The following is a 115,343-nucleotide window of genomic DNA, read 5'->3' as shown; positions in this document are numbered from 1 at the left end:
CCAGGAGATTATGAGTTTGACCTGCCGGCTAATTATGTAGACCTGTATAACAAGAAAGATTTTGGTCAATATAAAGATGCACGCAAAAATGATATCGTGACCTGTTTCATTACCACCAATGACATCACCGGCGGTAACTCCGGTTCTCCTGTGCTGAATGGCAATGGTGAACTGATCGGGTTAGCATTTGATGGTAACTATGAAGCACTGAGCCACAAGATTCAGTTTGATCCTGTGTATAACCGTACGATCTGTGTAGATATACGCTACGTGCTCTGGTGTATAGACAAACTGGGCGGCGCACCGAATATAGTAAGTGAGCTGAAGCTCGTGAAACAATAAAATATCTTACGATATAAAAAAGCATCTGTCAGACCAGGCAGATGCTTTTTTGTTGATTCAATTGCCTGCGGCAGGCATGAATTCAATAAATTAGCCCTGTGTATGCACAATATTCTCCTCCCGCTCTTTTAGCGCCTTATGTAGACGCATACTGGATCGTCACTACTTACGGTCCGGCCGTATCCCGCATACTCCCCGATCTCTGTGCTGATTTCATTTTTAACCTGGATGATGGTAGTGTCAAGGCCGTCGGGACCATGACCACTTATCACGATACCCATATATTATCAGCGGCGCGACTGTTAGGTATTCGCTTCAAACCAGCCGGCATGGCTGCTTTTGCAGGCCTCCCCATGCAGTTACTAACGGATCAGCATATTCAGGGCGATAACCTCTCGCTTCCTTTAGTCCGTCAATTGCAGGAAGCTGTAATGCAGGACCACAATCGGTTACAGGCTATTTCCCATTGTCTGTTAAAAGCATTGCCTGATCAACCCACACGTATGCAGGCAGCCATCAGTGCTATACAATCCAGTCATGGCAATATCTCTCCTGTTACACTAGCAGCGCAGATCAATATGAGCCCCCGCAATTTTGAACGTACTTTCCTGCAACAGGTTGGTACATCCGCCAAAACCTTTTCACGCATCGTGCGTTGTTTAAGTGCAAAAGATGCGTTGAAAAAACAACCTGCATCTAATTTACTGTCACTTGCACTCAATTACGGGTATCATGATCACGCCCACTTAACAAGGGAATTCAGGCATATTACCGGTGAAGCTCCCAGCGAATATTTGTCGTTTTTATACAAATAGCGGGAGGCCTTCAGCTATTACCTTTGTATTCTAATATTCACATACATGCGTCAAAAACTAACACTGGTAACCCTGGGTGTAAGAGACCTGCAAAAATCTATTTCCTTTTTTGAAGACGGACTTGGCTGGAAGCGATCCTCCGCCAGCCAGGATGGTGTTGCCTTTTTCCAGTTAAATGGAATGGTCTTATCACTCTTTGGCCGAAAAGAACTGGCTGCAGATGCCAATGTACCCGAAGAAGGCAATGGATTTCCTGCATTTTCACTGGCACTCAATGCAAAAGACAGGGCAGAGGTTGATAGCGTACTGGAACAGGCAGCCAAAGCCGGAGCAGAGATCGTAAAGCCTGCTGAAGAAGTATTCTGGGGTGGATATAGCGGCTATTTCAGAGACCAGGACGGGTTCCTTTTTGAAGTAGCACATAATCCTTTCTGGGAGCTGGATGAAAAAGACAATATCATCCTGCCCTAAAAGCCTCTAAACGTCAGAATGACCTTGCCACTGTCTTTCAGTTGCAGGGTCGCTCCGTTTATATCATATGCATATGTGTGGTTGTTCAGTAATCGAAGCAACTGACTTTCCCTTTCGTTCGCTTTGGTATCCACACAAGCCATACGGGTACTGATGACTTCCTCAAATGTCAATGCCTTGCCCGTAACAGAATAATTACCCGACATCTTATTACAACCTGCATTACCACTAAAACGGTGTGTAAAGGTATCAAACTGTATATAGACCGGCGATGAATCCGGTTTTTCATTTTGCATTTGTACAAGGCCCCAACGGTGGCCTCCCAGATCCGGTATCTTTTTGAGTGAGGTACAAGCCATGAGAACGACCAGCCCCAGGGTTATTTTGCTTATCATAACTTTGATTTTTCTAATAGAAAATCAAAAATCAAACCATCGGCTTTTTCACCCTGAATGTAAAATTCCCTCCTGTTTTTAACTGCATAAAAAAAGCCGTCCCACCTAATGGCGGGACGGCACTTATATACTTGGAACTAATATTAAAATTAAGCTACACCATCAGCTTTCATGGTCTTCTGGAAACGCTTTCTTTCTTCCTCATCCAGGATGGTTTTACGCATACGGATGTGGTTAGGAGTTACCTCGATACACTCATCCTGCTGAATGTATTCCATACATTCTTCCAGAGTCATCAGCGTCTTAGGAGCAATGTTGGTTGCACCATCAGTACCACTTGCACGCATGTTGGTCAGTTTCTTTCCTTCATTAGGATTCACAACCAGGTCACCAGGCTTGTTGTTTTCACCGATGATCATACCTCTGTACACATCTTCTCCTGGATCTACGAAGAAGAAACCTCTGTCCTGCAGTTTATCAAGAGAATACCCAGTGGTAGAACCCGCTTCTTTAGCAATCAGAACACCGTTGCTACGTCCAGGGATTGGACCTTTCCATGGTTTATAATCAATGAAACGGTGTGCCATTACAGCTTCACCAGCAGTAGCAGTCAGCATCTGCGTACGCAGACCGATCAGACCACGGGAAGGAATTTCGAATTCCAGGTGCTGCATGTCACCTTTAGTTTCCATGATCAGCATTTCACCCTTACGACGGGTAACCAGGTCAATCACCTTACTGGCGAAGTCCTGAGGTACGTCTACAACCAGGTTTTCATATGGCTCACATTTCTTACCATCCACTTGCTTCAGGATTACCTGAGGCTGACCTACAGTCAACTCAAATCCTTCACGACGCATGGTTTCGATCAGTACGCCTAAGTGCAGGATACCACGGCCATAAACCAGGAAGCTATCAGCACTGTCAGTATCTACTACGCGTAATGCGAGGTTCTTTTCAGTTTCTTTCACCAGACGGTCACGGAGGTGACGGGAAGTTACGAACTTACCATCTTTACCGAAGAATGGAGAGTTGTTGATGCTGAACAACATGTTCATAGTCGGCTCATCCACGCTGATAACCGGCAATGCTTCCGGATTTTCGAAATCAGCGATAGTATCACCAATACCGAATTCTTCCAGACCTACTACCGCACAGATATCACCTGCCGCTACTTCGGTTACTTTCTTTTTACCCAGCGCTTCGAAGATATACAGTTCGCGAACACGGGACTTCTTGATAGTACCATCAGTCTGAACCAGGGAAATTGGCTGGTTTTCTTTGATGGAACCACGCGCTACCCTTCCTACAGCGATACGGCCCAGGAATGTAGAGTAATCCAGAGAGGTGATCTGCAGCTGCAAAGTTCCCTCAGCGATGTTAGGTTCTGGCACATGTGTCAGGATACCATCCATCAGTGGCGTGATATCTTCGCTAGGAGTGATTGAATCGTTGAACCAGCCATTCTTACCTGAACCATAATAGGTTGGGAAGTTCAGCTGCTCTTCCGTTGCATCCAGGTTGAAGAACAACTCAAATACAGAGTCATGTACTTCATCAGGACGGCAGTTTGCCTTGTCTACCTTGTTAATAACAACGATAGGTTTCAGGTTAAGCTGCAGCGCTTTTTGCAGCACGAAGCGTGTCTGTGGCATTGGGCCTTCAAAGGCATCCACCAGCAGGATCACACCATCAGCCATTCTCAATACTCTCTCAACCTCACCACCAAAGTCGGCGTGGCCTGGAGTATCGATCACGTTGATCTTCACCCCTTTGTACTCAACGGAAACGTTTTTACTTAAGATGGTGATACCACGCTCCCTTTCCAGGTCGTTGTTATCCATGATCAATTCACCTGTTTCCTGGTTAGCCCTGAAAACGTTGGTTGAATGGAGGATCTTATCAACCAGGGTCGTTTTACCGTGGTCTACGTGCGCAATAATTGCTATGTTACGGATATTCATAAATCAAATTAGTTGACTTCGGCTAGCTGGTTTCCAGCCAAAAGAAGGCGCAAAGTTATAACAAATTGTGGAAAATGTGGGGAAATCCTTTTAAATAATTGTGATCTTTAACGGCAACCGCACCGGCATTACTTTTGCGCCGAACCTATTATTATTATTCATATTAATAGACGAAACCATGCTCATCAGATCAATTTTAACGGCTTTTTTATTAAACGCCTTGCCAGCGCTCGCCCAGGCACAGGACATACCCGCCATGGACGCGGAACTCACCACTTTTCAGTACCCCTATCCGGTACATACTATTCAACTACAAATTCAGGGCCAGCGGTTACACATGGCCTATATGGATCTACAACCCGCCAAACCCAATGGCAAAACTATAATACTCCTGCACGGCAAAAACTTCCCGGCAGCATACTGGGACAGTACTGCTGCCAAACTGGGCGAAAATGGCTATAGAGTCATTATGCCTGACCAGGTTGGGTTTGGTAAATCGTCAAAACCAGAACATCTGCAATACAGCTTCCAGCTGCTGGCACAGAACACCAAAGCCCTGCTGGATAGCCTGCACATCTCCAATGTTGCCGTACTTGGCCACTCTATGGGGGGTATGCTGGCGACCCGCTTTACTTTAATGTACCCGGATGTGGTGGAAAGACTGATCCTGGAAGACCCCATCGGGCTGGAAGACTGGAAAATAAAGGTGCCCTACCAGTCCATAGATAAATGGTATCAGGGAGAACTGGCCCAGGACTATGGGAAAATAAAAAAATATCAGCTGGATGGCTACTACGGCGGTCAATGGAAACCTGCCTATGATAAATGGGCGATTGTACTGGCTGGCTGGGCCAAAGGTCCCGATGCTAAACTAGTAGCGTGGAACAATGCCCTCACCTACGACATGATATTTACCCAACCGGTATATTATGAATTTGAAAATATCAAGCCCCCTACCCTGCTCATCATTGGACTGAAAGATCGTACGGCGCTTGGTAAAGCCAACGCATCTGAAGAAGTGAGAAAGACATTGGGCAACTACCCGGTATTAGGTCCCCAGATCAGTAAAAGAATTCCGAACTGTAAAATGGTCACGATCCCTGATGTAGGCCACCTGCCTCACATCCAGGCTTTCCCGCAGTTTATTCAACCGGTGCTGGCTTTTTTATCAGGTTCATGATACTATCAAATGAAGCCTGATTGGTAGGATTATCCAATGCCCCGGCAATATCAATTTTTTCACGGGAGGTAAGGTGGAAGCTCAGGGCTGCCGCCTTATCTTCTTTTTGGGGTACATATTGCAGGATAATCCTGTGAAATCCTACAGGGAAATAACCTTCCAGGTAACTCAGTTTATCATCCTGCCCAAAGTCCTGCATCGAGCTCCAATGCTGCTGCATGGTGAATAATGGATCAAACATCAGGTCTGTCAATACCTTCGTTTTCCGGATCGGACGAATATCGTTCTTACGCGTATCTCTGATCTGTACAAATATAACCCCACTGGTATTCTCATTGATCCATTCCCTGAATGTATACAGGTAACGCATCGATACATCCTGCCCGAAATTATCCCTGATACCTGCATCCATCACATCTACAATTGGGTCGCTGGGTAGAAATACATTGGGTAATACATAAGGGAATGTAGCACACATCCTGATAGCGCTCGTCACTCTTAACTGCATGGGATTCTGCTTTACAAAATACTGTGCAAAGTCTACTCCATCCACATCCTGCCAGGCTTGTTTCCCTTTTGGATATGCGGGTGCACAGAGGTAACTCACCGGCTGTGGAGAGATGATCAATCTTCTGCCGTCTGCATTGATGGTAGAGTTCCAGATCAGCATGGGAATTTTCCCTTCCAGTTCCGGCTGTTTATATTCCCCGATTGTTTTGGAAAGCACATAATCAGTATTCACATTCAGCTGCATTTCAAATGCATATCCCCTATCCTTTGCATAGCGGTTATCGCCAATCTTAAAACTGCGCCACGGAGTAATAAAATCATTCACAGACATGGCCGTGAATATAGAGTTGAGCAGATCGCGGCTGGTGCGTTCTGTAAAGCTACTGTCGTATAGATTCAGACTTCTGCCATTCTCTCTTTCCAGGTACAATTCCCTGAAGTAAGTCGCACCGATCATACCGCCCGAAGCGCCTGTCATCAATACCGTCTGGTTCATGAGCTGCCCACCCATGATGGAATCCAGTCGTTGCAATACATTCATACTCCAGGTAGCAGCACGCAATCCACCTCCGCTGAAGTTTAGTACGATCAGCTTGGGGCGCTGGTTCGCGGGGAACTGTGCTCGCCACGCTTTTAGTATTTGTAAGGTTTGTTTTTTGTCATCTGCCATGCGCTGATCAGAAAAGAATTTCTGCAACGCAACGGTACTATATTCAGGTCGCTGATCATGCTGCTTGTAGTTCAATCCGTATGCTTTATTACGGTTATCCAGCAGGTCATGTTCTACCATCCAGTTCATGCCAACCATCAGTACCAGTGCCAATGGAATTGCCCAACTCTGTAACAGGTACGCATATGCCCCTGCGATGCCGATGAGGAAAGCAAAGAAGATCATTACACTCGCACCAGCGGGTATCCGGAAGAATGGATATTCCATCATGTAAGCCAGCATTACCAGAAAGAAGAGGGCGCAGACCACAGTGATCATCGCGGCATAGTGATGCTGTTTGAGAATGCTGTCAAGGTAATGCTTGTTATAGTGATCTACATTCCTGGCACGACGAATTCGCCAGGGGGAATTAAAGTAGTTGGTAACGGGGAGCGCGTTTTCGTCTTTTTCCTGGGTAGGTTTCAGTACCAGTTTAAGGAAGTTGCGGGGTGTTCCGAATTTCTTTTCCAGCCTGCGGCCAATGTTTTTGTCAGCGTTGAAAAAGTAGAAGAAAGAGAAAAAGATAACGAAGAGATATCCACAGATGAAGCCTTCTGTCAACAGCATGATATCCGCTACGCTGCTGAGTTGTTGATAACGCTGGTACTCCCACGAGCGTATCAGCAGATTGATGATAAATGCAACAGGAACGATGAAGTTGTTGAGACAATATTTAAAGAATGGCTGAGCAGTAGTAGCCAGAAATTTAAAACGGCCGGTGTGCAGAATGAAAGTAGTGATGTTCCAGCTCATTGTAAACAAGCCGGTGGCCAGCCCCAGTATCGTGGTGCTATAGAAGTTCACCTGTCCCATATATTCAGGTGCGAGATAAAGTGCATCACCGCCAAAAACCTTTGCGAAGCCACCATTGATGGTACTGAACAAGATTGCCCAGAATATGAGCAGTACCTGGTACTTCCGGAAGTGGAGCAATAATAGTTGGATCGGGAAAGAATAGAAAAATTTGACCGGCAGATATTTCACTTTCATCCTAACGCAATTACAACTAAACTTACGAAAAATTGTAATATGCTTACAAATTAGGTGCCGATAGAATATAAAACACTTGCTTTTGCCTTCTGCAAAAACGAGCGTCATGTGGGAAACAGGCCTGTGGCCGGCTAATCTTAAAAATTATTTTTTTCCGTAGCTCAGAAAATACGTCCACACCAATACCAATAGCAACAACATACCTACACACTGATGTAATATAGCCTGCAAAATAGGAATGTGGATCTGGCTACCCAGCAATGTGAGCACTCCCAGTAAAACCTGTACCAATACAAGCAGCAGTGGCAGATAACGTACTCTGTGCAGCAGACTATGCTCTGGTGTTTCAGATGCAGCCTTCCACCACCAGATCACTACCAGGATCGTAATCAGGTAAGCCAGGTTTCTATGTACAAAATGAATAGTCTGTGTATTATGCGTCAGATCTTCTAAAAAATTCCCCTGTGTAAACATAGTGCCCGGTACCCACCCCCCATTGATATCCGGCCAGGTGCTCGCTGCCAGGGCCGCATGCAATCCCGCCATCAATGCACCAAAGAACAGCTGTACAGTCAATAAACCCAGCAACCATGCATTCAGTTTTTTCAATCCGGGTGCTACCAGTATTTCCTTCACCGGCGTACTCAACCTGAGTGCAAACCACAACACATATACCAGTAAAGACAACGCTGCCAGAAAGTGAATGGCCAATCGTATATGGTTTACATACAGGTTCTCTTCGTTCAGTCCACTCTTCACCATGATCCAGCCAATAGCCCCCTGCAATCCTCCTAATAAAAACAGGATCACCATAGGGCGTATCATAGAACGATCTATCTTTTTCTTTATTAAAAAGTAGACAAACCCTACTGCGAACACTAATCCCATCAGGCGGGCCCAGTCACGATGCAACCACTCCCAGAAATAAATTCCTTTAAAATCTGATAATGTAAAATGATTATTGACATACTTCGCCTGCCCGATTTCTTTATAATGATCAAAGGCTTTTTGCCAGGCCGCTTCATTCATAGGAGGAAACGCGCCCAATATGGGTTGCCATTCGGTAATAGACAGGCCGGAACCTGTGAGACGGGTCAAGCCGCCCAGTAATACCTGAATAATAAGCATCCCCACCCCTATATATAACCAGATCGCTACCGGCCTTTGCTGTTGTGTTGTCAGTCTTTCCATAAATCAAAAATCGAAGGCAAAGTTAGTACTTTGAGATTTGACATTAGTAATGCTTTCTTAACATCTCCATAATATTCTCTTAACAGAACCTCCTGATCTTTGCGGCGACAAAAGGGACCCTGAAAAACATCAAAACACAAAAAAAACTTTTGTATGAAACACATACAATTTTTAGCAGTTATTGCTACTATCCTTTTAAGCCAATCCATTGCTGCAGCCCAGGACTTTGCGTTAAACAAAGTAAAAACAAATGCTGCCAACACCGAACAGCCGACCGCTCCCAGTGATTTCAAACTGGATGTAGCACAGGTAACAGGAAGTGAACTGGTATTTCGCGTAACAGTAGAAAATCCAGGCAGCGACAAAATAATCCTGAGCATCAAGGATGCCAACAACACTACTTTGCATCAGGAATCTCTGCCGGTAACGCTGGTTTACAAAGCCCGTTTTAACCTGGCAGACCTGCAGGATGGTTCTTATACCTTCGAAATCAGAAGAGGTAAAACCCGCCTGGCAGAAAAAGTAATCGGTATCAGAACCGAAACCAGCATCAACAGAACTGTTTCTGTCCAATAAAAAAATAGAGACAACCGAGTGGCGCATTTGTGCATACCTCTGTTGTCTCTATTGCCTAACCTATGATAGATCCCTATCTTATGTATATATGTGTGCACGTAGAGCTCTCCTATTCAGAGAGCTCTACGCCAGGCACTACTTCTCATTCATTGCTTCGTACAGCACTTCCATTATATTTTCCCTTACATGCATGGTGATCAGCTTTTTGTTGTCACCACCAGCAGGACACACCCTGTTGCTCAGGAAGATAAATACCAGCTTAGATTCCGGATCTACCCATATACAGGTACCTGTAAAACCGGTGTGTCCAAAGGTAAGTCCAGAAGCACTTTTGGCAGGATATGCTTCCCCATGTTTGCCGTTGTTTTTCTCAGGCTTATCAAAGCCTAAACCACGACGGCTGATATTGCTGTTGTAAGCAGTAAATAATTTGATTGTTTCTTCTTTGATGAAACGCTTGCCACCATAGCTTCCGCCATTCAGTAACATCTGCATCAGTACTGCCAGATCTTCCGCATTGGAAAATAAACCGGCATGGCCTGCTACACCACCAAACATTGCTGCACCAGGATCATGTACATCTCCCCTGATCCATTGCATTCGGAACGTACGCTCATTCTCTGTAGGGGCTATTTGTGAAAGCAGGAAACGCTCTCTCGGCTTAAATCCTGTTGTTGTCATACCCAGTGGTTCGTAGAAAGTTTCTCTCACATAATGGTTCAGTTTCTGACCAGTAATGGCTTCTACTACCTTGCCCAGGAAGATAAAATCATTGTCACTATATACATATCCCTGCTGAGGTTTCAGCGGGCTATCCAGAATTTTCCGGAACATGGAATCTATATAAGTTTCTTTCATGTACAGGTGTTCCGCCACCCGCTTTGAATACACTGAATCTGCATAGCTATGGAACAATGCAGTATCAGGTGCCCCACTCTTCATGAGCACACTCTGGTAGAATGGTATGAATGATACTAAACCTGCCTGGTGCAACAACACATCCCTGATTTTCAAACCCGCTTTATTACTACCTTTCACCATTGGCAAATAATCACCCAATGTTGCATCCAGACTCAGTTTTCCCTCATCATACAATTTCATAACAGAGACAGTAGTTGCACATACCTTGGTTACAGATGCCAGATCATAGATGCTGGAATGTGTAACTGGTTCATTGCTGCTATAGTCGTAGTTACCAAATGCTTTGTTATATACAATTTTGCCATCTTTCATCGCCAGTACTTCACAACCCGGTGCAGCACCTTTGGAGATCATATCTGCAATCAGTTTATCAATCTTTGACAATGTTGCGGCATTCATACCTACTTTGCCCGGCGCCACTTCTTCCAGTGGTTCCAGCGCAATGGCCGGTGGCGTGGTAGCCGGTACGATACCTGTACCATACGTAAAGTTCGGACATACCGTCACTGGCAGACGACCTGTTGGAACCAGTTGTCCAAACAGCAGTTGTGCTGCAGCTTTCTGTGTAGAATCATCATCTTCGTAAGCGGCTACGATCGTAGGCGCATCGCAGAAATACTGGATTGCATAGGGATTACCAAATACAACGGTAGCAGAAGGCATTTCCTGTTGCAGACGTTGTACCAGCAAGCGCTCTGCTGAACTGATGCCGAAATTGTAAGCAGGCCTGCGGCTGTAGTTGTGTACACCAATGATCACAGCCTGGAATTCTTTTTTCAACCTTTCTACGATCGTTGCAACCTGTGCTTCTGACTGACGGGAGGTGAAGATGAATGAATTTACATCCGGACGGGTGGCCTTGATAGTTTGCAGGAAGGTGTTGTTCACATCTGCGCCTACTGCTATCACGGCAACTTTGCCAGGTGTATGTGATTTGAAGGGGATCAACTGATTATCATTTTTCAGCAACGTCAGCGACTGGCGGCCAATATCCCTGATCAGGGTATCGGTTACTGCATTCAGGTCTGCTGCAATGTTGGCCGTTTCTACCACCTGTGGCTTATTCAGACCCAGGTTGTATTTGGCCAGCAGCACTTTTTTCACTCTTTCATTTACATCATCCCAGGTAACTTCACCACGACGAATCGCTCGTTTTATTGCATTTACACTTCCTTCCGCTGTAGAAGGCAACATGAGCATATCGTTGCCAGCTACTAACGACCTCGCAGCTTCTTCCCCACCGGAGTAAAACTTGGCAATACCTTTCATTTCCAACGCATCGGTAATGACGATGCCCTTATATCCATATTCGCCTTTGAGCAGGTCAGTTACCGCTTTGTGCGAAATGGAGGTCGGCGTATTAGGAGTACTGTCAATGGCAGGAATGTACAGGTGCGCCATCATGATGCTGGCTACACCCGCGTCTATAGCTTGTCTGAATGGATATAATTCCAGTGAATCAAGTTCTGCCCTGGATTTTCGGATCACCGGCATATCCAGGTGAGAGTCTGTATCAGTATCACCATGACCGGGAAAGTGTTTGGCCACCGCCATTACACCCTGATCCTGGATGCCTTTGATCATCTGCACACCCATGCGGGCTACCTGGTATTTATCTTGCCCGAAAGAACGGTCGTTGATAACAGGATTGTTAGGATTATTATTGATATCCATATCCGGGGCATAATCTACATGTATGCCCAGTCTGCGGCATTGCTGACCAAGTACTTTACCTGCCCTGTAAGCGAGGGTACTGTCTTGTGCCGCACCGATCATGAGGTTGCGGGGCAGGCTGATCACGCTGTCGAGCCGCATACCAAGGCCCCATTCGCCATCAATGGCGATCATGAGCGGAGTTTGGGAAATAGATTGGTAGTAATTGGTGAGGAGGGCCTGTCGTACCGGGCCTCCCTGAAAGAAAATCAGACCACCAACTTTGTTGTCTTTGATGTCTTTGGCGATTTTCCTGACATGATCAGCACCAAGGTTAGAATGTGCCCTTATCATGATAAGCTGAGCAATACGCTCATCGTTGTTGAGCGATTTGAATACACTGTCCACCCAATGCGTAGCGGCAGCGTCTGCCTGTAATAGTTTCGGTACCGGACCACTTTGTGCCAGGGCTGGTTTATGAGCCGAACCTGCTAATAATAATCCGGAGAGTCCTAAGATCAGTAACTGCTTCATAGTCTTTCTGCTTGTCAATAAAAAAGTTATCATACGGGAAATTCTCTCCCCTCCCAGGGAGGTGCACCCTAATTAAATTCCGAGTCCCAATTATTATGCTACCCTACAGATTCACGGCTGTAAAGCGGCAGTATAAATACTTATATTTACATGAAGAGGTAGGAACAAATGACCTGTAATCCTTAAACATAATAAAATATCTTTCGACTATGACCCTCGAACAACCATTTTTTTCTTCGTTATGGAACAATCTGCTTAAAAATAATCCATTATTTCCAGCAAATCATTAAAACATATCTACAGATTTTCTTAAATATTTCATGTTATTCAAGCAAGGGTAATTTTTGTTACCTATACATTCAATTGTTTGCTATATTTGCAATCTTGCTAAAGTTTTTTTAAACACATGGTCAATATTATTCTATTTGGCCCTCCCGGTAGCGGTAAGGGTACACAAAGTGCGAACCTGATTGAAAAATACGGGCTGATTCACCTGTCTACTGGTGATCTGCTGCGTGGAGAGATTGCCGCTCAGACTCCCCTGGGCATGGAAGCAAAGCGCCTGATGGACCAGGGACTACTGGTTCCGGATGCTGTTGTGATTGGTATGATCAGTTCGAAACTCGAAGCCAATCCGGAAGCAAGAGGTTTTATTTTTGACGGCTTTCCACGTACTACTGCCCAGGCAGAAGCACTGGATAAACTGCTGGACCTGAAAAAGACCGCTATCTCCAACGTACTCTCTCTGGAAGTACATGAAGATAACCTGGTACAGCGTCTGCTGGCCAGAAAGCGTCCGGATGATAATGAAAAAACCATCCGTGAGCGTTTCGTAGAATATCACAACAAGACCGCCCCTGTAGCTGACCACTATGCCCGTTTCGGCAAGTTTAAGAAAGTGAATGGTGAAGGTACTGTTGATGAAATTTTCGCCCGCTTAAGCAAAGAAATCGACCCGCTGGTAGAAGAAAAAGTTTAATCAGCAGGCTGATCTTATCATATTAGACGCAAAGATCGTAAGTAACCATCCATGTAAAGTGGATGAACTTCACGATCTTTGCGTTTTTAAATTTATAAATAAATCGCTCCACATTGGAAAGAGGCAATTTCGTTGACTATATCAGGATATCCGTCAAATCGGGTAAAGGCGGCGCCGGTAGCGCCCACTTTATGCGTACCAAATACAACCCTGAAGCCGGCCCTGATGGCGGTGACGGTGGTCGTGGCGGCCATATCATACTCAGAGGCAATTCCCAGCTTTGGACCTTGCTACACCTGCGCTGGTACAAGAACGTGGTCGCAGAAGATGGAGGTAACGGGCGGGACAATAACAGCACCGGCCGTAATGGCGAAGATGTGATCATCGAAGTCCCATTAGGTACCCAGGCCTTTGATGAGGAAACCGGGGCACTGGAAGTAGAAATACTCCACGACGGGGAAGAAGTGATCTGGATACCAGGTGGTCAGGGTGGTCGTGGTAACGCCTACTTTAAATCAGCTACTAACCAGGCACCAGATTACTCACAGCCCGGTATGCCAGGCATAGAAGGCTGGAAAGCGCTGGAATTGAAAATGCTGGCAGATGTAGGTCTGGTAGGGTTTCCGAATGCCGGAAAGTCTACCTTGCTCTCTACTATCACAGCAGCTACACCTAAGATCGCAGATTATGCATTTACAACCCTGACACCACAACTGGGTATGGTAGCATATAGAAATGATCGTTCATTCTGTATTGCAGATTTACCAGGGATCATTGAAGGCGCACACGAAGGGAAGGGATTAGGACACCGCTTCTTAAGACATATCGAAAGAAACCCCGTGTTGTTGTTCCTCATTCCGGCAGATAGCTCCGATCACAGAAAGGATTTTGATATCCTGATGAATGAGCTGGAGATGTACAATCCTGAATTGCTGGATAAACAGTTCCTGCTGGCTATCAGTAAGAGCGATATGCTGGACGATGAGCTGAAAGAGGCTATTGCAGCAGAACTGCCCAAAGAAGTACCGCATGTGTTCATTTCGTCGGTTACACAGCAGGGATTGCCACAGCTGAAAGATATGTTGTGGAATGCATTAAATACAAAAACTGTAGAATAACAAAAAGCGCTTCTGTCACTGGCAGAAGCGCTTTTTCCTTTTAATCTTTTAACCCCAGCCAGGCTTTTACAGCCTTATAGTCACTCATATCCACAGTCTTTGCCTTCCTCGCTTCCGTACCACCAGGGATCAGCACATATCTGTATTGCCACCTGACATTTCCGCTTGCATCTGTCCAGGTGCCCGCATCACCATTCGAATACAATTCAATGCCTCCCTTAAAGAAAGTAGCCGTAATATTCCAACTGGAATAGATGTCCAGATAGGGCAATGGTGTCACGATAGGGGTAGCCGCTGACCCAAAATTCAGGTACACTTTCATTTCGCCGGTACTGATCAGTGCATCGTCCAGCTTAGGTACATCCAGGTCAACATAAAAACCCAGGGTATCAATCGTACCATCGGAATTATGAATGGTATCTGGTAAAAAAGCAACTGTGAGCCAGTCAGAATAAATAACATTTGCAGTACCGGCATCACCCTTTGGACCTGTGGCACCTGTAGCGCCGGTAGCACCTGTTTCTCCCTGTGGACCAGTCTTTCCTTCTTTACTACAACTGGATACGATTAAGGCGATAGCCATTAAAAAAGGGATTGCATTAACAGAACAGAAGATTCGTTTCATGTACAGAAATTTTGGTTGTTATAAATTAAAAATGGGGATGTAGGGGTTTGGATTATCACGTCAACTAAATATACGAATTGCCTCTTCTTTCATCACTAATTTTTTTTGCCTTACTTTACAAAAAATTGCCCTGTGAAGTACTTAATCCAAGTTTGTCTTATCGCCGCATTATTCTGCGCCTGTAAGTCGTCGACTTCCTCGCCCCCCGTCTCGGATAGCACTGCTGTAGCCGTTTCAAACCAGGCTGACAGTTTAATCGGACTATATAAAGGTGATTTCGACGGTAAAAAGATTTATATCACTATCAACTATGCAAAAAATAACCACCTCGCCGGTTATAATGTGCTCAATGGCCTCCGTCGTAATGTAAGCGGCAGTTATAAAATTGTAGATAACGGTTTCGATGTAACCCTTAGTGAACCAGGCGATCATCCATACGATGGTAAGTTTACGATCCACTTCTCTGTCAATGATCGCAAAGGAAATGGTAAATGGACGCCGCTGAATAATTCCAGCCTGACACCTAAAACATTTGACCTGGCAAAAGTTTCATTGACAGGTGGTAATGGCACTAGTTTAGAATATGATTATCCATTAGCCGGAGATCACCGGGATATTCTCTTTGCAAAAGATGGTAGCTGTACGCTGAACTACTATGAAATGCATAGTGACTCAACTTTTGCCCAGCAAATGATCACTGTAAGAGGTAGCTGGGAACAAAAGGGCGATTCTGTACTCGTTACATGGGAAAAGAGAAATGACATCACGCTGCCAGCCACTATTTATTCTATTCAATTCGAAGGGGAAGGCGACGAGCGCTTCTTAACCGGAGTAGAAAGTACTGACAGCATTCGCTATTGGACCGGACCTTGATAAACGCACGACACATATTGAAGAAAGGGGGTATCACCTTATTAGCCGCCGGCGTCCTGTTTGCGACCTGGCTGCTCATCAGGTTGAGTATCCCCTATCTTGCTATGAACAGGTACACCGATTTCCTGATGACCAAGCAACGGGTATATCATATCCGTCCATGGCGGATCAGCTTCTATGTACATGTATTCATCAGCTTTATAGTTATGCTCACCGGGCTGCTGCAATTCAGCTGGTATATGATAAAAAAATATCCCGGCCTGCACCGCAGGTCCGGGACAATATATGCAGGGGTGATACTATTTTTAAGTGGCCCCAGTGGTTTAGTCATGGCGTTTTATGCGAATGGCGGCATGCCGGCACGTATCAGTTTCGTCATCCTCGCGGTCCTATGGATGTATACCACAGCAATGGGCTGGTATTATGCCCGCCAGCATAAATGGATGCATCATGGCGCCATGATGCTCCGGAGTTACGCCCTCACACTTTCGGCAGTCAGCTTACGCCTGTATGCTTACCTGATAGATGTATTCAATATTCACATCCACCCACGCGATTCCTATATTCTCATTGCCTGGTTAAGCTGGACACTGAACCTGCTCATTGCAGAAATAATTATCAGAATGCTGGCTAAAATCTACCCGATCAAAAAGGAATTAACGCATGCCTAACACCATATCCTTCCTCACAAAATGACCGTCTTCTTTGATGGCATAAGTATCTTTTCCCAATGGCTTTTGTTCCTTGATCTTATTATCGTCGTAACCTTCTTTATCCGGATCCTTTTCATACGTTAGCTGAAAGCTGGCAACTTCTATATCATAGTTTGCATTGATCGTTGCTACTTTGAAAGGATCTTTCAGGATCTTCTGACCTCCGATCTGTAACTTATCGATCAATACGCCTTTGTTGTTAAAGCTCGCAATGTAGTACACAGGTAGTGTATTACCTCCCATTTCATCAACTACGCCATAGATCAGCGTGCGATTACTATCATTGGCTTTGACCAGCCCTACCCTGTAATATTCAGCACCTACTTCCCTTGAAAATGCATAGTCACGCATTTCTGGAACATAACGTTCGTTGTCATAAGAAATGATTCTATCTTCCGTCATGTTGGAAGCATATTTCATATCCAGCAACAAGGGGAATTTTACCTGCGTAAATTCATGGCTGAATACCGCCCATTGCAGTTTATCCGGATCAGTCGCCCCGGACATAGCCGTCAGGATCATATCGTTGAATGCATATCCATTTTCCTTTCTGAGATTGTTCAGGTCAGTATCCTTCTGCAGGTTTTTAATATTGCCATAACCAAATTCGATGGCTGATATGAGATAGGTTTTCGCCTTTTCCTGGTCCCCCAGTCTGGAATAATAACAGGCTTTGTTATACAGCAGTTTATTCAGCGGTTTATAATCCAGTATATCCGCAATATCATATGACTGTAATCCCTCCTCCAGTTTACCGATATCGCCCAGGGCATTACCCATTTCATAGTAAGCTTTGGCCTGTGGCTGTGTCTGGATGGATTTTTTGAAGATAGCTACCGCCTGAGCAGGCTTCTTTTTGTTGCGATAAACATCGATGGCTTGCAGGAACAGTTTGTCTGCTTCCTTGTTCTTACCTGAATTGGCATTGGCCACCATCAATACCGTATCGGCTGAATATAGGTTACGATCTGTCAATGTAACATCAGATGACAATCCCTTTTTGCTTTCCGAGGGCCCGTTACAGGCAAATAGAGTGGCTGTTGTTACAAACAATAACAATTGACGCATACGAGAATTCTTTATAAGCTAAAGATAATGTAAGATTTTTATAATACGAGGAGGGTAAATATAGGGGTAAACCACAATCAAAACATATCACGTCTTCGGTATCAACATAGTACTAATAGATCACCAAAAGGGCACTTCAATATCCCAGGGATATTGAAGTGCCCTTTTGGTGATCTATTAGTGAGCTTTTGGCACTATAGCCTCACTATTACCCTAATAGCCCTCCGAGCGGGCCCAACATACCGCCTGCCACACTCTTCATCTCAGACTCCCAGGTATTCTCTGCTGCTTTCAGCGCACGGTTCAGCGCCGTGATCACCAGGTCTTCCAGTTCTTCTTTATGATCTTTTTCCAGCAATCTCTCAGCTATTTCCAGACTTTTTACCTCCCGATTGCCTGTCACAGTTACTTTTACCGCACCGTCACCAGCTTCCCCATCTACAGTGATCAGGGCCAGACGTTCTTTACTTTCTTTCATTTTTTGCTGCGCTTCCTGCAGCTTACCAAACATATCAAACATGGTAGGATGATTTTTAGCCCGCGAAGATATTTCACTTTTCTTTATCTTAACACCCTAAATCAACAGCATGTTGGAAACCAAAGTATGTATTATCGGTGCCGGTCCTGGCGGTGCCGCAGCAGCACTGCAACTTGCACAACTCGGCGTTGAATGTGTAGTAGTAGATAAGGCTGTTTTTCCCCGTGATAAGGTTTGTGGAGATGGATTGAGTGGAAAAGTGATCACGGCGCTTAACCGTATCGACCCTGCCATTGCAACCCGCCTCAAAGAGGCTGAATTCAAAGTAAACAGCTGGGGTGTTACCTTCGTATCGCCCGGCCGTCATAGCCTGGATGTGGGCTATCGCCCCGACTACAACAGCCAGAATGAGGGTCATAAGGAAACGCCCATCGGCTATGTGTGCAAACGTATGGACTTTGACAACTTCCTTGTAGACGAAATCAAACGTCGCAAAGAAATCAGTTTATACGAAAATGTAAACGTTGATAAATACGAACTGCTGGAAGATGGCTACCTCGTAAGCGGCAACAAAGGCGGGTTCCAGGTAAAAGCTAAACTGCTTATCATTGCCAATGGCGCCCACTCTTCTTTTACTAAAGAAGTAGCTGGTATCACCATGGAGCCGAATCACTACGTAGCCGGGATCCGTGCCTATTACAAAAACGTAAGCGGCAATAATCCTGACAACTTCATAGAACTGCACTTCCTGAAAAGCCTGCTCCCAGGCTACTTCTGGGTCTTTCCGCTGCCAAATGGCGAAGCCAATGTGGGCGTTGGTATTCTCAGCGAAGCAGTACGCAAAAAGAAGATCAACCTGAAAAAGGAAATGTTGGATATTATCGCAAATGATCCGGTATTCAAAGAACGCTTTAAAAACGCAGAACTGATCAGCAATATTGAAGGTTATGGTCTGCCGCTGGGTAGTAAAGTGCGTGTACTGCATGGTGAACGCTATATGCTGGTTGGCGATGCTGCCTACCTGATTGATCCCTTTACCGGCGAAGGTATCGGCAATGCCCTCTACTCCGGTCGCTTAGCTGCAATACAGGCAAACGAAGCCCTGCAAGCCAATAATTTCTCTGCTGCCCAACTGGCCAAATATGATTCAGAAGTATACCGTGTGATGGGACCTGAACTGAAACTGAGTCACCGCCTGCAAAAGCTGATCCGCTTCCCATGGTTGTTCAACACGCTCATGAAAGTGAGCAGCCGCAACAAACAACTGCAGGAACTCCTCTCCTGTATGTTCTATGAGGTAGACCTGCGCAAGCGACTCACCAAACCATCCTTTTATTTCAAACTACTGCTTAACAGATAACACGTGAAGAAGACCATCATATTGGGTGCACTCTTAATCAGTACTTTTATGTCTACTGCCTTTGCACAACAGCCGCTCTATACGCACAACAGCGCGGGTCACCTGGAACTCACCATCGATGGTGCTGCCCATCTATCCAAACTGCCATTGAAATGTATGCAGCTGGAGTTTCCGTACAAAACTGGTGTGGTATTTACCGATACCTCACTGGTGACCAACCCGCGGAATTACCATCCTGCCTTTTATGGTTGCTACGACTGGCACAGCAGCGTGCATGGCCACTGGATGCTGGTAAGATTACTCAAATCCTTCCCTACCCTGCCACAGCACGAACTGATTCTGACCAAACTGCAACAAAACCTCACTGCTGAACACATTCAGCAGGAACAAAAACTGTTTACCAACAAAGAGAACAAAGGTTTTGAACGCATCTATGGCTGGAGCTGGCTGCTACAACTGCAAAGAGAATTGCTTACCTGGAACTCCCCTGAAGGCAGGGAACTGGCCGCCAACGTACAACCACTGGCTACCCAGTTTTCCAAAGCCTACATCGACTTCCTCGGAAAACTTATGTATCCCATCCGCGTAGGTGAACATACTAACCTGGCCTTCGGCCTTTGCCTGGCATGGGATTATGCAGTAACGGCGAAAGATCAGCCATTGCAGGATGCGATTAAAGCAGCTGCCACCCGTTTCTATCTGGCGGACAAAAACGGACCTGTCAGTTATGAACCAGGCGGCTACGACTTTCTCTCTCCATGCCTGGAAGAAGCAGACCTGATGTGGAGAATACTGCCAGCTGCACAATACCAGGCCTGGATACAGGAATTCCTGCCAGGACTGTTTGCTAAAAATATCACGCTGTTTCCTATAGCACAGGTAAAGGACCGTACCGATGGTAAACTGGTACACCTGGATGGTCTGAACCTGAGCCGTGCATGGTGCCTCTACGGTATTGCCCGTCATGCAGGAAAGAATAGTGCCGCCATTCAGGCACTGGCCAACCAGCACCTGGAAGCTGCTATTCCACATGTAGCCAGCGGCGATTACGCCGGTGAACACTGGCTGGCATCCTTTGCGGTGTATGCCCTCACTGTCGAGAATAACTAATTCCTATATGCGATTCATTCTGCTGATAATATCCCTGTTCGCAGTGCCAGCTGGCCTTCTGGCCCAAAAAAACTTCGCTGTATCACCCACGCCCGACTGGCTGGCTCCTTACAAGCCAGACCTCGGCAAGGCACCAGATGCAAGAGAAGTGAGCAACGGCTACTTTCTACTCCTGCTGGAAGAACAACACCAGGCAGAGAAAAACGCAGTGTACAGGCATATTATCAGACAGATTGTATCGGAAGCAGGTATTCAGAATGGTGCAGAGATCTCTGTGGAATACGATCCTACTTATGAAAAATTACACTTTCACCAGCTGGTCATCCACCGCAATGGTCAGGTGATCACCAAACTGGATCCATCCCGCTTTCGCTTCCTCCAAAAGGAAGAGGACCTCTCCAGGTTTATTTACAGCGGCACCTTCACAGCTTACTACATTCTCGAAGATGTACGCAAAGGCGATCAGATCGAATACGCTTACACACTCGAAGGTGCGAATCCTATCTTCGAACACAAATACGCCAACACATTTTACTTCACGTCTTACGATCCCATCGTCAACTATTACAAAGCGCTCATCGCAGCACCGAAAAGGGACATCCACTTCAAAGCTTTTAATGGTGCACGCCTGCCGGCAAAAAGTAGCTGGAACGACATGCAATTGTATGAATGGAAGATTGCAGATGTGATGCCTGCTGATGAAGATGACAACGCACCGGAATGGTATACCACCATACCTTTTGTACAAGCCAGTGAGTACAAATCATGGTCAGAAATCATCAACTGGGGTGCAAAGATCAACACACCTCCCGCTCCCGGCGCACGCCTGCAGGCAAGGATTGCTGAACTGAAAAAGCAATCCGGCAACGACAAAACATTGTATCTCCAAAACGCCATGCGCTTTGTGCAGGACGACATTCGATACATGGGTATTGAAATGGGTGAATATTCCCATCGACCCAACAGCCCCGACAAGATTTTAGACCAACGCTTCGGTGATTGTAAAGACAAATCCCTACTACTTACCACCCTTTTGCAGGCGAATGGTATCAACGCCAGCATGGCTTATACCAATACCTATCTGAAGGCCCATGTATCAGACTATCTGCCCTCTCCTTTTATGTTCAATCACGTAATTGTGTATGCACAATTGGAAGACAGCAGTTTCTGGATAGATCCTACTATTAGTTATCAGCGCGGACCATTGAGTGAGCATTCAATACCTGATTATCAACAGGCATTGATTATCAAAACTGATGGCAGTGATAAACTCACCAATATACCACAGTATAACATAGGCACGCAGACAATTAAAGAGCACTTTACACTACCTGATTCCAAAAGCAAAAAAGGAACCCTCACTGTTCACAGTGTATACACCCTGCGATTTGCCGATCAGCAACGCGATGTATTTGCCAACAACAGTATGAAAGATCAGGAAAAATCCTATCTCGATTACTACAAGAATATTTATGGAGAATTACACACTGATTCTGCACTGAAAACGATCGATAACCCTATCAGGAATCAATTCAGTGTAATAGAACAGTATCAACTGGAAGAACCCTGGAAGAATGATACAGAAGAACCGGGACAACTCGAAATTCCTGTGACAGCGGGTATTCTACAGGAAGCATTACCGAAGCTAAGCAAAAAGAAAAATAGTAAATCGCATTCACCATTGTCTATGCGTTATCCTTATTCACTGGATTATACTATTGATATGGATATGCCGATAGAATGGTATTTAAGCAATGAACAAGTCAGGATCAGTAATGCTTATTATGCCTTTTCATTTACACCTACAGTAGAAGGCAGGCATGTGACATTGCATTATACATTCAAAACTTTTCAGGACAATATTCCAGTCGATTACTTAGCGCAGTATGAAAGCGACAGGAATAAAATGGATGATGTTATTTCTTTCAGTCTTTTCTGGTCTCCGGATGATCCAATATCGACAACGACACCCACTGATAATACGCTGAACTGGGTGACACTGACACTCGCTATTTTCTTCCTCGCCTTCTTTGCACGGCTGGCATGGAAGTATAACCAATATACGATCTATCCGGTGCAGGATGTGCTGATACCAGCTGAACTAAGAGGGTTCCTGTTTATCATTGCCTTCTTTGTATTCTTCACACCACTGGCCATGTTGCAGGCCATTTTCAACAATGACTTTTTTAGTTTTAAAGCATGGGTGCAGCTTAGCAAGGCTACCAATATCATCAGCAACACCTCCTTCCTGGAGTTTTGGTTTATACTCCGGATGGTAGCAGCATTATTCTTCTTTGTATATAGCGTACTGCTGATTGCATTATTCCTCAATCGAAGGGATACATTTCCGAATGCAATGGTGTATTTTATGGTGAGTACCCTCCTTTTCAATGTGATAGATACAGGGTTATCACATTATCTATACAAAACAAGCTGGGAAACGGCGGAACTGGGAGGCATTATATACATTTTTGTAAGAGGCTTATTGTTCACCCCTTACCTGCTACAATCACAGCAGGTGAAAGAAACTTTTATTATGCCACACCGTTCGGTGATCAGCAAAGAAAAAGGGTACTGATACAAAGATCAATACCCTTTTAAATGATGTAGCTGGCGCTGTTTTTAGAAAGATACTGAATCGAAGATCACTACCTTTTCCCACAGGTGTTTGCAGTTTTCTACGAATGCCAGGTGTACAGGATGTACCTGATAGGTGTCGTGCCCTGCCTCGTCATTGAACACGGTGAGCAGACAATAACTGTAATCCTTAACGATCACTGGTCTGTCAGTATCTGCAGGTTTTCCTACATTGTACGTCACGAGGGTTTCCACAGCACTGAGGGATTTTACACCTTCTTCAAATGTTTTGATATCAGCTGCCGAAAGATCTGCTTTCAGATAAAAATTTACAACGTGTACAAACATGTTCAACTTGCATTTTATGTGTTAGAAGAATAAATTGAATTAACTGATCTCGTTGATATATCGCTTCACACTCCACAGGTTCACAATGTAAACAAGTATGATCACAAGTACAGCTGCACCAGCGGTGCCTGGGCTGATCCATGAAGATACAAATAGCTTCATACCCGCAAGTATACCAGCTGCTTTCCATTGCAATACCGTAATCAATACGAGCGCAATGATCGCTGTAAATATATACAAAGGCACGAATTGTCGCATCAGGTATCGCTGCAGTTGTCGTGGTGCAGTACCTAAGGTTACCAGCAGTTGTATCTCTCTCTTGCAGCTCGCAATCACTACCTGTATAAACATACTGAACACTAACAGTGCAAAGAGCAGTAATATCAAACCAAAAAACCCAATTACAGATACAATGGTTTGCAGGATCACTTTGGTTTTGCTGTATTTGAGTTTATCCTGGTTGGTGCTATATCCTTTATCTTCCAGGTATTTGACCAGTACTGGATTGGAAGGATCTTTTGTTTTAATGATCACACGGCTGGGAGAAGCCGTCTGTCCATTGCCAAACTTTCCATTCGCCCAATCCATGAAACTACCGGGAACGAGGAAGGAAGAAATTCTATCTGAAAAGCCAACGATCCTACCTGTAAATTCCTGCGTAAGCAGCCCTTTTGAAATCGTGATTTTCATCGGGAGTGCTTTGATGGTTTCAGGGGAAATTTGTGGTAATCCCTGGCTCAGAGCAAAGCCGAAGTTGTATAAATTGAGGAAGTCGTTTGGCAGGATGATGGGAATGGTATTATCACCTGGCTGCCATTTCCAGTCTTCACTCTTTACATCGATGAAGGTATCTGGTACGGCCTCGAAAAACATTTCGGTATAGAAGTGCAGATCCCCGGGAGCAGCGGCGGAAACCTTGTACTGATTAGAAGTAATAAAGCCAAAGGCAGCAGTGAATGGCTGCTTTTTGATATCGGCTATTTCCTGTGGGGTGAACTCACTTTTTTCCGACTGCCCCATCATATCGTTCGTGATCTTTTTGTTGATGACGAGGAAGTCTACGCTTTCATTCTGATTTTGCTGGTTGTAGAGCAACTGATCAAAGTCTGTATGCATCTGTATGGCCAGCAACAACAGTAACATGGCGATACCCAGACCGGTAGTAGCCATAATCAGGCGGCCCTTGCCTATGCCCGTCTGAATGATCTTTTTGAGTAAGCCAAAAAACGATTGCTTCATAGATTGAAATGTATGTCGTAGGCAAACCTGTTGTCATTGTCCAGGTCTGTTAAAATAAATCCGGCATTGCGGGCGCGGCATTCTTCTGCGATCAGATCAGCAGCCTTTTGTGCATTCGCATCGTCCAGGTGGCTGAAGGGTTCATCCATAATGAGCCATTCAAATGGTTGTACCAGTGCACGGATGATGGCGATACGCTGACGTTCTCCGTAAGAAAGTGTTTTGCCGCTTTGGTTCAGGATATGGGATACGCTCAGGCGGGCTGCCATTTCTGCCACCTTTTCGGCGGTACAGTATGGATTGGGTAGCATCACTCTTTTGAGCTCTATATTTTCCTGTGCGGTGAGTTGTTCAAAGATGCGGAGATCCTGGAAGACGACGCTGATCTGCTGCTGCCGCATACGGGCTATCTGGTCTTTCTTGTAGGCATCCCAGGATTGACCATCTACCAGCACCCTGCCGCTATAGTCGTTCCGGATGTTGTACAGGTAGTGGACCAGCGTGGTTTTGCCTGTGCCCGATGGTGCCTTGATTTTGGCAAAACTACCAGGAGTGAATGTAACGGCCTGATTCCAAATGTCCGAATTGCGCTGCAGGATTTTATCCCTGAGAGGAATGGGAACCAGATTTTCTAATTGTAACTGCATGTTGCGATTAAATATTTATTAAACCAAAAGATCATCCTGCTTCTTCGGAACAGGATGATCTTTTGGTTTAAAATTTCTGTGCCGTTTAGTATACTACAGATGTATCTGCCTTCTTTTCTTCATGTACAATCCGGGCTACATTAGTACCAAGATTCACCAGTTGAACCAGGCTATTCTCATCCTTCTTGAAATTCAGTACTACTTCAGAACGCTGTGACTTACCATCGAAAGGATGGGTAACAGCAGTCGCATCTTTCAGCAGATCTTTTACCTGACCGGCGATTGCCTGACCATTTGCAGGAATATCGTTTACAGGAATCGCAGCTGCAATCTTTTCGAAGTTGATATAAGCACCCATTGGGTTGCCTTTGATCTTGCTTACGAAGCTATTGTCCAGACCACCGACCTTGCCTTTACCACCCAGGTAAGCATCAAGTGTAGGCTGGTCGTTAGCCACAGCAATCAGTTTATCGTCGATAGACAGGGCAGGCATACCTGGTTGCTGCATCATGTCTGCCAGTACATATTTATCACCTTTTTTGGTCACGAATGTCTGCAGGGCTGGTGTGCTGATTACTTTGTCAAAAGCAGCCTTATCTCCAACTTTCATCGCAAACACCCATTTCAGATCAGTTCTGGTTACAGAATCACCTGTTACTATGGTGCTTGGTGCTTTTCTGACATTCAGGTCAGAAGCTGCAAAGAACATCTGGCCGTTGAAAGCATTCAGGATATCATCCAGTGTCAGGTTCTGATTGCCGGAGTACATACGGAGACTGATATTCGCCATACCATCCAGACCTGTTGCCTTTACGATATCGCCCAGCATACGGAAGTCGAAACCATATACCATAAAGCCAAGGATATTGTCAGAAGGATATTGTTCCAACAGCTTCACGTCTGCTTCTGTTTTACCATATTTCTTGTAGATATCAGACAGGTCTTTGCCTGCATATGATACACCTTCCATCACTACTTTACCTTTCTCGAAGTTTACACCACCGGTATAGTAGCTACCTTCCAGCAGCTTTTTCAGGTTTGCAGGAATCGCTGCACCCTGTGAAGCATACATGGGTTCTGGATTTACATATACGCTTAGGTCAGCATTGTTCTTGAGCAGGTCATGGAATGCAGTGATGTCTGCTGCCGATTCATCTTTCTTCAGGTGGAAGAGGTGATCAGCTTCTGCTACCCAGGTTGCTTCGGCATCAGGTGTCTGGAAACGAACCTGAGTCGCTACAGCGCTGTCTACAGCACTGCTGTCGTCCTCATCCTCATCGAAACCACCGCCTGGAATGCCACCTGGCATACCACCCGGAAGACCGCCATTCTTCAGCTTATTGGCATCTACACCACGGATGTAGATCACAGTTTCTTTGGTCCAGCCGATCACAGCATCCTGATCAGCTTCCCAAACGTACTGGAAGTCATCTTTCTTTTTCATGGTGAAGTTTGGCAGGTTCTTTTTCAGGTAAGCTTCGAACTTGCCAGCGTCTTTCAGCCCCCCGGTGAGGGTTACGTAAGACTGTTGGCTATTGTTGAATACAACCGATACGAAGAAATTATTCTGCAGGTCTACACCCGAGTTTTCTGCATCTTTCCATGCTTTCATAGCAGGATTGCTGGTATCCTGGTCCTGCAATGCGGAAAACATTTTCTCCATAGTAAGACCATTGGTCACTAGTTTATTAGTGATCTGCTTGCTATTGATGCTCAACACCACGCCTGCGGTTTTGGGGATATATTTGCTTTGATCAGGAACCTTCGAACATGCAGACAACATAACTGCCGCTGTTACAGCAGTTAACAAAACTTTGGAAAACATCTTTGTCATAAAAAGGGGATCTGAAATTAATAATGATATACTGGACGCTAAAATACTTTGTTTTTCGTTAGTAAAGCTATGAGGGGATAATATTAAGTTACAGCTTTTCGAGATATGTGGCTGTTTTCAGGGATATCACAATCCATTCATTTATATTGAGTATTATAAAATTAAATGCTGCAATAGTTTTATACCTTTGCACAAAGGTTTCCAATCATGATCACTAAATCCTATTATTGACACGCTATCATGTACCTCATCCTGTTACAATATATCAGACCTGTCGCTGCCATAGAACACTATATGGAGCAGCATAGAGCATTTCTAGACAAATACTACAAGAGTGGTAAATTCATTTTGGCAGGTCGCAGGAAACCTAAATCCGGTGGCCTGATCATATGTAAAGCCGGGAGCCGCAAAGAAGTGGAAGAAATCATGAGCGAAGATCCATTGGATAAATTCCAGCTGGCGCTGTATGAAATCATCGAGTTCGAACCTACATCTTATGTCAACGAGTTGCAGCCTTATCTGTCGTAGTTGAATTATGCCAACAAAAAAGACTGACCAAAGGTTCTTCAGTCAGTCCTTTCCCTGTATGTAAATATTTACTGCTTGTCGTCTTCGAAGTCGAGGATGACAGAATTAATGCAATAGCGTAAGCCTGTTGGTGGAGGACCATCGTCAAATACGTGTCCAAGGTGAGCTTTGCAGCGGCCACACATGACTTCTGTCCGGTGCATACCGTGAGAGTTGTCCGGGGCATAGATTACGCTGCCTTTAGTTACCGGTTCAAAAAAGCTGGGCCAGCCGCAGCTGCTCTCAAACTTAGCATCGGATATGAACAAAGGGTTGCCGCAGGCGGCACAATAGTAAGCGCCATTATCTTTTGAATTCCAGTATTTTCCTGTAAAAGCCCATTCTGTGCCTTTCTCTCTTGCGATGTGGTACACTTCGGGAGTTAAGCGCTTTTGCCATTCTTCGTTAGTCAGACTCACCTTGTTGGTAGCCGTCCGGGAATATACATCACTCTTTTTTTCGTCTTCCATATGCAGGTTTTTTCCCTTATTCAATACTTTTTATACTGCGAGGATCAAAATTATCAGATTCCCTCAGTAGATGGCTGAAAATCACGGCGATTAACGTCTTGTTAACAAGGTAGAAATGTTAATAACATATCCACACTATCCACAAAGCGCTGAAACACCCGTCAATACAGCACCTTGGGGGAATGGCAAAACGCTAGTTCACATTTTGCCAGCATCTTATCCCCGCCTCCGGAATCAACAGTAAACTTTCCTAACTTTACAGCATAAAGGCACATTATACGTGGCGAACATTATCAATCTATTACCAGACAACATAGCCAATCAAATCGCAGCAGGTGAGGTGATCCAACGGCCAGCTTCAGCAGTTAAAGAACTGCTGGAAAATGCGGTGGACGCTGGTGCAACGGAAATTCAACTAATCATCCGGGATGCCGGAAAGGAACTGGTACAGGTAATTGATAATGGTAAAGGAATGAGTGAAGCAGATGCCCGCATGTGTTTCGAGAGGCATGCCACCTCTAAAATCCAGACCATTGAAGACTTGTTCCAGATCAGGACGATGGGTTTCCGGGGTGAAGCACTGGCTTCAATTGCTGCCGTATCGCAGGTCGAATTAAAGACCCGTATGCGCGGTACAGACATAGGTACTTATATCGAGATCGACAATAGTGCCGTCAGGAAACAGGAACCCTGCCAAACGGCGGAAGGGACCTCTATTGCAATGAAGAACCTGTTCTTCAACGTACCAGCCCGACGTAACTTCCTGAAAAGCAATGCCGCCGAGATGAGACACATCGTAGATGAGTTCATCCGTGTAGCCATGGCTTTCCCACAAATCCAGTTTACACTCCTGAACAATACACAACAGCTCTTCTACCTTGAAAAAGGATCCCTGAAGCAGCGTGTCATTGCCATCCTCGGCCAGCACTACAATTCAAAGCTGGTGAGTGTAAAGGAAAGTACCGATTACATGGACGTTCACGGGTTTGTAGGTAAACCGGATGCAGCCAAGAAGACCAGGGGCGACCAGTTCTTCTTTGTCAACAACCGCTTTATCAAGAGCCCTTACCTAAACCATGCGATCATGACGGCCTTTGCCGATATGATCCCGGCAGATAGCTTTCCATTGTACGTTGTGTTTATAGACCTCGATCCGGGGCATGTGGATATCAACGTACATCCAACCAAACAGGAAATCAAGTTCGATGACGAGAAGGTGATGTATGCATTTGTACAGTCAGCTGTCAAGCACGCACTGGCACAATTCAATGTGATGCCTACCCTCAACTTCGAACTGGATCCCGAAATACAGCACCTGGATGCCGTGAGCCAGCCGTTTACTGCTGAGCGCCAGGAACAGTCCGCAACCTCCTCACTCTACAAAACGTTTACCCAGGCCAATCAGGCACATGTGATCGATAAGAGCAGCAGTAACCTGAAGCACTGGAAAGACCTCTACGATATTGGCAAATCCTCCGATTCCTATAGCAGAGAAGAGCGTGATGAAGACACCCTGACACAGCCTTTACCAGCTGTGGGCTTCGAAAGCAGGTCTTCTACCGCCTCTGTAATTGACGAACGCTGGCAGGACAATACCATCGATCAAAAGGTACCCGTACAGGTACATCAGCAGTTCATCCTCTCGCAGATCAAGTCAGGTTTTATCCTGATCGATCAGCAGGCTGCACATGAGCGCATTCTCTATGAACGCTACCTCCGTGCATTGCAGGAAACGCCGATGCCAGCCCAGCAAAGCCTGTTCCCACAGACCTTGCAACTGCCCCCTGCCGATGCTGCCCTGATCAGCGAAATGCTCCCTGACCTGCAGGTACTGGGATACGACCTGGAACCATTTGGCAACAATACCTTTGTAGTAAGAGGTACCCCTGCCGATATCCAGAGCGGTAACGAACAGGCTAGTATCGAAGGGCTGCTGGAACAATTCAAACACTATAGCAGTGAGCTGAAGGTCAACAAACGGGAACAACTCGTGAGATCGATGGCGAGAAACAATGCGATACCTTCCGGCAAATCATTGACCACAAAAGAAATGCAGAATATTATAGATGAGCTTTTTGCCTGCGCTATGCCAAATGCAGCACCCGGCGGGAAGTACACTTATATATCATTTAAACTAACGGACCTCGCTAAGATGTTCGGCGGTTGAGAAGAAAACTAAAAACGTCATGCCTTCCGGCATGACGTTTTACATTATAGGGAATACCGGCTTTAATGCCTCGTATAATTTTATATAGACGTCATAAGCTTTTTGATATAGCTCCGCTTTGTTCGTATCCGGCTCAAAGACGATTTCCTCCTGAGCTGTAAGGGTAATCTTTAATTTTATTGCCCCCGCTGCCAGAATCACAGCTCCCATCGCAGATGCATCACTCTCCTTCGTCATATACATAGGTTGCTGAAATATATCTGCCAGCAGTTGCACCCATTCCTTTGAGGCGGTAAACCCTCCGCTCACAGAGATCTTCTTTACCTCCCCGGTCGTTTCTTCCAAAGCTTTGGTAATACTTAGTAAACCATAAGCCATCCCTTCCAGTATCGCTCTCATAAAATGCCATTGGGTATGCTGCGGTTGTATCCCAATAAAAGCCCCCTTTGCATGTCCATCCCATACAGGCGCCCGTTCACCATGCAGATATGGCAGACAGATCACACCTGCTGCACCCGCAGGAGTTGCGAAAGCCTGTTGTAAACCGGCGTCTATTTGCATACCTGTCTGCAGAAATTTATCCAGGTACCATTGAAGCAATACACCTCCATTATTAATAGCACCTCCTATTACAAAATGCCCCGGGGTCAGAATGTAAGTAAACAACCGGTTATACTGATCCGTCATGGCATTGGGTATAGCCATTCTCACGGCGCCACTGGTGCCGATTGTCAGTGAGGCATGGCCCGCATCGAGGGCATTACTGCCCAGCTGTGCCAGACAGCCATCACTGGCGCCGGCTATGAACTGTGTATCCACTGGGATATTCAGCTCTGCTGCAATGACAGGGTCTAAGCCAGTGATGATGGTATCGCTGCTCACCGCTTCCGGCAGTTGCTGTGCTGTGATGCCGGCCAGTGTCAGCGAATCCGTATTCCAGCACAATTCGTGAATATTAAAAAGCCCCGTAGCAGAGGCAATGGAATGATCGGTGATGTACCTGCCAAAGAAATGATAGAAGATGTACTCTTTGATGCCGACAAAACAGGCTGCCTGTTTGTATAATTCCGGTTCATTTTCCTTCCACCATATGATCTTGCAGAGTGGACTCATAGCATGGATAGGCGTACCCGTCTGTTCATAAATTTTCTTCCCCTGCACGGTGCCTCTCAGCTTGTCTGCCACCTGCTCACTCCTGTTGTCGGCCCAGATGATTAGTGGGGTCAGGGCTTCACCCTGTTCCGACATGATCATCACGCTGTGCATGGCACTACTGAAAGATATAGCAGCCGGCGCTGCCTTCATTATAGTCGCTACGCTTCTGATCCCACTTTTCACAGCAGCCAGAATAAAAGCCGGGTCCTGTTCACTATATCCAGGCCTGGATTGCCGGATAGTGTATTCCTGCTGGCAGTGCGCCTTTACGCTCCCGTCTTCCTTTACTGCAATCACTTTGGCACTGCTGGTTCCTATATCTACTCCGATGATGTATGCCATTGCTATATTTTACCTTCTTTCTTTAAAAATAAATTTATAATTTAAATCCGTATAAGACGCAAATAGCGATCCACGATATGGTAATAAAATCAGTCTCAACTAACTAAACATTGTTAATATGGTCCACGAAAAAAACACCCCGGGAAGTCAGGTCTCCCGCCGATCGTTTCTGAAAGATGGCGCACTTGCCGCTGCTGGATTTATGATCGTGCCTCGTCATGTATTAGGTGGAAAAGGCTTCATTGCACCTAGTGACCGCCTGCGTGTTGCCGGTATTGGTGTTGGCGGAAAAGGAGAAAGCGATCTGGAGGAAATAGCAAAAGGCCCTTCTGACATTGCCTATCTCTGCGATGTAGACACCCGTCGTGCAGCAAATAGTGTAAAGCGCTTTCCAAAGGCTAAGTTTTACAAAGACTTCAGAGAGATGCTCGATAAGGAGCATAAGAACATAGATGCTGTGACGGTATCCACACCAGATCACCAGCATGCTGTTGCTGCTATGGCTGCCATGCAGCTGGGCAAACACGTTTACGTGCAAAAGCCCCTCACCCACGACATCTACGAAGCACGCATGCTTGCCGAAGCTGCTAAAAAGTACAAGGTGGTTACCCAGATGGGAAATCAGGGTTCCAGCGGCGATGGCGTACGCCAACTGCGTGAATGGTACGATGCCGGCACTATTGGCGATGTACACACCGTATATTGCTATACCGACAGACCTGTATGGCCACAAGGCATTCCCTGGTCAGATATGAAAGCACCCGTTCCGGCAGAACTGGATTGGGACCTATGGCTAGGTACTGCTCCTTACAAAGATTACATTGATAAACTCGTTCCGTTCAACTGGCGTGGCTGGTGGGATTATGGTACCGGAGCCCTCGGCGATATGGGTTGCCACATCATCGAACCTCCATTCCGTATACTGGGCCTGGGGTCTCCCAAGTCAGTAGAATGTAGTGTAGGTAGCGTATATGTTGATGAATTCAAGAGAGGCTATTTCCCTGAGAGCTGCCCTCCATCATCTCACGTGATCCTGAAATTTGAAAATCACAAAGGCAAGGAAGTAACCCTCCACTGGATGGACGGTGGTATCCAGCCTGAAAGACCGGAAGAACTGGGACCTAATGAAATTATGGGCGACGGTGGTAATGGCGCTATCTTCATCGGTACGAAAGGTAAAATGATGTGTGGTACTTATGGCCGCGATCCCAAATTGCTGCCTACCAGCCGCACAGAACAGGTAAAGGTACCACAGAAATATGCACGCGTACCGGAAGGTCACTATGTACAGTGGGTAAATGCTGCTATCGCTGGTTATAACAGTGATAAGGACAAGGCGATCTCCTCTCCTTTCTCCATTGCAGGGCCGCTCACGGAAGCATTGCTGATGGCCAACCTGGCAATCAGAAGCTTTGACATCCGCAAGGAAGCAAATGGGAAAACCACCTATCCCGGCCGCTATGTAAAACTGCTCTGGGATAATAAAAATATGAAGGTGACCAACTTTGACGAGGCAAATCAGTTCGTAAAAAGAACTTATCGTCAGGGATGGAGCCTGGGAGTATAAAGGGATTTTTGTTTATCTACTTCACGAAAAAACCACTTCTGCCTACGGCAGAAGTGGTTTTTTGCTTAATATGGTCTTAGTCAACCTCATGTATTGTTAATCAATTATTTACTATAACTTTATAAGAAGAGCTAATCCCGCTTTTCCCACTGATAATATGTACTGGTTACGATTGTCCCCCTTTTTGTTACTGTTGGTCGCAGCTGCATGTAAAAAGACCATTCATTCCGAAGCAGTCAATCCACAAGAAGTGCCGCCTACTGCCCCTTCCTCATTTCAGGGTCTGATAGTAGATGATGCACAGCAACCCATTCCCAATGCAATGGTATACTGTGGTGATCTAAGCACAACATCTGATTCCAGTGGCCACTTTTCGCTGTCCAATGTTATGGTCGATACGAATGCTGCTATTATCTCCGTCAAAAAACATGGCTATATCAACGGATTTCGTACCCTGATGGCGCATGCCTACGGCCAGCAATACCTGGAGTTGACAATGATGCCAAAGGATCTCAAAACTTCCTTTTCCGGTAGTGCGGTAGGGAATATTGGTTTTACAGGTGTGAACCTCGTGTTCTCTCCCAACCAGATTCAAAATTCCAATAACCAGGTCTATACGGGGACCGTATCTGTAGCCGTAGATTATATCACTCCATTGGACCCGGACCAGCCTACCCGCATGGCTGGCGATCTGAGAGGAATTGATAACAACGGCAATGAAGTTGGTTTGATTTCTTATGGTCAGGCGGCAGTCGATCTGCTTGATACCAACAATGTGGCGTTGCATCCGGATGGTGAGCACCTTGTGAATATTACCATGGCCATTCCAGGTCCTTACCGGGCAAGCGCTCCTGCACAAATTGGTCTCTTCTACCTTGACACCATCAGCGGATACTGGAAACAGGAAACACTGGGGTATAAACAAGGAAATGACTATACCGGCAATATCCGGAAAGGCACCCGATGGCTATTTGCCACGACCTATTCTCTGGTGACGCTGGATGCTAATATCCTGAAACAGGTGGGTGCACCAGCCGGTAAACTGCTCACGACCATTTCAACCAAAATTGACTTCTATCCTACTTATAGTTATACCAACTCCGATGGCCGCTACCTGGGCAGAGTAGCCGCCAATCAACCATTAATTCTCATCCTCACCGACCCTTGTGGTAACCTCGTTTTTCAGAAAGAAATTGGTCCCTATAGTGGGTATACCAGTGCCGATATAATATCAGGGAATCTGGATATTTGTACTCCTTAAAAAATCTACCTGCTATTTATTTACGTTAGTTAGGATAACTATCCTCTGCGACCGATTGCCAACTATAAAAAGATTGATAATCTATGCCATCTCTTATTAGGGTTTTTATACCCGTTATCATCGTGCTGTGCCTTACTGTAGCGTGTAAAAAAGAGTATAGCCTGGAGGGAATGCCTGAAGTACCTGTAGATTCTGTAAGCGAGCCGGAAGTGATCAATTATGCTCCCTATACAAAAGGGGCTGTTTACAATTACATGTACAATACAGCGACAGATACATTTTATTATTCCCTGACCGTCATTGGCGATACCCTTATCCAGGGTAATACCTATCTCATTCAGAGTGATGGTTATAACAAACAATATATGCGTTATAGCCAGGGTATTTTCTATTATTATGAACCAGCTTACACTTCCGCCACCTCCTATCACCCGGCAGCTGTTCGCCCGGTATTGTATGACTATCTGCCGCTAAACGGTCAATGGTCCGATACAGTGAAAGCCACAACCTTTTCCGGGAACCCGGAAACCGGACTACTGGATTATCACATCATCCAAAAAGCCACCCCTAAAACCGTTCTGGGTAATACCTACTCAAAAGTTATAGGCATCCAGCAGGACAGCTACCTGATTATTGAAGGGAAAGCATATAGCCTCGGTACCGTGGGCAATTACTTCTATGCAGATAGTGTAGGATTCATTGAAAAAGATGCCGCCACGGATACCATTCGCCTGATCAGCTATTCATTAAAAAATCAATAGCTCTCATATACCTGCGTCAGGAAATGTTCTACTTCCCGTCGTACGGCAGTGGCGCTGTTGTTGTGATTGTTGACAAGCACACTGAATACCAGTGTCTTATTTTTCTTAGTTACGAGGTATCCACTCAGTGCTACAACGCCTGTCAGCGTACCTGTTTTTGCATGTACAAACTGCTCTTTATAATAGTTCTTCAACGTACCTTTTCCTCCTGTTGCAAACAGGCTGTAAAGACGTGCGGTAGGATATGTTTTGTACATGTTGGAAAGTACATACACGAAGTCTCTCGGAGAGAACAGGTTGTAGCGTGATAAGCCACTGCCATCCGCCCAGTTAGGGGTATCAGGCAATTCTTTTAAATAGTGATCAAGCATAAAGCTGATCATGCGCTTTGTGCTGATGGTGTCAAAGAGTTTATTTGCACACATCATCAGTGTTTGCTCTGCAAAGAAGTTATCACTTCTATGCATCATAGGCAGGAAGAGCGAGTCAGCCGGAATTCCGCGCAGGAGTTGCAAACCCGCAGGAGCCTGAGCTGCGATGTATACAGGTTTGTGCAGGGTATCCTCCAGGCGGGCTGCAAGGTCTTCCACCCCACCGGTGATGAAAGGAACTTCTTCTTCTTCCGCTTTATATATAGTACTGTTGTAGCCCATGGAAAAACGGTTGCTAAGCTCATCTCTTTTTACATCCAGCTTGGTGAGGTTATTATCCTTCAGGGTGCTGAGCTCATACATTTTGGGAACAATGTATAAGCTATCTCCATGATGACGTAGTCTGGCTACGTTGCCATACATCGGCCATTCATTTAGTTCTGACTGATAGTAATCTGCATAATCATTCCATGACCAGCCATAACCATAGCGGGCATTTTCGTTGATGGCCGGAACAATTTTTATTTTCTTATTGGTTTGCTGCAGCAAATGGAAGACCGGTTGCCACGTGTAGTCAGGATGCAAAAAGGCAGGATCCCCGGTGCCCTGTACATACAACACAGAATCAGTATCCAGGTATTTGATAGCAGGCAGAGAATCTCCCAGCAGTAACATACCAGTATACAGGGAAAATATTTTCATGTTGGAAGCCGGCGTGAAGAAGTGATCTTCCTGGTAGTTGTACCAGTATTTATTAGTAGCCGGTTCATAGATGCTGATGCCTACATTCGCCTGTCTCAACGCCTTGCTGGCTAGCAATTCTTTTTTCGACCAGGTTTGAATTTTAGTGTACTGCGAAAATACGGGGTGTTGCAAATAGAACAGCAACATGACAACAAATAAGATTCTGCAATTCCTCATGCTTCAATATAATAAATAGTCCGGGCTTTTAAAGGCCCGGACTATGCGAAAAAGTTAAACGTACCTGGTAGCTCCAGGTTTCGCTACAGGATAATTTCCGTCTGTATCCGGCAGTAATTGCGGTTTTGCATCAAATGCATAGGTGGCTGGTTGTAAGTTCAGGTCCAGCTTCAATGCCTGGTCAAAAGGAATGATCTGCCCGGAGTAAGTAGCCAGTCTGCCAATGATAGCCGTGAGCGTTGTCTTTGCAGACCGCTCTGCATCCTGGTACTTGTATACACCGCGTGCCACTGCATCAAAGAGTTCATCATGCTCTGTCTGGTATGGCTGGTTCTCCTGTTTCTTATCGAACTGGTACAGCACCTTTCCTTTGTGATCCTGTATCACCGCCCTGTCGCAGATGATGCGGCCTTTGGTACCTGTGATCTCTTCATCTACACGACTGGCGCTATCTTTCCAGTGACGGCACTGGCTATTCATCGCTACGCCATTTGCAAAGCGATACTCTACTGCATGGTGATCGTATATTTCACCATACTCTTTGCCTGTGCGTACCTGGCGCCCACCCATACCTACGGCGGTAACCGGGTAATCATTCATAAACCAGTTGCCCACATCTATATTGTGAATATGTTGCTCTACGATATGATCGCCACAGAGCCAATTGAAATAATACCAGTTGCGCATCTGGTACTCCATTTCTGTATATTCCGGTTTGCGGGGTTTTACCCACAGTGCTCCCTGGTTCCACCACACATTCATCGAAGTAATATCCCCGATGATACCGTCCTGCGCACGTTTATACAACTCTCTGTAAGAGTTCTGATAGCGGCGTTGTAACCCGACTACCACATTCAGTTTCTTTGCCTTCGCTATTTCTGCAGCGGCCAATACTCTCCTGATACCTGCAGGATCAGTAGCTACAGGCTTTTCCATGAAGATATGCTTGCCCTGCTTTACCGCTTCTTCAAAGTGAATAGGTCTGAAACCCGGAGGGGTGGCGAGTATCACCACATCAGCCAGTGGAATCGCTTTCAGGTAAGCATCGAAGCCGACGAACTTATGTTCCTCTTTTACATTCAATCGGCCAGGTTTATCACCCACCTCCCCTTTTATATTTTCATAGCTTTCGTTCAACCTGTCAGCAAAAGCGTCGGCCATTGCCACCAGTTGTACATTCTGTTTTGTGCTCAGTGCCTGTACCGCAGCACCTGTGCCACGGCCTCCGCAGCCAATCATAGCGATCTTAATGACGTCATTGGCGCCTGAGAAAAAATTGGCCTGACTGATTAAAGGCAGGGTTAATAGTCCTCCTGCCAAAAGCGAGGATTGTTTGACAAAGTCACGACGACCTGAGTGGAATTCTTTTTTTTGCATGATAGTGAGTGTTTTAGCATGTTATCTGGAACCAATATATTTATCCAGCACGTCAGCAAAGAACTGCTCGGCTTCTTCTTTCGTAGGTTGCTTTACAGGGCGGATAATGCGAAATCCGATAAAAGGCGCATCGGCATTCCACCACTTGCTTTTGGGTATCTGAGGGTCACGTCTGTTCCAATCCGGATCAGATTTCAGGCGGGCCGCACTACGCAGTTGTGTCGCATTATCCTGGTAATTGCCCCCTTTGATGCTACGGGGTGTTCTGGAAGTAGGTTGCTTCCATGGATCTTTGTCAGGCGCCTGTTCCAGGTAATGTACATCATACTGGTCCAGGGTCCATTCTGCTACATTGCCCAGCATGTCGTACAACCCCCAGGCATTGGGTTGCAACTCTCCTACCTTGTGGTACTTGCCACCACTGTTGTCAGCATACCAGGCGTACTGTTTTAAACTGCTGCTATCCTTACCAAAAGGATAAGCTGTAGCAGCTCCTGCACGACAGGCATATTCCCATTCTGCTTCTGTAGGCAGGCGGTAGAAGATCCCGGTTTTAACATACAACCAGCGACAGTAGCTCAATGCACCGTATTGGCTCATGCTGTTTGCCGGAAAGCCACCCTGCTTGCCCATACCCAGGGTCAGGTCAATATATGGCGGACTGGGCCGGGTCATACCATCAGGAATGGGGGTTTTGTCCTTTTCTGCATCCGAGTACACATCGTATTCATCGAAGGTCACTTCATGTGCGCCCATCCAGAATGCTCCGATTTGTACCTGCTGGCGGGGACCTTCATCATCCTTCCTGCCTTTTTCCGAGACAGGGCTCCCCCAGCTGAACGAGCCAGCAGGAATGGCCACCATCCTGAAAGAAACAGTCGTACCAGGAAGGGTGGCCGTATAGGACTGGTTGGGAGGACTATTGTCCTGGCCGGACACACTTTGGGTGATCATACAGCCTAGAGACAGTACAAGCAATTTGTTTTTCATAACACCGGTTTAAAGAATCGATAGTGAATTTATTAAATCGATTGCGGTAAAGCAATGTTTTTTATACATTTAGTAATCTCATGCAATAAATATTACGTTATGGAAAGAAGAAAATTCTTGCAGCAGGGCACCCTGGCAGGTTTGTCAACCCTTGCTTTCAATGCTGCTACCGCCGCCGCAATTGCCCCGGCCCCCCTGGCTCCGGAGGCAGGCAAACCCTTTAACCTGAACTATGCGCCCCATGATGGCATGTTTAAAAACAGCGCGGGCAACAACGTATTGGACCAGATTCAATTTATGTACGACCAGGGCTTCCGTTCCTTTGAAGACAATGGTCTCATGAACCGCGATGTTGCAGAACAGGAAAAGATCGGAAATCTGCTGGCGAAACTGGGTATGCAAATGGGCGTTTTTGTGATAGACGGCGGAGACAACTGGAAAACCTCCCTCACCACCGGCAAACAGGAATTCAAGGACACCTTTGTAAAAATATGTCGCAAGGCACTTGAAACTGCCAAACGTGTAAATGCCAAATGGGCCACCTTCGTACCAGGCTACTTTGAACGCAACCTACCTATGGGCGTACAAACCGGCAATGTCATCGAAGCACTTCGCCTCGGTACCGCCATTCTTGAACCACAGGGCCTCGTGATGGTGCTGGAGCCCCTGAGCGACAATGCAGACCTCTTTCTCCGTACAGCAGAACAAAGCTATATGGTATGCAAAGCAGTAAATAGCCCCAGTTGCAAAATACTTTACGATATCTACCACATGCAGCGCAATACCGGCAACCTGATACCTACCATGGACCTGTGCTGGGACGAAATCGCCTATATTCAGATCGGAGACAACCCTGGTAGAAAAGAACCCACTACCGGCGAGATCAATTACAAGAACATCTTCAAACATTTACACACAAAGGGATATAAGGGCGTACTCGGTATGGAGCACGGCAATGCCAACCCCGGAAAAGAAGGTGAGGTAGCACTGATAAAGGCTTACAGGGAAAGCGATGCATTTCTGTAATTTCGTTACCTTTCATTCAAATTTATCTGTATGAATTTCCTGATCCGCCTGTTAATTAGCGCCATCGCAGCCATGGTTACAGCTTATGTATTGCCCGGTGTGTATATTAACAGCTTCATTACCGCCCTGGTACTGGCTATTGTATTGGCAATACTGAACCTGCTGGTAAAACCTATTTTAGTACTGTTGACATTACCTGTTACCATCATTACATTAGGGCTATTCCTATTGGTTATCAATGCGATCATTATTATGATGGCCAGTTCGCTGGTGTCCGGATTCAAGGTGGATGGATTTATATGGGCATTGCTGTTCAGCCTTGTGCTGACAGTGGTTTCTGGCATTATGAATAGCCTGGCTGGTACCAGGCGCGATGACTGATGTACTTCGACCGCACACATATCAGTGACGACCAGTTGCTGCGCTTTTACAAAGCCTTACTTTACCCCCGGTTGGTAGAGGAGAAAATGTTATTGCTACTGAGGCAGGGAAAAGTAAGTAAATGGTTTTCAGGTATAGGGCAGGAAGCGATTGCCGTAGGCGCTACTTTAGCCCTGGATGAACATGAATGGATATTGCCGCTGCATCGTAACCTTGGTGTATTTACAACAAGGCAGATGCCTTTGCAACAGTTGTTTCACCAGTGGCAGGGAAGTCCGCAGGGATATAGTAAAGGCAGGGAACGATCTTTTCATTTTGGCAGCACAGCCCATCACATCTTTGGGATGATCTCTCATCTTGGCCCACAGTTGTCTGTAGCGGATGGTATCGCACTGGCGCAGCAGCTGGAATCCTCAGGCAAAGTAACGCTTACCTTTACAGGCGAAGGCGGTACCAGCGAAGGGGAATTCCATGAAGCCCTGAATGTAGCTGCTGTATGGGGTTTACCAGTGATCTTCCTGATAGAGAATAATGGCTATGGGTTGAGTACCCCGGTAGCAGAACAATATCGCTGTGAACAGCTGGCAGATCGGGCAGCCGGCTATGGCATGCGAGGTATGCACATCAATGGCAATAATATCTTAGAGGTATACCATGCAGTGAAGGAGGCAAAACGCCATGCCATGCAGGAACGACAACCGGTATTGATAGAGGCCATGACCTTCAGAATGCGGGGGCATGAAGAAGCCAGTGGCACAAAATACGTACCCCCTGCCCTGCTGGAAGAATGGGCAAAGCAGGACCCGATACTACATTTCGAAAAATTCTTACAGTTTTTGAATCTGGCAGATGATTCCATCCGGGAATCGCTGAAACAGGAAATTGATCACGATATACAAGCGGCATTGCACGAAACGGTGCATGCTTTCAATTTAGAGGAGGAGCTGCGCGATATCTATGCGCCAGCACCGGTACCTGTAGCTCCCACAGGCGCTGTTTCAGAAAAACGGTTTATTAATGCAATAGCCGATGCCCTGCATCAGGCGATGGATCTGCACCCTGACCTTATCCTGATGGGTCAGGATATAGCCGAATATGGTGGTGCATTTAAGATCACAGAAGGATTGGTAGGCCGGTATGGCAAGGAGCGGGTACGCAATACGCCATTGTGTGAGAGTGCCGTACTTGGTGCAGGACTGGGCTTATCAGTGATGGGCTACAAAAGTATGGTAGAGATGCAGTTTGCCGACTTTGTTTCCTGTGGGTTTAACCAGATTGTAAACAATCTCGCCAAGATTCATTACCGTTGGGGGCAAAATGCCAATGTGGTCATTCGGCTCCCGGCAGGAGCAGGCGTAGGGGCAGGTCCCTTTCATTCACAAAGTAATGAGGCCTGGTTTACACATACACCGGGCTTGAAAGTGGTGTACCCGGCTACCCCGGAAGATGCGAAAGGATTATTACTGGCAGCACTGGCAGATCCAAACCCTGTATTGTACTTTGAGCACAAAGCTCTGTACAGGAGTATCAGTGGCCCTGTGCCGGATGCACCTTATACTATTGAAATAGGAAAAGCAAAGGTGGTACAGGATGGAGATGATGTTAGTATCATTACTTATGGAGCAGGCGTACATTGGGCGCTGGAATATGCGCGGCTGCATGCTGAATTATCTATCCATATTCTGGATCTGAGGTCACTGCAACCACTAGATTATACAGCCATTCAACAAGCCGTTTTTACCACCGGAAAAGTGTTGATATTGCACGAAGCGACCTTAACGGGAGGGTTTGGGGGCGAGATTGCCGCCTGGATTGGCGAGCACTGCTTCCGGCAATTGGATGCCCCCGTTATGCGCTGTGCATCCCTGGATACCCCTGTCCCTTTTGCAGCAGAGCTGGAAGCAAATTTCCTTGCGAAGGCACGCCTGCATGAATGCGTACAAACATTATTGCAATATTAAGCTTCGGAAATTTTCCTCCTTTTTCTAAAATGAATGTGCTAACTTGCACCCCGGATCATTAAACACTTTTTTTATGTTGCTTGCCGTAGTTAATAACGTAGAAACCACAGATTTTTTCAGAGCTGGAGATGCATTTGCACATTATGCTACATTCGTAGTAATCGGTTTATTCACTGCAATGTTCCTGGTTGCTGCGTTTAAGTACGTAAAACGCTAATAATCAACTTCTTCATGATATTAAAGAGCTGTCTTAAATAATTAAGACGGCTTTTTTATTGCCCTTTACTAACTTTGCATCATGGATCAGTCGCACGGGAGTATCTATACCTTCCACTTTATCATGCTATGCCTTAGCAATGCACTGTTTTCCGCCAGCTACAACATGATGCTACCAGACTTGCCTGCTTACCTCAGCAGCATGGGCGGCGAACAATACAAAGGCTACATTCTTGCTTTGTTTACACTCATGGCAGGGCTATCACGGCCCTTTAGCGGTAAACTCACTGACACTGTTGGCCGCGTTCCGGTAATGATTTTCGGCTCTGTGATCTGTGTGATCTGTAGCCTGCTTTATCCCCTGGTCAGCACAGTAGCCGCCTTCTTATTACTCCGCTTCTTTCACGGCTTCTCTACAGGCTTCAAGCCTACCGGTACCGCTGCTTATGTGGCCGATATCGTACCCAATACCCGCAGAGCAGAAGCGATGGGTATGGTCGGACTCTTCAGCACCATTGGTATGGCACTGGGCCCAGCCATAGGAGGATATGTTACTTCTATCTGGGATATACATGTAATGTTCCAGTTATCGGCAGTGTTCGCCTTATTATCAGTAGTGATACTGGTAGGTAGTATGAAAGAAACGCTGCCGAATAAACAAGGCTTCCGCCTCTCCACACTCAGGATCTCTAAATCAGAGATCTTTGAGCCATTGGTACTGGCGCCGGTGATCGTTACTTTCATCACTTATTACAGCTATGGGGTACTGTTCACTATTATTCCTGATTTCAGTGCTTACGTAGGTCTGCCGCCAGCTAGCAAAGGCCTGTTTTATACATTTTTTACCGCCAGCTCTATCAGCATCCGGTTGTTAGCTGGTAAGGTCTCTGACCGGTATGGCAGATTGCCGGTGTTGAAGATCGCGACGGTGATTATGGCAGTTGGGGTATTTACTCTAGGCGTGGCCCACTCCCCCGCTATGATGCTCACGGCCGCTGTGATCTATGGTGTATCTGTAGGATTGAATTCTCCTGCCGTGACAGCCTGGACCATTGATCTGGGCAGACCAGAACACAAAGGACGGGCACTGGCTTCCATGTACATTGCTCAGGAAGCGGGTATTGGTATTGGCGCTTACCTGTCAGCCTTTGTATATCACAACGATTCCAGGTTCTTTCCCCTCACCTTCTACTCTACCGCAATAGTGACCCTTGCTGCTACGGTCTATTTGATCTTTATTTATCAAAATCGCCGTATGCAAACTGTAAAACAATTTGTATTTTCACCAGGCAAGTGGTTTCAACGATAATTCATGCTTAGTAAAATAAAAAATCCCGGCACTGCAAGGCGACCGGGATTTATCTTTTAATATCGGGTCTGATTACAGCCGTTCGTACAGCGCTCTCAGTCTTTCTCTAGTCATTTGCTCTTTCCAATCTTTACCCAATGCATTTTCCCACAGCGGAGCCATACCCAGGGATACATCGATCATGATGTTGAATTGCTCATCTGTCAGTCCTTTGGTGATGCCCTGTGGAATGTCGATGATGTGTTTCTTCACCATTTCTTTGAACTCAGCTACGCCTTCAGGATAGAACTCTTCCAGTTTGTCGAATACAATACAGTTACCAATACCGTGCTTGGTACCCAGCAGGTAAGCCAGACCGTAGCTCACAGCGTGTGCCACACCCACCTGAGAATAAGCGATACTCATACCACCGGCATAAGATGCCATCATTAGTTTCTCATCAGCATCGTCATCCCATTCAGGCTTATGCAGGAAGATTTCCTGGCACAGGCGCAATGATTCTTCACCGTAAGAACGGCTGAAAGCATTCAGGTAAGTACCCGTCAGTGACTCTATACAGTGGATATAACAATCCATCGCAGTATAGAACATCTGGTTCTTAGGTACGCCCCTGATCAATTCAGGATCCAGTACGATCTGGTCGAACGGTGTAAAGTCAGAGTTCATACCCAGCTTACGGGTAGGACCTGTCAGTACACAGGTACGGCTTACTTCAGCCCCGGTACCGGAGATGGTTGGAATACCTGCCTTGTATACACCAGGATACTTTACCAGGTCCCAGCCCTGGTAGTCAGCAGAAGACCCCGGGTTGGTCATCATCAGCGATACCGCTTTGGCCATGTCCATTACAGACCCGCCACCGATACCGATGATACCGCTCACCTCACCAAATTCAGCTTTCAGGTCATCTCTGACTTTGTCTACGTATTTGGTTTTAGGTTCGTCAGTTACATCAATAAATATAATCTTGTCCTTGCCTCTCACTGGAATACGCTTAGCAAAAGCCTCGTTTCCCTGGAAGAAATGATCCACGAAAAATATCATGGGTGCATCTCCTTTACGGTGGGGAGCCAATATTTCATCCAGTTGGTCAAAGCATCCGCGGCCATATACCACGTAGTCAACCATCTTAAAGTTCCTGAATTTCATCTCGGTCTATTAATATTGTTATAATAATTTTTCTGCTTTCACCAGGTCTTCCGGTGTATCGATTTCCACACCCATGTACTCAGTCACCACCATTTTCATGGAAATGCCATTTTCCAGGTAGCGCAGGCATTCTATTTTCTCCGCGGCTTCCAGTGGGCTTACCGGCATTTGGGTAAAGTCCAGCAGGGTTTTGCGGCGGAATGCATAGATACCAATGTGCTCATAATAAACGGATTTCACCTGTTTATCGCGGGGATAAGGAATGACGGAACGGGAGAAGAAAAGTGCGTTGAACTGTTTATCCACGGCCACCTTTACATAATTAGGATCTTCGATGGATGACCACTCTTTCAGCTCCTGCATCAGGGAGGCTACCTGTACTTTCTGACCAGCTTCGCCTTCGAACACCTGAAGCAGTTTTTCCAGCGGCTCTTTCTGGGTGAAAGGTTCGTCTCCCTGAACATTTACGATGATCTCTACATCTTCCCTGTCAGCGATCGCTTCGGCAATACGGTCGGTACCACACTCATGCTCCTTTTGGCTCATGACTGCTTTACCACCATTGCTAATGATCTCCTGGTAGATTACATCGGAGTCAGTTACGACCATTACTTCGTCGAACACACCTGTTTTCACAGTGCTTTCATACGTGCGCAGGATCACTGACTTACCGCCTAGTTTAGCCATCAGCTTGCCCGGGAAACGGGTAGCGCCATAGCGGGCAGGTATTAAGGCTACTTTTTTCATTACAGGGCGCTTTTTACTGCATTTACCAGTTTCTCAGCACGCTCAGCCACCTCAGCATCGCTCCAGCCTAAATTGATAGGAGTGCAGATGCAACGGCTCATGATCGCATCAGAAGCTGGGAATTGTTTCACTTTGTACAGCTCCATTGCCTGTTGCAGGCCGGGTGCAAAACGGCTCAGCACCGTGCTTTGTTTAAAGTGTTCCCAGTTACGGATATAATGCCAGTTGTTATCGAACCAATAAAAAGCAGGCAGACCGGCAGCTTTCATAGCTGCGGCAGCCGCTCTGGCCTGAGATTCTTCCGGCAGGAAGAAGGCGAGGAAAGTGGCACTATCTCCTTCTGCATCCGGCAGGCGGCGAAAGCTCACCTCAGGAATGGCAGACAATGCATCTTTAAATATCTTTTTGGTTTTGCGCTGGATGCTCAGGAAAGTATCCAGTTTTCTAACCTGCGCGAGACCTACAGCTGCATGTAGTTCAGAAATGCGGAAGTTGTACCCGATGAATGGGTGCAGATCTGCACCACGGTCTACGCCCAGGTGGTCGTGGCCATGATCAGAGTAACCGTCCGCTTTTACATAAATATCCTTGTCGTTAGTAACGATAGCACCACCTTCAGCACAGGTGATGGTCTTTACAAAGTCAAAGGAGAAGGCGCCAGCGTGGCCGATAGAACCGACAGCTTTACCTTTATAAGTTGCGCCAAATGATTGACAGGCGTCTTCAAGTAAGATCAGATTGTGTTTGTCGCAGATGGCCTTCAGCGCATCAAGGTCTGCCATAGAACCACACATGTGTACAGGCATAACCGCCTTGGTACGTGGGGTGATTGCTGCCTCAACCGCTTTAGGGTCCAGGGTCAGGGTATCATCTACGTCTACCAGCACCGGAGTGGCGCCTACCGAGAAGATACACTCAAAACTCGCCACAAATGTGAAGGTCGGCATGATCACTTCGTCTCCTGCACCTATGCCCAACGCCTGCATTGCTACGGTGAGGGCTGCCGTACCGCTGGATACGATCTGTGTGTACCCAACATTCAGTTTTTCGGAGATGGCTTGTTCCAGCTCCTTTGCTTTCCAGATGCCTTTGCGTGGGCCATCAAACCCATAGCGCATAAAGATGCCGGTTTCCAGCACGTCATTTACTTCCTTGCGTTCTTCCGGTCCAAAAAATTCATATCCGGGCATAAGTTGTTGATTTTTTGCAAAGGTAGTATAATCAAGTACTCAGCGCTCGGAAAAACTGTTTATCTTTTACTAAAAATTACCATGCGTTTTATCCTGTATCTTATCCTGTTGACAACCCCGTCTATAGCAGCACTGGCGCAACATCCGGACAGTGAGATCCGGCAGCTGCTGGCGGTACAAACCAGTACCTGGAACCAGGGGAATATAGAAGGTTTTATGCAAACGTACTGGCAATCAGATTCATTATTGTTCGTCGGCAGCCATGGCCCCACTTATGGCTGGCAGGCAACCCTGGACAGATACAAGAAATCTTACCCGGATACCGCCGCTATGGGCAAACTGGATTTTAAGATCCTGGAAATCAGACCATTGGCAAAGGAGCTATACTTTGTAGTAGGAAAATGGCATTTACAGAGAAGCGCAGGAGATATGCAAGGGGCTTATACGCTATTGATAAAGAAAATCAAGGGGCAATGGAAGATTATTGCTGATCATAGTAGTTAGCAATGGCTATAAAAAGAAAACCATCCCATGAATGGGACGGCCTGCTATACACCACAACATTAAAGAAGAATGTTACTAATCGTTTGATGTCCATAATAGGTTAATCAATAAACTATGGCAAACGAATTAGCTTTTATTATTTGAACGATCCTGATCCCTCGCCGCCAGGTTTTCGTCTTCCGGTTCCTCGGAAAGCTCACCATGAAGCGGATTGGTCTTCGTATCGGCTTTATCGGTTTTTAAAATTTCAACCTTGTGTTGTAAAGGTTGTTTATGCTCTTCACTGGGAAGCTGTTTATCATCATGTAGCATGAATTTCCGTTTTACTTGTGAACAGTTCCTGTTATCATTCAATACAATTATACCTTTGCAAAGTATGTACCATCCCGAAATACTTGTCAATAGGGCATTTCGTAGTGCCTGGATGAGTAAATGCCTCCACACATTGCGTAATGCGACAACACAGGTGCCTCCCAAGTCTCCACATATCATACCAGGAAGCATCTAGTGCAATAGATTGCATTTCAAATGCTAAAATGATAATTTCAGGATTTTAGCATAATTTTAATTCCTATATTCAGTAATAGGTACCTCGCAAACTATTTGTTATAAAGGGATAGAATTGATCAATGCGGCATACTTTTTCACCCCGGAATGCTACCAAATGGCACAAAAGTTGAATATTCTAGTATTACGTTCTTAAGATAACTATTTGATTTAGACCTCAATGGAGGGACCCCTGTTACCCTGGAACGATGGATAAACACGTCACATATTTATAACTATAAAAATTAAGCTTACTATGAACATCCGTAGTTACCAGTGGTCGGTACTGAAGAAATTGCTTAAACAACGTTTCACAGAGTTGTCAGATGAGGATCTGGTATTTGAAACTGGCAAAGAGAAAGAGCTGTTTGTACGGTTGGAACGTAAAATAGGCAAACCTCAGGAAGACGTAGCACGCATTATCAAAGGGATGCAGCAGGCATATCTGCAACAAGCCCTCCTCTAATTCACTTAATCTTACCATCAATAAATGGCGAATGACGGAAAACGTTGTTCGCCATTTTTCTTTTAATAATTGTCTGTAGTGTGGTTTTGTTTGCTCCACGTTTTCCACACAATGAAGAGGTATGCCACAAGTGTAATGAAAGCGAAGCTATAAAAGAAGATCATGCGGCCGGGTGTAGATTCTTCCGGCACGGCAAATCCAAGATATAATCCCAGAAAAACATTGATAATGCCCCAAAATAAAAACAAAAAGACTGTGCGGATGATGCGTACAAAATAATATACGATCCTCATATCCATTGGCGCCTTCTCTTCTTCCCGTTGGGGAGTTTCCTGATTTTCCATTAGTGCTTTTTTGCGCGAATTAATAACTTACTGAATGCCAGGCTATCTCCTCTGAATACATTGAAGTCTACCGTAGTTGATATACCGTTCACCCTACCCCCATCATTGTGTTGCCAGAAGAGCCAGTTCCTGGCTGATGCCGGTTTCTTTTTCTGGTAATAATGAGCTACCCACAGTGGATAGTCATCAAATTCATCGCCCAGATAGGTTTCGTAAAAATGTACGTTGGTATAAATGATGGGTTTTACGCCATATGCTTTCTTCATTTCTTCCAGCCATACCCGGGCAGTACTCCTGATCACCGCTGGTGGCTGGCCGTTGCTCACTTCAATATCCAATACGGGTGGCAGATCCCCCGACTCAAGCTGTACTACATTCTGAAAATTGATGGCCTGCTTGAGCGGATCACGGGTAGCATAAAAAAAGTGATAGGCCCCCCGCACCACCCCTGCCCGCTTGGCCCGGGACCAGTTCTGCCTGAAATTGCCATCCTGGCGGGTAATACCCTCCGTAGCTTTGATAAAGGCAAATGAAATGTGGATATTTTCCACCTGCATCTGCTGAACCGCTTCCCAGTTTATATTCTTTTGAAACTTGGAAACATCAATCCCATGTATTTCATAGTCTACAGGCATATCAATACCAAACTCCTCATATCTTACAAAATTGAGTCTCCCTGTTTTTAGTTGGTAATATACCAGACCGGCGGTGATAATCACTATTAATTGAAAGATGAAGACAACCAGGCGCCACCTTTTTTTTTCTCTGGACTTTGTCACGATAGTAATAATTCTGCTTTTAGCATAGCCTTTGCTTTTGGAGTATCCGATACGTTTTGACTATGTCAAATTTATAGCAAGTATAATATTATTATCCATAACCGATATAGTTATCTTATTTTTACAATATCCAAAGTGTTTGTGTTATGCCGGATTTTAATTGGAATGATTCGTTGAACCTGCTTTCTAAGTTTACCCTGCGTCGTGGTTGGAATGCTGGAAAAGTACTGAGCAGTTATTTTGTGAGTAAATGGTCTCGGAAACCAGTACAATGGGGCTTACCAATCTCCGTTTCCTTCGAACCAACTACTTCCTGTAACCTTCGTTGCCCGGAATGTCCCAGTGGCTTACGTGCTTTTACCCGTCCTACAGGGATGCTGAATCAGGATTTTTTCAAAAAAACGATTGATGAGATCTCCAAAGATCTCTTCTACCTTATATTTTATTTTCAGGGAGAACCATACCTGAATACAGGATTTCTGGACATGGTAAAATATGCCACCAGCAAAGGTTTGTATACAGCTACCTCCACGAACGCTCACTACCTCACGGACGAAAACGCCCGCAAAACGGTAGAAAGTGGTCTGGACCGCCTGATCATATCTATAGATGGTACCACACAGGATGTATATACCCAATACCGCGTAGGCGGTAACCTGGAAAAGGTAATTCAGGGGGCTAAAAATATCGTGAAGTGGAAAAAAGAACTAAATTCTAAAAAGCCGTTTGTATTCTTCCAGTTCCTCGTTGTAAAACCTAACGAGCACCAGATTGAGGATATCAAATTGCTGGCAAAGGAAATAGGTGTGGACCAGGTTCGCTTCAAGACAGCGCAAGTGTATGATTATGAGGAAGGAAACCGATTGATTCCTACTATTGATAAATTTAGCCGTTACAAGCGCAACGAAGATGGTACCTATAAGATCAAGAATAAAATGGGGAATCATTGCTGGCGCCTGTGGCATGCACCTGTTATCACCTGGGATGGTCTGGTAGTACCTTGTTGTTTTGACAAGGACGCCCAGCATAAACTGGGCGATTTGAAGCAACAGACCATGAAGGAACTGTGGCACAATGAAAAGTATGTTGGTTTCCGCACTCAATTGATGAAGGGCCGGGCCAATATCGATATTTGTGCAAACTGTAGCGAAGGTACCAAAGTATGGGGCTAATCTTCTTCGGAAGGTGTAGCCGCCATCTTGGCTTTCTTCTTTTTACTTCTGCTCTTACGGAATTTATCAAAGAGATTGATACCCAATCTGACACCAATAAATTCTAATGCAGTCATCAGGGCATTGGTAGCGAATGATTTGGCATTGCTACTTTGCCAGGCTAATTTCGCTACCTTGCCTGCAATACCCATCCAACCCGAATGCTTCGCACTACCGGGAATGACTGAATTGAGGGCCATCTTGCCATAATTGCCTTTGAAATATTCTACGCGGTCTCCCAGCTCATTTTCCAGCGCACGGGATTTTCTTCTTAATCTCAGGATCTCACTTTGTAGTGTGGTTGAGTTGGTGATCTTCACCTTGGGCATGTGTAATTATTTTTTCATGATGGTTAAATTATAACTGCTCATGATATTCATCTTCCTCCTCCATTTTGTCCAATTCCTTTTCCAGTTCTGCCTCTTCTTTGCCATCCATCTCCATTTCACTCACTAATTCTTTGATCAGCATATTAGAAAGCGGACGCTGAATAAGCGGTACGCGAAACCATAAGAGGATCAGGAGTAAAAAGATGAAAAGCCCTGCGGAACAAGAAAATCCAATTGTATAACTATTGGTCAATTCTCCTATCCAGAAGCCCAGTACCATTCCAAGAAATACGACAACAAAAAAGAACAGCAGGAAAGCCAGTATCAAAGAGAAAAAAAGCCCGAGGGCCTTTGATAGCTTTCCTGCTGCCTGGAGCTTAATGAGGTCCAGACGGGTTTCCAGATATTCTTTGGCAACCTTGCCTGTCTGGTTAAAATAGTTGCTGAAATTATCTTCCATGCAAATGATTTTAGTGCAATAAGGGATTAAGCCAGCTCATTTTCAAGGGCATCCTCATATTGCTCCTTTTTCTTCTTCAGTTTATCTTTCAGTTTGTCTGCCTGATATTTCAGCTTGTCTACTATTTCATCTTTCTTGTCAGAATTCAGAAAATAACCAACCGCAACACCTACTGCTGCGCCAACAATGAATGATACAACTGCTTTTGATCCGTTGCTTGCCATAATTTTTGGTTTTTAAGGTGAGTAATTAGATTAACATATTTGGAATATGACAGGTACAAACACTATTCCAAGAATTAAAAATTAAGGAAAAATACATGTTAAAAAAATAATGCTGCGGGGATGGTTGATCGGCTATTGCTAAAACCACATGTTTCTAAATGAACAAAATGGTTGCGAACGGTATTCTTTTTGTATCACCTTCTATTACATTTAACTTATCAACCTTATGAGCGTCATTGACAACGAACGCCTGAAACAGATCTGTTTCCTGCTTATCATCGTTTTGCTGGCTTCCCTCCTTTTTATGGAGCTGTATTCATTTTTCCCCGGCTTCCTTGGCGCCATCACACTCTATGTGATCTCCCGCAATTACATGTTCAGACTGGTTGAAAAGCGCCACTGGAAAAAACCGCTGGCCGCTGCCATGTTAATGATCCTTTCCTTTATCATCTTCTTACTGCCAGTAGGGCTGATGATCAACATGCTCACTGACAAAGTAACCTATGCCATTGAACACACATCAGAACTCATCGCTGGCCTCAAATCGCTCAATGAACGAATAAATGGTGCTACCAAAATAGATGTGCTTTCGCAGGTAAAACTGGAACAACTGCAGGGCTATTTGACCGCTGTTCTCCCCCGCCTGCTGGGCGCCACCTTCAATACGCTTACAACGATCGCTATCCTGTATTTTATTTTATATTTCATGCTGGTATCCGGCAGGGAAATGGAAGCGTACCTCTACGAATATATTCCGCTAAAAGATGAAAACGTACTCCGACTGGGCTCAGAATTCCGCAAACTGGTGATTGCCAATGCGGTGGGAATTCCCCTCATTGCTATCATACAGGGTATCGTCTCCCTGATCGGCTACTTTATTTTCCAGGTACCCGAACCAATATTTTGGTTTGCTGTCACCTGTTGTACTTCTATGCTGCCTGTAGTAGGCGCCGCTGCCGTATATGTTCCCATGGGCATATACCTCCTGGGCATAGGCAGTACCTGGCAGGGAATTGCCGTACTCGCCTACGGATTTGCCGTAGTAGGTACGTCAGATAATATCTTCAGATTTGTACTGGCTAAAAAGATTGGTGATGTACACCCTATGATTACCATATTCGGTGTGCTGGTTGGCGTGAACCTCTTCGGGTTTATAGGACTGATCTTCGGACCACTGTTGATATCTATGTTCATCCTGCTGCTGGAGATCTATTCAAATGAATTCCTCGTAAAGAAGCGGGAAGTAAGGATAGAAAAGTAATTACTTGTAGTAGTTATTGGCTGCAATATATGCCGCTACGTTGTCTGGTACCATGTAGCGGATTGATTTTCCTTCTTTTATCCAATTCCTGATATCAGTGGCTGATATATCCAGCATAGGCGCTTCCAGTATTTTTACTGTGGCGCCATGTGTCTCTGTCACCTCATGCCCGGGCCGTTTGTACACATAGATTGGATAGTTCCTCACTATGTGCTGATAGTTGCGCCAGCGGGAAATGTTCTGAAAACTGTCACTTCCCATAATGATCGCAAACTCCTGTGTCGGAAACTTCTCAGTCAGGTATGCTAATGTATCAACAGTAAATGATGGTCTTGGCAATGAGAATTCTATGTTACTGGCCCTGAGCTTTGGCTCATCCTGTATGGCCAGTTCTACCAGATGAAAACGGTTATGTTCATTGAGTAATGATGCCGATGGTTTTAATGGATTTTGTGGAGAAACGACTAGCCACACTTTGTCCAGATCCGTATGATATGCCACGAAATTCGCGATGATCATATGACCGGTATGTATAGGATTAAAGGATCCAAAATACAAGCCTATCTTCATGCCCCTTGCTTTTTGAAGCGTGAAAGTAAATAAATATGAGGAAAAATCAGGTAAGGGGCTTAAACTGTTCAAACATCATCCCACATTGACGGCAGAAATGCATGGCCCTGCACAGGGTCGCTCCGAAGGGAGAACGCATGAATGTATTCTCACTTCCACAGTGAGGACAGGTTACATGCAGCAGCATATCGGATTCTATTTCACCCTTATGTACAGGCGGTGCCGCTATGCCAAATCCACGTAGTTTTTCCTTCGCCGTCTCGGTCAGTCTGTTGCTATTCCATTGTATAGCAGGATCTACGGTGACTTCTACCGGCAGTTGCAAATCCTTACTCACTGTATCGCTGATCGTTTGCTTGATCACAGATATAGCCGGACAGGCAGAAAAAGTAGGGATCATTTTTATATGAATTCCTGTTTCGTCCTGTTGTACATCTGTGATCATTCCCATTTCCAATACATTCAATACAGGGATTTCCGGGTCCATGACCTTCTCCAAAGATTTATAAATGATCTTGATCATATCCATATACATCAGGTTAAAAAGGTCACCAGGCAGCTGCGGGATCCTGTCTGAATACTTCGCCCATCTCTTCCAGTAAGGAGTGAAGATGTGTTGTATGCTCACCATATCTGCCTCCATAAGCTGGTGTTACTTTTTCTGGTAGATTCAGGGCTGCTTTTGTAAGGATTGGGTAAATATTATCTAACCAACGGTCATAAAGAGCCTGCTCGCCAGGATATATGTCACTCAATTGTGCATCATCCGGTCCTGGTTCAAAAATGCCACAGGCCAGCGGAAAACAATTATCCAGCGCCGCCTGCATTTTCCCATGACTTTCCTGACCTCCTCTGCCAAGCTGTAGCATCCAGGCATCTGCGTGCAGGGTATGGTATTTCAGTTCTCCTCTTACCTTTTTAGCCAGCTGTTGCAAGGGTACAAATTTGCTTTCCAGCAAACTATTGTATCGCACTGTTTCTGCATGGTCGAAAAGAAAATGCCGCACCAGACTGAATTCATATGTGCCGATTGGCATTTCTGTGAGATGGCAGCATTTGTACTCATTCTCCCGCCGGAGAAATGCAAACTGGTCCGGATCCTGACCTCCCGGCATGTCCTGCAGGATGCGATAAAGCGCCCAGGCATGTCCGATCTTATCCTGTGCCATAGAAGAGAAGGCAATATCTTCTTCCATTACAGGACCCAGCCCCGTCCATTCTGAGTTACGGTGGCCCAGTATCAGGGCGTCGTCAGCCATTTTGGTGACGAATTCTTTTATTAAGTGTTCCATTATTGTCAGGGCTTACCTTTGAACTTATTGATCTTTTCCATCACCTTGAATCCGCTGGCGTCGCGGTAGGTCTTTTCCATATTGTTGGCAAACATGTCTTCGTCTTCCAGGTCGAAAGCCAGGATGTCGGCACTGCGTACCACCCATAGGTTCACGCATTTCTTCCTTCTGCCAAACTGTTCTTTGGCGAAGATGAGAGCCATCTGCGGATCTGGCGCATGTACACACCCAACATGTTCGTGGTGCGCACCACGTTTTTCCTGATGAAATACTTCATAGGCCAGCCAGTTTTCTCCTTCTTCTATGGTAAAGGGGGCGTCAATATTATTCAACCGGAGCCGGTTGACACGTGGATCTAGTGAGTCAGTCATAATCGTGAAAAAAAATACTTGTTAAGCTACGGGGGCTGTTTGTCGTTTCATTTCTTCTGGTCGCATCAGGGCTTTTCTTATCCAGCGGCCATTTTCTTCCGCCCATTTTCTTACGTCCAGTCTTTCTTTATTGCAAGGGCCATTCCCTTTGATCACTTCGAAAAACAGGTCCCAGTCCGGGTCAGAATACTCCCATTTGCCGGTATCCGGGTTCTTCTTCAATAATGGATCAGGCAGGGTCATCCCCAACTCTAATATCTTCGGAACATAAGCATCCAGGAATTGATTACGCATATCATCATTGCTGGCCATCTTTACCTTCCATTGCATCAGCTTTTCACTGTGGTTAGAAGCTTTGTCCGGAGGGCCAAAAAAGTGCATGATCGGTTGCCACCAGCGGTTCAGCGCATCCTGCAGCATGGCTTTCTGCGCAGGGGTACCCGTCGCCAGTTCTATGAAAGCATCATGTCCCTGCTTGAGGTGAAAACTCTCTTCATAACAAATGCGTTCCAGTGCCCGGCAGTAAGGGCCGTAAGATCCTTTGGCATTCGCCACCTGGTTCACAATAGCCGCAGCATCGATCAGGAAACCGATCACAGTCACATCTGCCCAGGTCTTAGCAGGATAATTAAATACATTGGAGTATTTAGACTTGCCACTGAGCAGGTCGTTGATCATCGCTTCCCTCGATTTGCCCAGGGTCTCTGCTGCATTGTAGAGCAATTGGCCATGGCCAATTTCATCCTGTACCTTGGCGATGAGCGCGAGTTTGCGCTTGAAACCGGGAGCACGGGTGATCCAGGTGCCTTCTGGCAGAGCGCCGATGATTTCGGAATGAGCGTGCTGTTCTATGAGCCGGATCAGTTGCTTGCGATATTCGGCCGGCATCCAGTCGCCGGGTTCAATTTTTTCCCCGTTAGCAATGCGCTTTTCAAAAGCGGCCAGTTTTTCGGGGTCGTCCTGGTCTTGGGTAGACTGGGGTTGCCGTTTCGGCTCTTCAAAGATGTATCCACCACCGTACATAGTGTGATTGTTTTGGTAACCTGTAAGTTACGAAAAATGTACCTTTATTGTGTGCTCAGTAAAATCATATGTACCTGTTGCCTTTGGGGATCGCTGATGAGTGCCAACCCCATCATAAAAGTTGTCTTTGTACCCGACAGCAGGCCAGAGAATTCTCAATCTGATACACTCTTTTATCAATCTGATAGAAAGTTGCAATGGGCCGATTTTCAGGCTACTCCCCCCGCCCATCCAAAAAACGGCGCCGTATCCTACAGCAGCTTTGCCTACGAAGGAGGCAGTATCCGAAAAAAAGATACCCTCTACATCAACCTCACGCTACAGACATTTCATATCAAAAGTGCTTCCTGGGTAACTCCTGGTGTGAGAGATGATTACAGCCTGGCACACGAACAACTGCACTTCGACATTACCTGGCTGGTGGCCATGCGGTTCAGGAAAAAGGTCACACATATGGCACTCACTGCCGATGACTACGACAGCATGATCCAATACGAATACATCGAATTCTTCAGGGAAATGAACCGGTTACAGAAAGCTTATGACAATGAAACCCGCCATGGACAAAACTATACCGCACAGTATCGGTGGCGACAGGCCATCACCGATTCGCTCAAAGACTTATAGCCCCTTGTCTGCAGCCAACACCACATTCAGGATGTGATTTGTAGCCTGATAATAAAAGGATGGTTGAATATGCTCAAATTCATCACCAGGCTGGTGATAGTCAGGATGATCTTCTACCCCGAAATATAAAAATGGGATCTTCTGTTTATGGAATTCATATTGATCACTCTGGCTGATCCAGTTTTGACCGCCATCTTCTTTATGATCGTGCCCTGCTATTAGTTTTACAACACTGGATTTTGCTGCAGCTGCATCCACAAACGTCTTCAAAAAAGGATACGGCGTCACACCACATACATACAGTTCGTTTTTATCATTCCGGCTTACCATATCCAGATTTATATTCAGGATAAAGCGGTTAGCTGCTACAGGAGGTTGTTTCAGAAAAGCTGCTGCACCTTTCAGCCCTTCTTCCTCACCATCAAAAGCGGCAAAGATAAGCGTATGCTGCGGCGTATGTTTTTTAAAATATCCCAGCACCGCCAGCAAACTACCTACTCCGGAAGCATTATCATCTGCACCGTTGTAGATGCTGTCTTTTCCTGCCTGCTCTTTCTTTATACCTAAGTGATCGTAGTGCGCGGTGATGACGATGATTGAATCTGACTTGCCTTTGATATAGCCGTACAGATTGGTACCCATTACCTGCTTGTCTGCCTCTCTGAAATAAAAAGGATACTCGTAGGTCTTATTAAAAGGTTGTAAACCAGATTGTTTGAAACGATCTAAGAGATAGAACTGGGCCATCCGGCTGCCTCTGGTGCCAGTGCGGCGGCCTTCAAATTTATCGGACGATAAAGTACGGATGTCTTTAATGAGTTGAACAGAATCGATATTGGTCTGCGCTTTTGCAAATACACCTGTCAGTAACAGGGCACACAGTATGGTTGTTTTCATAATCAGCTGGATGATAGTTCGCAATATAAACTATTTCACTGCGTGCTATCACCCTGCCGGAAAAAAGTATTAACTCAACAGCTGGAATGCCAGCAAACTACTCAGGTAAGCCAACGCTGTCATATATACAAACTGAATGGCGGGCAACTTCCACGACTTGGTTTCTCTCTTCACAATCGCCAGTGTACTCATACACTGCATGGCAAAGGCATAGAACAGCATCAGCGATACACCACTCGCCAGTGTGTACACTGGTCGCCCATCTATCCAGGTAGCACCGCTCATCTTTTGTCTTAAAGTTGCATCATTGTCTTCTTCTGATTCACCCACACTATACAACGTGGCCATAGTACCAACAAAGACCTCACGGGCGGCAAAGGAAGTGATCAATGCAATACCGATCTTCCAGTCAAAACCCAGTGGACGGATAGCAGGTTCTATCGCATGGCCCAATCCTCCTGCATAGGAATTCGCCAGTTTTTCCATGGCCTCTTCCCTATCCAGGTCTTCAATTTTATCAGGTTGTGCTGCTTTTAGTTGTTCGTATTTGGTAGCGACCGCCTCCATCTTTTTCGAAGGTCCATACGATGCCAGGAACCAGAGGATAATGGAGATAACCATGATCACCTTACCGGCATCCATAATAAAGATCTTTGCCTTCTGAAGCATAGTCGTTCCTACATTCATCCAGCGGGGAGCACGGTATACCGGCAGTTCCATGATGAAGTAGCTCTTTTCCTTTATCCTGACAAACAGTTTCAGGATCGCTGCAATGATCAATGCCATTACAAAGCCCAACAGGTATAACCCCATCATCACCACACCCTGCAAATTGAGGATGCCTAGTACAGGTTTGTTAGGAATTACAAGGGCAATCATCACAGTATAGATAGGCAGACGGGCAGAGCAACTCATGAGTGGTGTGATCAGAATTGTAATCAGCCTTTCTTTCCTGTTTTCAATATTACGGGTTGCCATGATAGCAGGTACGGCACAAGCCACCCCACTGATCAGCGGCATTACAGACTTTCCATTCAAACCTACCTGACGCATCAGGCGATCGGTGAGGAAGCTGATTCTGGCCATATAACCGGTATCTTCCAGAATGGTGATGAACCCAAAGAGGATCATGATCTGTGGTACGAATACCGCAATCCCACCCAAACCGGCGATGATACCATTAATAAAGATGTCGGAAATTTGATTCTGTGGCAGTACGTCAGAAAGCCAACCACTCAGTGCGCCAAATCCAGCTTCAATCCAGTCCATTGGAAAAGATGCCAGCCAGAAAATGCTCTGGAACATGATGGCCATGATCCCAAGCAGGATCACATACCCCCAGAAACGGTGCAGGAGCAGATCGTCGATCTTCTCTGTTTGTAACTGTTTTTGCAAAGGATCGGCCTCTACTACCGAGTTGCGCATGATATGCTTGATACGCGCATAGCGTTGCATGATCTCATCCGCCTGTACCTTGGTCTTATTAAACTGATGGGTCTGAATAGCCTGGGTAATGGTTTCTTTTTGTGCCTTGTTCAGGAAGTGCAGTTCGTTGTGATTCACGGCAATATGCATAGCAGCATAATCACTCTTCACCGGTACTACCTTTTTGATATCGGTAATCAGCTCAGGAGCCAGGGCACGGCTATCTATAAAATCCCGGGGAGGAACAGTCTGTTTTTCCCGGGTTACGAGTTCTATAATCTTTTTAAGTTCCGGGATCCCCTTGTTCTTGCGGGGGTTGATAGATACCACTGGAACCCCCAATTCTCTTTCCAGGCCAGCTTCATCGATTTCCACACCCTTCTTACGGGCAATGTCCATCATGGTAAGGCCAATAATAACGGGGATCTTCAGGTCTATAATCTGTGAACAAAAGAGGAGGTTACGTTTCAGATTGGAAGCATCGGCAATAATGAGGATAATGTCCGGAATTTCCTCTCCCTGAGGATTTACCAGTACATCGTACGTTACTAATTCATCTGCACTTTTGGGATAAAGGCTATAGGTACCGGGCAGGTCAATGATGTTGGCCTGAAGGGTGGCAGAGATGTTGGCCGCACCCGTTTTCTTGTCAACAGTAACCCCCGGGAAATTACCAACCTTCTGGTTCAGTCCTGTCAAAGCATTAAATAACGAGCTTTTGCCACTATTCGGATTCCCTACCAGCGCAATATTGATCTTTCCAGTTTTTGTAGCCTGCATTCCTTGTCATCGACGGTTAAAAAAGCAAAACTAGGCATTTAAATGTCAGCTGTTTGATCAATTCGGGAAAAAGATCGTTAAATAAAAAACCACGGTAAATACCGTGGTAATTTTCATTTCTTTAACTATTGAACTTATTGTGATGAAAAATTTAGCTCAAAAGATTGAAAAGGCTGTAGCTGATGGCATCTCCTTCAAAGGCTACTTTTCCTTTGCTGGTAGCGTTCGCTGACTTACTGGTATCTTCTTCCGGCGTCGCGTTACGCTCCTGTTTTCCTTTGTAGCGGTAATTATTTTCTAAAGAATCTTTGTCTGTTACACGGTTGTTGTCCTTCTTATCGATCCCGTCAGGAGTCATTTTCAGTACATGCACGCCGTGGTCACTGTCATCATCGTTGTCGTCATTATCATCCCAACGGTGATGATCATCCCAATCATTGTCCCAATCCCAGTTCCAGTTATGGTAGTGGTCACGTACTTTGCTGTCCATTTCCACCTGTTTGTTAACCGGTACCCGTACAATGATACGTACGCGTTGGTCACGGAACTTACTGTCTCTTGGGATAGAGATACCTGCTGGCAGGTAAATCACGCTGTCCTGCTGTGTGATCGGATAAGAGATCTCTTTTGCCAGCGTTCTTGCCTGTGCAATGCTGCGTCCCCGGGAGCTACGTTGCACTTCAATATAGAAACTGTCATTCTTGCTTTTCTCGACACTCAAACGATAGTTATTAATGATAACGGTATCGTCAGCGAGCTTCAGGTCATCGTCGAAGAAAGTTTCTTCTACCTGAACCAGGTTCTCTGCCTCTTTAAAGACGATCTTCCCCTTAGAAGGTTGCACAAGGGCAAAATTTTCTTTTACGGTATTACGTAATCTGAAATCTTTGGCCACAGACACCCCTACCAGTATAGCACATACCAGACCGGTGAACCAGAGGAAGCTGAGGGTATAACCCACATAGCGGTTAGTCTGTTTTACTCCTGTGAGCTTGCGAATGATGAATATGATAATCCCAACAATCGGTACACCGAGCAAGAGGAATACAGCTGGCCAGAAGAGCAGATTTTGCAGTGTGCCTGCCAGCAGCAGGGCTTTGAATGGCAGAAGGACCGGAGAAGCAACTGTGATCATTACACCTACAAACAGCAGGATGAGGAGAATGACTACAGCCAGGAAGAAAAAGAAACCCTTAGTCAGTACGATAAGAATGCGGCCTAACACATCAAATAAGCTACGGCCAAAGCGTTCTATATCATTTCCAACTTGTCTTCCCCGGCCCTGAGAAAAATTTCGCACTTCATATTTAATGTTCTTTAAGTGAGCCCTGGTAGCGTTAATTTCATCCTGTACAGCAGTTCTGATGTTGTTCACATCTACACGCTCCCCTCTCATCTGCAGCTTTTCAGCGGCAGTATTTGCTTCGGGAGTTACAACCCAGAGAATAAAGTATACCAGTATGCCGGAACCGAAACCACCAATCGCCAGCAAAGCAAAGATGATACGGAAGACAACCGGGTCTACATTCAGGTAAGCACCCAGACCACCGCACACACCGCCCAGTACTTTCGCATCCGGATCACGGAATAAACGCTTGCGGGTGCGGAAACTATCGTAGATAGGGTCGTCGGAAGCAGCGGACTGCTGTTGTTTGGTATTTGTATCGTTGCTTTCTTCAAACTGGTCAGGTGTACCCATCACTGCTTTCACGCCTACTACGTCTTCATCAGTGATGCAATGAGCACCCTTCTTTATTTTATCCAGAAAGATCTCTGCAATTCGGCCTTCAATGTCACTCACAATCTCATCCGCACCTTCCTCCCTTGCAAAGTATTTTTTCAAACTGTCCAGGTATTGCCGCAATATCTCATATGCGCTATCCTCTATGGGAATAAGGCGGCTGGCCAGGTTTATGTTAATAATCTTTTTCATTGCTGATTGCTATTTAATAGGTTTTAGTTTGGATGATTTTGTTATTGTTTACTTGTTAGCTGATGTACCGCATTTGCCAGTTCATTCCAGGTCTTTTCCAGGTCCAGATAAAAGGCCTCTCCTTTGTCGGTCATGGAGAAATATTTCCTTGGAGGTCCCGACATACTTTCTTCCCATCTGTACTTCAGTAATTCTGCGTTCTTCAACCGTGTTAATAAAGGATAAAGAGTGCCCTCCAGGATATCCAGCTTCGCTTCTTTCATCTTTTCTATGATATCTGAAGGGTAAGCTTCTCCTTGCTTGATGATGCTTAGGATGCAGAATTCCAGCACGCCCTTTCGCATCTGTGATTGTGTGTTATCTATGTTCATGGCAAGTGAGCTTTATTAATTGTCTTCTTATTTGCATTATGATTGGTTTTTGATATTTACAATTCAAAGATAAGGAGTTTTATACTACTATGCAATACACAATACCTTTTTAAGCAAATTATTTTGCTTTGTTTATTACCCAAAAAATGATAAACAGTTAATATTCAATTAATTAATGTTTTAGGGCTAATAAAAAATAATGATGAATGGTAAGAAAAACCATCTTTAACATATTTTTAAATCGTATATTTACGATACGTCTCAGCTTTTGTTATTTTTGTAAAGACACATGAAAAAGATTATCGGCATATTCCTTCTTACACTGATGTGTATCCAGCTCCTTCCAATAAAGGAGATGGGAAGGTTACTGTTTAATAATCAGATTGTGGAGGAACACCCCACAGATGGTTGCTCGGGTGACGATGGAGTTAAGATCGCCAAAGAATTAAAATGGCTGAAACACCATGATCACTCTCTTAACGAACCTTCCCTTTATCTCAGCAAGATCCATTATACATTAATGGAAGCTGTTCCCCAGGGACCCGCCCGGGAAATACACTGCCCCCCTCCAAACTGCTAACTGCTCATTTTCTTTAATTCTTTTGCATCAGGCATAGTATGCCTTTCGATGCCGCTTTTACACATTTACTACTCAAACACAAAATTCCAACAGGAATGCTATGCCCACGCCACAAGGCGCACAGGTATTGCTATTCCTGTGACCAACCACGCGCAAGCGTATTTAAATCCTATTGACTATGAGCAGGCAAAATATATTTTCGAACGTCAAAGGCGACCTCTCTTCCGGTCTTGTTGTATTCCTGATTGCGGTGCCTTTATGTCTTGGTATTGCACTGGCATCCGGAGCACCCCTGTTCTCAGGTATGATCGCCGGCATTATCGGGGGCCTGGTGATTGGCTCCCTCAGCGGCGCACAGCTGAGTGTAAGCGGTCCTGCTGCCGGTCTTACTGCTGTAGTGCTTTCTGCCATCACCAAATTTGGCGTATTCGACGTATTTCTCATGGCAGTTGTGATCGGTGGTGTGATTCAACTGGCGCTGGGCCTTCTCAAGGCCGGTTCCGTAGCCAACTACTTCCCGTCAAATGTGATCAAAGGGATGCTCACTGCCATCGGTATTATCATTATACTCAAGCAACTTCCACATGCCTTTGGCTATGATGCTGACTCTGAAGGAGACTTTACCTTTATCCAGGTAGACGGCCATAATAGCATCTCTGCTTTGCTGTCCACTATCAACCACATTCACCTGGGTGCGACTTTGATTTGTATTATTTCCGTGCTGATCATCCTCTACTGGAACAAAATTCCTAAAGTAGGTGTGATCCCAGCGGCGCTGGTAGCCGTAATTACCGCTGTCGTACTAAATGGAATTTTCATTGCTTTAGGAAGCAAACTGGCCATCGCTCCCTCTCACCTGGTGAGCCTTCCGGTACCTAAGAGCTTTGGAGATTTTATCGGACAGTTTACCACACCTGATTTCAGTGCCATTACCAACAAGGAAGTCTGGATCGTAGGCACTACCATCGCAATCGTCGCTTCTGTAGAAACACTACTCAATGTAGAAGCGACTGATAAACTGGATCCGCTGAAAAGACATACACCTCCTAATCGTGAACTGCAGGCACAGGGTATTGGTAACATTATAAGTGGTATGATCGGCGGTCTTCCTATCACATCAGTGATCGTACGTTCATCTGCTAATATCAATGCAGGTGGCCGTACCAAACTCGCTACTATTGCTCATGGTACACTGCTCCTGGTATGTGCTGCCCTGATACCTACCATCCTGAACAAGATTCCGCTGGCTACCCTGGCTGCCGTACTACTGGTGACCGGTTATAAGCTCTGCAAGATCTCCATATTCAAAGAAATGTTCAAAAATGGTAAGTATCAATGGGTGCCTTTCGTGGTAACTGTACTAGCTATCGTATTTACTGATCTCCTGATTGGCATCACACTTGGTATGGCGGTGAGTGTAATTGCCATCCTCAGGGGTAACATGCGTAGCTCCTACTACTTCCGTAAGGAAAAATACCACAATGGTGACAGCATCAAGCTGGAACTGGCACAGGAAGTATCTTTCCTGAACAAAGCCAGCATCCTGCTCACGCTCGATCACATGCCGGAAAATACTACCGTGGTCATCGATGCGAGCAATACAACCTATATAGATTTCGATGTCCTGGAATCTATCAGGGAATTTAAAGATGTAAAAGCGGCTCAAAAGAATATTAATGTGGTGCTGACGGGGTTTAAAGACGTATATAAAATACAGAATTCGGAAAATATTCCGGCAGATTACCAAGCCAATATTACCTCCGGACACGTACATACAATATCCACCGGTAATCATGAACAATTACTGAAGGAATTGCAGCTGAATTAATCTTATTGTTAACCCGCCATTTAAAAACCAATAAAACAAGTGAAAAAAATGAAAACATTAAATAAATCTCTGCAAGACAAACTGACTCCAGCTTCTACCCTGGAACTGCTGAAAAATGGTAACGCGCGCTTCGTGGAAAATCTCCGCCTGCACCGCGACCATCTGGATCAGATCAACGAAACCCGCGATGGTCAATGGCCAATGGCTGCTATCGTGAGTTGTATGGACTCCCGTACATCTGCAGAACTGATCTTCGACCAGGGTCTGGGCGATATCTTCAGTATCCGTCTGGCTGGTGCCGTTATCTCGGAAAACGTACTGGGTAGCCTGGAATATGCTTGTAAAGTAGCCGGTTCCAAATTCATCGTTGTACTGGGCCATAGCAAATGCGGTGCGATCAAAGGTGCCTGTGACAAAGTAGAAATGGGTAACCTGACTGCGCTGCTCGGTAGGATCACCCCTGCTGTGTATGCAGAAAAAACTATCAAAGAAGATAGAACCTCTCATAACCCTGCTTTCGTGGATGCAGTTACGCATATCCATACAGAACGTTCTGTACAGGCGATTATGGAGCAAAGTACCATTTTACGCGAAATGATCCTGAATGGAGAAGTAGGTATTATCGGAGCCATGTATGATGTCGAAACGGGCGTAGTAAGTTTCCTGGACCACACACTGATTATCGGTGAGGAGGTAGTGAAAGAGCAACTGGAAGCTGTGACCGTGTAAGACAAGCCCTGCTTGTAGTCATATACAAAGGAGAAGCCGCTCTGTAATCAGAGCGGCTTTTTTATTTTATATCTTTCTCAGGCGCTCTACGGCCCTTTCGAGTGTTTCATTCTTTTTGGCAAAACAGAACCTGACTACATGGTCATCCTTGCCATCTTCATAAAAAGCAGATACCGGAATGCTCGCTACCCCATATTCTTTGGTGATCCGGATCGCAAAATCCTTATCCCCTTCATCGGAAATACGATCATATTTCATCAGCTGGAAATAACTGCCGGAGGAATGCAACGGTGTAAACCGGGTATCCTTCATTATTGACAGGAAGTGATCCCTCTTTTCCTGGAAGAATGCAGGCAGCCCCATATACTGATCCGGCTGTTGCAGGAACTTAGCCAAGCCATACTGCATAGGTGTATTCACAGAGAAACAGAGGTACTGATGAACTTTTCTATATTCCGCCATCAGGTGAGCCGGCGCAATACAATAACCCATTTTCCAACCTGTGATGTGAAATACCTTTCCGAAAGAAAAAGTAACAAAGCTGTTTTTGAGTAAGGAAGGATAGCGCAACATGCTCAGGTGCTCCTTGCCATCGTATACAAGGTGCTCATATACTTCGTCAGAAAGGATGTAGATATCATGCTCCGCCACCAGCTTTTCCAGTTCGGCAATGTCATTCGCAGTGAGAATGCTGCCGGTCGGATTGTGGGGTGTATTTAGCATGATCATTTTAGTACGGGACGTAATCTTACTCCGTACCAGTGACCAGTCTATATGATAATCAGGAAATGAAAGAGGAATGCGAACAGGTACGCCACCATTCACCAGTACATTGGGAATATAGCTGTCGTAAGCAGGTTCAAAAATGATCACCTCATCGCCAGGACCTATCACAGTGGCAATGGCGGTGAAGATGGCATACGTACCACCCGGCGTCACGGTGATTTCCGTATCCGCATTGACGGTCTGACCATACAGTTTGTGGATCTTTTCGGCAATCGCCTCACGCAGAGGTAGAATACCCGCCATGGGAGCATACTGGTTATAACCCGCCTCCATGGCTTCGTTTACAAGGTGCTTCAGGGTTTCGTTACAATCAAAATCTGGAAAACCCTGCGATAGGTTGATGGCAGCATGCTGCACCGCCAGGCCCGACATGACCGTGAAGATCGTCGTTCCTACATTGGGTAATTTGGACATATCTTAAAGGTACTTCTCTCCTTTGTTGCGCTTTACCTCCGCCACATATTCCTTGATTTGCTGCTCATTATCTTTACGGCAGATCAGCAGTACGTCGTTAGTATCTACCACGATGAACTCATCGAGACCTTGTAATACCAGCAACTTATCATTGGGTGCCTTCACCATACAGTTCGTCGTATCTATCATCATCACATTCTTACCCTGAATAGCGTTACCTGCGTCGTCCCTTTCCAGGTTCTCGTAGGCCGATGCCCAGGTACCCAGATCGCTCCATCCGAAATTGGCAGGAATCACGTACACATTATCCGCCTTTTCCATGATACCATAATCAATAGAGATATTGGAACATTGAGGGTAGATGGTCTCAATCGCCTTTTTCTCATCAGGGGTATTCAGGGCAGCGCTATATTGTTGAAATAGTTCGTCCACCTCCGGCAGGTAAATCTTCAGGGCGGCGAGAATAGTTTTCACGTTCCAAACAAAGATACCGGCGTTCCAGAGGAAGTCTCCACTTTGTATAAATGTTCTGGCCAGCTCTAAGTCAGGCTTTTCTGTGAAGGTCTTCACAGGGTATACATTATCCGCAACCTGTTGGGTTTCAAACTGTATGTACCCAAATCCTGTATCAGGGCGGGTGGGTTTAATGCCCAGGGTCACCAGTGCGCTGTGTTTCTGTACAAACATCAGGGCATTGAGACAGGTACTGGTAAATGCGGTCGCATCCATAATCAGGTGATCGGCCGGCGCACAGATGATGTTTGCCTTTGGATCCTGTCCATAGATCTTATGCGAAATATATGCAATGCAGGGTGCGGTATTCTTACGGGATGGTTCGGCGACAATATTGTCTACAACCACATCCGGCAGCTGTTCCTGCACCTTACCAATATAATGCTGGTGCGTAACTACAAAAATGTTTTCCCGTGGAATAAACTGGGAGAATCGCTCATATGTCCATTGCAGAAGGCTTTTCCCGGTATTTAAAATATCGAGGAACTGCTTTGGGTATTCCGTACGGCTAAAGGGCCAGAACCGGCTACCTATACCTCCGGCCATAATGGCCACATAAAAATGCCTGTTCACGTAAGTCATCGTGTCAAATAATTCCTTCCCGGATTAAATCATGTAAATGAATAATACCTATATACTTCTTGTCGTTCAGCACTAACAACTGCGTAATATCATGTTTTCTCATCAACTCCAGGGCATTCACCGCCAATTCATCACATTGAATCGTTTTAGGGTGACGAGACATAATATCACTGGCAGTCACATTGTCAGTTGACATGCTCTTTTCCAGCATACGGCGAAGATCACCATCTGTGATGATCCCGCTAAGTTGGTCATTGCTATCCAAAACGGCCGTAACTCCCAGCATGCCGGAAGAAATAGCCACGATTACATTCTTCAATGAACTGTCCAGGTATACCTTTGGGGCATCGTGCTGACTACATAGATCCAATACCTTGAGATACAATTTCTTACCAAGTGTACCCCCCGGATGGAATTTTGCAAAATCAGCTGTCGTAAAACCATGCCATTCTATCAAACACACAGCCAGCGCATCACCCATTGCCAATTGGGCAGTGGTGCTCGTGGTAGGCGCCAGATTGTTGGGACAGGCTTCCTGATTAACAGTGGTATTTAATAAGAGGTCAGCTTCCCGGGCCAGATAAGATTCGACATTGCCCGTTATGGCAATCAGCTTGTTACCAAAACTCCTGATCAATGGTACCAGTACCTTGATCTCCGACGAGTTGCCGCTTTTCGAAATACAGAGAATAATATCTTCGTCCCTGATCATCCCCAGGTCTCCATGAATAGCATCAGCTGCATGCATGTAGAGGGCGGGGGTACCTGTGGAATTGAGTGTAGCCACAATTTTCTGGCCAATGATAGCGCTCTTGCCGATGCCAGTGATCACTACCCGGCCGGAACATCCGGCAATGAGTTCCACTGCCTGCTCAAAGTCAGCATTGATAAACTTTGTTAGATTGTCTATCGCCGCCGCCTCCATCTGAAGCGTCTTTCTTGCTATAGCTGCTATATTAATATCCGTTCTGTTTTTCATGAGCACTGCAAAGTTAACCAGTATTCAGGAGATTCAGTCCTATGCATGGACCTATTTTATAATGAGTTGCCTTATTCTTACCCCACTACTTACCTGCCGTAGCCCCCACCTGTTGACCCTGCCGCTAAACCGCATGCCAAAGCAATACTGGACTTCATTTCAGATAAATTTAATTGGGGGTCAATGCAATTTTTGTTAACTTCGTGTCCCCTAAAAAACACATAAACAATATCCATAATTTGTTACTTTCTTTAGAGTTTATTTGTTTTAAATTTTGAATGCAATGGCTGTTGTAAAGGTAAGTTTGATAGATGCATTACGGGAACATTTTGGATTCGATTCTTTCAAAGGGAATCAGGAAATTATAATTAAAAGCATTCTTGCACGGAAAGATACTTTTGTCATCATGCCTACCGGCGGTGGAAAGTCTCTTTGCTACCAGCTACCGGCATTAATGAGTCCAGGATGTGCTCTGATCGTCTCTCCGCTCATAGCTTTAATGAAAAACCAGGTAGATCTAGTACGCTCCTACAGTAGCAAGGATAATGTAGCGCATTTTCTAAATTCTACCCTTTCTAAAGCTCAAATCAAGAAAGTAAGAACTGATCTCCTATCCGGAAAGACTAAAATGTTATACGTAGCCCCGGAAACATTGACCAAGACCGAAAATCTTGAGTTTTTCAAGGAACTGGAAATCTCTTTCATAGCAGTGGACGAAGCGCACTGTATCTCTGAGTGGGGACACGATTTCCGCCCGGAATACCGCCGCCTCAAGGAAATGACAGATATGATCAATCCCGATCTGCCTATCATTGCCCTCACGGCCACCGCGACTCCAAAAGTTCAAAGCGATATCGTTAAAAACCTGGGACTGCGCAGTCCCGAGGTATATCTCTCCTCTTTTAACAGGCCCAACCTCTATTATGAGATCCGCCCTAAAAGGAAGAAAGAACAAACCATTCGCGAAATCGTCAAGTTTATCCACCTTCATAAGGGTAAAAGCGGTATCATCTATACACTGAACCGTAAAACCACCGAAGAACTGGCAGATATGCTGACGGCCAATAACATTAAGGCTGTTGCTTACCATGCTGGTCTGGATGCCGGTACCCGTGCTCAACGTCAGGACATGTTCCTGCACGAAGACTGCGAGGTCATCGTAGCTACCATCGCCTTCGGTATGGGTATCGATAAGCCGGACGTTCGGTTTGTTATACACTACAACATTCCTAAAAGCCTGGAGAACTACTACCAGGAAACAGGCCGTGCCGGTCGTGATGGACTGGAAGGTATCTGTGTCTGCTTCTACTCCTACAAGGATGTACAGAAGCTGGAACACCTGATGCGCGACAAGCCACTCAGTGAAAGGGAAATGGGCGCCCAGCTCATCAACGAAACCGTCGCCTATGCTGAAAGCTCTGCCTGCCGCCGCAAAGTGATCCTCCACTACTTCGGTGAGAAGTACGACCAGGGTCAGTGTAACGGCGCCTGCGACAACTGCCGCAATCCAAAAGAGAAAATTGAAGTAAAAAATCGCGTAGTCATCGTACTCAAAGCCATCCAGTCACTGGAAGAACGCTTTGGCACCGACTACGTTGTCAATATCATCACTGGCAAGATCAACCCCCAGATCTCCACCTATGGGCACAACCAGCTGGAAGTGTTCGGAGAGGGTAAAGAATTCGATGCACACTTCTGGAACTCCCTCATCCGTCAGATGATGCTGGAAGACCTGATCGCTAAAGACATCGAAGAATATGGCCTGCTAAAGATCACTGATAAGGGTAAAAAGTTCCTCAGGACGCCTTACTCTATCATGGTTTCACTCAACCACCAATTTGAAGAAGAAGGCAATGAAGAAGATGAAGTAGCTGCAGAAGCCCAGGCTTCCGCAGACCCTGTTCTCTTCGAAATGCTGAAAGAGCTCCGTAAAAAGGTAGCAAAAGAAAAAAACCTGCCCCCATTCGTCATCTTCCTCGAAACCTCCCTCGAAGATATGGCGACCCAGTACCCTACCACCGTACAGGAATTGGAAAAAATACAGGGAGTGAGCAAGGGGAAAGCTGTACGCTATGGCAAACAGTTCGTGGATGTCATCTCTAAATATGTAGAGGAAAATGACATCGTAAAACCGGATGATTTCGTCATGAAGAGCGTGGTGAATAAAAGCGGGCTGAAAGTGTTCATTATCCAGAACATTGATAAGAAAATGCCACTGGAAACCATCGCCCGCAATAAAGAACTCACCATTCCTCAATTGCTGGACGAAATGGAAACCATCGTGGCGAGCGGCACCAAACTCAATCTCGATTATTGCATCGACGAAGAACTGGACGACTATGCCCAGGACGAGATCCTTGAATACTTCAAAGGCTGCGAGACTTCCAGTCTGGCACTGGCCCGCGAAGAACTCATCGATAGCGACTACACCCTTGAACAATTGAAATTGATGCGTATTAAGTTCCTCGTAGTATACGGGAACTAAAAAAACAACTATGGGACAGGATTTGATCAGGGCAGCGATTGCGCCTGTAAGAGAAAAGATTATTCAACATTCATTATACAATGAAATGCAACGCATGGAAGACATCCGGTCTTTCATGCAGTACCATGTATTCGCCGTATGGGATTTCATGTCACTCTTAAAATCATTGCAACGAAACCTCACCTGCACGACCCTGCCATGGGCACCTGTAGGGAGTGCAGCCACCCGCTTTCTGATCAATGAGATCGTAACGGGCGAAGAGAGTGATATCGATCCGGATGGCAAGCGTGTAAGCCATTTCGAACTATACCTGGATGCGATGAAACAGGTAGGTGCCGACACTTCAGTAATGGAAACTGCACTGCAGTCCCTGCAAAAAGATATAGCCCTTGCCGATATCTTCAAGACTTTCCCTCCTGCTGCCAAAAATTTTGTGCAACATACATTTGACCTGATCGAAAAAGCTCCGATACATGTGCAGGCAGCTGTCTTCACCTTTGGCCGTGAAGACCTCATACCTGATATGTTCGTAGCGCTGGTAAACGATCTGGACAAACAATTCCCCGGACAGATCAGCCTGTTCAAGTATTATCTGGAACGCCATATTGAAGTAGATGGTGATCACCATAGTCACCTTGGCATGGAGATGGTACAAGAGCTTTGTGGCAATGATGCACACAAGTGGGAAGAAGCTGCTATCGCATGTCGCGAAGCATTGGAGCAGCGAAACGCCCTGTGGACAGGCATTCTGGAGGAAATTCGTGCAACTGCAACAATTTCTTAGAATAATATTTGGATTTTAAATTCATATTTTGTTATCTTTGCACTCCCTTCGAGAGAAGGATGTGAGAAAAGAGATGGTGTGGTAGCTCAGTTGGTAGAGCAAAGGACTGAAAATCCTTGTGTCGCCGGTTCGATTCCGGCCCTCACCACAAAGGAAAGCCTCAACAAATGTTGAGGCTTTCTTATTTTTAGCCGGTTTTATTGCCGTGTATTAATCCTCATAGCGCCAACGATATTCTCCGAACCATTTGCAAAAAATCATCCATTCAATCCTCGTTACCTGCCCCCGATTTTAAAACCTGCTGACGTCTATCGTTTTCATGGAAAATGATATATTTATTTAATCTTTTCATCAACTCTGATGATGACTTTTTCGAATAACGTGTAGCCGTATATCTAACGTCAGCTTTTTTTGAATATTAATCGTATAATTATTTATATGTATTTTGTTTCTTTGAAGCATTAAATAACCCTCCCTATCCGAAAAGTACATTTGAATGGGACAAACAAATGAAAAATGAAAAAATTATTTCTTGCATCCATTACCTTATCAGTATTGGCCTTTATTTTCCTGGTATCTCAAACTGGCTGCACAAAGAGTGACCCCGTTCGGACAGATAGTACCAGTACAGTGTGCAAACATACTATAGTAGGCTTATGGACAGGCTCGTCAACCAATGTAGCAGGTTCCGGACAAGCCTGGAGTGTGTCCATCAGACCTGATGGTACTGTATCTTATGAAAATACAATTCATGATACACGTCAACTTGCTGTTGGTTCCTGGGAGCTTAAGCATGACACCCTGACCTTTACGACTGTAGGTGTTTACGGTTATTCAATTTTCCAGGGCGCGGTACAAACATGGACTGCAAAGTATGATTCAACTACCGGCACATTATCAAATGGAACTTACGTAACAACATCTCCTAGTGCTGACTCAGGAACTTTTACTTTAACAGAGGTTAATAACACATGTACACCTGCTATACAAGGCTTATGGACAGGTTCTTCAGTGAATGCCGCAGGTTCCGGACAAGCCTGGAGCGTTTCCCTCAGACCGGATGGTACTGCATCTTATGAAAATACAATTTATGATACACGTCAACTTGCTGTTGGCACCTGGACACTTAAAAATGACACCCTAACGTTTAGTACTGTAGCTGTATACGGTTATTCAATTTTCCAGGGAACAGAACAAACATGGACTGCAAAATATAATGCAACCACCGGCACTTTAACAAATGGAACTTACGTAACAACATACCCTGCTGCTGACTCTGGCACATTTACTTTAACAGTGGTCCAATAAAAATTGCAGAAAGCATTTTAAATCAAATCTTAGATCAATATTTCGATAGCCATCTGGCAATCACAATAATAAAGCGAGGCCGTATCATCAATAAGATACGGCCTCGCTTTATTCGAGCACCTAATGGAGATAAGTAGTACTTTAAGCATTTCTGAGGAGGTTCGTTTATTTTTGATACACACTCTTTTTTTATTGTGATAGAAAAAAAGCTATTTTGGCAGGGTAAGGGTTGTTGTTATTTAAAATTTCTATTATTAGTAATTTGGCTGGAATTAGGCATTAGAATGACAGCAAGTTGAGTCCAATGCAATTTTATATTTGTACAAAATTACACACATATTATGTCCATAAAAGACAGGATCAGGTTTTGGCAATTTAAGAACAAGGCTAGAAAGGCGGACGGCAGTAGCCTGAAGACAATGAACCTTGGCAAGCATAAAATTACTTTTAAGAAAGGGGAAGAAGTGATTCATGGATACCGTGAGCTGTTCAGAGATGGTATCTACACCTTCGCTTCTGATGCTGCTAAGCCGCTGATCATTGATTGTGGTGCGCATATCGGAATGAGTGTGATCTTTTTTAAAGATCTATTTCCTGCCAGCAGGGTGATTGCCTTCGAACCGGATGAGGAGAACTTCAAATTATTGACAGAGAATAGTCGTCAGTTTGCTAATATTACGCTGGAAAAAAAGGCGATATGGATACATAATGAAGGGGTTTCTTTTGCCTCTACTGGGGATATGTCCAGCCATATTGATACCACAACCACGCGTGAGGTAAGTGTACCTAGTGCGCGTTTATATGATTATCTGGATCAGCCGGTGGATATGCTGAAGATTGATATTGAAGGGGCGGAAGTAGATGTGCTAAAGGATTGTAAGGATAGGCTGCACAATGTAAAAAATATGTTTGTGGAGTTTCATGGCAATGTGAATGAGCCGGAGAAACTGAAAGATCTGCTGGAGATATTCAGGGAGGCTAATATAGATTATTATATTAAGCAGGCAAATGACTGGGCGCCTTATCCGTTTTTGAATATGGAGAGTAAGGACGGATGGGATGTACAGCTAAATATATTCTGTAAGTATGTAAAGCAATAATAACAAGATGTATCTATAATAAAAGAAGTTGTATCGTAAGTTACGATACAACTTCTTTTTATTTATTATTACGCCAATAAAGTTACCACCAACCCAATCAATGCCGGCAGTCCCTGTACAAAGAATATTTTCTTTGCCGCTGTCAGGGCGCCAAAGATTCCCGCGATCACCACGCAACTCAAAAAGAATACAGCTATATTCTTTTGCCATGCAGGATCACTGATAAAGAATGACCAGATCAACCCTGCTGACAGAAAACCATTGTACAATCCCTGGTTGGCAGCCAGCCCCTTGGTTGGTTTAAACATTTCAGCTGGCAACTGTTTGAACGTTCGTTTGCCCGCAGTCTCCCACGCAAACATTTCCATCCATAAGATATACAGATGCTCCAATGCAACCAGACCTACAAAGATCTTCGCAATAATGACCATATATAAGTTTGTTTTGATTATGCTACCGGACGTGCAGGATCTGTGATCCATTCGCTCCATGAACCCGCGTACAGTTTAGGAAAAGGATACCCGGCGTATACAGACAGCAATACATTGTATGCCGCCGTTACACCAGAGCCACAATAAAATACAACATCCCCCTTTGCAAATTCTTCTTTGAAATGATCTTTATACACAGCAGGAGCTGCTACCCCTTCTGCACCTATCTGTGCATTGAAAGGTTTAGAAATCGCCGTAGGAATATGACCAGCTACCGGATCAATGGTTTCATTCTGCCCCGCATACCTGTCAGCAGTTCTGCTATCTATCAAACAGGTATTACCGGCTTCAATCGACGCCATTACTTCACTCACAGATGCCAGCATGCTATCATTAAAATTCCCTACAAACTGCTTTGGTTGCAAAGGCATGATATCACCCGTCAAAGGATAACCTGCTGCTGCCCATACAGCCTTACCACCATTCAATACTGCTACCTTCTCATGCCCGGCCCAACGTAGTAGCCACCACATTCTCGCAGCAGCCATAAAACCCGCTGTCGCATCGTACACTACCACCTGTACATTTTCATCAATACCCAGTTTGGAAAGCGTCTTTACCAAAGCTTCTTTTCTTGGTAATGGATGTCGGCTGGTTTTACCAGCTATAATTTCACCGGACAGATCATAATGCAGATCTGCATATACCGCACCCGGAATGTGTGCTTTTTTATATTCTTCTACCCCCCATTTTTTATCCGCCAGGGAATAGCTGCAATCAACAAACAGAAAATTGGGGTCTTGCAAATTTTCAAGGGCCTCTTTCGGCTGAATGAAAGTAGTATAGCTCATAATCTTTTATTTTTTAAAACACGAACGGTATGAGCCGCCATGTTTTCTTTTTATACTGTTTATACTCCTCTCCGAAGTTATTGATCAATACCTGTTCCTCTACATGCATTCTATACAAAAAAGCACCGGTTACAGGCAATACCGTGATCAGAAAAGCAATATAGTTATTCATCGCAATTCCATTGCCAACAAAAGATATCAGCGATCCCAGATACGTCGGATGACGTAAATACTTATACACACCATTTTGTATTATTCTGTGATCATCCCGGATCGCTACATCTACCGTAAAGTAATGACCTAACGTATAGATCGACCAGAACCGGAATAACATTCCTACTACAATCACCGCTATACCAAGTTTAGAAAAATAAGGATAGCTCGTGATCGGGGCTACTGTATATTCCGCTACAAAAGATCCCAGCGGCAACGTAGCCATAATCGTCACCCATATCCAGAGCAACGATTTTCTGTCTGCTTTCTGTCTATCCTGAGGACCGGAACGGAAAATGCGGTTCAGAAAGATCTCTGAAGCCAGCCAGATAGCGACAATAGTTGTGTATAACATAAAGATGCAGGTTTTTCAAAAGGGTCTGGCGCTCAATCTTTTTAGATGGTTTTTACATCTCCGTTTTCATAGGCAATTATCACAGTGGGCTTTAGATTCAGGAACAGGCCTGTCTCTACAACGCCCGTAAGCGCTTTTAATTGTTGATGCAGCAGCTCCGGTTCACGGATTACGCCAAATGAACAATCGATGATGTAATTACTGTTGTCCGTAATATAAGGCTGATCGTCTTTCGTTCTGAGAGATGGATTTCCCTGCAGTGCCTGCAGTGTTTTGAATACCAGCTCCCAGCCAAAAGGTACGACTTCTATTGGTAATGGAAACTTTCCAAGCGTCTTTACAAATTTTCTTTCATCACCTACGATCACACGTCTTCTGCTGGCCAGCGCCACAATCTTTTCTCTGAGCAGGGAACCACCGCCACCTTTTATCAGCTGTCCTTCTTCACTGATTTCATCTGCCCCATCTATATCCAGATCCAATGTCTGTATTTCGCTGAATGAAGTGATCGGTATGCCCAGTTTGATGGCCTGTTTTTCCGAGGCAATGGAGGTAGCCACTGCCTGGATATTCAATCCTTCCTTCACCATCTGACCGATCTTTTCAATCGCCCAGTATGCAGTAGATCCTGTACCCAAGCCTACCAGCATACCTGGTTGTACCAAAGCAGCGGCCTTTTCGCCAGCGGCTTTCTTTGCTTTTGTGATTGCATCCATGTATATGACTCTTTTGAAATTTAATGCTAGTGTACAGCAATATAAGCCTTATTTTTACGATCCACCTTACACCACATTATGAATATCGACCCGCACAAAGGATCAATGACCACACTACTTCGTATCAGGGCCATCTTCACCGGTTCTGTCGGCAACCTCGTAGAATGGTATGACTGGTATGCCTATGCTGCATTTGCAATTTACTTTGCTCCGTCCTTTTTTCCCAAAGGAAATCCTACTGCTCAGCTACTGGATACAGCAGCCATCTTCGCAGTTGGTTTTCTCATGCGCCCGGTAGGTGGCTGGCTCTTTGGAACGATTGCTGATCGTACGGGTCGGAAAACTGCGATGACATTGTCAGTATTGCTCATGTCACTGGGTAGCCTCATGATTGCAGTCGCTCCTACGTATCAGACTACTGGTTTATTTTCCCCCATATTATTATTGCTGGCACGGTTACTACAAGGTCTGAGTGTGGGTGGTGAATATGGTACTTCTGCTACCTACCTGAGTGAAATATCTACACCTGATAAAAGAGGTTTTTATTCCAGCTTTCAATACGTAACCCTCATCGGCGGACAACTCATCGCACTCGGGGTACAATTAGTATTGCAAAAAGTATTTCTCACCCCCGATCAATTGCATGCCTGGGGATGGCGTATACCATTTGTAATTGGCGCCTTCCTCTCCCTCTTTGCGCTCATCATCCGCCGCCATATGGAAGAAACAATTGCTGTAAAAAAAGGCGATGAAAAACGTGGTTCCCTGAAAGTATTATTCAATGAACATCCCAGGGCGATTATGACTGTGGTAGGATTAACAATGGGAGGAACATTGGCATTTTATACCTACACCACTTATATGCAGAAGTTCCTGGTGAATACCGTTCATCTTACCAAAGAAAGATCTACTGTGCTCACATTCTGGCTTATGCTCATTTATGCCTGCATACAGCCCCTCTGTGGTATGCTGAGTGATAAGATAGGCAGGAAACCTTTATTGATCACATTTGGGGTAGCAGGTACCTTATTTACCGTCCCTATCCTCACTGCGGTAAGTCATGCCAGCACAGAAACAACTACATTCCTTTTATTATTAACAGCCCTGGTAATAGTAAGTGGCTATACTTCTATCAATGCTGTGGTTAAAGCAGAATTATTCCCTGCTCAGGTGCGTGCACTAGGTGTAGGTTTACCCTACGCATTGACAGTCGCCATCTTTGGCGGTACTGCTGAATACATCGCACTGTATTGTAAGAAGATCGGTCATGAACCCTGGTATTATTGGTATGTGACAATTTGTGTGTTCATCTCCCTGATCGTATATGTGTTTTCCCGCGATACAAAAAAGACATCCTACATGAACAAAGAATTATAAAACGCAGCCACAGGGAATTTCAAATCCAGCCGAAAAATCTTCCCTGCTACCGCAGACCAATCCAAACTTAATTATACATGAATCGTCCATTTGCCGATATGCCTTACGGCTATCCTCCAGCTATCTGCTATCCCCTCACCGAAATATGCATGTACATTCTTTTTTTAGGATGCCTCTACTACGCATGGAAACAAGGTATCTCTAAACTCGCCTATTTATTAGGCGGCTTTGGTTTCGGCCTCCTCCTCGAATACGTAAACGTAAAAGCCAATGCCGGTTACAGATACGGCCACTTCCTCCTCATGATCGGCGACATCCCCGTAGGCATAGGAGCCGGCTGGGGTATCATCATGTACACTTCCCGTCTGATCACCGAAAGCATGAACATGCGCCTCTGGCCTGCCGCCGCCATGGAAGCCCTCCTCGCTTTAAGCATCGACTGGAGCATGGATGTAGTCGCATATCGCCTCCACATGTGGCACTGGAACTGGGAAACGATCATCAATCCATCCGTCGCCTTAAGTGCTCAATACTTCGGCGTACCCTGGGGCAATTTCTACGGCTGGTTATGCGTCGTATTTTTCTACTCCCTCTTTTCCCGCTATCTCGAAAAGACCCGCATCTGGAAAATAGCCATTCCGCTGTTAGCCATTCTCATTTCACAAATCGCCTTATACGTCACCCTTTTCCCCATATCTTTTTTTCTAAAAGATCATTTTAATATCCTGAGCGCAGATAAGCTAGTATTCACCCTCCTTTTCTTTGCAACACTAACAGCAATTGAGATAATTAAAATGAAACGACAACCACTGAACTTACCCTTCATCACCTGGCTGGTACCGGCATGGTTTCACATATACTTTTTCTGCTGGTTATTCATAGGTGGTTTTGCGGCAGAAAATACCTGGATGACCATTCTCAGCGTACTAAGCTTATTAGTAGGAACGCTTATCCATTGGCTATTGATTTTAAATACTAAATCCCGAACTTAGTGACCACTAATTAATCAATCATGGAAAAGGAAACAAGGGCACTTAAGATCAGCAAAATTGCAGCAAAATCGGCCATCCGTTTATTTGTCATCATCGTATTTGTAGGGGCACTCCCTTTTGTCACAGGCGAACAACCCTGGAGTAAAAGACTGGAAGGTGCACACTTCGTCATCCCAAATAAACTGACCCTGATAGCCCCTGCCCTGCTCTTCGTGGGCTTGCTCACCCTGATCATACTGGTCATCAAAAAGAAATACGCCGTTATTGATTACAACTGGCTGCTGGTACTGAATGCTGTCATCCTGCTGGCGTATATCACTATAATTTACATCCGGTTATATTCGCTCATTTTTGTATAATAAATATCTACTCCATTGCTCCTGACAGAAGAACATGTACTCGCCTTAGCCCCGGACGACGCTTCCCGTAAAGCGGGATCCGCATTGGCAGGTCCGGGAAAATGGGTAAGCAAAGGCGCCAACACTGACGCCTTATGGGGGGAATGCCAGGGTAGCGGCAGCAAGCCGTATCAAACCCAGGTAGACATCGTAAACGTAGCTTTCAAATGCAGCTGCCCCAGTCGAAAATTCCCCTGCAAACATGGTATAGGACTCATGCTCCTCTATGCCCGGCAAAAAGATACCTTCACGGACAATATACCCCCTGCCTGGGTGAGTGAATGGCTATCCAAACGCTCTGAAAAGAAAGTCGAAAAAACAGATAAGCCCGTAGACGAAACTGCGCAGGCAAAAAGATTACAGGCACGCCAGCAAAAAGTAGCCGATGGCATCACAGAACTGATGCTCTGGATGAAAGATATCGTACGCAATGGCCTGTTGCAGATACCTGAAAAAGGAGACGCCTATTGGGAAAATATGGCGCGAAGAATGGTCGATGCGCAAGCGGCCGGCCTCGCAGGAATGGTACGTGCCCTTGGCGAAACAAACTTCTATAGCGAAGGCTGGCAAAATGCGTTTCTCGATCAGCTCCTGCGCATCTATCTTGTGGTACAAGGGTATACCCAAAGTACTGAGTTGGATGAACCTTTACAACAGGAACTCCGTGCCCTGATCGGTTTTACCCAAAACCAGGAATTCCTGAAGCAACAACCCGGTATCAAAGACACCTGGCTGGTGCTCAGTAAACAGATCAATGAAGAAGAAAACCTGGTCACAGAACGCTACTGGCTCTATGGTCAGCATAGTAAGCAATCCGCATTGGTACTTCAGTTTTATGTTAAAAATCAGACACGTCCTGAAGTATTGATTACACCCGGTATTGCACTACAGGGTGAACTCGTTTACTTTCCTTCGCCTACGCCACTCAGAGCCATTATCAAATATCCTGTTTCCAACATTTCGCTGCCAGCTGTATCAGGTATGGAAGGCTGGGCACAGGTCACAGATACTGAAACTTTGCTGTACAAACAGATGCCTGTGCGCAGTGAACGACCTTATATTGTACAACAATTAACACCTGTTCAGCACAATCTGCAATGGTGGCTAAAAGACCAGGAAGAAAGGCTGATGCCCCTGAAAGCAGGCTATGCAAACATCTGGAAACTACTCGCCCTCAGTGGCGGTCAGCCATTGAACATGGCGCTGCTGGGCAAAGAACAACAATACGAACCTTTAGGCGCATGGCATAATGGCTCTTATAAACTATTGTAATCGCGGGACAAAACTTATGTGGAATAATATTGTTAACACCGTCCTGTTAGGTACAGGCAAAAAGCAACTGCGCAAAGACGATCTACCCCCTGCATTATCTGCCGTAGCTGATACCGTATTGGGAAATAAATCGCTGGATGTGGAAACACAGTTTCTGCACCTCGCCGCTATTGCGCTCAACTATCGCCAGAGTGGCGTCACTGCACTACAAGACAGCAGTGTCACCCTCGAACCTGCACCTGCCGAAGTACTGCCCTATTGTAGTCCTGCTGCATGGCAGGCATTACACACTGCGATCGACATGGGACTACAGGTACTCATCCTCTACTGGATGGAAGCCTGTGCTTCAGCACAACAACTGGCGCCTCCTGAATTCATTCCTACCCTGATGGATATGGCCATCAGGGAAAAACAATGGAGAAATATCGCTGTCACCGTTTGTGGCAAGAGAGGGGAATGGCTCGGCCAACTCAATCCTGCATGGGCTTTCAAAAAAGCAGAGACTAACGAAGAACGCTGGCAAACAGGATCACTGGAAGAACGCAAACAGGTACTGTCTTCAATCAGACAGGAAAACCCTGCACAAGCCAGAGAATGGCTGCAACAAACCTGGTCACAGGAAAACGCTGCTACCCGAGCCGAACTTCTGAAAGTATTGCAGATCAATGCTGGTGAAGAAGATGTGCCCTGGCTGGAAACACTGCTCACTGACAAAAGCTCTAAAGTAAAAGACGAAACATGGACATTACTCAAACAACTCCCCACGTCTGCTATCATTCAGGCTTACTGGCAGTTGTTGCAGCAAAGCATCACACCTTCCAAAAAAGGATTGATGAATAAGAAGTCGCTGGACATCGAATTGCAACTACCTTCTGATAAGCGGATTGCTGATTCAGGTATCCAGTTATTAAGCAGTTCTAAAAGCGTGAGCGATGATGCTTTCATTCTCTATCAGCTTACAACATATGTACCCCCTGTATGGTGGGAAAATTATCTGCAAACAGATAAGAAAGGTGTCATTACTTATTTTAACAATACTGAGCTTACACAGCAATTTAATCAGGCATTGGGTTTAGCCGCCATCCGCTTCAAAGACCTTGAATGGCTTCAGCTGATACTGAAAGAAAGCAAAGAGTTTTTCAAAGATGCACTGGAAGCATTACCCGTTCACGAACAGGAAGCCTATGCACTGAGATTCTTTGAAAAAGAACCACAGTTTCTGATCCGCTTCCTCAGCGAACGTGATTATGAATGGGGGCTTCCTCTGACCAGAGAACTATTCAAATGGATTGCTAAAAACCCTTACCAGTACAACCGCAATTTCTTTGACAAACAGGTACAGAATATACCCTTGTCAATCGCAGGCGAGCTGGAAAGTTTCGCACCTGACTTGCCTGCCTATCAGGCTACCTGGAACAATACGACTGAACACATCAAAAGATTATTGACCTGCAAGGCAGCCATCAATAAAGCTTTCATCAATAAAAAATGATCACCTTTTTAAGCAGATAAAAAATGTCCAACATTTTACGTCAACACGCGGAACAACTGTTCGCACAGGAACTGGAAGAACTGCAAAAACAGGATACTGAAAAGCGTCCTTATATGTGGAAATTATCTCCACAAGCCGTAGTTACTTACCTTATGGGAGGTACACTGAAAAATGGATTTGAAATACAGCCTAAATACATTGGTAACCGCCGTCTCATGGAGATCGCAGTAGCCACACTTACTACTGACAGGGCATTGCTGTTATACGGCCTGCCTGGTACCGCCAAGAGTTGGGTGAGTGAACATCTTGCAGCTGCTATCAGTGGTGACTCTACCCTGATCGTACAGGGTACCGCCGGCACTGGTGAAGAAGCCATTCGTTATGGCTGGAACTATGCCAGCCTGCTGGCAGAAGGCCCCACCATGGGCGCTATTGTTGAAACTCCGGTAATGCGTGCAATGAAAGATGGTAAGATCGCCCGTATCGAAGAGCTGACCCGTATCGGTGCAGATGTTCAGGATACCCTCATCACCATCCTCTCTGAAAAAACACTGCCTGTACCTGAGCTGAATACAGAAGTAATGGCCCAAAAAGGATTTAATATCATCGCTACAGCCAACAATAGGGATAAAGGTGTAAACGACCTTTCCAGTGCCTTAAAACGCCGTTTTAATACCGTTATTCTACCTGTTCCTGACAACATGGAAGAAGAGATCGACATCGTGAGGAGAAGAGTAGAAAGTTATGAGAAGGTAATGGACCTCCCAGCTGAGAAACCAGCCCTGACAGAGATCCGTCGTATCGTAACCATCTTCCGCGAACTGCGTAGCGGTATCACTGCCGATGGTAAGACCAAAATCAAAATACCAAGTGGTACCCTCAGCACTGCCGAAGCAATTTCTGTAGTAAACAATGGCCTGGCCATGGCTGCTTACTTTGGTGATGGTTCGCTCAAAGCAGCAGATATCGCAGCAGGTATCATTGGTGCTGTGGTCAAAGATCCCGTGCAGGATAAAATTGTATGGCAGGAATACCTTGAGACTGTCATCAAAACAAGAGAAGAGTGGAAGGATATTTACCGGGCATTCCGGGACATGTAAATATATACTATGCCAATTCATATACTGGGCATACGGCACCATGGCCCCGGTTCTGCCAGGAGAGTACGCGCTGCCCTGGAAAAGATCAAACCGGACATCGTGCTGGTAGAAGGCCCGCCAGATGCTGATGGTATACTGGAATGGGTGGGACATGATGAATTGAAACCACCGGTAGCAATTCTCGTATTCCAACCCGATGACCCAAAGAAAGCAGTGTTCTATCCGTTCTCGGAATTTTCTCCGGAGTGGCAGGCAATCCTGTATGCAAGACAAAATAAGATCCCTGTCAAATTCATGGATCTGCCAATGGCGAATCAGTTTGAACTGCGGCATCAACCCACAGCTGATTCTTCTCTGAATAATAATGTAGTTGTTCCTGATGCAGTAACACTCCGGCGTAATCCCATTGCATGGCTGGCCGCTGCTGCTGGTTTTGAAGAAGAAGAAACCTGGTGGGAACATGAATTCGAATACCGCCAGGACGAAGAACAGGTATTCGATGCCATCACCGAAGGCATGCATGCCCTGCGTACAGATCTTCCTCTCCCCTACGACAGGGAAGAACAATTGCGTGAAGCATGGATGCGTAAAACTATCCGCCAGGCAGAAAAAGAAATGTACACAGAGATTGCTGTGATATGTGGTGCATGGCACGCACCTGCACTTACACACATGCCTAAAGCAAAGGATGATAATGAACTGCTCAAGGGATTACCAAAAGTAAAAACAGCGGTATCATGGGTACCCTGGACATACAACCGTTTGAGTTACAAAAGTGGTTATGGTGCAGGCATCAATTCGCCCGGTTGGTATGAGCATATCTGGAATCACCCCGCTGACGATGGTATCCGCTGGATGGCTCGCGTAGCAAGACTGTTCAGGGAAGAACAAAAAGATATTTCCGTCGCACATGTAATGGAAGCAGTTCGCCTTGCCACAGCATTAGCATCACTTCGTGGTTTACCAAGACCAGGATTGGAAGAACTAAATGAAGCGACACTTAGTGTACTCTGTAATGGTGAAGACATCCTGATCAAACTGATCGAGAAATCTTTGATCGTCAGTGATAAGATTGGTGAGGTACCCATCGATGTACCTCGTCCGCCATTGCAGACTGATATCGAAAAACTGCAAAAGAAACTTCGCTTACCACAGATAGCCGATTTCAAAGATTACACTTTAGATCTTAGAAAAGAAAACGACCTGGAACGAAGTATCTTCCTGCATCGTCTTGAACTCTTAGGTATTAAATGGGGGGATCGTTATGATGTATCTGGTAAAGGTACATTCAAGGAACAATGGCGTTTGCAATGGGATCCCTCTTTATCTATCGATATCATTGAAAGAGGTAGCTGGGGCAACACAGTAGAAGAAGCCACCAATAGTTATGTAAAATATCGTACACAGGAAGCCACTACCCTGAAAGAAGTATGCGACTTACTGGAAAGTGCGATACCTGCAGAACTGGATGCTGCCGTCGATTTATTAATCCGGCAGATCAATAATCTCGCTGCTGCCACCGGCGATGTGATGCAGCTGATGACGGTATTGCCAAACCTGGTACAGATCAGCAGATATGGTAACGTACGGAAAACAGATGCTGCACTGGTAGAAGGTATCATCAATAGCATGATTACCCGTATCTGCATCAGTTTACCTGCAGCCTGTACAAGTCTTGCAGAAGATGCGGCAGCACAGCTGCTGGAATTATTCTACAATATGAACGATGCGATCCTCCTATTGCAACAGGATGATCTCACTACACAATGGCAACAGACATTATCTTATATCGCACATAATAATAACACTTCGCCGGTGATCGGTGGATATGCTACCCGCTTATTATCTGATCACAGGCAAATTACAGGTGCAGAACTGGTGAAAGCATTCAGCTTCGCGATGTCTACTGCCAATCCTCCTGCTGTAGCTGCTGCATGGCTGGAAGGTTTCTTAAAAGGAAGTGGTACATTATTGTTAGTAGATAATGATCTGTGGACAGTGGTGAATAACTGGATGAACCAATTGGAGCAGGATACATTTACACAACTGCTGCCTTTACTGAGAAGAACATTTTCAGGATTCAGTAAACCTGAAAGAAGAAAGCTCGGCGAGAAAGCAAAGAGTGGTGTCACTACAGGTAGTGCGGCTGCAGCTGTCGAATTGCATTTCGATGAAGCGCGTGCAGAAAAAGGTATTCCGATTGTGATGAAAATGCTGGGACTTAAATCATAAAAATAAGCCCAATTGAAATTTCTGGTGCTCCCGAATGGGAGCAGCAGAAATTTCAATAAAAAGAAACCTTATGGACAACTTACATAAATGGCGACTCGTACTCGGTGGTAAAGAATCAGACGGCACCGGCTTCAATCTCACTGGTGATGAATTGAAAATGGACCAAACCCTCGAAGCCCTCTACGACAGTGAAAAGAAAGGCGGGCTCGGTCCCTCCTCTCCTAACGTAAGCCGTTGGTTAGGAGACATACGCACCTTCTTCCCTGCTTCTGTTGTACAAGTTATGCAACGCGATGCATTGCAAAGGTTAAACATCACACAGATGCTCTTTGAAAAAGAGATGCTGGAAAATGTAGAACCTGATGTGCACCTGGTTGCAACTTTATTGACATTGCGTCATGCTATCCCTGATAAAACAAAAGATACTGCCAGACAAGTGGTACGCAGAGTGGTAGAAGAGTTATTGAAGAAACTCACACAACCTACACAACAAGCTATTACCGGTAGTTTACATCGCAGCATCCGCAATCGCCGTCCTAAACATAATGAAATCAACTGGCATGCGACCATCTTAAAAAATCTGCGTCACTATCAACCTGATTATAAAACGATTATACCTGAAACACGTATTGGTTACGGCCGTAAAACAACATCTTTAAAAGATGTGGTTCTTTGTCTGGATCAAAGTGGATCTATGGGTACATCAGTTGTATACTCCGGTATCTTTGGTTCTGTCATGGCATCTATTCCTGCCATCAAAACAAAGATGGTCGTATTCGATACATCAGTTGCAGATCTCACAGAAGAATTAAAAGATCCTGTTGATCTATTATTCGGTGTACAGTTAGGTGGCGGTACAGATATTCAGTTAGCACTGAATTATTGCCAGCAGATTATTACAAGACCAACAGATACTGTACTGGTATTAATCACTGACTTATTTGAAGGGGGTAGTAATGATCGTATGCGTAAGCGTGCTGCTGAATTAGTAGCAGCTGGTGTACAGGTAATAGTATTGCTTGCATTGAATGATGATGGTGCCCCTTATTATGATCATGACAATGCACAGTTTCTTTCTAATTTAGGTATCCCTGTATTTGCATGTACGCCAGATAAGTTTCCTGATATGATGGCGGCAGCGTTGAGTAAACAGGATATCAATAATTGGGCGGCCAGAGAAGATCTGGTACTAAAAAAATAACAGAAATTGGGTGTTACTTTCAGTAACACCCAATTTCTGTTACACAACCAAAAAGGTCCTGCCAGAGGCAGGACCTTTTTGGTTGTGTAACAGATGTTATTGACAGATATAATCAACATACTTTCAGCCATTCATCATCCTGAATAATCCCCCCTGCTTCAATAGCTTGTTTAACCGCATTAGAAAGCTCCTGCTTCAACTCCTCTGTTGCTCTCGTAAAACCTAACGCCTTCGCCACTAACGGTATCGCTGCCTCCTCTGTAATCGCCACCGCATCTCTCACCACCTTCTCTATCGCCACCGTCATTTCCTCCGGCGCTATATACATCACCTTCCTTGATGCCGCCGGCATATTCGCCCTATTCCTCAATACCGGTACTTCCATTTTCGCATCCCACAAGAACGGTTCTTTCACCACAATACTCCCACTCTCCTCCGCACTTGATATCGCCTGTTTCAACGTTTCACGTATACGGCTACCCACTCTTGCTACACCTGCTGCTTCAATCATTCTTCTCGCTACTTCCTCTGTATGTACCGGGCTCTCTACCTGCACAATTTTTTCTAACCAGCTCCTTAATTTATCCAACCCATGTGCATGCAATTCTTTACTGGAAATCTCAAACGGTAAGATAGCAGTTTCATACAATGGCTGCTCCGGCATCGTCATATCTTCTTCTTCTCTCACCATGGTAAAATCTTCTTCCATCTCAGGTTCTTCTTCAGGAATCACTTCATTACTTTTTGCAAGTTCAACCGAAGCTAACAATCGCTTGATCTCTCTGGCAGGATGTCTGAACCAATCTGTACTCCATACATGATATAAGTTCCATCCCATATCTTCCATCACCTGTTGTCTCAATCTATCTCTGTCTCTTGCAGAACGTGCAGAATTATATCCTTCACCATCACACACAATACCTATCATATACTTACCCGGATGTTCAGGATCAGAAATGGCCAGATCAATAAAGAATCCTTTACTACCCACTTGTTTATGTACAGCATATCCCGCTGCCTGTAAATGTTTCGCTACTTCTTCTTCAAAAGGTATTCTCGCCGGCATTCCATCAGCAGATGGTGTATACAATTGTCCATACTGTGCAAAGTAGAGGAAGTTCTTCAATGCCTTCACTCCTTCACTCTCCGTACGGTTCATATCTATATCATCCGAAGTCAGGTTCGTAAATACTTCACATCTTTGTTTTGCACGCGTGATCAATACGTTCAATCTCTTCTCACCTCCTTCATTATTCAACGGACCAAATGCCAAACTCACAGAACCATCGGCTGTACGACCATATCCTATGCTGATGTAAATAACATCACGTTCATCACCCTGTACATTCTCAAGGTTCTTTACAAAAAATGGTTCATGCGGATGTGCTTTAAAAAATGATTCTACTTCAGGCAGTTTCTTTCTCGCTGCTTCCAGTGATTCCTGTATCGCCTGCATTTGTGCAGTACTAAATGCCACCACACCTAAACTTAAATCAGGATGTTCTTTTGCATGTCTGATCACCGCTTCTGTAATTGCATTTGCTTCCTGTTGATTAGTACGCGTCTTACCACGATCGTAAACAGTATCTTTTAGATGATGATAAATCAACCCCATCTGATGCGTCGCACCAGGACTTGGGAAGATCACCAGTTTGTTCTCATAAAATTCCTGGTTAGACAAAGTGATCAATGATTCATGACGGCTTCGATAGTGCCAGCGCAACATACGTTGTGGAGCACCCTGTGCATCACACATTCCTAATATACTTGGCATATCCGCAGTCACATTTTCTTCATCATCAGTCTCCTTTAATAATGAATCGAAGAAACTACCCGGAGGCATCTGTTTGCTATCGCCCACTACCACTAATTGTTTTCCTCTCAGCAATGCCCCCAATGCATCGACCGGTCTTACCTGCGAAGCTTCATCGAATATGACCAGATCAAACTGCAATGATCCCGGTGGTAAAAAATTAGCAATAGACAATGGACTCATCATGAATACAGGTTTGATAGCCTGTACTGCCAATCCCGCTACCTGCATCAGTTTTCGGATGGGCATATGTCTTGCTTTCTTATTGAATTCAGTACGCAGTACATTCACTTGTCCTCCTGCATCCAGGGGTGGTATACCATCCCAATGTTTTAATGCAGCACGTGCACGATTATATTGCAGGTTGAGTGTATCCAGTTTTACAAACTGTTTCACTGATGATTCATGACTTGCTCTTTCAAATTTTCTCAATGCAGCATATTTCACCAATGCCTGTTCATACAAATATTCGTACCATGTTTTTTGCAAAGCAGGTTTCAAACCTTTCTGTGCTTCCGGCCAATAAACAACTGCATCGATCAAAGATTCCAATCCTTCATTGATAGCAGATGTGGCTAAATTATTCCACGAAATCATTAAATGTATTTCAGGTAATCCTGTACTCCATGATTCCATCAGCACGATCTGATCTTCGTAAGAACGTTGTAATAAAGGAGTAATTTCTTTGTATCGAATTTGTTCATTGAATGCAGTCGCTGTCACAATTTGTTCGATAGCAGTTCCATGTTGTTGTAAATATTTTAACAGCGTATCGAGATATTTTTTTGCTGCAGCAACAGGCTCATTTTTTTCAAGATAAGAGAGGATCACTTTATCACATGAACCGATACTCACCTGCCTGTGCACATCACTTAAATAATTAGTGATCGCTTCCAGTTCGTTCCAGTTACTCAATCCTTTTTGCCAGCGTTGACCAAACAGATCTTTAGCCAATGTTTCATCATCCTGCACTTGTTTGTCCAATCGCTTTGCTTCCATGATTGCATCTACACAAGCGAGTTTTGCGGCCGCATCAGCAGGTGCACCATTTCTACACAAAGCAGCTAACTGACGATTACTTCGATTGTAATCGCCAATGGCAAACTTGAACCACTTCTCTCCATATGCTAACAGATTTTGTCTGATCTCCAGCACATTTTGTTCCCATGCTTCAGGTATCAAAATTGCATCATACACCTGATGAATCTGTGCTAATCTTTTTCCTGTTTGCAACAGTTCTTTGATGTCTTCTTTTCTTTGCAGCCAGACTACATTCGAAATATTCACACCTGTTAATTCAGGACGTACAGAAGCCATTTGCACCACATAAGAAAGATCCATTGTATCCTTCTTATTCAATGGCATCGGTATACCCACCTGCGCAGCAATCATCGCACTTTCATGTTGCAGACTTTTTATTGTCTCAACAGTTTGTTGCATGAGTGGTATCAGTTTCTCTTGTTCCGATGGTGTTAAAATAGTTAACTGACTCCCCCAGAATAATAATGCAGATGGCATACCCGTTTCACCTAAGCGTGCAGTAATCCTGTTCGCCATATTTTCTGCACGTTGCATATTGCTGGCATCCCAGTTTGCAATATCATAAATAGGTATACGTGGTAAAATCAGATCCCCTGCTGCTTCTTTTAATTGCAACAGGTATCCCATCAGTTGTTGTGGCGTCAATCCGCTTTTACCAACAGGTGCATTTACTGATAAACAATAATCATTCAACTCACGTCTGTACTCATGAAGTAAAGCAACTTCCTGTTGCAATTGCATAATCGCTGGTTTACCTAATTCCAGTGTACGACGCAGTTCCTGATGTAATTCTTTTTTATTTGCTTTATGACTATGCAGTTCTAAACATGCGTCGCCCAGTTGAATACTATCCAGCCTTCTCTTCACCACTTCTAATGCTGCCATTTTTTCTGCAACGAAAAGTACTTTCTTTCCTTCACCAATTGCATTAGCAATCAGGTTAGTAATGGTCTGTGATTTACCAGTACCAGGAGGTCCCTGAATCACAAGATTTTTTCCTTCCTGCACAGCAAGCATGGCGAGTAGTTGTGAACCATCCGCATCTACTACCTGATGCATTTCATGTGCATTGGTTTCAGTGTCGATAAATGTTTCGTCACTTACACGAGGTTCACCTTCACTAAAACCTCCACCAAATAAACTTTGCAATACAGGATGCACAGCTGGTTGTTCATCCGCCGGCCAGTTTTCACTATCCAGATCATGGTACAACATCAGTTTTCCGAAAGAGAAAAATCCTAATTCAACGGTATCCATTTTCACTTCCCACTTCGGCATACCATATACCGCATCTGCAATTTCCTGCAGGTAGTCATTGATAGAAATTTCATCAGTTTCCGGCATGTCTGGCAATACAATTCCGAAGTCTGTTTTGATCTTGGTTTGTAAGCTTAAGTTCATTTCTACATCACTACCTGTATACCGCAAACGAAAACGCTCACGTGCACTACTTCTTTCCAGTGATACTGGTATGAGTATCAAAGGTGCTTGTCTTGCTTCTTTGGTATTGTCTTTCTCATACCACTGCAACATACCTAAAGTAAGGAAGAGAATATTTACACCTTGTTCTTCCAGACTGGTACGTGCTGCATAGTAAGTATTGAGTAATCTGTTTTGTAGTGCGGCGGCAGCTTCCGTAGTTTGCAAACGGGTATCGTACACAACTGCTTCAGGCAGTGCGGTAGATCCCTCTTTTTGCTCTTCTTTCGGAAGTTCTGCATCGTCAGTAGCAGATGGAGTTACCAATACTTCTTCTTTCAAAAATGCATTGGGGTCGTCCAGTATATTGGCTGCATTATCTTCCAGGGCAACAGCTTTCTCTTTGTTTTCTTTATTTCCTGGTTTGGGTAAAAACGTCATCGCCTTACCCTGTTTCACCAACACTTCATATACGTTGGCACTCTTTTCCTGATCGATATGGACTCCACGGCTAACCGGTAAGCGATAATTTAATAAAGGGTTACGCAGTCCGAGGTCGAGCAACTCCCTTCTCGAGGCTTCCAGTTTGGAGAGGATTGATTCCTGCATGTACAGTTTGTTATTACAACAAAAAAATTACTAATTATTTTTAGAACGAATGATATTAATAATTATTTGGTACAATAGCTGAGGAGTTAGAAAATTAACAGTTTATAAATGCGGGTGTCAGGTTTTGGCGAAAGCCTTCCCAAATGCCCTTCGAACGAATTGATGCTGTCTCTGGCAGCATCAATTCGTTCGATATAGAATTTCAGCACTATCTTTATCATACATAACCATATAGCAACACGTGTATCAGGTATTATATTTTCTTTGGGGCACGAACTGGCACATTGCCATCAAGATCATCGGCTATGTATTGATCAGCCTTTCTTTTATAGGGGTGGTCGGCACTATCCTGCTGGAAAACCGTAACCCTGTCAAAGCGTTGTCCTACATCATGTTACTGGTGTTCGTCCCCATTCTCGGATTGATTGTATATTACTACCTGGGCCGTGACCTCCGCAAGCGTCGCCGCTTTACCCTGAAAGGCAGTAAGGACGAGACTTTGATGCTAAGATATTGGGAATCACAGCGTAGAGAAATTGAACACATGCAGCTCGCCCTCCGCCATTCTGTATCCAGCAAACAGGAGATCTCTGCTATGCTGTTGAATACCAGAAACTCCGTCCTTTCTCAGAATAATAAAGTCCAGATCTTACTCAATGGTGAAGAGAAATTCCCCGCAGTGATGAAAGCTCTCAGGGAAGCCAAACATCATATACACATGGAGTACTACATCTTTGCCGCAGATGATGTAGGCAACGAAGTAGCAGACATACTCATAGAGAAATTAAAAGAAGGCATAGAAGTCAGGTTTGTATACGATGACCTGGGATGCAGTGACATTGGCGATATCCCGGACCTGTTGGAAGAACATGGTGCAGAAGTATTTAAGTTCTCTCCAGTACTCATCAATTTCTACCTGAATGCAAACTATCGTAATCACCGTAAGATTATCGTCATAGATGGCAATATCGGCTTCACTGGCGGCATCAATATGGATGACCGATATCTCAATAACGGCAAGCATCCTGTGTTCTGGAGAGACACGCATTTGCAGCTGGAAGGTGATGTAGTAAACCTGTTGCAGTTACAGTTCATGATGAGTTATCGTTATTGCAGTAAGAATACATTTCCATTCAGTGATCCTTACTTTCATCGCTCCCATATAAAAGAACATTGCTTTGCAGATATCGTAGCCAGCGGACCTGATTCAGATTTTCCAATGTCGATGCAGACCATACTTATGGCGATCAATGTAGCGAGAAGAAGTATCCGTATCAGCAATCCATATTTCATTCCTAATGATCAGATACTGAGTGCATTACAGATGGCCGCACTGGCAGGAAAAAATGTTGAACTAATAATACCTTCGCGTGGCGATTCATTTTTTGTACAACATGCTGCACAATCATATGTGAAACCTATGCTGGATGCAGGTGCAAAAGTTTATTTCTATCAGAAAGGATTTATTCACGCCAAGACAATCGTGATCGACGATAACCTGGCCATAGTAGGTACTGTGAACCTTGATAACAGAAGCTTTTATTTAAACAGTGAAATTGCAGTAGTCGTATATGACCGGCCGGTAGTACATAAATTAAACGCTGCCTTTGAACAGGATTTACAGGATGCCGTTCAGATCGAAAGGCGCACCTGGAAAAACCGCTCTATCTGGCAGCGTTTTATAGATGCAGTGTGCAGATTGTTCACACCATTATTGTAATTGATTAAATATCATCTTCATTCGTCTCGTCCAGATCTTCATGCCTGTCTCCACCTAAGCTGTAATAATTATTTTCTTCATCTTCCTCACCAATTTCTTCATCTGCATCATCCAGTTCACTGCCTGGTACATCCAGGTCGTCTTCATCATTGAATTCTCCCGGAACGGAACCTTCTTCTCTGGCTATTTCATTGTTGATCCTTCGAGACCCTGTTACGCCTTCCACATCCAGTTCCTCTCTCTCTTCATTGTTCATGATGTCTTCACTGGCAGGATAAGTAGGATATCCCGGAAATGTCTGATCTCTCTTTTCCGCTAATTCATCCTGGTTTGGAATGTGTTCATTCCCATCTTTATTTTTTAAGTCTTTATTTTTCATGGCTTGATCTTTTAAGTATTTATGGAAAAAGTTATGCCAATGCGATTTAATTACTGCCTATGAATTTCAAACATACGGGGCTGGGTGTCTTCAGCTCTTCCTTTTGTTTTTTGAGGAGCCCGGTTATTTTATCTCTTTTAAAGACAGTCACATTATTTGAATTCTGATGAGCCACCAGCAGGAAGTTGCCGCTCGGGTCGATCACAAAATTTCTTGGTGTTTTTCCACCTGTTGCGCTCTCTCCTTTTTTCACCAGATTACCTGTTTTGGCGTTGATAGAAAAAGTTAAAATATTATTGAGAGGATCACGATTTGTAGCGTATAAAAATTTTCCATCTGGTGAAATGTGGAGGTCAGCAGCCCAAGGTTTGCCTTTGAAATTGTCCGGCAAAATAGACACTGGCTGGAAAGGTGTCAGCTTTCCCTTATCATAATGGAAAGCTGTAATTTTTCCATCCAGTTCATGCAATACATATACCCATTTTCCATTGGGGTGGAATACAAGGTGGCGGGGACCTGATCCCGGAGGAAAAGGTGCAAATCCAGGATTAGCTGGTACTACTGGTTGTACATCGCCCTGACGGTAATTGTAAATAGCTATCTGATCGATACCCAGATCGGATACATATAATTGCTGGTGATCCGGGCTGAAATACACACAATGCACATGTGGTTTTTCCTGTCGCTCTTTGTTGGGGCCGGAGCCGGTATGTTCAATAGTTTGAACAGGTGCTTCGAGTCGGCCATCTGGTTTAACAGGGAGGATAGAAAAACTACCACCTGAGTAATTGGCGACTACCACATATTTTCCATCCTGGTCAGTGGTGATATAACAAGGGTCGTCACCACCTGAAGGTTGTTTATTTAGAAAAGTAAGTTGGCCGGAAATAGTATCCCATTCAAAGGCACTTACATTACCGGGATTATTTCCATTCGTTTCATCCACGGCATACACATATTTGTGATTCGGAGAGATAACGAGGTAAGAAGGGTTCTCTACATTTTTGGCAGTGCTTACAAACCGGAAGCTACCGGTTTGGGTATTGAAAGCATAGACGCTGATACCTTCATCTGGTGTTTTGGTATAGGCACCGATGAGTAAATATTTTTCAGCGGAAGATGTATCTGTTTGTGCAAGCAAAGTAGAGGCAAAAAGTAAAGCTGTGCTGGTGAGTAAGATTTTGATCATATTCGGGAATTGTTATGCCTAAACAAATTACTAAAAGTATCTAATAACAGGAAAACGCATTTTAAGGGGGTAATTTTAATTTGACCCTTATTTTGAAGTATTGGTATAGGCCATGCAGTGATCGTCGAAATTTAAGGAGATAATGAAGTCAGCTCATATTAACATAAAACATTGATTTTCAATAATTTATTAGAAATCAGGGATTTCCCTTCTGAAAAGTACTGATTTCCAATGGACGCTATGAATTTTGCCCAAGGGCAAAATTCATAGCGCTATTTTTATAGACTTATTTAAAACAAAGAACCCAGTCCGAAGAAAGGGACCGGGTGTTTATTATACTTCTAATTTAACCTTCACTTTAAGTAATATACAGGCAAGGGAATACCTTACCTTTCATGACAAATTTCTTAAGCTACGAATACAGGAATTTATAAAAACGTATGTTCAGTTTTATTTTCTAAAGGTGGATAATTTCATAAGGTCTAAAGTAGGAATCATACTACAGGGAAAATATGTTTTGGTCTAGTGCTCATAGTTGTGTTGTTTCATTGAGGGATATGATTCAGTACTTATAAAAACGAATATAGTCAAAAAAAAATACATGCTCTACAAAAGCATGTATTTTTTATTCTATAAATAAAAATTTAAAATACGAGTTTTATCGTCCCATATACACCATCAGAATTTGTACATCACTTGGATTTACCCCACTGATTCTGGATGCTTGTCCCAAAGTACGAGGTCTGATTTTATTAAATTTCTGCCTCGCCTCTGCACTCAATGATACCAATTTTGTATAATCAAAACTATCCGGGATCACCAGGTCCTCGAGTTGACTCATTCTTTTCACCAGTTCATTTTCTTTTTCAATGTATGTTTCATACTTAATCTGGATCTCTGCCTGTTCCAAAGTTTCATTGTCGAATGCAGCAAGTGCATTTTTCATCTTTGCCACATTATCCCTCATAGAGAAAATATCCATAGAGGGACGTAACAAAATCTGGTAAGCACGAATTCTCTGAGGCAGAGGAGAAGTATTTTTCTCTGCCAGGAAGTGGTTAATTTCTTCCGGATCGATAGGCAATTCTTTCAGAATCGATTTTATTTTTTCTACTCCTTCTGATTTCGTTCTTACTTTTTCCATCCTGTTCTCTCCGGCCAAACCAATTTTATGACTTCGTTCGGTCAGTCTCAGATCCGCATTATCCTGACGAAGCAATGTTCTGAATTCTGCACGGGAGGTAAACATACGGTAAGGTTCATCTGTACCCTTGTTGATCAGGTCATCGATGAGTACCCCGATATATGCTTCACTTCTTTTCAGTACAAAAGGTGCCTGACCGGTTGCCTTAAGGTGAGCATTAATACCTGCGATCAAACCCTGACATGCTGCTTCTTCATACCCGGTAGTACCATTTATCTGACCTGCAAAGAAGAGGTTTTGAATATGTTTGGTCTCCAGTGAGAACTGCAATTGGGTAGGTGGAAAGTAATCATACTCGATAGCATACCCCGGACGGAACATCTTTACATTTTCAAAACCCGGCACTAATTGCAGTGCTTTATATTGCACATCCTCAGGGAGGGAGGTAGAAAATCCGTTCACATAAATTTCTACAGTGTTCCATCCTTCTGGTTCTACGAACAACTGGTGTCTATCCCTTTCAGCGAACCTGTTTATTTTGTCTTCGATACTTGGACAGTATCTAGGTCCCCTACCCTGTATTCTACCCTGGAACATAGGTGACCGGTCGAAACCAGTCTTCAGCATTTCATGTACCTCATCACTGGTATAGGTAATGAAACAACTTCTTTGTTGCTCAGGTTTTATCTTCTCAATATCCAGGTAAGAGAAACCGGTGATGACATCATCACCTTTTTGTTCTTCCATTTTGGAATAGTCCAAACTTCTGGCATCGATACGCGGAGGTGTTCCTGTCTTGAGGCGATCACTTTCGAATCCAAGAGAAACCAATTGTTCGGTAATTCCGGTTGCAGCTTTCTCTGCTACCCTACCTCCACCGAATTGTTTATCGCCGATGTGCATTACCCCATTCAGGAAAGTTCCGTTGGTGAGAACTACACTTTTTGCTTTGATTTCATGTCCAAGACCTGTCACTACCCCATAACAAATGCCATCTTTTACAAGAAGGCCTTTCACCATATCCTGATAGAAATCTACATTTGGAGTTTGCTCCAATGCTTCCCTCCACTTGGCAGCGAAGAGCATTCTATCATTTTGGGTACGGGGACTCCACATAGCAGGCCCCTTAGATCTGTTCAACATACGGAACTGGATCATGGACTGGTCCGTCACAATACCAGAGTATCCACCCATGGCATCAATCTCTCTTACTATTTGTCCTTTTGCGATACCACCCATAGCTGGGTTGCAACTCATTTGGGCAATAGTCTGCATGTTCATGGTTACCAAAAGAACCTTTGAACCCATATTCGCGGCAGCCGCCGCTGCTTCGCAACCGGCATGTCCTGCGCCTACCACTATAACATCGTAAGATGGAAACATAATTATATTTATACTAGAGATGCAAAGGTACAACCAAGGAACCATATATCATGTTCCACGTGGAACATTCGTAAATAGGGTGAAGCTATAGTGAAACTTCGTCATTATATCGATACCAACTTAGCACCAATAGTACACCAAAAGAGCACCTCAATATCCTTGGGATATTGAGGTGCTCTTTTGGTGTACTATTGGTGATGATATAATGATAGAGTTGTACCGAAGCTATGATATGGCCATCATATACTTAAAAGCAAAAAGCAATTCTAATACTGATAAAAAAAGCTACCTCAATGAGGTAGCTTTCAAAAAAATAAATTATGTTCCACGTGGAACATTTATATAGTAATACCTAAATATTCCTTCAAACACTCGTTTTCCTTTGCCCTCATGGTAGCCGACTGCTCTTTCGACTTATCCTTATACCCACATAAATGAAGTGCTCCATGAAAAATGACCCTATGCAATTCCTGATTTACCGATACCTTGAACTTATCTGCATTATCCTTCACCCTATCTATACTAATATAGATTTCACCTTCCGTTATATTAGGGTCTGTACCCAATTCAAAAGTTACGATATCCGTATAAGTATCATGTTGCAGGAACTGTTGATTAATTTCCAAAAGGTACTCATCAGAACAAAACACATACTGTAAATCCTTCAATTTTTGTCCCTCTCGTGCAAACTTCTCTTTTATGTATGCCTTCAACCTTGTTTTCTCTTTCAGGTTTACCTTTACCTCATGAGAAGTAAAATTAATCGCCATATACAACTGCTGTTTTTATAGTGTAAATCTATATGTAAAAGTATAGTGAAATTTCTGATTAACAGCACACTATCTTTGGGGGTCTCCTTAGTAGCCAGTACCTTTGCACCATCGATTAAACACCACATGAGATGAAAAAAAGTGCGATTAAATTGTCCTCCCTTGCGATAGGAAAAAGTGCCGTAATTACTGCTTTCGAAAGTGATGATTTACATATAAAATTGATGGAAATGGGATGCGTGCCAGGTGAAACAGTAAAGATTGAAAAAATCGCACCTCTTGGAGATCCCATCTCAATTATGGTAGCTGGATATAATCTTTCCCTCCGCAAAACCGAAGCAGATTATATCTGGGTAGAAGAACTCTTATAAATATTTCCGCCTCTCTAATAAATATCTTATCCATGCCCTCATCCAATTCTTTGCCTACCCATCACCTTGACACATTTCATAAGGAACGTCATCGCACTTCTTCCAATGTCATCTTTGGGTATAACAACTTATCAGTACAACATCAGATCTCAGGATTTGAGTTGTACTCCACCGAAGGTATGATACCGGATTATGGCCCGGCAAAATCTACATTTTACAGAGTTGGTATTATCCTTCAGGGTAATATTCATATGCAGTTAGGTTTAGAACATTTCGATATAGGACCTTCCACCCTGACATTTTCTATCCCAGGACAAGTACATAGTAAGTCCAACGCCTGCCCTGACATTTTCGGTTATTATATCTTATTCGATCCCTCCCTTCTTGAAGGCCTGCTCCCACATGTGCAAATGGGTGCCGAATTTCCTTTCTATGACTATGCTGGTTCTCAGCTCCTAAATTGCAACGAACAGGAAATCAATGAAATAGTAAATTTTATAGAAAAAATAGATGCAGAACTGAAGGCTGATCATTCAGGTAAATTGACTGCTATCAAAATGTATGTCTACCTGTTACTATTGACAGCCAAAAGATCTTATGAGAGGCAGTTGCCAGTCAACAACATTCCAGCAACGACCCATATGGTCACGCACTTTTATAAACTGGTGAGCCAGCACTTCTTACAATACCGACAGGTAAGCGACTATGCCCGTATGCTCAATGTCACCCCCAATCACCTGAACAGGGTTGTAAAAAGTACTACCAACCGCACGGCGTCCGATGCCATTCAGGAAATGCTGGTGCAGGAAGCAAAAGTATTATTACAAAATACCTCACTCTCTATTTCAGAAATTGCATATCAGTTGGACTTTAGTGAGCCAGCTGCATTCAATCACTTCTTCCGCAAAACCACCGGAGGAACACCGCTCCAATACAGAAGCATAATCTGATCAATTCTACGCATCATTCAAACAATTTTTCCCCTCCAGCTATTTGCAACTTTGTACGGTTGAAACAAACAATACGTACAATGGAAAAAATAATCATCGCCGGTGGTACTTCCGGAATAGGACTAGCCACAGCAAAACTGCTTGCCAAAAAAGGTGCATCTGTAATAGTTACCGGCCGTAATGAAGAAAAGTTAGCTGCCGTCCGTTCAACAGTCCCTGGTATCACAGCCATTTCTTTAGACAGTACCAATGCAGATGCACTGAAAAACTTCTTTTCACAAACCGGTCATTTTCACCACCTGATCCTCACCTTAAGTAGTTCAAAAGGTGGTGGCCCATTTGCCACCATGAATCTGACTGATCTCCGTGCCGGCTTTGATGGCAAGTTCTGGCCACACTTACAGACCATTCAGACCGCACTCCCATGGTTGGATAAGAATGGTAGCATTACTATCACCACTGCAGCATCATCCACGGCAAAACTACCAGGTACAGCTGGTTTGGCTGCAATTAATGGCGCCTTGGAAATTATGGTGCCTATCCTTGCCAAAGAATTAAAACCATTACGAATCAATGCTGTCTCACCAGGTGTAATCGATACTGATTGGTGGAATTTTTTGAACAGTGAGGAAAAAAGCGCAGCCTTTGAAAGCTATGCCCAGGGCATTGCTGTGGGCAGAATAGGTAATCCACAGGATGTGTCTAACCTCATTAAAACTGTTGTGCATAATTCTTATATAAATGGGGCAGTGCTCAATGTAAATGGAGGGCTAATGTGAATTGTGAATTCGCATTTACGCACATTTGTGGAAAAGTGAATGGACTTAATTTCATTTTTGAAGGCCCTGAGAATCAAAAGGCTTAGATCATATCCAGGTGATCGCTGTTTACTTGATTCTCAAGGCCTTCATTTCTATTTTCATTTATTTTTTCATCATTTGTGAATTACATGTGGATAATAGTTAGAAATATCTGCTTTTACGAAGGCTCTGAGAATTAAACGGACCCATTTCATCCCAATTATTAACATTTCCACACGATTCTAATGCCCTTTATACACGAAGGCCCTGAGAATTGAATGACATTTACCATATCCCAGGTAGTTAAATTTCATCGCAATTATAAGGGCTTCTTTTTTAAAGAGGCTGAGAATGAAATGACTCCTATCCTACCCCATATCAATAAATTTCATTAAAATCTCAGGAGCTTCAATCAACAACACTTTCACATTATACTATGTAGTAGTTCACATAGTATGTTAATTACCTGCTACTTTATAATAGGTTCCATTATGCACATAGGGGATGTGTAGAATTTTTGTGAATAAGGAAAGTAAAATTCTATTTGAAAGGCTTGAGAATGAAGTAGTGTGGAGAATGGGTGGAGCAGAACAATTTTATGCAATTCTCAGGGCCTTCATTTTTATTTTCATTCCCTATTTTCACATTCTGTGAATGAGCTGTGGATAAGCGGGTATATAATCTGAATTTATGAAAGCCCTGAGAATTAAATGTACCTTACTACCCCCTTGACACAGAAATTTTATTGAATTCTCAAGCTGTTCATTTAGGAAGCCTTTCACAATTTAATCCCATAGATATCCACACCAATATATATAGTACAGCAAAACTACAGGACACTCATGGGCACAAAAAAGCCCGGTTAAATGACTAACCGGGCCTTAGATTCAAATAATTAATTCGTAACTATTTGTATTTCAATATTTTAAATTATAAACCAGCCTGTGCACTAATCTCAAGCATCCGCTCAATGGGCTTTTTTGCCGCTATACGGAGTTGTTCGTTCATCGTGATTTCTGGTTCCTCGTATTCCATACACAGGTAAAGCTTTTCGAGTGTATTGAGTTTCATGTGTGGACAGTCATTACAAGCACATGCATTGTTGGGTGGTGCAGGAATAAAAGTTTTACCCGGATTTTCCTTTTGCATCTGGTGAAGAATTCCCGTTTCGGTCACCACGATGTATTCTTTGGCATCATCTTTTTTGGAAAAGTTCAGGATACCAGTAGTGGATCCTATATAGTCAGCGATTTCGAGCACAGCTGCTTCACACTCCGGATGCGCCAAAACTTTGGCTTTTGGGTGGCGGATTTTGAGTCGGGTGATCTTTTCCAGGGAAAAAATCTCGTGAACCATGCAAGCACCATTCCAGAGTAACATGTTTCTACCCGTTTTCTTGGCCAAATAAGCCCCTAAATTCCTGTCGGGGGCAAAAATGATGGGCTGGTCTGTGGGGACGCTCTCGATGATCTTTTCGGCATTAGAGGAGGTGCAGATGATATCGCTGAGCGCTTTGATTCCCGCAGAACAGTTGATGTAGGAAATAACCAGGTGGTCAGGATGTTTTTCCTTGAACTTGCGGAATAACTCCGGAGGTGCACTATCGGCTAGTGAACAACCCGCTTTCAGGTCAGGTAGCAGCACTTTTTTTTGCGGACTCAGAATTTTTGCGGTTTCGGCCATAAAATGCACACCGGCAAAAACGATTATATCAGCATCGGTTTTGGCAGCCTGTTGACTAAGTCCGAGACTGTCCCCGATGTAATCTGCTACATCCTGGATATCTGGTTCCTGATAATAGTGCGCGAGGACGATTGCATTTTTTTCTTTTTTCAACCTTTCGATTTCTTCAAAAAGATCCAAACGCGAATTGACCGGCAAATCCAAAAAACCTTTTCGTTGCAAATCTTTTTTTGCGATTTCGAGCTCCCTTATCATAACTATATTTATAATTTATTCTTTTAAAAAAGAAAAACCCACTACTACTAGGGCTGTGAATATGGGGAAAGTAATTTTTGCCACCGTGTACAAATGTAGTTGTTATTCTTTTTGCCTGTTCTATTCACAGGAAATTAACAGCCCATTTAGGCCATGGTATTGATTTTTGGTATTAATATCCACATCGGTGGATTTCTCATGGCGTGAATATTTTGTTTGGAGACTCAGTATTAAAAAAGTGTTAACTACCGGGTATAACAATTCACAAAACGGGCCATTTTTCCTTCAGACCAACATTTAAGGAAATAACAAATTTAGTTTTACGGTCACCGAACTTGGGTTTTTCAGAGGTTATTGAACAAAAAAGGTGGGTTTTTTAACAGGTCATGTGGATAAAACGAGCCCCCAAATTATTTCTCTATGCATTTCCCATTTTTAGTTTTACTTTCACTTTTGTACACATTTTGATGTGAATCAGGAATCTGGACAATCTAAAATGTGAATATTGAGCCCTTAAATATATTAAGTGGTTTAAGCCCGAAATAAACGTCAGTAGCGGACCTCTGAGAGGTGATTTAGAGTGTACACAATACTGTCTTTTTTAACCTTAATGTGGATAACCTGTGAATGAAAGATAAAATACCTATACCGTAATTTTCGATGAAACCCTTTACTGTATTGGGTTTGAGCTAAAAAAAACTGTTTTGTAGTTACAGTTATTTTATTCTATTTTTGCTTTCCTTAAAAAATTTAGACTATATAATATATGTCAGTTATTCAGAAGATCAGGGATAAATATGCCGTGGTGATCGTAGTTGTGATCTGCGTGGCTATTGTCAGTTTCCTGCTGCAGGATGCCTTTTTCGGCAGAAATTCCATCATGCGTCGTTCTACCACGGTGGGTAAAGTAAATGGAGAAGAATTAGACTTCTCTACGTACCAACAAATGATCCAGGATGCGGAAGCTTCTGCTCGTCAGCAAAGCCCAACTGGCGCCGTGACTGAACAGATCCAGCAGTATGCACGTGAGCAGGCCTGGAATCAGTTCGTAAGCGAACAAATCATGACTGCTCAATATGATAAACTGGGTATTCAGGTAACTGAAAATGAACTGGTAGATCAGTTCAATGGTAAAGAACCAAATCCAATTGTATTACAGCAGTTCACAGACAGAAAAACCGGTCAGTTCGACCGCGCTGCTTTACAGCAGGCACTGTCTTCTGTTGGTCAGGATCAGACTGGCAGAATGAGAAACGCGCTGAAACAAATGGAAAACTATATTGTAAAGTCAAGAATGCAGGAAAAATATGTATCCCTTATTAAAGGAGGTGTATATTATCCTAAATGGTTGGCTGACGCTCAGATAAAAGATAATTCACAGTTTGCGAATGTATCTTATGTATCTGTTCCATATGCATCTATCGCAGATTCTACTATCGCTGTAACCGATGGTGAACTGAATACATATATTAATAACCACAAAGCTAACTTCAAATCTGAAGAAGGCCGTCGTGTAGATTACATCTCTTTCGATGCACTGCCTTCCGCTCAGGATACTGCTAATGCACTGAAAGTATTGCTCGAAGCAAAAGATGAAATGGATACAACCGGTGTTGCAGGTATCGAAAACTTCATAAAACGTAATTCCGATATCGCATACTTTGATGGTTATGTTGCTAAATCCGCACTGATGGTTCCTCAGAAAGATACCATTGCTAGTCTGCCAGTAGGTAGCACGTTCGGACCTTACTACGACGGTAGCATGATCGTATTTGCAAAAATGATGGATCGCAAAACTTTACCTGATAGCGTAAAGGTGCGTCATATATTAATTGCTACTGCTAATCCTCAGACCGGTGCAGGTCTGTCTGATTCTCTGGCTAAGATCCGTATAGATAGTATCGAAGCTGCTGTAAAAGGTGGTGCAGATTTCAAAGCACTGGTGGCTCAGTACTCTGATGATCCAGGGAGCAAAGAAAATGGTGGTGAGTACGATGTAACTCCTTCCTCTTCTTTCGTTCCCGAATTCAAAGATTTCGCACTGGATGGTAAAACTGGTGAATCTAAAGTGGTGAAAACCCAGTTTGGTTATCACCTGATTCAGATTATGAGTCAGAAGAATTTTGGTCCTGCTCTGAAAGTAGCATATCTGGGTAAACCAGTAGAAGCAAGCAATGAAACTGATAGTAAAGCTTATGCTGCTGCCAACGAATTTGCTGCTCAGAACCATGACGTAAAAACTTTCGAAAAGACAGTTCAGGAAAAAGGTCTGAACAAACGTATTGCTGATAATCTCCGTCCTATGGATTTTGTAATTCCAGGTATCGGTGCAGCACGCGAATTAGTTCATTGGGCTTACGAAGCTAAGAAAGGTGACGTGAGCAATGTATTCACTTTTGACGGTAAATATGTAGTAGCTGTACTGACCGGTATTCGTGCAGCAGGTACTAAAACACTTGATGAAGTAAGACCAGAAGTAGAAGGACAGGTGAAGAAACATAAGAAAGCTGAGCAGCTGATTGCTAAGCTGAAATCTCCTGCTACCCTGGAAGCTGCTGCTGCCACTGTAAACCAGCCACAGCTGAAAGCCGACAATGTTAACTTTGCTACTCCGTTTGTTGCTTCTATGGGCTTTGAACCTAGAGTAGTAGGTGCTATCTTCAATAAAGCATGGGGTGTGGGTAAAGTTACTGCACCAATTGAAGGTAATGCTGGTGTGTATGTAGTGAAGGTTGATAGCTTTGTACCAAATACACAGGGTATGGATCCGCTTACTATGGTGACTCAGTATGAGCAGACTGTGAAAGGTACGCTTGATCAGGGTGGTCAGCTGTATGAAGTGCTGAAGAAACTGAATAAGATTGAAGACAATCGTGCTAAATTCTTTTAAGGAATATAATAACTGATAAATATTAAGCCCTGGGCATACGCCCAGGGCTTTCTTGTTTATGGGGCGTTGTTTGAATGGACAAAAATTTCGCTCCCAGCTCCTGCTGGGAGCGAAATTTTTGCAAAGCGAAGGAGGTCAGACGAAAGCGAAGCCTTCGTCTGACCTCCTTCGCTTTCATTCGTTCTTACACGCGATTATTTAGTAAATTTGATTTATGGAAGAGATAGTAAACAAAGTAGCGCAAAGTGGACTCCTCACATTAGATCTGGAAGACTACTATCCTCAGGAAGAAACAGTTGTTTTTGACCTGAAGCAATATCTTTTCATGGAGATGATCCTGAAAGAGAAAGATTTCCGTGCCGCCCTTCAAGAATTAGACTGGGAACAATATCGCAATAAAAATGTCGCCATCATCTGTTCTGCAGATGCTGTAGTTCCATTTTGGGGCTACATGCTCGTCATGACCTACCTGGAACCCATCGCACACTATGCTGCCTTTGGTTCCAAAGAAGAAATCTTCAAAACCCAGTTTATGAAGCGCCTCAATGCAATAGACATGACCGCCTACGAAGACAAACGCGTGGTTGTGAAAGGTTGTGGAGATAAAGGCGCCGGCGAAGCCGCTTATGTGGAAATTACCCGTTTGCTGCGCCCGGTGGCAAAAAGTATCATGTACGGAGAACCTTGCTCCACCGTACCGATCTTCAAAAAGAAATAATCAGAACCACCCTCTTTTTCTGAAGAAGATGATCATGCCCACCAGCATGAAGATCATAGACCCTAATACGATAAAGTACCCGTTGTGGGTATGCAGCTCCGGCATGTACTCAAAGTTCATCCCGTAGATACCTGCTACCAGAGTTAATGGCGCCATCAGCGTCGTCACCACCGCCAGTACCTTCATGATCTCATTCATCTTCAGGTTGATCTGGGTATGGTATTGTTCCTGTACGTTCAGGAGTGCTTCACGGTAGTTTTCTGCCAGATCGTTGGCCTGTATGATATGATCATATACGTCCTTAAAATATTTCATAGTCCGCTCATCCAACAGCGGACTTTCGCATTTCATAAACCCATTGATCAGGTCCCGTACCGGTGAGATCGCTCTTTTAAATAGCAAAAGCTCCCTGCGCAGGTAATTAATCCGCGCCAGTGTGCGGGTATTGGGTTGGTGCTGCACCAGATCTTCCATCAGTTCTATACGGTCTCCTAGTTTATCAAGAATAAGGAAGTAGCTATCCACAATCACATCGAGTAGGTTATAACATAGATAATCTGCCCCTGCGCTGCGAATCCGCGAATTTTCTATCCGTAGTTTTTCTCTTACATGATCGAATACATCTCTTGTCGCTTCTTCCTGGAAGGAAATGACATAATTTTTCCCCAGTACAATGCTCACCTGTTCATATTCTATAGTCGCAGACTCTACATTGTAATACGCCATTGGCAGTAATGCAAACAGGTGTTGCCCTATTTCATCCATCTTGGCCCGCTGTCCGATACTCATGATATCTTCTTCCAGCAGCAGGTGAATGCCCGTTTTTGTACAGATCTCATGCACCGTTTCCTTATTGATTCCATCAACATTGATCCATGTTGGCTCAGGGGTATCAATATATTTAAAGATCATGCGATGATCCTCTCCTGAACTCTCTGTAACATGAACCGGGGTGTAATCAAAAATTGTTACTTTCTCACATCTTCCCGGCGGGCGTGAAGCAGGGCCTGTCACAGGGTTATAGTTCATAATCCGTTGCTTCCTCACCTTGAATGGGTTCAGTACATCTGGAATGGGAATGGGTATGATGGACTTCGACTTACGCATATTATAAATGTAAACAAAAAAAGCGCTTTGCTATATGGCAAAGCGCTTCTAAAGATATGGCTGTTCCTTTCATTTGCAAAAGGTACTGCCGGCGAACGTTCCACCGGCAGCAAAAGATTGGTTATTAAGATAGGATATGGAGACCAGGTAATATAATACCTCCGCTTCCGTAAAACTTACGGAACAACAAAAACGTCAGTACCAGAAAAAAGGGAATTACAAATAAAGAATGGTAAAAAATAAGTCAGTTTTAAACACATCCCATGACACTCACTTCCATTTTGTTGTGATGGTATTCTCGTCATTCTCAGAAGGTATATGGTTCACACTGATTGTCCTGCAAATAACACTACTGGCATAAGAATTCCAAAAAAAATAGAATAAATACTACAAAAATGTAAGGAAAATGAGTAAGGATACCTGCATTTGAGTAAAAATGTGGACAACTCAAATGGGGAAATCATCTGTTTAAACACTCGCAGGTAGCGGAGGGCTAAAAGGAAGGGTTTTTGTACTTGCATTATCAGCACTTAAACACCATCATTTTTAAAACATGAATTATGGAAAACAAGCTGAATAATAAGAAAGTGGCCATCCTGGTGGCAGATGGTTTTGAAGAAGTAGAATTTACCAAACCCATGGAGGCATTAAAAAATGCTGGTGCAGAAGTAGATGTTGTATCCCTCCACGATGGGGAAGTAAAAGCGTGGGCTGAAAAAGACTGGGGTAACAGCTACCCCGTTACGCTGACAGTAAGCAATGCCAATGCGAAAGATTATGATGCCCTGGTATTACCAGGCGGTGTGATGAATCCTGATCATTTACGTGAGAATCAGGAGGCCGTAAATTTTGTAAGCGGCTTTTTTGATGATAGCAAGCCAATAGCTGCTATCTGCCATGGTCCGTGGACGTTGATTGAAACAGGTGAGTTAAAAGGAAGAAGGGTTACCTCCTATCCTTCTTTAAAGACGGATTTGGTAAATGCTGGTGCCAACTGGGTTGATGAGGAGGTTGTAGTGGATAATGGGCTGGTTACCAGTCGTAACCCACATGATCTGCCTGCTTTTTGCAGGAAAATGGTGGAAGAGATTGGAGAAGGTGTTCACGCCTGAGCAGGCATGTAAAATGAATGTGGGCAGTACAGGAGGAATTCTTCTTTGTTACTGCCCACATTTTTTATTTCTTCTTTTTATATTTTATTTCTACTGGCGCCAATCCTGTACTAATCATTCCCAGCTTCTTTGCGGCTTTCTTTGATAGGTCTATCACTCTTCCTTCTGCAAAGGGGCCTCTGTCGGTGATGGTCACTTTTACAGAGCGGCCGTTGGCGATATTCACCACTTTAACTTTTGTACCAAATGGTAAGGTACGGTGTGCGGCGGTCATTTTGTTCTGATGGAAAATACTGCCACTGGCGGTTTTCCTTCCTTCAAATTTGTCAGCATAATAAGATGCTTTTCCGCTCTCGGTAATTTTCCTGCTACAGGAAGAGAATAAAATAAGCATCGTGCTACACAGCACGAGCATCCATCTTGTGTGTTTCTTTGTAATCATAGGCATGCCGCTAAGTTAAACCAATTAGAAAGGATAACCGATCGCAATATTCAGGATCAGATTCTCTTTGCGCCAGTCCGGATCTCCAAATTTGATATCTTTCATGACCCATCGCTCCCCTTCCGGCAACCATGGTTTTCGCAGCGGAAAGGCCAGATCCAGGCGTACTACCAGGATAGATGCATCTACACGTAAACCGGCACCCGCATCTACTGCAATCTGACTAACAAATCTACTGGTGCTGAACTGACTACCCAGTTTCTCCGGCACTTCCTTCTTCAGCCAGATATTACCAGCATCCAGGAATACAGCGGCATTGAAAATGCCGGTAAGATGCGCACGTATTTCAGAGTTATATTCCAACTTCACATCACCGGCTTCATTTGCCAGGTATTTACTGTTGGTATTACGATAGCTACCAGGACCCAGTGTTCTGGCGCGGAAACCTCTTAAACTGCTGCTACCACCTATGAAAAATTGCTTCACAAAAGGCAGGGTGGTAGAATTGCCATATGGCATGCCGTAACCGGCAAAGATTCTGTTCACCCAGATCAGAGACCTGTTAAGTCTCCAGTAGTGACGCACATCGGCAGACAAACGAATGAATTGTGCAAATGGACTACCGAAGATAGTCTTCATGCCTGTATCATTTCTGGGAATGATCAATCCAGCCAGGTTACCGGAGTAATCGATGTTACCATTCATGTAGAAGGTATGCACTTTATTAGTAGCCTTGTTATCGTAGGTAATATCGTAGTTACCGCCAAGAATAAATTGTTTCTCAATCGCTGAACGCTGGCTGGGATCATTCAGCAATATACTGTCATAACCTGCAGTCGTCTTGGTAGGCAGTACATAGGTGATAGATACCGGTGCCCACTTGTGCTCCAGGAACTGCGTCTTGCGCCAGATGTACTGGAACTGGAAGTTGTAAGCATTCAGGTTATACAGCTGGCTACGGCTATACAGTTCATAGCTCACGCTGATGCGGGTGCGGGGTACATAAGGGGTATTTACATTCAGATTCCAGAAAGGCTGATAGAAACGGGGAATCGTCATCGCTGCTTCTGCCTTCAGGTTATATGAGTTACCACCAACCACAGTTGAATTGGTACCCTTGCCTCCTACCTGCCATTCCAGACCACCGGATAGTGAGATTTCCAACAGATTTGCATAATGAAGCCAGTTACGGTTTTTGGCCGTGATCTTTAGTTCGGAACCGGCAAAGTTGTTGGATTTGGATGTACCTCTCAACTCGGCAGACAAGCTACGTCTTGGATAAGGGGTGAGGAAGAAACTGGCATTCAGCCTGGAACTGTCTCCCCTCGCCTGCCGGAACTGTCCTTTCACAAATTTGAATGTACCCAGGTCGGTGAGACGATGCAGGGTAATGTCATGATTATTCAGCCTGTACAAACTATCCGGCTTCAGGAACACCATCCTGTCAAATACACTCGGCTTGAACTTTTTGGTAGAATCTATAATACGAATACCGTTATATACCACCGGCGTACCCTTACGGGAGAGCGAATCCTGGTCCAGTGTATAATTCGGGTACAGCGTGATGGTCTTCATCGTGTACGGACGCTTTGCCTGTGGTGGAGTTTCGTCTTTTACTTTCAGATAGAGATCAACCATTCCATTGTTGGTACTATCAACTTCCACCAGCAGGTGATCGACGGTGAAGTAATAGTAGCCCTGGTTTTTAAGAATATTATTGATTCTCAACCTTTCGGCCTTGATGCTATCCAGCCTGTAAGGGCGGTTGATCTTGAGAGAGGTATGTTTATACGCAGCTGCAATGGCTTTACCCAGATTACTGCTGTCTGTTTGGTAAGTCACACTCTTAATACGGTAGCGATGATTAGGCGTTGCGGTATAGACACCGGATGCTTTTTTACTACCGGAAGTTTTTATTTCAGATGTGACCAGCGCCTGAAAGAAACCATTGTCCACAAGGTATTGCTCCAATACATTGGCAGTGTAATCTGCCTTTACAGAACTTAACAACACAGGAGCTTCTCCCAATTTATTGCGTAACAGGTAATTGAGGCCTTTCCCTTTTGGTTTTTTACCAAGGTTATAGAGATAGAGCCGGATGGGCATACCCAGGAATTTTTTGTTCGGCTTCGGCCTTACACTGCTTTCCAGGCTGGCATTCAGTGTACCATAATCCCTTGGCTTTTTGCCAACCCACTTGACGGAGGTTCCTGTATAAAGGCGATCGCCTTCTGGTACTGACTTAGTTGAACTACACGAATAAAAGCCCATGGCGAACAATGCTGCCAGTATCGGGGAAATTATATGTCTATAGCTTTTAACCATCTTATTTCTTAGTACTGGTTTTCTTCTGGGAACGGAGTTTTTCAGATTGCTTATCTTTTTTCGCCCGCTGGAATATCTCGCGGAAATTATCATAGTCCATGATCAAAGCGAAGGCTACACCGGTTTCTACTACCTGTCCTTCAATAACAGTGGTATTGTCCTGACGCTGGTACACCCTTACACGATAACGGCCATCGCGGGTCAGTTTATATTCTACTGATACATCGCCCACCAGCGTGCTGGGGTTTGCCTGCGATTCACCTTCCAGCATCACATTGGAACCAATGGATACAGAGAGGCGATCATTGAACAGGCTCTTGGAAGCACCTACTTTCAGATTGGTGGTTTGCTGTGCGGAACCGGTTGAATAGTCTTCGTCTGTTTGCAGGTCGAAGTTGAGGTCTACACCTTTGATCAGGTTACCAGCCAGGTTATTCAGCTGTTGAGAGAGAATCTTGCTCACACTCTGACGGGCCATGTTGCTCACACCATAGTCGCTGCTACCTTCGCCTGACATCGGGTCTTCAGGTATAAAGCTATTCAGCACCAGCAGACCCATTACCTGTTTGTTCAGTTCAGATGGGATCTGGTTAATCTGTTTGATGCGATTATACACACTACCACTAAATGCATTTTGTTCTGCCTCCGGCATATCCAGTTCGAAGGAGATGTCTGGCTTCATCAGATTGCCTTTGATATGGAGGTATACATAGAATGGTAATTTCTGCTTGTACTTGTTCCTGTCTGTCTGGGAGAGGCTGGTCAGCTGATCCTGTACCAGGTCCGCAGCTTCTGCATTCACAGTATACTTTGCAGTGATATCCAGATCTGCATCGGTAGCGTCTCCGCTAAAGGTAATGGCACTTCCCTTTTCAATGGAGAAAGAACGTTTGATCAGCTGGTTCAGCGACATTTCGTACTTACCTTCTGAGATCTCGTAACGGCCGGTCAGACTCATTTTGCTGCTGGCATCCAGGGTCGCATTGATGCTGGCAGTACCTTTTGCTTCTACAAAGTCACCATTCACAGGGTCAATGATAATACGGATGGTAGATTGAGGTGTGATCTCAGCATTGCCTGAGAAGTTGATACCTTTCAGTCTTGGGTTTTGCAGTTTAGTACTGTCTACCATTTTCACCAGCGAAGAATCCAGTGGATTGTCCTTATCTACAAATATGATGACCCCTTCCCTGTTAGCTACACCTGGTTCTTCGGAGGGCAGGGTGACGGTTACATTCGATTTATCGCGCAGCTTCACATAAGCATCTACTCTTGGCAGATCCAGGTTGCCCCTTACTTTGATACGGGTATCTACGAAAGCAGGCCCGTAATACATTTGCTGCGGGTCAACCTGTTTACCCAGGATCATGAAGTTGTCTGCGTTGATATTGAGGTTGAAGTTATAGTTAGAGTAGTCTTTTGTATTGATACGACCGTCCAGCACCAGCTCATTCTGCAGGCTATCTGCAATAACGAATTTGTTGAACTGTACCCCTTTCTCATCCAGTATGATGTTCTCATCAGGCATGGTGATATTGGCGCCTACATAGGTAATGGTACCACCTGCATCATTGAAATGAAGATTCCCGGTTGCTTTCGGCATGTCGGTAGTACCTGTGATTTTGAAGTGGCCGTCGGCACTACCATGCATACGGGTCATATTGCCAAAAGTGAATGACTCCAGCGATTTCATATTCAGCTGGTTGATGTCTACAGTGGCATTGATGGTAGAGTCGTAAGTACCTTTTACCTGCAGGTCGTTGTCATTGCCTTTGAGATTCATGTCCAGGCTATACTGGTTAGCCTGTGGCGTATTTACTTCTGCAGTGAGCGTACCCAGGTTAGAAGCGCGGAAGGTCAGACTATCAATAGTGAGGTTTGAACTAATTAGCGGTGACTGATCCAGGTTGCGTATAGTGGCCTGTGCATTCAGGACACCGTTGGCCAACAAAGTATCGGCAGCCAGTAATGCGGTGATAGTAGAGAGCTTGAAGTTTTTGATATTCGTTTCAAGTGTGGGCAGTTTGCCATTGGCACTGCTGCTATCTGGTTTTGTCTGGATGGCGATGGACTGGTCATTGTAAGATAACTGGATGTGGGCAGTATCCGGGCCGCCATTATGAATGTGGATACGGTTGTTCTGATCTACCTGCCATTGCTGACGGTTCAGCAGCAGATCTGGTTTCAGTGAAAGCGCCAGCGCATTGTCCGGCAGGAATTCCACGAAGCCGCCTACTTTATATTTCGGATTGCGTTTTATGTCATCCAGCAGCAAGTCCCAGTCAACTTTTCCAGCTGTGGCAGCAGCCGTCAGGGAAGTGTGATTCAGGGACATTACCTTATGATGAATATCTGCGAGGGATACCTCTGCCTTGAGGGAGGTATCTAAGATATTGGCATTGATGGCCAGGCTATCTATTAAGATAGAATCGTAACTCAGCTTAGGCAAGGCGGCATTGAGCACCAGCAGGCTACTGTCAGAATTCAGATGGCCGCTGATGAGCAATGGATATTCCATGCGCAGGGTCGGTGCCATGGCCTGTAAGCTGCGCGGAAAAGTCAAAGAAGCATTCCAAAATAACAGTTGGCCAGCCGGCAATTGCACCAGCTTAGCGCTGTCATAAGGACTCAATGGCTTGTTGATGATTTGTCCGAACGCAGGGCCGATTTTGGTATAATCGATATTACCATTGGCGTTGATAAAACCAAATGGACCAGTGAGGGTCAGGTACTGCTGGTCCTTGTACTCGGCTGATAAAGAAATGGTATCTAATACGAAGACCTGCCCATTGGTGGCCACCTGCCAGCTGGTGAGGAGTGCATTCCCGTCCAGGCGGTTGGGTGTCAGGCTGCTGAAATCCACATCCATATTTCCTCTCAGCTCAAATGGATTACTGTACAGGTGCGTGGTATACAGGTCTGCACGTTGGATCTGGGCATTGGCTTTTAGTGACTGTAGGGTCGTATCGTTCAGGGTACCATCAGCATTGAAAGTAAGGTTGATGCTGGAATCGTTACTCTGACCTTCAGCATGCAGTTGTTGCTTATCGATGTTGGCTTTGATACTTACGTCGTGGTAGGTATACCTGTTATAAGTCGCTTCGTTGATGTGGGCATCTGCTTTTGCAATCATACCCGGGAAGGTGTATCCTTTGCCGGAAGCCATGATGCGGCCACTGATCCAGCCGATAGTGGTATCATAAAGGAAATAACCTGGTTGCACACGAAAAGAGGCGATGTTGAGGTCATAACTGCTATGGATGCTATCGGTAATGTTGATGAGATGAGCGGTCAGAGTGGCATTGGCAGCATTACTTTTCAGGTCCAGCTTTGTCTGCATGTCTTTCATACCACCAAGGAAGCTACCGGTAATGATCATTTGCTCCGGCAGCCGGGGGGTATCCGGCATAGTACCTGGCGGTAGCCATGAGCGGAGGGCCTTATTTCCGGAAAGGATGTAGAGCGAAGGAAGGTTGGCATACAGTTGATCTACATCTGTTACATGGCCTACTTCACCTTTGGCATTGATATGGTTGCCTTTGTTGTCAGTAAGATTGAGTGTTTCGATGATCAGTTTGCCCAGGCTGCCTTTGAAGGAAGTAGTCAGGAAGATTTCCTTATCCCACAGTGGTTTCATGGACGGGTTCTTACGGCTGTCAGGTACAAAAGGGAGGAACTCACCCAGGGTAATGTGGGTAGAGTCCAGGTTGGCCTGCAACTGTAAGAGATCGGGATTGTCAGAGATAGTAGACCAGTTAGGGGCATTCAGAACAATCTGTTTGCGGAGGATACTCCGGTTTGTTTCCAGCAGCAGGTTGCGCAGGGCAATGGTAGTTGCTGTATATAATACATCGAAGTGACCCTGTTTAATTCCAAAACCTGATTTATCTTCTTGTACGGACAATTTGTGCAATGCAGCACTGATGGTGTCCGTGTTATAATTG

The 115,343-nt window shown here is 44.6% G+C and carries 101 protein-coding genes and 1 tRNA gene (2 of these 102 only partly in view); 50 read left to right on the top strand and 52 right to left on the bottom strand.

The annotated features are described in order from the left end of the window. The 3 genes from SIO70_RS05520 to SIO70_RS05510 form a co-directional block, all read left to right on the top strand. Positions 1-342, top strand: the final stretch of a protein-coding gene (locus tag SIO70_RS05520) for a S46 family peptidase (RefSeq protein ID WP_320579964.1). Its footprint begins 1,818 nt before the window's first position; 342 of the gene's 2,160 nt are visible here — the last part of the coding sequence; its start codon lies off the left edge, out of view; the stop codon is at positions 340-342. Between the two features lie 98 nt (positions 343-440). Continuing rightward, positions 441-1,157 carry a helix-turn-helix domain-containing protein gene (locus SIO70_RS05515; protein WP_320579963.1) on the top strand — a complete coding sequence of 239 codons (717 nt, stop codon included), beginning with the start codon at positions 441-443 and terminating at the stop codon, positions 1,155-1,157. A 45-nt stretch (positions 1,158-1,202) separates the two neighbouring features. Next, positions 1,203-1,628: a VOC family protein gene (locus SIO70_RS05510; protein ID WP_320579962.1), complete on the top strand. Its 426-nt coding sequence runs from the start codon at positions 1,203-1,205 to the stop codon at positions 1,626-1,628. On the opposite strand, the gene SIO70_RS05505 is transcribed toward SIO70_RS05510, so the two are convergent. After that, positions 1,625-2,023, bottom strand: coding sequence for an META domain-containing protein (locus tag SIO70_RS05505; RefSeq protein ID WP_320579961.1), 399 nt, complete (start codon positions 2,021-2,023; stop codon positions 1,625-1,627). The two genes, SIO70_RS05510 and SIO70_RS05505, sit on opposite strands and share 4 nt — an antisense overlap. A 149-nt stretch (positions 2,024-2,172) precedes the next feature. After that, positions 2,173-3,987: a translational GTPase TypA gene (gene typA, locus SIO70_RS05500; protein ID WP_320579960.1), complete on the bottom strand. Its 1,815-nt coding sequence runs from the start codon at positions 3,985-3,987 to the stop codon at positions 2,173-2,175. A 178-nt stretch (positions 3,988-4,165) separates the two neighbouring features. Between typA and SIO70_RS05495 the strand changes: the two genes are divergently transcribed. Continuing rightward, positions 4,166-5,167, top strand: coding sequence for an alpha/beta hydrolase (locus SIO70_RS05495; protein ID WP_320579959.1), 1,002 nt, complete (start codon positions 4,166-4,168; stop codon positions 5,165-5,167). Here the strand turns inward: SIO70_RS05495 and SIO70_RS05490 are convergent. Both SIO70_RS05490 and SIO70_RS05485 read right to left on the bottom strand, forming a co-directional pair. Then, the gene (locus SIO70_RS05490; RefSeq protein ID WP_320579958.1) at positions 5,130-7,376 is read right to left on the bottom strand and encodes a patatin-like phospholipase family protein; all 2,247 of its coding nucleotides are present in this window, start codon (positions 7,374-7,376) and stop codon (positions 5,130-5,132) included. The two genes, SIO70_RS05495 and SIO70_RS05490, sit on opposite strands and share 38 nt — an antisense overlap. A gap of 144 nt (positions 7,377-7,520) precedes the next feature. Then, positions 7,521-8,567 carry a COX15/CtaA family protein gene (locus SIO70_RS05485; protein WP_320579957.1) on the bottom strand — a complete coding sequence of 349 codons (1,047 nt, stop codon included), beginning with the start codon at positions 8,565-8,567 and terminating at the stop codon, positions 7,521-7,523. Positions 8,568-8,720: 153 nt separating this feature from the next. Here SIO70_RS05485 and SIO70_RS05480 point away from each other — a divergent pair, with 153 nt between their 5' ends. Beyond that, entirely contained in the window at positions 8,721-9,143 is a 423-nt protein-coding gene (locus SIO70_RS05480) for a hypothetical protein (protein ID WP_320579956.1), read from the top strand. A 135-nt stretch (positions 9,144-9,278) separates the two neighbouring features. Here the strand turns inward: SIO70_RS05480 and SIO70_RS05475 are convergent, their stop codons facing one another. Beyond that, positions 9,279-12,251, bottom strand: coding sequence for a glycoside hydrolase family 3 N-terminal domain-containing protein (locus SIO70_RS05475; RefSeq protein WP_320579955.1), 2,973 nt, complete (start codon positions 12,249-12,251; stop codon positions 9,279-9,281). A 406-nt stretch (positions 12,252-12,657) separates the two neighbouring features. Here SIO70_RS05475 and SIO70_RS05470 point away from each other — a divergent pair, with 406 nt between their 5' ends. Together SIO70_RS05470 and obgE are read left to right on the top strand one after the other, a co-directional pair. Beyond that, entirely contained in the window at positions 12,658-13,230 is a 573-nt protein-coding gene (locus SIO70_RS05470; RefSeq protein WP_072365842.1) for an adenylate kinase, read from the top strand. Between the two features lie 113 nt (positions 13,231-13,343). Then, positions 13,344-14,348: a GTPase ObgE gene (gene obgE / locus SIO70_RS05465; RefSeq protein WP_320579954.1), complete on the top strand. Its 1,005-nt coding sequence runs from the start codon at positions 13,344-13,346 to the stop codon at positions 14,346-14,348. Positions 14,349-14,388: 40 nt separating this feature from the next. Here the strand turns inward: obgE and SIO70_RS05460 are convergent, their stop codons facing one another. Continuing rightward, positions 14,389-14,973 carry a hypothetical protein gene (locus SIO70_RS05460; protein ID WP_320579953.1) on the bottom strand — a complete coding sequence of 195 codons (585 nt, stop codon included), beginning with the start codon at positions 14,971-14,973 and terminating at the stop codon, positions 14,389-14,391. Positions 14,974-15,105: 132 nt separating this feature from the next. Here SIO70_RS05460 and SIO70_RS05455 point away from each other — a divergent pair, with 132 nt between their 5' ends. Further along, the gene (locus SIO70_RS05455) at positions 15,106-15,846 is read left to right on the top strand and encodes a hypothetical protein (protein ID WP_320579952.1); all 741 of its coding nucleotides are present in this window, start codon (positions 15,106-15,108) and stop codon (positions 15,844-15,846) included. A 17-nt stretch (positions 15,847-15,863) separates the two neighbouring features. Then, positions 15,864-16,517 carry a DUF2306 domain-containing protein gene (locus SIO70_RS05450; RefSeq protein WP_320579951.1) on the top strand — a complete coding sequence of 218 codons (654 nt, stop codon included), beginning with the start codon at positions 15,864-15,866 and terminating at the stop codon, positions 16,515-16,517. Here SIO70_RS05450 and SIO70_RS05445 read toward each other — a convergent pair. Continuing rightward, positions 16,503-17,627, bottom strand: a complete 1,125-nt coding sequence (locus SIO70_RS05445) for a tetratricopeptide repeat protein (protein WP_320579950.1) — start codon at positions 17,625-17,627, stop codon at positions 16,503-16,505. The genes SIO70_RS05450 and SIO70_RS05445 overlap by 15 nt on opposite strands. 208 nt (positions 17,628-17,835) lie before the next feature. Continuing rightward, entirely contained in the window at positions 17,836-18,147 is a 312-nt protein-coding gene (locus SIO70_RS05440) for a YbaB/EbfC family nucleoid-associated protein (protein ID WP_083725128.1), read from the bottom strand. Positions 18,148-18,214: 67 nt separating this feature from the next. On the opposite strand from SIO70_RS05440, the gene SIO70_RS05435 reads away from it, so the two are divergent. The 3 genes from SIO70_RS05435 to SIO70_RS05425 are packed head-to-tail and all read left to right on the top strand — an operon-like array spanning position 18,215 to position 23,153. After that, positions 18,215-19,465: a geranylgeranyl reductase family protein gene (locus SIO70_RS05435; RefSeq protein WP_320579949.1), complete on the top strand. Its 1,251-nt coding sequence runs from the start codon at positions 18,215-18,217 to the stop codon at positions 19,463-19,465. A gap of 3 nt (positions 19,466-19,468) precedes the next feature. Further along, positions 19,469-20,575, top strand: a complete 1,107-nt coding sequence (locus tag SIO70_RS05430) for a DUF2891 domain-containing protein (RefSeq protein WP_320579948.1) — start codon at positions 19,469-19,471, stop codon at positions 20,573-20,575. Positions 20,576-20,582: 7 nt separating this feature from the next. After that, entirely contained in the window at positions 20,583-23,153 is a 2,571-nt protein-coding gene (locus SIO70_RS05425; RefSeq protein ID WP_320579947.1) for a DUF3857 domain-containing protein, read from the top strand. 44 nt (positions 23,154-23,197) lie between these two features. On the opposite strand, the gene SIO70_RS05420 is transcribed toward SIO70_RS05425, so the two are convergent. From SIO70_RS05420 to SIO70_RS05405, 4 genes are all read right to left on the bottom strand, one after another. Beyond that, positions 23,198-23,500 (bottom strand): Dabb family protein, encoded by a 303-nt coding sequence (locus SIO70_RS05420; RefSeq protein WP_320579946.1) that lies wholly within the window; start codon positions 23,498-23,500, stop codon positions 23,198-23,200. Positions 23,501-23,539: 39 nt separating this feature from the next. Further along, positions 23,540-24,739, bottom strand: coding sequence for an FtsX-like permease family protein (locus SIO70_RS05415; RefSeq protein WP_320579945.1), 1,200 nt, complete (start codon positions 24,737-24,739; stop codon positions 23,540-23,542). After that, the gene (locus tag SIO70_RS05410) at positions 24,736-25,386 is read right to left on the bottom strand and encodes an ATP-binding cassette domain-containing protein (RefSeq protein WP_320579944.1); all 651 of its coding nucleotides are present in this window, start codon (positions 25,384-25,386) and stop codon (positions 24,736-24,738) included. Before SIO70_RS05410 ends, SIO70_RS05415 begins: the two co-directional genes overlap by 4 nt. Positions 25,387-25,471: 85 nt before the next feature. After that, on the bottom strand, positions 25,472-27,220 hold the full coding sequence (locus SIO70_RS05405) for a DUF4836 family protein (RefSeq protein WP_320579943.1): 1,749 nt from the start codon (positions 27,218-27,220) through the stop codon (positions 25,472-25,474). A gap of 240 nt (positions 27,221-27,460) precedes the next feature. On the opposite strand from SIO70_RS05405, the gene SIO70_RS05400 reads away from it, so the two are divergent. Then, positions 27,461-27,748, top strand: a complete 288-nt coding sequence (locus tag SIO70_RS05400; protein WP_083725114.1) for a YciI family protein — start codon at positions 27,461-27,463, stop codon at positions 27,746-27,748. A gap of 68 nt (positions 27,749-27,816) precedes the next feature. Here SIO70_RS05400 and msrB read toward each other — a convergent pair whose 3' ends face one another. Next, positions 27,817-28,257 carry a peptide-methionine (R)-S-oxide reductase MsrB gene (gene msrB / locus SIO70_RS05395; protein WP_320579942.1) on the bottom strand — a complete coding sequence of 147 codons (441 nt, stop codon included), beginning with the start codon at positions 28,255-28,257 and terminating at the stop codon, positions 27,817-27,819. 280 nt (positions 28,258-28,537) lie between these two features. Here msrB and mutL point away from each other — a divergent pair, with 280 nt between their 5' ends. Continuing rightward, the gene (mutL, locus tag SIO70_RS05390) at positions 28,538-30,424 is read left to right on the top strand and encodes a DNA mismatch repair endonuclease MutL (RefSeq protein ID WP_320579941.1); all 1,887 of its coding nucleotides are present in this window, start codon (positions 28,538-28,540) and stop codon (positions 30,422-30,424) included. Between the two features lie 39 nt (positions 30,425-30,463). On the opposite strand, the gene SIO70_RS05385 is transcribed toward mutL, so the two are convergent. After that, on the bottom strand, positions 30,464-31,921 hold the full coding sequence (locus tag SIO70_RS05385) for a gluconokinase (protein WP_320579940.1): 1,458 nt from the start codon (positions 31,919-31,921) through the stop codon (positions 30,464-30,466). Between the two features lie 118 nt (positions 31,922-32,039). On the opposite strand from SIO70_RS05385, the gene SIO70_RS05380 reads away from it, so the two are divergent. From SIO70_RS05380 to SIO70_RS05370, 3 genes are all read left to right on the top strand, one after another. Then, complete coding sequence (locus SIO70_RS05380; RefSeq protein WP_320579939.1) at positions 32,040-33,488, top strand: Gfo/Idh/MocA family oxidoreductase; 1,449 nt, start codon at positions 32,040-32,042, stop codon at positions 33,486-33,488. Positions 33,489-33,645: 157 nt separating this feature from the next. After that, positions 33,646-34,749: a hypothetical protein gene (locus SIO70_RS05375; protein WP_320579938.1), complete on the top strand. Its 1,104-nt coding sequence runs from the start codon at positions 33,646-33,648 to the stop codon at positions 34,747-34,749. Positions 34,750-34,832: 83 nt separating this feature from the next. Then, positions 34,833-35,510 carry a hypothetical protein gene (locus SIO70_RS05370; RefSeq protein ID WP_320579937.1) on the top strand — a complete coding sequence of 226 codons (678 nt, stop codon included), beginning with the start codon at positions 34,833-34,835 and terminating at the stop codon, positions 35,508-35,510. Here SIO70_RS05370 and SIO70_RS05365 read toward each other — a convergent pair. The 3 genes from SIO70_RS05365 to SIO70_RS05355 form a co-directional block, all read right to left on the bottom strand. Further along, positions 35,504-36,772, bottom strand: coding sequence for a D-alanyl-D-alanine carboxypeptidase/D-alanyl-D-alanine-endopeptidase (locus tag SIO70_RS05365; RefSeq protein WP_320579936.1), 1,269 nt, complete (start codon positions 36,770-36,772; stop codon positions 35,504-35,506). The genes SIO70_RS05370 and SIO70_RS05365 overlap by 7 nt on opposite strands. Before the next feature lie 84 nt (positions 36,773-36,856). Continuing rightward, positions 36,857-38,179 carry a Gfo/Idh/MocA family oxidoreductase gene (locus SIO70_RS05360; RefSeq protein WP_320579935.1) on the bottom strand — a complete coding sequence of 441 codons (1,323 nt, stop codon included), beginning with the start codon at positions 38,177-38,179 and terminating at the stop codon, positions 36,857-36,859. Between the two features lie 21 nt (positions 38,180-38,200). Continuing rightward, positions 38,201-39,169, bottom strand: a complete 969-nt coding sequence (locus SIO70_RS05355) for a formylglycine-generating enzyme family protein (RefSeq protein ID WP_320579934.1) — start codon at positions 39,167-39,169, stop codon at positions 38,201-38,203. Between the two features lie 99 nt (positions 39,170-39,268). Here SIO70_RS05355 and SIO70_RS05350 point away from each other — a divergent pair, with 99 nt between their 5' ends. The 5 genes from SIO70_RS05350 to SIO70_RS05330 all read left to right on the top strand — a co-directional run bounded on the left by SIO70_RS05350 (position 39,269) and on the right by SIO70_RS05330 (position 44,062). Continuing rightward, a complete protein-coding gene (locus SIO70_RS05350; RefSeq protein ID WP_320579933.1) occupies positions 39,269-40,195 on the top strand; it encodes a hydroxypyruvate isomerase family protein in 927 nt (308 codons plus the stop codon). A gap of 30 nt (positions 40,196-40,225) precedes the next feature. Beyond that, the gene (locus SIO70_RS05345) at positions 40,226-40,576 is read left to right on the top strand and encodes a phage holin family protein (protein ID WP_320579932.1); all 351 of its coding nucleotides are present in this window, start codon (positions 40,226-40,228) and stop codon (positions 40,574-40,576) included. Continuing rightward, positions 40,576-42,537, top strand: coding sequence for a thiamine pyrophosphate-dependent enzyme (locus SIO70_RS05340; RefSeq protein WP_320579931.1), 1,962 nt, complete (start codon positions 40,576-40,578; stop codon positions 42,535-42,537). The genes SIO70_RS05345 and SIO70_RS05340 overlap by 1 nt, the downstream gene beginning before the upstream one ends. A gap of 73 nt (positions 42,538-42,610) precedes the next feature. Further along, a complete protein-coding gene (locus SIO70_RS05335; RefSeq protein WP_179091193.1) occupies positions 42,611-42,754 on the top strand; it encodes a hypothetical protein in 144 nt (47 codons plus the stop codon). Positions 42,755-42,835: 81 nt separating this feature from the next. Then, entirely contained in the window at positions 42,836-44,062 is a 1,227-nt protein-coding gene (locus SIO70_RS05330) for an MFS transporter (protein ID WP_320579930.1), read from the top strand. Positions 44,063-44,134: 72 nt separating this feature from the next. Here SIO70_RS05330 and SIO70_RS05325 read toward each other — a convergent pair whose 3' ends face one another. The 3 genes from SIO70_RS05325 to SIO70_RS05315 are packed head-to-tail and all read right to left on the bottom strand — an operon-like array spanning position 44,135 to position 47,148. Beyond that, on the bottom strand, positions 44,135-45,211 hold the full coding sequence (locus tag SIO70_RS05325) for an iron-containing alcohol dehydrogenase family protein (protein WP_320579929.1): 1,077 nt from the start codon (positions 45,209-45,211) through the stop codon (positions 44,135-44,137). 18 nt (positions 45,212-45,229) lie between these two features. Next, positions 45,230-45,958, bottom strand: coding sequence for a 3-deoxy-manno-octulosonate cytidylyltransferase (gene kdsB, locus SIO70_RS05320; RefSeq protein WP_320579928.1), 729 nt, complete (start codon positions 45,956-45,958; stop codon positions 45,230-45,232). Beyond that, a complete protein-coding gene (locus SIO70_RS05315; protein WP_320579927.1) occupies positions 45,958-47,148 on the bottom strand; it encodes a DegT/DnrJ/EryC1/StrS family aminotransferase in 1,191 nt (396 codons plus the stop codon). Before SIO70_RS05315 ends, kdsB begins: the two co-directional genes overlap by 1 nt. Positions 47,149-47,229: 81 nt before the next feature. On the opposite strand from SIO70_RS05315, the gene SIO70_RS05310 reads away from it, so the two are divergent. Beyond that, positions 47,230-47,652 carry a YybH family protein gene (locus SIO70_RS05310; protein WP_320579926.1) on the top strand — a complete coding sequence of 141 codons (423 nt, stop codon included), beginning with the start codon at positions 47,230-47,232 and terminating at the stop codon, positions 47,650-47,652. 126 nt (positions 47,653-47,778) lie between these two features. Here the strand turns inward: SIO70_RS05310 and SIO70_RS05305 are convergent, their stop codons facing one another. After that, a complete protein-coding gene (locus SIO70_RS05305; RefSeq protein WP_320579925.1) occupies positions 47,779-47,964 on the bottom strand; it encodes a hypothetical protein in 186 nt (61 codons plus the stop codon). 490 nt (positions 47,965-48,454) lie between these two features. On the opposite strand from SIO70_RS05305, the gene SIO70_RS05300 reads away from it, so the two are divergent. After that, positions 48,455-48,664, top strand: coding sequence for a general stress protein CsbD (locus SIO70_RS05300; protein WP_116853097.1), 210 nt, complete (start codon positions 48,455-48,457; stop codon positions 48,662-48,664). Between the two features lie 62 nt (positions 48,665-48,726). Here SIO70_RS05300 and SIO70_RS05295 read toward each other — a convergent pair whose 3' ends face one another. Together SIO70_RS05295 and SIO70_RS05290 are read right to left on the bottom strand one after the other, a co-directional pair. Then, on the bottom strand, positions 48,727-49,008 hold the full coding sequence (locus SIO70_RS05295; protein WP_320579924.1) for a hypothetical protein: 282 nt from the start codon (positions 49,006-49,008) through the stop codon (positions 48,727-48,729). Continuing rightward, positions 49,008-49,787 carry a glycoside hydrolase family 25 protein gene (locus SIO70_RS05290; RefSeq protein WP_320579923.1) on the bottom strand — a complete coding sequence of 260 codons (780 nt, stop codon included), beginning with the start codon at positions 49,785-49,787 and terminating at the stop codon, positions 49,008-49,010. The genes SIO70_RS05295 and SIO70_RS05290 overlap by 1 nt, the downstream gene beginning before the upstream one ends. A 146-nt stretch (positions 49,788-49,933) precedes the next feature. On the opposite strand from SIO70_RS05290, the gene SIO70_RS05285 reads away from it, so the two are divergent. Continuing rightward, positions 49,934-50,959 (top strand): SPASM domain-containing protein, encoded by a 1,026-nt coding sequence (locus SIO70_RS05285; protein ID WP_320579922.1) that lies wholly within the window; start codon positions 49,934-49,936, stop codon positions 50,957-50,959. On the opposite strand, the gene SIO70_RS05280 is transcribed toward SIO70_RS05285, so the two are convergent. Genes SIO70_RS05280 through SIO70_RS05270 form a run of 3 tightly spaced genes read right to left on the bottom strand, consistent with a single transcriptional unit; the run spans position 50,956 to position 52,011 of the window. Then, positions 50,956-51,327: a hypothetical protein gene (locus SIO70_RS05280; protein WP_320579921.1), complete on the bottom strand. Its 372-nt coding sequence runs from the start codon at positions 51,325-51,327 to the stop codon at positions 50,956-50,958. The two genes, SIO70_RS05285 and SIO70_RS05280, sit on opposite strands and share 4 nt — an antisense overlap. Before the next feature lie 28 nt (positions 51,328-51,355). Next, positions 51,356-51,787 (bottom strand): hypothetical protein, encoded by a 432-nt coding sequence (locus SIO70_RS05275; RefSeq protein WP_320579920.1) that lies wholly within the window; start codon positions 51,785-51,787, stop codon positions 51,356-51,358. A gap of 26 nt (positions 51,788-51,813) precedes the next feature. Then, on the bottom strand, positions 51,814-52,011 hold the full coding sequence (locus tag SIO70_RS05270) for a YtxH domain-containing protein (RefSeq protein WP_083725065.1): 198 nt from the start codon (positions 52,009-52,011) through the stop codon (positions 51,814-51,816). Between the two features lie 226 nt (positions 52,012-52,237). Between SIO70_RS05270 and SIO70_RS05265 the strand changes: the two genes are divergently transcribed. Continuing rightward, positions 52,238-53,272, top strand: coding sequence for an AI-2E family transporter (locus SIO70_RS05265; RefSeq protein WP_320579919.1), 1,035 nt, complete (start codon positions 52,238-52,240; stop codon positions 53,270-53,272). On the opposite strand, the gene nadD is transcribed toward SIO70_RS05265, so the two are convergent. From nadD to paaA, 5 genes are read right to left on the bottom strand one after another with little or no spacing between them, the layout of a single operon-like run. After that, complete coding sequence (nadD, locus tag SIO70_RS05260) at positions 53,273-53,842, bottom strand: nicotinate (nicotinamide) nucleotide adenylyltransferase (RefSeq protein ID WP_320579918.1); 570 nt, start codon at positions 53,840-53,842, stop codon at positions 53,273-53,275. It lies immediately after the preceding gene. A 46-nt stretch (positions 53,843-53,888) separates the two neighbouring features. Then, positions 53,889-54,371 (bottom strand): 1,2-phenylacetyl-CoA epoxidase subunit PaaD, encoded by a 483-nt coding sequence (paaD, locus tag SIO70_RS05255; protein WP_320579917.1) that lies wholly within the window; start codon positions 54,369-54,371, stop codon positions 53,889-53,891. A gap of 19 nt (positions 54,372-54,390) precedes the next feature. Beyond that, positions 54,391-55,134: a 1,2-phenylacetyl-CoA epoxidase subunit PaaC gene (gene paaC / locus SIO70_RS05250; protein ID WP_320579916.1), complete on the bottom strand. Its 744-nt coding sequence runs from the start codon at positions 55,132-55,134 to the stop codon at positions 54,391-54,393. A gap of 5 nt (positions 55,135-55,139) precedes the next feature. Further along, on the bottom strand, positions 55,140-55,505 hold the full coding sequence (locus tag SIO70_RS05245) for a 1,2-phenylacetyl-CoA epoxidase subunit B (RefSeq protein ID WP_320579915.1): 366 nt from the start codon (positions 55,503-55,505) through the stop codon (positions 55,140-55,142). Between the two features lie 21 nt (positions 55,506-55,526). After that, positions 55,527-56,528, bottom strand: coding sequence for a 1,2-phenylacetyl-CoA epoxidase subunit PaaA (gene paaA / locus SIO70_RS05240; protein ID WP_320579914.1), 1,002 nt, complete (start codon positions 56,526-56,528; stop codon positions 55,527-55,529). 51 nt (positions 56,529-56,579) lie between these two features. On the opposite strand from paaA, the gene SIO70_RS05235 reads away from it, so the two are divergent. Beyond that, entirely contained in the window at positions 56,580-57,155 is a 576-nt protein-coding gene (locus tag SIO70_RS05235) for a hypothetical protein (protein WP_320579913.1), read from the top strand. Here SIO70_RS05235 and SIO70_RS05230 read toward each other — a convergent pair. The 4 genes from SIO70_RS05230 to SIO70_RS05215 form a co-directional block, all read right to left on the bottom strand. Next, on the bottom strand, positions 57,150-58,052 hold the full coding sequence (locus tag SIO70_RS05230) for a M28 family peptidase (RefSeq protein ID WP_320579912.1): 903 nt from the start codon (positions 58,050-58,052) through the stop codon (positions 57,150-57,152). The two genes, SIO70_RS05235 and SIO70_RS05230, sit on opposite strands and share 6 nt — an antisense overlap. Positions 58,053-58,121: 69 nt before the next feature. Then, the gene (feoB, locus tag SIO70_RS05225; RefSeq protein WP_320579911.1) at positions 58,122-60,257 is read right to left on the bottom strand and encodes a ferrous iron transport protein B; all 2,136 of its coding nucleotides are present in this window, start codon (positions 60,255-60,257) and stop codon (positions 58,122-58,124) included. A gap of 151 nt (positions 60,258-60,408) precedes the next feature. Further along, positions 60,409-62,190 (bottom strand): PspC domain-containing protein, encoded by a 1,782-nt coding sequence (locus SIO70_RS05220; protein WP_320579910.1) that lies wholly within the window; start codon positions 62,188-62,190, stop codon positions 60,409-60,411. A 41-nt stretch (positions 62,191-62,231) separates the two neighbouring features. Further along, positions 62,232-62,561, bottom strand: a complete 330-nt coding sequence (locus SIO70_RS05215; RefSeq protein ID WP_083725043.1) for a PadR family transcriptional regulator — start codon at positions 62,559-62,561, stop codon at positions 62,232-62,234. Positions 62,562-62,850: 289 nt separating this feature from the next. Here SIO70_RS05215 and SIO70_RS05210 point away from each other — a divergent pair, with 289 nt between their 5' ends. From SIO70_RS05210 to SIO70_RS05200, 3 genes are all read left to right on the top strand, one after another. Next, the gene (locus SIO70_RS05210; RefSeq protein WP_320579909.1) at positions 62,851-63,141 is read left to right on the top strand and encodes a hypothetical protein; all 291 of its coding nucleotides are present in this window, start codon (positions 62,851-62,853) and stop codon (positions 63,139-63,141) included. Positions 63,142-63,319: 178 nt separating this feature from the next. Then, positions 63,320-64,969 carry a SulP family inorganic anion transporter gene (locus SIO70_RS05205; protein WP_320579908.1) on the top strand — a complete coding sequence of 550 codons (1,650 nt, stop codon included), beginning with the start codon at positions 63,320-63,322 and terminating at the stop codon, positions 64,967-64,969. A 48-nt stretch (positions 64,970-65,017) separates the two neighbouring features. Next, on the top strand, positions 65,018-65,698 hold the full coding sequence (locus SIO70_RS05200; protein WP_320579907.1) for a carbonic anhydrase family protein: 681 nt from the start codon (positions 65,018-65,020) through the stop codon (positions 65,696-65,698). A gap of 66 nt (positions 65,699-65,764) precedes the next feature. On the opposite strand, the gene SIO70_RS05195 is transcribed toward SIO70_RS05200, so the two are convergent. Genes SIO70_RS05195 through SIO70_RS05185 form a run of 3 tightly spaced genes read right to left on the bottom strand, consistent with a single transcriptional unit; the run spans position 65,765 to position 68,972 of the window. After that, the gene (locus SIO70_RS05195) at positions 65,765-66,898 is read right to left on the bottom strand and encodes a methionine aminotransferase (protein ID WP_320579906.1); all 1,134 of its coding nucleotides are present in this window, start codon (positions 66,896-66,898) and stop codon (positions 65,765-65,767) included. Positions 66,899-66,901: 3 nt separating this feature from the next. Beyond that, positions 66,902-67,993, bottom strand: a complete 1,092-nt coding sequence (locus SIO70_RS05190) for a mannose-1-phosphate guanylyltransferase (RefSeq protein WP_320579905.1) — start codon at positions 67,991-67,993, stop codon at positions 66,902-66,904. Between the two features lie 4 nt (positions 67,994-67,997). Next, positions 67,998-68,972 (bottom strand): KpsF/GutQ family sugar-phosphate isomerase, encoded by a 975-nt coding sequence (locus tag SIO70_RS05185; protein WP_320579904.1) that lies wholly within the window; start codon positions 68,970-68,972, stop codon positions 67,998-68,000. Positions 68,973-69,255: 283 nt separating this feature from the next. On the opposite strand from SIO70_RS05185, the gene recQ reads away from it, so the two are divergent. The 5 genes from recQ to SIO70_RS05160 all read left to right on the top strand — a co-directional run bounded on the left by recQ (position 69,256) and on the right by SIO70_RS05160 (position 74,649). Beyond that, on the top strand, positions 69,256-71,457 hold the full coding sequence (gene recQ, locus SIO70_RS05180; RefSeq protein ID WP_320579903.1) for a DNA helicase RecQ: 2,202 nt from the start codon (positions 69,256-69,258) through the stop codon (positions 71,455-71,457). Positions 71,458-71,467: 10 nt separating this feature from the next. Beyond that, complete coding sequence (locus SIO70_RS05175) at positions 71,468-72,241, top strand: DUF3050 domain-containing protein (protein WP_320579902.1); 774 nt, start codon at positions 71,468-71,470, stop codon at positions 72,239-72,241. Between the two features lie 75 nt (positions 72,242-72,316). Beyond that, positions 72,317-72,389 (top strand) — tRNA-Phe (locus SIO70_RS05170). A 368-nt stretch (positions 72,390-72,757) separates the two neighbouring features. Beyond that, positions 72,758-73,549 carry a hypothetical protein gene (locus tag SIO70_RS05165; RefSeq protein ID WP_320579901.1) on the top strand — a complete coding sequence of 264 codons (792 nt, stop codon included), beginning with the start codon at positions 72,758-72,760 and terminating at the stop codon, positions 73,547-73,549. A 341-nt stretch (positions 73,550-73,890) separates the two neighbouring features. Then, entirely contained in the window at positions 73,891-74,649 is a 759-nt protein-coding gene (locus tag SIO70_RS05160; RefSeq protein ID WP_320579900.1) for an FkbM family methyltransferase, read from the top strand. 68 nt (positions 74,650-74,717) lie between these two features. Here SIO70_RS05160 and SIO70_RS05155 read toward each other — a convergent pair whose 3' ends face one another. Genes SIO70_RS05155 through rpiA form a run of 4 tightly spaced genes read right to left on the bottom strand, consistent with a single transcriptional unit; the run spans position 74,718 to position 77,215 of the window. After that, positions 74,718-75,080, bottom strand: a complete 363-nt coding sequence (locus tag SIO70_RS05155) for a DUF1304 domain-containing protein (protein ID WP_320579899.1) — start codon at positions 75,078-75,080, stop codon at positions 74,718-74,720. 17 nt (positions 75,081-75,097) lie between these two features. Beyond that, positions 75,098-75,931 (bottom strand): sulfurtransferase, encoded by an 834-nt coding sequence (locus SIO70_RS05150; RefSeq protein ID WP_320579898.1) that lies wholly within the window; start codon positions 75,929-75,931, stop codon positions 75,098-75,100. Between the two features lie 13 nt (positions 75,932-75,944). Further along, positions 75,945-76,499 carry an isoprenylcysteine carboxylmethyltransferase family protein gene (locus SIO70_RS05145; protein ID WP_320579897.1) on the bottom strand — a complete coding sequence of 185 codons (555 nt, stop codon included), beginning with the start codon at positions 76,497-76,499 and terminating at the stop codon, positions 75,945-75,947. 41 nt (positions 76,500-76,540) lie between these two features. Further along, positions 76,541-77,215, bottom strand: coding sequence for a ribose-5-phosphate isomerase RpiA (rpiA, locus tag SIO70_RS05140; protein ID WP_320579896.1), 675 nt, complete (start codon positions 77,213-77,215; stop codon positions 76,541-76,543). 105 nt (positions 77,216-77,320) lie between these two features. Between rpiA and SIO70_RS05135 the strand changes: the two genes are divergently transcribed. The 8 genes from SIO70_RS05135 (at position 77,321) to SIO70_RS05100 (ending at position 87,279) form a co-directional block, all read left to right on the top strand. Continuing rightward, positions 77,321-78,592 (top strand): MFS transporter, encoded by a 1,272-nt coding sequence (locus SIO70_RS05135; RefSeq protein ID WP_320579895.1) that lies wholly within the window; start codon positions 77,321-77,323, stop codon positions 78,590-78,592. A 77-nt stretch (positions 78,593-78,669) separates the two neighbouring features. Then, on the top strand, positions 78,670-79,584 hold the full coding sequence (locus SIO70_RS05130) for a carotenoid biosynthesis protein (RefSeq protein ID WP_320579894.1): 915 nt from the start codon (positions 78,670-78,672) through the stop codon (positions 79,582-79,584). 20 nt (positions 79,585-79,604) lie between these two features. Next, entirely contained in the window at positions 79,605-79,943 is a 339-nt protein-coding gene (locus tag SIO70_RS05125; RefSeq protein WP_083721878.1) for a hypothetical protein, read from the top strand. A 15-nt stretch (positions 79,944-79,958) separates the two neighbouring features. Next, the gene (locus tag SIO70_RS05120; protein ID WP_320579893.1) at positions 79,959-81,254 is read left to right on the top strand and encodes an SWIM zinc finger family protein; all 1,296 of its coding nucleotides are present in this window, start codon (positions 79,959-79,961) and stop codon (positions 81,252-81,254) included. Positions 81,255-81,270: 16 nt separating this feature from the next. Then, positions 81,271-82,746 carry a DUF5691 domain-containing protein gene (locus SIO70_RS05115; protein ID WP_320579892.1) on the top strand — a complete coding sequence of 492 codons (1,476 nt, stop codon included), beginning with the start codon at positions 81,271-81,273 and terminating at the stop codon, positions 82,744-82,746. Between the two features lie 23 nt (positions 82,747-82,769). Further along, positions 82,770-83,846, top strand: coding sequence for an ATP-binding protein (locus tag SIO70_RS05110; RefSeq protein WP_320579891.1), 1,077 nt, complete (start codon positions 82,770-82,772; stop codon positions 83,844-83,846). 9 nt (positions 83,847-83,855) lie between these two features. Further along, on the top strand, positions 83,856-86,078 hold the full coding sequence (locus SIO70_RS05105) for a DUF5682 family protein (RefSeq protein ID WP_320579890.1): 2,223 nt from the start codon (positions 83,856-83,858) through the stop codon (positions 86,076-86,078). A 70-nt stretch (positions 86,079-86,148) separates the two neighbouring features. Next, positions 86,149-87,279, top strand: coding sequence for a vWA domain-containing protein (locus SIO70_RS05100; RefSeq protein ID WP_320579889.1), 1,131 nt, complete (start codon positions 86,149-86,151; stop codon positions 87,277-87,279). A gap of 112 nt (positions 87,280-87,391) precedes the next feature. On the opposite strand, the gene SIO70_RS05095 is transcribed toward SIO70_RS05100, so the two are convergent. Beyond that, positions 87,392-92,161: a DUF3320 domain-containing protein gene (locus tag SIO70_RS05095; RefSeq protein WP_320579888.1), complete on the bottom strand. Its 4,770-nt coding sequence runs from the start codon at positions 92,159-92,161 to the stop codon at positions 87,392-87,394. 241 nt (positions 92,162-92,402) lie between these two features. On the opposite strand from SIO70_RS05095, the gene cls reads away from it, so the two are divergent. Next, positions 92,403-93,881: a cardiolipin synthase gene (cls, locus tag SIO70_RS05090; protein WP_320579887.1), complete on the top strand. Its 1,479-nt coding sequence runs from the start codon at positions 92,403-92,405 to the stop codon at positions 93,879-93,881. Between the two features lie 4 nt (positions 93,882-93,885). Here cls and SIO70_RS05085 read toward each other — a convergent pair whose 3' ends face one another. The 4 genes from SIO70_RS05085 to ybeY form a co-directional block, all read right to left on the bottom strand. Continuing rightward, positions 93,886-94,260: a hypothetical protein gene (locus SIO70_RS05085; protein ID WP_320579886.1), complete on the bottom strand. Its 375-nt coding sequence runs from the start codon at positions 94,258-94,260 to the stop codon at positions 93,886-93,888. Positions 94,261-94,306: 46 nt separating this feature from the next. Further along, positions 94,307-95,449: a lactonase family protein gene (locus SIO70_RS05080; protein ID WP_320579885.1), complete on the bottom strand. Its 1,143-nt coding sequence runs from the start codon at positions 95,447-95,449 to the stop codon at positions 94,307-94,309. Between the two features lie 658 nt (positions 95,450-96,107). Then, positions 96,108-97,976 carry a tRNA uridine-5-carboxymethylaminomethyl(34) synthesis enzyme MnmG gene (gene mnmG / locus SIO70_RS05075; protein ID WP_320579884.1) on the bottom strand — a complete coding sequence of 623 codons (1,869 nt, stop codon included), beginning with the start codon at positions 97,974-97,976 and terminating at the stop codon, positions 96,108-96,110. 338 nt (positions 97,977-98,314) lie between these two features. Further along, complete coding sequence (gene ybeY, locus SIO70_RS05070) at positions 98,315-98,746, bottom strand: rRNA maturation RNase YbeY (protein WP_320579883.1); 432 nt, start codon at positions 98,744-98,746, stop codon at positions 98,315-98,317. Positions 98,747-98,877: 131 nt separating this feature from the next. On the opposite strand from ybeY, the gene SIO70_RS05065 reads away from it, so the two are divergent. The 3 genes from SIO70_RS05065 to SIO70_RS05055 all read left to right on the top strand — a co-directional run bounded on the left by SIO70_RS05065 (position 98,878) and on the right by SIO70_RS05055 (position 100,846). Continuing rightward, positions 98,878-99,117, top strand: a complete 240-nt coding sequence (locus SIO70_RS05065) for a FeoA family protein (RefSeq protein WP_320579882.1) — start codon at positions 98,878-98,880, stop codon at positions 99,115-99,117. A gap of 32 nt (positions 99,118-99,149) precedes the next feature. Next, positions 99,150-100,067, top strand: coding sequence for a helix-turn-helix domain-containing protein (locus SIO70_RS05060; RefSeq protein ID WP_320579881.1), 918 nt, complete (start codon positions 99,150-99,152; stop codon positions 100,065-100,067). Between the two features lie 80 nt (positions 100,068-100,147). Further along, positions 100,148-100,846, top strand: a complete 699-nt coding sequence (locus SIO70_RS05055) for an SDR family oxidoreductase (RefSeq protein WP_320579880.1) — start codon at positions 100,148-100,150, stop codon at positions 100,844-100,846. A 951-nt stretch (positions 100,847-101,797) separates the two neighbouring features. On the opposite strand, the gene nadA is transcribed toward SIO70_RS05055, so the two are convergent. Further along, positions 101,798-102,805: a quinolinate synthase NadA gene (gene nadA, locus SIO70_RS05050; protein WP_320579879.1), complete on the bottom strand. Its 1,008-nt coding sequence runs from the start codon at positions 102,803-102,805 to the stop codon at positions 101,798-101,800. Between the two features lie 766 nt (positions 102,806-103,571). Here nadA and SIO70_RS05045 point away from each other — a divergent pair. Both SIO70_RS05045 and SIO70_RS05040 read left to right on the top strand, forming a co-directional pair. Then, positions 103,572-105,695 carry a peptidylprolyl isomerase gene (locus tag SIO70_RS05045; RefSeq protein ID WP_320579878.1) on the top strand — a complete coding sequence of 708 codons (2,124 nt, stop codon included), beginning with the start codon at positions 103,572-103,574 and terminating at the stop codon, positions 105,693-105,695. A gap of 214 nt (positions 105,696-105,909) precedes the next feature. Further along, complete coding sequence (locus SIO70_RS05040; protein WP_083721893.1) at positions 105,910-106,413, top strand: DUF2480 family protein; 504 nt, start codon at positions 105,910-105,912, stop codon at positions 106,411-106,413. Here the strand turns inward: SIO70_RS05040 and corA are convergent, their stop codons facing one another. After that, positions 106,414-107,520 (bottom strand): magnesium/cobalt transporter CorA, encoded by a 1,107-nt coding sequence (gene corA, locus SIO70_RS05035; protein WP_320579877.1) that lies wholly within the window; start codon positions 107,518-107,520, stop codon positions 106,414-106,416. Positions 107,521-108,080: 560 nt separating this feature from the next. On the opposite strand from corA, the gene SIO70_RS05030 reads away from it, so the two are divergent. Then, positions 108,081-108,632: a type 1 glutamine amidotransferase domain-containing protein gene (locus tag SIO70_RS05030; protein WP_320579876.1), complete on the top strand. Its 552-nt coding sequence runs from the start codon at positions 108,081-108,083 to the stop codon at positions 108,630-108,632. 64 nt (positions 108,633-108,696) lie between these two features. On the opposite strand, the gene SIO70_RS05025 is transcribed toward SIO70_RS05030, so the two are convergent. The 3 genes in view from SIO70_RS05025 to SIO70_RS05015 are tightly spaced (at most 18 nt apart) and all read right to left on the bottom strand, a layout consistent with a single transcriptional unit that may run on beyond the window. Further along, complete coding sequence (locus SIO70_RS05025) at positions 108,697-109,080, bottom strand: septal ring lytic transglycosylase RlpA family protein (protein ID WP_320579875.1); 384 nt, start codon at positions 109,078-109,080, stop codon at positions 108,697-108,699. Positions 109,081-109,098: 18 nt separating this feature from the next. Then, positions 109,099-111,399: a BamA/TamA family outer membrane protein gene (locus SIO70_RS05020; RefSeq protein ID WP_320579874.1), complete on the bottom strand. Its 2,301-nt coding sequence runs from the start codon at positions 111,397-111,399 to the stop codon at positions 109,099-109,101. Between the two features lies 1 nt (position 111,400). After that, a protein-coding gene (locus SIO70_RS05015) for a translocation/assembly module TamB domain-containing protein (protein WP_320579873.1) crosses the window boundary here: on the bottom strand, positions 111,401-115,343 show its 3' portion. Its footprint extends 1,130 nt past the window's final position; the window shows 3,943 of its 5,073 coding nt (coding positions 1,131-5,073); the start codon falls outside the window, past its right edge; its stop codon occupies positions 111,401-111,403.

The sequence above is a fragment of the Chitinophaga sancti genome (assembly GCF_034087045.1).
Taxonomy (GTDB): Bacteria; Bacteroidota; Bacteroidia; order Chitinophagales; family Chitinophagaceae; genus Chitinophaga; species Chitinophaga sancti_B.
Note: the sequence above shows the minus strand (reverse complement) of the source record. Positions and strands in the feature narration are given on the sequence as shown.

What these genes read in the sequence shown, in the direction of transcription:
- SIO70_RS05510 (WP_320579962.1), top strand. Translation starts at nt 1,203, where the DNA reads ATGCGTCAAAAACTAACACTGGTAACCCTGGGTGTAAGAGACCTGCAA.
- SIO70_RS05505 (WP_320579961.1), bottom strand. Translation starts at nt 2,023, where the DNA reads ATGATAAGCAAAATAACCCTGGGGCTGGTCGTTCTCATGGCTTGTACC.
- typA (WP_320579960.1), bottom strand. Translation starts at nt 3,987, where the DNA reads ATGAATATCCGTAACATAGCAATTATTGCGCACGTAGACCACGGTAAA.
- SIO70_RS05495 (WP_320579959.1), top strand. Translation starts at nt 4,166, where the DNA reads ATGCTCATCAGATCAATTTTAACGGCTTTTTTATTAAACGCCTTGCCA.
- SIO70_RS05490 (WP_320579958.1), bottom strand. Translation starts at nt 7,376, where the DNA reads ATGAAAGTGAAATATCTGCCGGTCAAATTTTTCTATTCTTTCCCGATC.
- SIO70_RS05485 (WP_320579957.1), bottom strand. Translation starts at nt 8,567, where the DNA reads ATGGAAAGACTGACAACACAACAGCAAAGGCCGGTAGCGATCTGGTTA.
- SIO70_RS05480 (WP_320579956.1), top strand. Translation starts at nt 8,721, where the DNA reads ATGAAACACATACAATTTTTAGCAGTTATTGCTACTATCCTTTTAAGC.
- SIO70_RS05475 (WP_320579955.1), bottom strand. Translation starts at nt 12,251, where the DNA reads ATGAAGCAGTTACTGATCTTAGGACTCTCCGGATTATTATTAGCAGGT.
- SIO70_RS05470 (WP_072365842.1), top strand. Translation starts at nt 12,658, where the DNA reads ATGGTCAATATTATTCTATTTGGCCCTCCCGGTAGCGGTAAGGGTACA.
- SIO70_RS05460 (WP_320579953.1), bottom strand. Translation starts at nt 14,973, where the DNA reads ATGAAACGAATCTTCTGTTCTGTTAATGCAATCCCTTTTTTAATGGCT.
- SIO70_RS05445 (WP_320579950.1), bottom strand. Translation starts at nt 17,627, where the DNA reads ATGCGTCAATTGTTATTGTTTGTAACAACAGCCACTCTATTTGCCTGT.
- SIO70_RS05440 (WP_083725128.1), bottom strand. Translation starts at nt 18,147, where the DNA reads ATGTTTGATATGTTTGGTAAGCTGCAGGAAGCGCAGCAAAAAATGAAA.
- SIO70_RS05435 (WP_320579949.1), top strand. Translation starts at nt 18,215, where the DNA reads ATGTTGGAAACCAAAGTATGTATTATCGGTGCCGGTCCTGGCGGTGCC.
- SIO70_RS05425 (WP_320579947.1), top strand. Translation starts at nt 20,583, where the DNA reads ATGCGATTCATTCTGCTGATAATATCCCTGTTCGCAGTGCCAGCTGGC.
- SIO70_RS05420 (WP_320579946.1), bottom strand. Translation starts at nt 23,500, where the DNA reads ATGTTTGTACACGTTGTAAATTTTTATCTGAAAGCAGATCTTTCGGCA.
- SIO70_RS05415 (WP_320579945.1), bottom strand. Translation starts at nt 24,739, where the DNA reads ATGAAGCAATCGTTTTTTGGCTTACTCAAAAAGATCATTCAGACGGGC.
- SIO70_RS05410 (WP_320579944.1), bottom strand. Translation starts at nt 25,386, where the DNA reads ATGCAGTTACAATTAGAAAATCTGGTTCCCATTCCTCTCAGGGATAAA.
- SIO70_RS05405 (WP_320579943.1), bottom strand. Translation starts at nt 27,220, where the DNA reads ATGACAAAGATGTTTTCCAAAGTTTTGTTAACTGCTGTAACAGCGGCA.
- SIO70_RS05400 (WP_083725114.1), top strand. Translation starts at nt 27,461, where the DNA reads ATGTACCTCATCCTGTTACAATATATCAGACCTGTCGCTGCCATAGAA.
- msrB (WP_320579942.1), bottom strand. Translation starts at nt 28,257, where the DNA reads ATGGAAGACGAAAAAAAGAGTGATGTATATTCCCGGACGGCTACCAAC.
- SIO70_RS05385 (WP_320579940.1), bottom strand. Translation starts at nt 31,921, where the DNA reads ATGGCATACATCATCGGAGTAGATATAGGAACCAGCAGTGCCAAAGTG.
- SIO70_RS05380 (WP_320579939.1), top strand. Translation starts at nt 32,040, where the DNA reads ATGGTCCACGAAAAAAACACCCCGGGAAGTCAGGTCTCCCGCCGATCG.
- SIO70_RS05375 (WP_320579938.1), top strand. Translation starts at nt 33,646, where the DNA reads ATGTACTGGTTACGATTGTCCCCCTTTTTGTTACTGTTGGTCGCAGCT.
- SIO70_RS05370 (WP_320579937.1), top strand. Translation starts at nt 34,833, where the DNA reads ATGCCATCTCTTATTAGGGTTTTTATACCCGTTATCATCGTGCTGTGC.
- SIO70_RS05365 (WP_320579936.1), bottom strand. Translation starts at nt 36,772, where the DNA reads ATGTTGCTGTTCTATTTGCAACACCCCGTATTTTCGCAGTACACTAAA.
- SIO70_RS05360 (WP_320579935.1), bottom strand. Translation starts at nt 38,179, where the DNA reads ATGCAAAAAAAAGAATTCCACTCAGGTCGTCGTGACTTTGTCAAACAA.
- SIO70_RS05355 (WP_320579934.1), bottom strand. Translation starts at nt 39,169, where the DNA reads ATGAAAAACAAATTGCTTGTACTGTCTCTAGGCTGTATGATCACCCAA.
- SIO70_RS05350 (WP_320579933.1), top strand. Translation starts at nt 39,269, where the DNA reads ATGGAAAGAAGAAAATTCTTGCAGCAGGGCACCCTGGCAGGTTTGTCA.
- SIO70_RS05345 (WP_320579932.1), top strand. Translation starts at nt 40,226, where the DNA reads ATGAATTTCCTGATCCGCCTGTTAATTAGCGCCATCGCAGCCATGGTT.
- SIO70_RS05340 (WP_320579931.1), top strand. Translation starts at nt 40,576, where the DNA reads ATGTACTTCGACCGCACACATATCAGTGACGACCAGTTGCTGCGCTTT.
- SIO70_RS05335 (WP_179091193.1), top strand. Translation starts at nt 42,611, where the DNA reads ATGTTGCTTGCCGTAGTTAATAACGTAGAAACCACAGATTTTTTCAGA.
- SIO70_RS05330 (WP_320579930.1), top strand. Translation starts at nt 42,836, where the DNA reads ATGGATCAGTCGCACGGGAGTATCTATACCTTCCACTTTATCATGCTA.
- SIO70_RS05325 (WP_320579929.1), bottom strand. Translation starts at nt 45,211, where the DNA reads ATGAAATTCAGGAACTTTAAGATGGTTGACTACGTGGTATATGGCCGC.
- kdsB (WP_320579928.1), bottom strand. Translation starts at nt 45,958, where the DNA reads ATGAAAAAAGTAGCCTTAATACCTGCCCGCTATGGCGCTACCCGTTTC.
- SIO70_RS05315 (WP_320579927.1), bottom strand. Translation starts at nt 47,148, where the DNA reads ATGCCCGGATATGAATTTTTTGGACCGGAAGAACGCAAGGAAGTAAAT.
- SIO70_RS05310 (WP_320579926.1), top strand. Translation starts at nt 47,230, where the DNA reads ATGCGTTTTATCCTGTATCTTATCCTGTTGACAACCCCGTCTATAGCA.
- SIO70_RS05305 (WP_320579925.1), bottom strand. Translation starts at nt 47,964, where the DNA reads ATGCTACATGATGATAAACAGCTTCCCAGTGAAGAGCATAAACAACCT.
- SIO70_RS05300 (WP_116853097.1), top strand. Translation starts at nt 48,455, where the DNA reads ATGAACATCCGTAGTTACCAGTGGTCGGTACTGAAGAAATTGCTTAAA.
- SIO70_RS05295 (WP_320579924.1), bottom strand. Translation starts at nt 49,008, where the DNA reads ATGGAAAATCAGGAAACTCCCCAACGGGAAGAAGAGAAGGCGCCAATG.
- SIO70_RS05285 (WP_320579922.1), top strand. Translation starts at nt 49,934, where the DNA reads ATGCCGGATTTTAATTGGAATGATTCGTTGAACCTGCTTTCTAAGTTT.
- SIO70_RS05280 (WP_320579921.1), bottom strand. Translation starts at nt 51,327, where the DNA reads ATGCCCAAGGTGAAGATCACCAACTCAACCACACTACAAAGTGAGATC.
- SIO70_RS05275 (WP_320579920.1), bottom strand. Translation starts at nt 51,787, where the DNA reads ATGGAAGATAATTTCAGCAACTATTTTAACCAGACAGGCAAGGTTGCC.
- SIO70_RS05270 (WP_083725065.1), bottom strand. Translation starts at nt 52,011, where the DNA reads ATGGCAAGCAACGGATCAAAAGCAGTTGTATCATTCATTGTTGGCGCA.
- SIO70_RS05265 (WP_320579919.1), top strand. Translation starts at nt 52,238, where the DNA reads ATGAGCGTCATTGACAACGAACGCCTGAAACAGATCTGTTTCCTGCTT.
- nadD (WP_320579918.1), bottom strand. Translation starts at nt 53,842, where the DNA reads ATGAAGATAGGCTTGTATTTTGGATCCTTTAATCCTATACATACCGGT.
- paaD (WP_320579917.1), bottom strand. Translation starts at nt 54,371, where the DNA reads ATGGATATGATCAAGATCATTTATAAATCTTTGGAGAAGGTCATGGAC.
- paaC (WP_320579916.1), bottom strand. Translation starts at nt 55,134, where the DNA reads ATGGAACACTTAATAAAAGAATTCGTCACCAAAATGGCTGACGACGCC.
- SIO70_RS05245 (WP_320579915.1), bottom strand. Translation starts at nt 55,505, where the DNA reads ATGACTGACTCACTAGATCCACGTGTCAACCGGCTCCGGTTGAATAAT.
- paaA (WP_320579914.1), bottom strand. Translation starts at nt 56,528, where the DNA reads ATGTACGGTGGTGGATACATCTTTGAAGAGCCGAAACGGCAACCCCAG.
- SIO70_RS05230 (WP_320579912.1), bottom strand. Translation starts at nt 58,052, where the DNA reads ATGAAAACAACCATACTGTGTGCCCTGTTACTGACAGGTGTATTTGCA.
- feoB (WP_320579911.1), bottom strand. Translation starts at nt 60,257, where the DNA reads ATGCAGGCTACAAAAACTGGAAAGATCAATATTGCGCTGGTAGGGAAT.
- SIO70_RS05220 (WP_320579910.1), bottom strand. Translation starts at nt 62,190, where the DNA reads ATGAAAAAGATTATTAACATAAACCTGGCCAGCCGCCTTATTCCCATA.
- SIO70_RS05215 (WP_083725043.1), bottom strand. Translation starts at nt 62,561, where the DNA reads ATGAACATAGATAACACACAATCACAGATGCGAAAGGGCGTGCTGGAA.
- SIO70_RS05210 (WP_320579909.1), top strand. Translation starts at nt 62,851, where the DNA reads ATGAAAAAGATTATCGGCATATTCCTTCTTACACTGATGTGTATCCAG.
- SIO70_RS05205 (WP_320579908.1), top strand. Translation starts at nt 63,320, where the DNA reads ATGAGCAGGCAAAATATATTTTCGAACGTCAAAGGCGACCTCTCTTCC.
- SIO70_RS05200 (WP_320579907.1), top strand. Translation starts at nt 65,018, where the DNA reads ATGAAAACATTAAATAAATCTCTGCAAGACAAACTGACTCCAGCTTCT.
- SIO70_RS05195 (WP_320579906.1), bottom strand. Translation starts at nt 66,898, where the DNA reads ATGTCCAAATTACCCAATGTAGGAACGACGATCTTCACGGTCATGTCG.
- SIO70_RS05190 (WP_320579905.1), bottom strand. Translation starts at nt 67,993, where the DNA reads ATGACTTACGTGAACAGGCATTTTTATGTGGCCATTATGGCCGGAGGT.
- SIO70_RS05185 (WP_320579904.1), bottom strand. Translation starts at nt 68,972, where the DNA reads ATGAAAAACAGAACGGATATTAATATAGCAGCTATAGCAAGAAAGACG.
- recQ (WP_320579903.1), top strand. Translation starts at nt 69,256, where the DNA reads ATGGCTGTTGTAAAGGTAAGTTTGATAGATGCATTACGGGAACATTTT.
- SIO70_RS05175 (WP_320579902.1), top strand. Translation starts at nt 71,468, where the DNA reads ATGGGACAGGATTTGATCAGGGCAGCGATTGCGCCTGTAAGAGAAAAG.
- SIO70_RS05165 (WP_320579901.1), top strand. Translation starts at nt 72,758, where the DNA reads ATGAAAAAATTATTTCTTGCATCCATTACCTTATCAGTATTGGCCTTT.
- SIO70_RS05160 (WP_320579900.1), top strand. Translation starts at nt 73,891, where the DNA reads ATGTCCATAAAAGACAGGATCAGGTTTTGGCAATTTAAGAACAAGGCT.
- SIO70_RS05155 (WP_320579899.1), bottom strand. Translation starts at nt 75,080, where the DNA reads ATGGTCATTATTGCGAAGATCTTTGTAGGTCTGGTTGCATTGGAGCAT.
- SIO70_RS05150 (WP_320579898.1), bottom strand. Translation starts at nt 75,931, where the DNA reads ATGAGCTATACTACTTTCATTCAGCCGAAAGAGGCCCTTGAAAATTTG.
- SIO70_RS05145 (WP_320579897.1), bottom strand. Translation starts at nt 76,499, where the DNA reads ATGTTATACACAACTATTGTCGCTATCTGGCTGGCTTCAGAGATCTTT.
- rpiA (WP_320579896.1), bottom strand. Translation starts at nt 77,215, where the DNA reads ATGGATGCAATCACAAAAGCAAAGAAAGCCGCTGGCGAAAAGGCCGCT.
- SIO70_RS05135 (WP_320579895.1), top strand. Translation starts at nt 77,321, where the DNA reads ATGACCACACTACTTCGTATCAGGGCCATCTTCACCGGTTCTGTCGGC.
- SIO70_RS05130 (WP_320579894.1), top strand. Translation starts at nt 78,670, where the DNA reads ATGAATCGTCCATTTGCCGATATGCCTTACGGCTATCCTCCAGCTATC.
- SIO70_RS05125 (WP_083721878.1), top strand. Translation starts at nt 79,605, where the DNA reads ATGGAAAAGGAAACAAGGGCACTTAAGATCAGCAAAATTGCAGCAAAA.
- SIO70_RS05115 (WP_320579892.1), top strand. Translation starts at nt 81,271, where the DNA reads ATGTGGAATAATATTGTTAACACCGTCCTGTTAGGTACAGGCAAAAAG.
- SIO70_RS05110 (WP_320579891.1), top strand. Translation starts at nt 82,770, where the DNA reads ATGTCCAACATTTTACGTCAACACGCGGAACAACTGTTCGCACAGGAA.
- SIO70_RS05105 (WP_320579890.1), top strand. Translation starts at nt 83,856, where the DNA reads ATGCCAATTCATATACTGGGCATACGGCACCATGGCCCCGGTTCTGCC.
- SIO70_RS05100 (WP_320579889.1), top strand. Translation starts at nt 86,149, where the DNA reads ATGGACAACTTACATAAATGGCGACTCGTACTCGGTGGTAAAGAATCA.
- SIO70_RS05095 (WP_320579888.1), bottom strand. Translation starts at nt 92,161, where the DNA reads ATGCAGGAATCAATCCTCTCCAAACTGGAAGCCTCGAGAAGGGAGTTG.
- SIO70_RS05085 (WP_320579886.1), bottom strand. Translation starts at nt 94,260, where the DNA reads ATGAAAAATAAAGACTTAAAAAATAAAGATGGGAATGAACACATTCCA.
- SIO70_RS05080 (WP_320579885.1), bottom strand. Translation starts at nt 95,449, where the DNA reads ATGATCAAAATCTTACTCACCAGCACAGCTTTACTTTTTGCCTCTACT.
- mnmG (WP_320579884.1), bottom strand. Translation starts at nt 97,976, where the DNA reads ATGTTTCCATCTTACGATGTTATAGTGGTAGGCGCAGGACATGCCGGT.
- ybeY (WP_320579883.1), bottom strand. Translation starts at nt 98,746, where the DNA reads ATGGCGATTAATTTTACTTCTCATGAGGTAAAGGTAAACCTGAAAGAG.
- SIO70_RS05065 (WP_320579882.1), top strand. Translation starts at nt 98,878, where the DNA reads ATGAAAAAAAGTGCGATTAAATTGTCCTCCCTTGCGATAGGAAAAAGT.
- SIO70_RS05060 (WP_320579881.1), top strand. Translation starts at nt 99,150, where the DNA reads ATGCCCTCATCCAATTCTTTGCCTACCCATCACCTTGACACATTTCAT.
- SIO70_RS05055 (WP_320579880.1), top strand. Translation starts at nt 100,148, where the DNA reads ATGGAAAAAATAATCATCGCCGGTGGTACTTCCGGAATAGGACTAGCC.
- nadA (WP_320579879.1), bottom strand. Translation starts at nt 102,805, where the DNA reads ATGATAAGGGAGCTCGAAATCGCAAAAAAAGATTTGCAACGAAAAGGT.
- SIO70_RS05045 (WP_320579878.1), top strand. Translation starts at nt 103,572, where the DNA reads ATGTCAGTTATTCAGAAGATCAGGGATAAATATGCCGTGGTGATCGTA.
- SIO70_RS05040 (WP_083721893.1), top strand. Translation starts at nt 105,910, where the DNA reads ATGGAAGAGATAGTAAACAAAGTAGCGCAAAGTGGACTCCTCACATTA.
- corA (WP_320579877.1), bottom strand. Translation starts at nt 107,520, where the DNA reads ATGCGTAAGTCGAAGTCCATCATACCCATTCCCATTCCAGATGTACTG.
- SIO70_RS05030 (WP_320579876.1), top strand. Translation starts at nt 108,081, where the DNA reads ATGGAAAACAAGCTGAATAATAAGAAAGTGGCCATCCTGGTGGCAGAT.
- SIO70_RS05025 (WP_320579875.1), bottom strand. Translation starts at nt 109,080, where the DNA reads ATGCCTATGATTACAAAGAAACACACAAGATGGATGCTCGTGCTGTGT.
- SIO70_RS05020 (WP_320579874.1), bottom strand. Translation starts at nt 111,399, where the DNA reads ATGGTTAAAAGCTATAGACATATAATTTCCCCGATACTGGCAGCATTG.